This is a genomic window from Paenibacillus sp. EKM10P, from assembly GCF_011800655.1.
GTDB lineage: Bacteria > Bacillota > Bacilli > Paenibacillales > Paenibacillaceae > Paenibacillus > Paenibacillus polymyxa.
The window spans coordinates 920675-1036017 of sequence record NZ_JAALET010000001.1 but is presented as its reverse complement, the minus strand read 5'-3'; the positions used below and the strand labels follow the sequence as shown (position 1 = coordinate 1036017).

The following is a 115343-nucleotide window of genomic DNA, read 5'->3' as shown; positions in this document are numbered from 1 at the left end:
GACCATAATTTTCACATGACTCGTAGTTGTATTTTGGCGGATCACAGTAATCAGCTTTTTCACCAGATGGACATGGTAAGCCATGGTAGCTGAGATAGCCACCACATCTGCGTTGTAGCTCACAATGGCCTGAAGCAGACTCCGATCAGGTACATTGGCACCTAAATAGTACGTATCCCAACCATCCATCTCGAAAATATCAGCCAGCATACGTAGACCTATTTCATGCTGCTCGCTGCCTACACATGCTGCTACGAGGCTACGTCCCTTATTTCCAGCACCTATCCATCTGGGATACAGGCTGGAAATAATAAACTGAGTCGCGGCAGTACAAAAATGTTCTTGACCAACCGTAATTTTGCCTTCATGCCACAGACGACCTATTTCATATTGCGAAATTTGAAAAATATATTTATAAGTATGTTGAATAGACATACCTTCATCTAGCAAATGGACGATCCAATCCAAAGCCTGTCTGCGATTACCAAACAGTAAATATTCCAAATATTGAGTCACATCGGCAGCATAGGGATTATCATCTGTAATAAAAGAGGCGTACTCCTCTTTCTTCCCAATTTGCTGTATCCCCAATTCCAAATGCTCCAGCACCACCGTTTTTTCCCTGTGATGAAAGTGCTCTACCAATGTCTCCCGAATTAATTGAAAATTGATGATCAAATCTTCTTGGGTTATGCCGAAACCTTCTAAAAGTCTCTTTAACCAGGAAACATAATACGTAAATAAAATAGGACTGCTCACGATTACACTTTCAGCTAAATAGTTCAAACTATATAAAGAGTCCTGTTTTGTCTTTATTTTACCGTTGTCCCCAAAGCGCTCCAAAAGATCTGGCTGTAATTCGTATTGTTTGTGGGTAACTAGCTCAGCCAAATCTCCTGCTTGCATCAATAGCGACTCACCTGCGGTATATTGCTGTATACTCATGTACAGCTCCTTCCCCGACAAGGTATTTGTATATGAAACAGGTTCTAGGGATGACCTCAGATCGAGACTATTAGACAATTATACCTGATTTGCGTCCCCACTGCCCAAAATTAGACAAAAAAATAAAATACCGAAAAGTCGGTATTTTATCTTAAAGCTGATTTAACCAGAAAATGCAACACTTATGATCCGTTACTCTTCTGTCCCTCAGCTGTTAGTCCAAGCTTTTTTAGCAGATGAATAGCCTGCTCCTTCTCTTCCACGGATAAGCCATCCACAGTCTCCATAATAACACGATGATGCTGCGGGAATATTTGCTCAAAAAAATGACGTCCATCATCAGTTAATTCTGCATAAATTACACGCCGATCATCTTGTGACGCACGGCGGGTAAGCAGGTTTTTTTTCTGGAGTTTATCCACCACATACGTAATATTCCCGCTGGAGATCAGTACCTTTTCTCCAATCTTCTGCAAAGGCTGCGGTCCGCGATAATACAAAAGGTCAAGCACACCAAATTCAGTTGTATTTAATCCATGACTATGAATGTCCCGATTCGTGCGAGACGTGACCGAATTATAGGCACGAGCCAGAACAACGAACAAATTAAGCGCTAAGTCCTGATCATCTGGTTTTACAGACATATTAACAGCCTCCGTTACTCATATCTTTATTCCAAGATATCTTAATTGCGTACTTTTGTCAAGTTTAAGCGCTTCCCTTCCTGCTTTTACGGTCTGTATTGAAGGAATTACCATCTATTATGCGGAAGTTGTCGTTCATTATGTAAAAAAGCCTGCCCTCGACCAGTCATTAAATACTGATATCGAGAGCAGGGCGATTATGATTCAATTCTTAATTTCTTACGTAAAAATACGTAGGCAACACGTCCGCATAATACTCCCAGTACATTCAGTATGATGTCATCCACATCCATCGTACCTGCGCCCAGCAGCATTTGGGTTACTTCGAGAATGACCAATGCGGCCACCACCACTAACAGCAGCCTGCCTACCCTTCGCATAGATACCCAAATGATCGGCACAAGAATACCGAAGGGGATGAACACACCAATATTCCCGAGCAAATTAACACCCCATACCCGAAAAGGGGAAGAATGCATGGCCCGCCAGTATCGCCCGATCGTATCCAAGGGAACAACATTATATGAATAGGGAGGTCCTGGCCGCAGCGTGCGACCAAAACCGAGAAACATCCAATATAATAGAAGCCCTGTATATAATATCAATAACACGAATGCTACATTATAAAACAGACGGTTACCAGACATTATTTATTCCGTACGTCAATTTGTCCATTAGCTCGTGCGATAATAACTTGATCCGCCATGTTAATGAACAGTCCATTATCGACTACACCCGGAATCTGATTCAAGCGAATTTCCAGTTCCTGCGGGTTCTCGATCGTACCATAGCGGCAATCGGCAATATAATTTCCGTTATCCGTAAGGAAGCGCTCGCCGTCTTTCATACGCCATTCCGCTTTACAGCCTGTCTGCCGCAGAGCCTCTAACGTCCATTCACTGGCAAAAGGTACCACCTCGACCGGCAAAGGGAATGCGCCCAGCACCTTCACATCCTTGGACTCATCCACAATAATGATTAATCGATCGGTATTGCTTTCCACAATTTTCTCTCTCAGCAGAGCACCACCTCCACCTTTTACCAATACCAGTTGCTCATTCACCTCATCTGCACCGTCAATGGTAACGTCAAGCCTCCCAATCTGATCAAACGGAATGATGGGAATTCCCAGCTCCCTGGCCTGATCCTCCGAGGCTTGGGATGTAGCTACAGCCTGTATATGTAATCCTTGTGCCACACGCTCTCCGATTTTTTGAATAGCCCAATAGGCTGTCGAGCCTGTACCAAGTCCAACTTTCATACCTTCCTGAATCGCCTCAACTGCTTTTTCGGCCGCTTTTTGCTTCAAATTCATTATCATCTCTCCCGCTATATAGGCTAGTGTTGATCAACATCTATTTTATATGAGAACGCTTTATAAAGACAGAGACAGCTTTTTACCATAACATAGACTATTTTCATCGTGTTCATACTCCCCAAATCGTTCAATAGGTTCGTATCCCTGCTTGGTATAGAAGGCAATTGCTTCAGGTTGAGCTGCTCCAGTCTCTAGATTAATCCTTACTACTCCCCGCTTTCTGGCTTCCTCTTCCAGAAAAGATAATAGGCTAACTGCAATTCCTTGTCTGCGATAAGAGGAATCGACATAAAATCTTTTAAGCTCCATCTCTTCCGCATCTATAGGCCTAAGCCCTCCGCAAGCAACTGGTTTTCCATCCATATACACAACAGCGAAAATCATATTTTTAACTTTCGGGTTGGAAAAATCCACCAAGTAAATTTGATCGGCAGGATACCTTTCCAACAAGTCTTCATCCAGCCTACGAATCAAATCATGCAGATCCGCATGGTCGCTCTCAACCTTTAAAATCGTAAACCTCGACACTTTTCTCATCCCTCTCCTCTATGCATAGATACATGGACTCATTTCGCGAACAAATCACGAAAACCGCGATAAATCAAGCATTCGCGGCTTCAAATATGAAAAATGTCCCAAATTGATAAGTGCATTTGACTCTATTATAAAGTATGATGGTTTCTGTTGAATAGTTGCTTATGGACTGAAATGAACTCGAATTTCAAGCAGGAGTATAAATTGGAAAATACTGAAATACACACAACCTTTACCTATTAAAAATTAATTTTTTATTGCGTTAGGTATTCATTTCATGAGCTTTTTGTACGACATATATATAGGGATATCATACTTGTCTGAAAAAGACTTAAGACCTATTTTGAAAAAATCAAGGGTCAATTATCTCTATTTATTGTGTTTGTAAGGGGGACTTGATTATCTCATTCGATAAGCGGTTCAACACCATATACAAAAATACTACCAGGGAGTGGAACATTTTGAAAAAGTGGAGTAGCTTATCATTCTTCACCAAAAACTTATTATTATCCTTCTTCAATATCGTATTGATCGGGCTAGTCCTTATTGTGTCTAGCTATTTGATCCAACGTACGATTTTGATTGACCAATTGCATGGGCAAGTGGAAAAAATCACATTGAAGTGGGCGCAGGGCATTAATTCCGATGAAGTATCCCAAGCGGTTCAAGAAAAAAATTATGATGGACCCATTCAAACCAAACTTCGTACCTATCTAGATAACATCATGGCAACGAACCCGAATATCTCTCACGCCTATATTTTCGGAACAGAGCTGGAAAATGGCAATCAGACATCCATTGTCGCCATGCCAACAGATCTGAGAGAATCATTTGAAAAAGATAAAATGGGTGTCGGCGCTATGTACGAGCAACCCAATGTCGTAGCTGTAGGCGTAACTAGCATGCTGGACTCCGGCAAACCTACATTCACCAGTTTTTACGATGACTCTTTTGGTACATGGACGACTTTGATGACGCCGATTAAAGATCCTAGTGGCAAAATCTTTGCCTATTTTGCTGTCGATGCTGATGCCGGTGCTGTACCTGCCGGATTGACCAAGCTGCTCATTAGCGGCGCCACCATTTTGGTGATATTCCTACTGATCTGCCTGGCGCTTCAATATTGGGTAGTAAAACGCACACTATCTCCGATTAAGCAACTGATGTACGGTATCAGTGAAGTAAGCAGAGGAAATCTGGATGTTCAAATTCATGCTGGCCAAGATGACTTGGGGCTCGTGAATCAGAACTTCAACGATATGGTAAGCCATATTAACAGCATTATGACCAAAGTGAAGCAGACTACTGATGAAGTCAATGAATCTGCGAAGGAATTACTCGCAATCTGTGAGCAAAACGGAATCAATTCCAACATCATCAACCAAAATATCAATGAAATTACGGATAATATCCGTTCACAGGAAAAAGCGACAGGCGATAGTGCACGAGCTATGGCTGAAATGGCATCAGTCATTCAAAATATTGCTACAAGTTCTTCCAATGTGGCGGAAGAAGCCAATTCGGTAGAGAAGCGTTCGAATGAAGGTAACGAGATTGTAGATAAGGTATCATCCCAAATGCATTTGATTACCGATTCAGTAACGAATACTTCCCGTATCATCAAGTTGCTGGACAGCCGTTCACAGGAAATTGGCAATATCATTAGCACCATTTCAGGAATTTCTAGCCAAACGAACCTGCTCGCCCTGAACGCTTCTATTGAAGCTGCGCGTGTCGGTGAAGAAGGTAAAGGCTTTGCCGTTGTGGCCAATGAAGTACGTAAGCTGGCAGAACAATCTGCGGAGGCAACTAAACAAATTACGTCTCTGATTGAAGAAATTCAAAGTGAAATCGGACAAGCTGTGAATTCGATGGAGCAAGGGAACGTTGAAGTTCAAAACGGTATCGTCGTTGCTGGACAAGCAGGCGAGTTGTTCAATGACATTCTTCAAGCAACTAAAAATCTAGCATGGCAAATCCAAGAAGTATCCAGTGCTACTGAGCAAATATCTGCGGGGACACAGGAAATGACCGCGACAGCAGACGATCTTTCCTCCACCGTAACCAAAACAGCCAATAACAGTGTTCACATTATGCAAACGGTAGAGGAACAAAAAGCCTCTTTGGATTCTATCATTGAGTCATCCCATAAGCTGACGTCCATGTCCGAAGAGCTTCAAGAAATTACATCTTATTTCAAAATTGCAGACACAAACCGTACCAAATCATAAATATCCATTTATCGATTTCAATGCATATTTCATAAGTAAGTCGTTCGGTGATGCCTCCCTCCTGTTCATCCATTTGAAGGGATCGGAGGCATTTATTAGCTTCATCACTTATATTGAAACATCAAACATTCAGGAGGTTAGCGTAATGGCTTCATTACAACAAAACAGCACACAGACAGCTCCATCCCCATTCCTAGTTCCCTTGGATTTTGCACGTATACAGCGCAAGTATACATCCTCTACTTATCAAGTAGAGTTAGAGACATCCATCTCGGAACAACTGAATCAACAAAACACTCCGGAAGACAAACAAGCAGTGCTCTTATCAGCGTATACTGCATGGTTATATCGTCTATCCGCAGAGGAAGAAGTTTCTTTCTCTACTTTTGTGCCTCAATCCGGTCTGCTTACAGCATCGTTGACAGTTGAAAAGGAAACGACTTTTCATGAACTGGCAAGCTTATTTCAGGAGATGCTCCGTGAGCCTAATGCATTCCTGGCAGAACCGCAAGCTGATACTTCATTTTCAACAACACTTCCTACAGACAGCGGTGTAGAATCCCGTATTATGGACTGGGCTGTTCGTGATAACAATGGCACTTATCAATTACAGATTCGGTATGATCAATCACTCTTGCTGGAAACAACGGTGGTTCGCTACGCAGAATACTTTGCAACCCTTCTGCGAGGCGCGCTCAACAACAGCCATGCACTTGTAAATTCCATTGACATATTATCGGACGCAGATCGAGCTGCTCACGAAGCTTTAAATGATACCGTCGTAAAATATCCTGAGCATCAGACGATTCACGGAATGTTTGAAGAAGCGGCTTCCCAGTACCCTGATCGTCCAGCTATTGCTTCCCATACGGGGGAGTATACGTACCGTGAATTGAACGAGCGTGCTAACCAAGTCGCACGTGTTTTGTTATCCAAAGGTCTCACCAAAGGTGAATTCGTGACCATCTTCATGGAACGAAGCTTGGAGACCGTTATTTCCCTGCTCGGCATCCTAAAAGCCGGAGGCGTGTACGTTCCTGTTGATCCCGCTCACCCTGCTGACCGGAGTAGCTACATTGTCGAGGACACGCGTTCTCCTTTTGTCTTAACAACTTCCGCACTCACCCAACAAGCGGCTGAACTATGCGGGTCCATTGAAACCGTAAAAGAAATATTAGCTATTGACGGACCACTGGCAGGTTATGCAGCAAGCAATCCAAACGTTGAAGTAAGTCCAGATGATCTAGCTTATGTCATCTACACCTCCGGTTCTACAGGCAAACCAAAAGGTGCCCTGATCGCTCACCGCGGTGTCGTTAACCTAGGAGCTGTCGTACAACGCGATTGTGACATTACGCCTCAGGATGTATTGACCCAATTCGCCACCTATAGCTTCGATGCTTCTGTATGGGATACGATTGGAGCCTTGTTTTACGGTGCAAAATTGTACTTGCTGTCTTCCGAAGAGCGCGTATCTGTGGAAGAATTCGCTGAAGCCATCGAACGTACGGGCACGACGATTATTACCATTTTGCCAACTGTATTCTTTAATCAGCTATCGACGTACCTGTCAGATGAAGGTTATCGCAAGCTCGCAAATGTTCGAATTGTTACTGTAGCAGGCGAAGCACTGTATGGCTCACAAGTTCGGGCGTTCCAAAGCAAATTCGGTACAGACACAGACATCGTCAACGTATACGGACCAACCGAATGCACCGTAGCGACGACGACCCATCGGGTCCGCGGTGCCGTACCTGAACATGTCGTTAATATCCCGATCGGCAAGCCGATTTACAATTACAAAGTGTACATCGTTAACGACGATAACAAGCTTTGCCCAGTCAATATTCCGGGTGAAGTATGTATTGCTACGCCTGCGTTGGCCCACGGCTATCTCCATCAGCCGGAGCGTACAGCCCAATCGTTCGTGGACAATCCTTTTGTCCCAGGTGAAAAAATGTACCGTTCAGGTGATATTGCCAAGCTGCTGCCAGACGGTACGATTGAATACGTAAGCCGGAAGGACTCGCAGCTCAAAATTCGGGGGAACCGGATTGAAATAGGAGAAATTGAAGACCATTTCTCCAAACATCCAGGTGTTCAGGACGTAGCTGTTGTCGCCGTCAAGGATCACACAGATCAGAACATGTTAGTGGGCTATTTCACCACTTCGGACGGACAGTCCATTCCACAGGACGTTATACAGTCTTATATTGGAGGCAAGCTGCCTTCCTATTTTGTACCAACCCATGTCATTCACCTGGAAGCTATGCCTATTTCACCAACTGGCAAGATCGATCGTAAAAAGTTGGCTCTGCGCCCACTTCCTGAAGTGTCTGATCATACGTCCGGCGGAGAACCTCTCCGTGAAGGAACTGAAACACTCATTGCCGAAGCATGGACACAAGTGCTTGGTAAACATAACATTGGCGCGACTGATGATTTCTTCCTGATCGGAGGCGATTCGCTTCGTGTCATTCATGTGCTGGCTATTTTGAAGCCGCGTTATGGCGCGCTGCGTATTGGAGACTTCTTCCGCTACAAAACTGTTCGTGAGCTTGCTGAATACGTGGAGCAATTAGGTACAGAACAAGCGCCGCAGCGCAAGTCACTCGCGATTTCTCGGGAAAAAACAGATTTGAATGAACATCCTATTGAGTTGCCTGGCGCTTCAGATTTAGCTGAAATCCGCGACTTGCGCGTGATTTTGTTAACCGGAGCCACAGGATATCTGGGTTCACACATTCTGTATGACCTGCTCCACCAGACAGAAGCCAAAGTATACGCAATGGTACGCCCTTCTCAGGACGGTCCATCTGGCTTTGAGCGTATTCAATCCGTATTGACAGGATATTTTGGTCAAGATATCTCCAGCTTGATGGAAGGACGGGTCAAGGCTGTCTATGGCGATTTAGAGCAAGCGGATCTGGGTCTCTCTTCTGTCGATCGCCATATGCTAGAGCACCACATCGACGGTATCATTCACAGCGCCGCTGACGTTCGCCATTTTGGTGATTCGGCAACCTTCGATCGCACGAATGTGACCGGAACACTGGAACTGCTAAAAATCGCTCAAGCTAAGCCAGGAGTCTCCTTCCATCATGTTTCCACCATGGGAATACCTGAGGATCTTGCAAACGAAGGAAAATGGGAATCGACATTAGAGTTCTCTGCCTTCCCAGATGAACTGAACGTGGACAACCTGTACACGAACAGTAAACTTGCGGCAGAGAAGTTATTGTTCCAAGCAGCTCAAGCAGGTACACCTGTCTCGATCTACCGTGCGGGTAATTTGACAGCCCATTCGGCCAACGGACGCTTCCAACGTAATATCGATAGCAATGCTTATTATCGTATGATGAAGGCGATGCTGCTGCTGGGCAAAGCTCCACAAGCCGATTGGCATACAGACTTTACACCAATTGATTACGCCAGCCGTGCTATCGTAGAACTGTCCGTCAAACAAAAAAGTGCGAACCGCATTTTCCATATCTGTAATCCGAACCCACTGCCATATGATGAACTGATCGCTATGGTAAACCAGCTTGGTTACGCAGTAGAAACGCTGCCTTTTGACGATTACAGCGCTTGGCTGCTGAATCCGTCTTCTGGCATTCAGGAAGATGCACTTCACCTTGCTATGGGACAACTCGAAGGTGATGGTGCCAAGGATTCAGCTTACCGTTACGGCTGCTCTGTAACCACAGCTCTGCTGGAACAAGCTGGCGTACAGTGTCCGGTAACCAACCTGGAGTTTATTCGCAATATGATCCAGCATGCGGTCGAGATCGGTTACTTCCCGGCCTCATCTTCGGTATCTGTACAAGCAACACAGAGGTAACAAAGTTGTGATATTTCCCCCGCGTGTTTTCGGTATGATAGACTAGATTTTGCTAGTTTCATATTTAGTATAAACCTCTATACTTTCAGAATTTTTTGCATGCGGGGGATGTCATTCAATGAAACACACTTTTTTAAAAAGAACATTGCTCATCATAAGCTTGGTAGCTATTCTCGGGATTTTGGTGCATGAAGCACGTAACATTTATCACACACCTGTAGTCAAAGGAACTCATCGTACACGCACTGCTAATGCAGATCGACTGGTACGCCATTTATTTTCACTGACGCCTACGCCAGATAAGGTATATTACCAAAACAAAGTAATTGTCCTGATGTATCATGAAGTAACCAAGACTCCACCTGATCCCGGTGCTCTCAAGCTTAGTAATTTAACGAAACAATTGGACGAAATGAAAGCAAATGGCTTCCATTGGATCACCATGAAAGAGTATACGGATTTTATTTTACATAAAGGCAAGGTTCCCGCTAATGCGGTCCTTATGACATTTGACGACGGATATGAATCCTTTTATACGGATACTTTTCCCGTGTTGAAGAAGTATCATGTTCCGGCTACCAATTTTCTCATTACATCCACAATCAGCAATCCTAAACATATTGGTATACCAAAGCTGACATGGGATCAAATTCATCAGATGCATGCAGAGGGCATTGATTTTTACAATCATACCAATGACCAGCATGCTTACGGATACTCCAACACAAAGCGCACCAAACAAAAACCACTTCTGATGGGTCCGGTGTATTCGAAAAAGCTGGGGCGAATGGAAACCGAGGACGAGTTCAAACAGCGGGTTTATACCGATTTGGACATGGCTGACAAGAAGCTGTTTAAACATCTACACAATGATCAGAATGTGCTGGCCTTCCCTTATGGTGGGTATACCAAGGAGACGTTGGAAATTTGCCGCTCCTTGGGAATTGACGTTACGTTTACGGTGAAACGAGGAATTAACTCACCAGGGCAAACGAACGGCTATCGCGTCAATGCAGGAGGAATACACAATATTCCCGAAGTATTGGTGCAATATATGAAAGAAGGGGCTCCACTTCGCCCACTTCCTTTTGCCCAAGGTCCCAACAAAGTATCCTGAACAGCATAGTATATTTAGGATAAAAAGAACCTTTACAACCACTATAAGTCGTGGTTGTAAAGGTTCTTTTGTTGTATGGATTCGAGTTCAGGGCCAGATACGAATTAGCGCAATAACAGCCAGATGTACGGGATAAAAGCTGCACCACAACCAACGCGGTACCCGACGATAAAATCCGCTCTCCCCTGTGGCAAAACATACAATCAGAATACTGGACAGCAGACTAAAGTGCTGAATATTCGCATGGTGTACCATATCATACACAACATTCAAAACAAAATGGGCAGCAATCATCAGATATGAACGGGTGTATCGATAGATGAGAACAAGCAGCAGACCATAGGCTCCGTAATCCATCTGGCTGAGCTCCATGAACAGGGCTGTGAGGACGTACAGACCCGATACAGCCACCCAATGCTTCATGCGAGATGCAGCAGCCAGCGCGAGTAACGACGCCAGTAGCGTCCAGATCACATTGGGTCTATACACATCAAACGCCAGCATATAGGGCACCTGGGAGATCAAGGCCAGCCCTAGCAGGCGAAGCATGTAACTCCGCATATTTCGGGTACGGGTATAGCCCATATAGAGGGCGTACGCGTAGATTGGAAAAGCAAGCCTGCCGGCAATTCTCCAAGCCGGATCTGTCGGAAAAAACACAAGTCCGACATGGTCAATCAGCATCGTCAGCATGGCCAACCAGTACATATAAGGCCCCCTTATTCATGTTTTAGGTCTTTTCTTCCGTCAAATTCAGAATGGCGTTCATAATATCCGTTTTCGTAACCCGCCCTACTAGCCCCTGAATTGGAGCCGAGGAGGTACATGGCTCGTCCAAAACAGGAAGACAATTAATCTGATGCCGGATCAGTCTCGATATTGCTTCCAGTAAAGAATCTCCTGGAGCAAGCGTCGTCATTTGGGCCCGGCGAGTCATAGCCATGGTCACCGGGACAGTGTGAAGATCAGTATGTCCCAGCATGACCTTCAGCAAATCCTTGCGGGTAACAATACCAATGAGCTCCTGCTCCTCCCCCGTGACCATCAGCGTGCCTGTATTTTGCTGAAATAGCATTAACACCGCATCATAGGCGGTAGCATCACCTGATATCAAAATCGGGTCACTCAGTATATCTGCCACAGTCAGCTTTTTGAGCATACTGCCAATATGGCTATCATAGTTTGGATAACGCCCTGGCAAGTAACCCACCTTTGGTTTGGCATCTACAAGCCCGAGCATAACGAGCAAAGCAAGGTCAGAACGCAAAGTCGGCCGCGATAGTCCCAGCTCTTCAGCAATTTTATCCCCTGTAACAGGCGCCAGACGCTGGACAATATCTACAATTTCCCGCTGTCTTTCTGACAGTTGAATAATGATTACCTCCTTATGGAATGGGGTAGTATACATTATTAATGAGCTTAGGTCGGTCAATTTCAGCATGTTTCGACAATTCATCAAATTTTAATCAAAGACCGCTTGTTTTCAAATTTAAAATGTGTCACAATTAAAAATGTAATACATACTAATTATAAGTTTAACGTGTGCAATATGCTACATTTAAATGAGCTAATGTACGCCATATGATATGTATTATGTACTATATAACCCTGAGGAGGAAAATCAAATGAAATTTTTCTTGGATACTGGTAACATTGAAGAAATCAAACGTATTGAACGTTTGGGTCTGGTTGATGGTGTAACAACGAACCCTTCCCTGATCGCTAAGGAAGGTCGAGTGTTCAAGGAAGTCATTCAGGAGATTTGCAGTATCGTTGAGGGTCCCGTAAGTGCTGAGGTAATTGGCCTGAAAGCTGAAGATATGCTCGCAGAAGCTTATGACATCGCAAAGTGGGCACCTAACGTGGTGATCAAGCTTCCTATGACCGAAGACGGTTTGTACGCTTGTAACGAGCTGACCAAGAACGGAATCAAAACGAATGTAACATTGATTTTCTCCGCAGCTCAAGGTTTGATGGCAGCCAAAGCTGGTGCTACTTTTATCAGCCCGTTTGTGGGACGTCTGGATGATATCGCCGTTGACGGCATGAAGCTGATCCGTGATCTGAGACAAATTTTGGACATTCATGGTTTGAAATCCGAAATCATCGCTGCTTCCATCCGCAACATTAAGCATGTAGAAGATGCTGCTCTGTCTGGTGCACATATCGCCACCATTCCGGGTTCCCTGCTTCCTTCCCTGTGGAAACACCCACTGACAGACAGCGGTATCGAACGTTTCCTTAAGGATTGGGAAACCGTACCTAAAGCTTAATTCGCCAGTCATGGCAAACTATATTGTACTAAAACCCGAACAGCCCGTTTTTTACGGGCTGTTTTTTTGCTCTTTTTCCCGCATAGACAAGTAAAAGTAAAGTGGAAAAGGAATGTATGTTTACAAAACGCTGCACAACTTCTTTTGACAAAACAACTTGTTGTCCATATAATTGTTATAACAACTAATTAATTTCAAAGTATCCTGTGCGGAAAATTAGAAAGGAGTGTCATATGAATAATTTGCCTCCCGATTGCTCTATTGGGATGTTGCTTGGAATCACCCATCGCAAAATGAGTCAACAGCTCTCGCATCGGCTTAAACCTTATGATATTTCCCCAGAGCAATGGTCGGTTCTGTACCAAATCTATCAGGCCGAGGGTTTAAATCAGAAAGAAATTGCAGCTAAGGCTGTAAAGGACCAGCCCACCACGACTCGTATTATTGATTTGTTGGACAAGAAGGGCTGGGTACAGCGTGTGAACAGCCCACAGGATCGCCGGGCTTATTTGCTTCATTTGACTGAAGCAGGCCGACAGCTTGTGAAGGAGACTCTCCCCGTCGAACGAGATGCCAACCACGATTTTGTAAAAGGTATTTCCTCTGCAGATCTGAAGCAATTCCGCCAAACGCTTTTACAAATTCATACCAACATGACTGAATCAGAAAAACAAGGAGAGAACGATTAATATGCAACAAGGCAAGCAACCTCTTTGGACCAAGGAATTTATCGTTCTTACGGTTTCCAATTTATTTTTGTTTCTGGAACTACAGATGATTGTATCTTCCATTCCTTCCTATGTGAAAAATGCATTCCATGCTACCTCCGTGCAGGTCAGTCTTGTTACGACTTTGTTCGCATTAAGTGCAATTGTCGCAAGACTTTTTTCTGCCCGTATGCTGGAAAAAGGACATCGCAGCGCCCTGATCTTCGTTGGACTGCTGTTTGCATTAGCAGGAACGCTGGGATACAGTGTTTCACCGACAATTGCGGTACTCCTGCTCATGCGTATGCTGTTTGGGATTGGCTTTGGTATGAGCAGCACTGCCTTTCCAACAATGGTCACTGACGTCATCCCTCCCAAACGTCTCGGTGAAGGAATGGGATTTTTTAGTCTGTCCACTAGTTTAGCCATGTCTATTGGGCCAACCATCGGTATTTCGATGCTGCAATACGGCAGTTTTAACCTGCTTGCCTATTCGACATCTGCTGTCATTGTTGTCATTTTCCCTCTAGCCTACTGGCTCATTCGCACACTGCCTAAGGGGCATGTCGAACCACCTATGGTCCCTTTGGAGGAAGGGCGCAAACCGGCATTCAACCGTAAATTGTGGATTCCCGCCTTGTTGAACATGTTGATGTCTATCACATATGGCGGGTTGCTCGGTTTTATGGCGCTCTATGGAGATGAAGCTAATCTGGCGCACCCGGCTTACTTTTTCCTGTTTAATGCGGTATCTGTACTGATCGTGCGCCCCTTCTCGGGCCGTATTTATGACAAAAAAGGGGCAAAGGCACTGCTCATCCCTGGTTCCCTGTTTCTCATTGGTGGTCTGATTCTGCTTTCTTACGCACACAGTGACGCCTTTATGTATCTGTCTGCTCTTTGCTACGGTATCGGGTTTGGTGTTATGCAGCCAACCTTGCAAACCTGGATGATTCAGGTCGTGTCACCTAAACAGAGGGGCATGGCAAACGGTATGTTTCTCAATTCCCTCGATTTTGGAGTCGCAGCCGGAGCACTTATACTTGGCGTTATCGCCAAAGCCAGTGATTATGCATGGATGTATCGTCTTTCGTCGCTGTTTGTTGTGCTGTTCTTGCTGATTTACGTCATTCAGATTATCGCAAGCCGCAAGCCTAAAACAAATGTCCCTCTGGAGGGGTAAGACTATTCTTTAAAATGAGTATCCATCTATATTTGCTCAAATATCAAAAGCACCCGTTACCATGGCTTTACATGGAAAACGGGTGCTTTTTTTATTTCAAAGCTTTTTCAATTGCAATTTATTTATATTTCGCAGGAGTTTTGTGTCTTAGCTTAGAAGAAAGAGGCTTTTCTCGAGACACGTATGTCATTCCCTCAGTCTTATGGCTACGATCACTGGATTTGCCCCCTGCGGGTTCATCCTGCTCTGGCTTGACCGCAAATAGCATAAGCAGAGCCGCAATCCCCCCCACTGCGGCCATGACGCCAAAAAGCAGACCATGCCCACTGCTGCCGATCAGCAAGGATACAACCGGAGGGCCTAAAGATACTCCGACAAAGCGCATACTGCTGTACAAGGAAGTGATGGTTCCGCGCTCTTCTTTTTCAATTCCCTTAGTAATCAGTGCATCCAAACAAGGGAGTGCGAGCCCAATACCACCGCCCCCTAGCGTAAACAGGCCAATCACAGCATAAATATGTTGAAAAAATCCGAGAATAGCAAAGCTGATCGTCAATATGGCCAAACCACCGAAACCGATCCATTTCATACGCTTTTTGTGCTTGCCAATAACCTTGCCACCTAAATAAGAGCACAGACAGAGGGAAATAAGCGGTATGGCTAGCACAAAGCCCTTCCAGACGCCATGGAGGTTGTAACGACTTTCCAGTATGTCGGATAAGTAGAACAAGACGCCAAAAATGACGAACATACAAATACCGCCCATAGCAAAAATAGCATAGAGCCAGCGTCCCTTTTCGGCAAGCACCTGCTTCACATTCCCCACAAATTCTCGAAACCTAATCGGTTGGTTTTTACGCTTGGGTACATGGATCAGCCAAATGACCAAAATAAGCGAAATCAGACAGAGGCCCGGAATCACTGCCAATGGCAAAAACCATAGTACAGCTCCCAGCGCAGCACCAAGAATCGGACTTAATACTTTACCGAATGTGTTGTAGGTCTCGACTACCCCCAGGTTCTTGCTGGCTTCATCCTCGTTCTCATACAGATCGCCCACAAGTGGAATGACTATAGGAAAAGCCCCCGCCGCTCCCGCGCCCTGAAGTAGACGACCTGCAATAATGGTCCAGTAAGCTGCCAGGTCATGTAGCAGCCATGCTCCAACCGCAGAAATGCCCCCTCCAATCACAGTCAGAATCAGACAGGGAACAATCACCGCTTTACGGCCAAAACGGTCGGATAGATAGCCAGCAATCGGTATCAGTAAAATGGCCACCACCGCATACACTGTAATCAACATGCTAATCCGAAAGGAGCTTACATGTAGCTTACGTCCGATTTCCGGTAAAACCGGAATCAGCATGGAATTACCCAGCGTCATCATCAGCGGGATGGAACCTAATGCAACCAGATTCCCTTTATTTTGTTGCATCCCGTTACCACCTTTGCAAAAGTAATAACACAGCTGTCCAGATTCGTTCAACAGATGTTATTGTGTTTACATTGGTGGGAATTTATACGACTATACTTTAAAACCACCGACCCTTGCGTTCAGCAATTGCGACATATCCGCCAGAGTGTGAATGGACGATGCAATTTCCTCCATAGAAGCCAGTTGCTCTTCAGCCGCCGCACTGACGCTTTGGGTTCCTCCTGCCGTCTGCTCCGCTACTTCACGTATGCGTTCCGCCGCCTTCACCATTCGCTCTGATCCATCGGACATTTGTTCTACAGACCGATTAACACTGTGAATCTGCTCGCTGACCTGTTGAATGGAACTTCCAATCTGGCGAAATGCAGTTTCAGCGGATTGCATGACCTTTACGCCAGATTGCACTTCAACTGTTCCAGACTGCATGGTGGAAGCGACATGCCCAACATGCTCCTGAATGTTTTGCACAAACTGTGTGATTTCTGCTGCTGAAACCGATACCTGCTCGGACAATCTTTTTACCTCAGAGGCCACAACAGCAAATCCTTTGCCCTGTTCTCCCGCTCTTGCCGCTTCAATGGATGCGTTAAGCGCCAGCATTCCAGTCTGTTTGGCAAATCCGGTAATAACAGATCCGATCATGCCAATCTGCTCCGCCTGTTCACTAAGTGAACGTACAGCACGTGCAGAGCTGTCTACACTTTCGCTTACCTTCTCCATCTGACGCATAGCCTGACCTATCGATTGTTCCCCTGCTTCTGCATCTTTAGCGGCGGTATCAGACAATTCATATACCTGCTCGCTTGTGGCAGCAATCTGTTCCAGCTCGTAGGCAAGTTCTTTCATGGTATCTGTAGTTTGTGTAATATCATCGACCTGATGCTCCATGCCCGTCGCAAGCTCTTCCATTACACCGGAGGTATGACGATTGGCCTGATTCATTTCCTCAGTACTGACGTTAACACGCTCTGCGGTTACCGTTAATGTACGAGCCGTATCCTGAGCATCCACAATGATACTGCGGAACCCTTCAATAAGCTTGTTGTAGGAGCTCGCAATCATACCGATTTCGTCTTTGGACGTAATATCCAGTCGACTTCGCAAATCTCCTCCACCTTGAGACATTTGCAACAACTGCTCATTCATATGGTGTAATGGACGAATCGAACGAATCAAAACGATAGATTGAGCAATGCTGTAAATAATAACCAAAAGCCCTACAATGCTCGTAATCAAAGTTGTATTCGTCATCGTTTGGTGCGCCTGCTGTATTTTCACCGTTACCATATCTTCCTGCGCCTTGACAAATGCTACCACCTTGGTATCAAGTTGCTTGCGCAAAACCCGTTCGTTTTCAAAATCATCGAGCAATTCAGAAAATGGAGGGAAAGCATCATCTCTTGTACTCTTATACCCCGCTGTAGTCAGTAGACTATGAACCTGATTCATATAGGTATTAATCCCTGTTTTGAGATCAGTCATCTTCTTCTTTGTATCCTCATTACCTGTATTGAGTAGAGCTTCTGTCTCCTGTAGCAACTTTGCAACTTCACTCTGCTTGTTTCCGATCTCGTTCCCATACTGTTCGTCACGAGTCAGCAAATATGCCCGCTCATCATTGGATATCCCGTTTAATAAAAATTGAAGAGACTTGGAGTTATACGCAATCGTCTCTTCACGATTCATAATATCTTTGTACTCGTTCTCACTATGTATACTTAAAATGTAATTGGTCAGCAGCATGGCAGCAATCACACTTGGGATCAGTATCGCGCTGAGAATCATTTTGGCCTTAATTGTTAAGTTCATGAATTGGTCCCCCAGTTGTTTCAAAATAAAATGTTCAACTTACTATATATCGTTTTATTGGTCTGTTTTTTTAAATGAAAGCGGAAAAGTGTATAGATTTTTAAATGTATTTGTGTCTATTAAGTGAACATATATATGTTTTTTAATATCAAAAAACAAAAAAATTCAAATTAGGGAAAAAGATAAAAACTATTATCCGTTTGTACTTGTCGGATTTGGAAGGTTAAAAATGATATACTATGTAATGGTATGCTAAAAGCCTCAAGGAGGAACTGCATGAAAAGTCTGGAGCTCAAACCGCTTATTCACGTACTTAACGAGTTGGAAACCCGCAGCTGTCTTATTGAGCAGCAGGGAAACATGATCATGGATTACTACCGTGAACCTCAAATTGCCAACCAACTCTATAAAATAAATTCCTGTACCAAGAGTGTGATTTCCGCATTAGTTAGTATTGCTATGGATCAACAACTGGTACCCAAACCAGAGACACCGATCCTCGAATTTTTCCCCCAGCTGGCCAAAGATAGTGACCCTCGAAAGCGTGATATTACGATTGAACACCTGCTGACGATGTCTGCTGGCTTTAACTGGACGGAATTTGGGGGACAAAATTCTTTTCCTACCATGAGCAAAACGTCCGATTGGGTGCAATTTGTGCTTTCACAGCCATTATCGGATATACCAGGTACGCGAATGGAGTACAGCTCTGGCTGTTCTCAACTTTTGGCCACCTTGCTACGTTCTGCCTTTGGACAAGCCGTTGCTGAATTTGCCGAGGAGCAATTATTCCAGCCACTCGGTATCGATAACTATCATTGGGAAACCGATCCGCAAGGCACTCACACCGGAGGCTTCGGGCTACATCTCAGACCGCTGGACATGCTCAAATTCGGGCGGCTTTATCTGAACGAAGGAAGCTGGGAAGGACGGCAGATCATCCAGACAGAGACCGTCCGATATTCGACTCGTCCATTTCTTCCAGCCTCCAAACCACAAAAAGCATATTACGGCTGTCACTGGTGGGCTTCTTCCTTTTCGGATAAGAGAGAAACAGGAACCGAAATAGACTATTTTTACGCACTCGGCTTTGGTGGGCAATATATTATTGTGGTCCCGTCCTATGACTTGGTAGTTGTCCTCACGGCTGATACATTTAAAAAGAAGCGGACTCCTGTGGATATTTTCCGGCAGTACCTTGTACCACTCCTACTTCAACAGAATGCATAGGGAATGATATCTAAGCTAAATTTGAAGATATTCTCTTTCAGAATGCCACATTAAAAAGGGGTTGCCTGTTTGTATCAGGCAACCCCTTTTTTTCGCAATATAATCGCTATATTATAATCTATCCATCTACAGATGAACTCCTGACTAGCCCAAGTGAATAGTGAGCTCTTGTTGTCCGCTGGTGGCTGGTGTAATGATTACCCCCTGTTCTCCTGCCAGACTGCTGCCTTCCTCCACTTGAACATCCTTATGGATACCGCGCAGTACTAACGACCACGGTTTAACGGCACCTTCTGCCTTCACCGTAATGACAGAATCCTTACGGCTGGCAGTAACCGTGAGCTCTTCTTCGCCTGATGTATTCACGATAACCGAACGAGCCTGTTGCCCTTCGCCGAGCTCAAACAAATGAAGCGTCACTTGATCTGCATAATCATAATCCGGACGACGATCCTCATGACCGATGGCCAACAATGTGTTTGGCTTCACGAGCACAGGTAAGGTTGTAAAATCATGATGCTCGTTGACCCAACGACCACCAGACACGATTTCATTCGTTAACAAATTCGTCCATTGTCCCTCGGGTACATAATAGGTTACATTGCCTTCTTTATTAAAGATCGGGGCTACCAAAATGGAATCCCCCAGCATGTATTGTAGATCCAGCGTTGCACAGGTAGGGTCCTGCGGGAATTCCAATACCATAGCCCGCATCATCGGCAGTCCCCTCACCGAGGATTCCACAGCAGAAGCATACAGGTGTGGCATCAGTGAGCATTTGAGTTTGGTAAAGCTGCGCACCACGTCGACTGACTCTTCGTCAAACAGCCAAGGAACACGGTATGACACATTTCCGTGTAGACGGCTATGGGAGGATAACAATCCAAACTGTACCCACCGTTTGTATAAGTCCGGCGCAGCCGTTAGTTCAAAGCCGCTAATATCATGGCTCCAAAAGCCAAAGCCACTCAAACCAAGCGATAATCCGCCCCGCAAGGACTCTGCCATCGACTCATACGTGGACGAGCAGTCTCCGCCCCAGTGAACTGGGAACTGTTGTCCCCCGGCTGTGGCAGAACGTGCAAATAATGCGGCTTCATTTTTGCCCAGCTTTTCCTCCAGCACATCAAACACAGCTTTGTTGTACAAATGCGTATAGTAATTGTGCATTTTCATTGGATCAGAGCCATCATAATAAATTACATCTGTTGGAATACGCTCACCAAAGTCGGTTTTGAAGCAATCTACGCCTTGATCGATCAGCACCTTCAGCTTATCCTGATACCAGGCAACTGCAGCCGGGTTCGTGAAGTCAACCAGCCCCATCCCCGCCTGCCACATGTCCCATTGCCACACGCTGCCATCAGCTGTTTTGACCAAATAGCCATTCTCCATACCTTCATCGAACAAAATGGACTTTTCTGCAATATACGGATTGATCCATGCGCAAATTTTGAGTCCCTTAGCCTTCAATCTCTGCAACATACCTTCTGGGTCTGGGAACATATCTTGATCCCACTGAAAATCGCACCATTGGTATTCTTTCATCCAGAAGCAGTCAAAATGGAATACCGAGAGTGGCAGATCCCGTTCAGCCATCCCGTCGACAAAATGGTTTACTGTCGCTTCATCATAATCAGTCGTAAACGAAGTGGTCAGCCACAAACCAAAGGTCCAGGCCGGTGGCAATGCAGGTTTGCCTGTCAGCTTGGTATAATTGTCCAGTACCTCCTTAGGATTAGCTCCACCAATAATAAAATACTCTAACGATTCGCCAGCAACGCTAAACTGTACCTTCGAAACATTTTCCGATGCAATCTCGTAAGATACCTTTTCCGGATGATTGACGAATACACCGTACCCTTTATTAGATAAATAAAATGGAATGTTTTTGTATGCTTGTTCACTGCTGGTCCCGCCATCTTCATTCCAAATATCAACGACCTGACCATTTTTCACAAATGGAGTGAAACGCTCTCCAAGGCCGTATACGTACTCCCCCATACCCAGCTCCAGCTGCTCCCGGAAAAATGGCTGGTCCTGCGGGTCTGTAATATAGCCGGGTCCCCGATGCCCACTGCCCGTGACTTTACGATCCTTGACATAAAAGCCTACGTCCCAGCTCTTTCCACGACCGACTCGCACACTCAGATCGCCGCTTTTCAGCACTGCTACGTCCTCACCCACCGTAATATCCACCTCTGTCGGTAAGGTGTGAATTTCAAAGTCTGGTCCATGATGTACCCGTCCCTTATGGTGGTTCAGACGCACCCGAATAACATTCGGCATGGGAGAGCTGTAGGTCGCTTTCAGTAACGCTCCATTTAGCGTATCCCCTTTGTGCTCGATCCGGTGGGTTGCTGCATATACCGTCATGGAAGCATCGTCCGTCACGATATCACGGATGTCAGCAGGATTTTGTATTTCATAGCCCTTGCGAACCAACCAATAGCCATCAGTAAATTTCATCTGTCTCTTCCTCCATCTCGACTTTTATATTCCTTGTTCCCAAATCGCTGATTGGATTTTTTCGAAATCCTTACTATAATAATATTGATTTATGTAAGGGTTTACTTCTTTTATTTTGACGTTTAGTATCAATATTTTGATGTTTTCTATATAAATCAGTGTGCCGAAAGGAATCAGTAAAATGCAAAGGGAAATGTTAAGAGAAAACCGTATTCACGGCAATCCCATGTATCCAGTCAGCGTATATCCGAGCGTAGAGCAATTGAACGGAAATAGTATATTGGAGTCCCATTGGCATGAGGAAATGGAGTTTATCGTAGTAGAACAGGGGAGCGCTATATTTCAGACGGATATGGTCTATACGGAGGTTAGCGAAGGTGAAGCCCTTTTTGTACACAGTGGCGAGCTTCACGCTGGTTATTTACAAAAAAGTCCTCGATGTGTATTTTCTGCGGTGGTGTTTCACCCGGATATGCTGCACAGCCGCACGCAAGATACAGTTCAGACGCAGTTTATTGAACCATTTATCAATAAAAAACTCGTCCCTCCCCCTCACATTCGCGGTGTGCAGCCTTGGGAGCAGGAGCTATTGACCGCGTTGAAACGTATTATCACTAGCCATGAACAGAATGCGCCTGCCCGTGAACTGGCGACCAAGGCGCAGCTCTATAGCATAATTGCCTGCCTGTTCCCGCACATGACTCCGGCTAGCGGAGAGGACGTGGTTATGGCGAGTCAACGCAACAAGGTCGAACGGATCAAAAAAGCACTGGCGTACATCAACAGCCATGCGCATGAGCCCATTCGTTTGCGAGAGATCTCAGATGAGGTTGGGATGAGTGAGGGACATTTCTGTCGTTTCTTCAAGCAGATGGTGCAGAAAAGTCCGGTTGAATATATCAACTATCAGCGGATTCAGAAGGCTTGCAGGTTGCTAGAGCAAAGTGACCGCAAAGTAGTTGATATTGCGCTGGATGTGGGATTTGAAAATCTAAGCTATTTTATTGCAACCTTTAAAAAATGGAACGGTCTGACTCCTTCGCTATACCGCAAGCAGCACGAAGCAGATCAGGCGCTTGCTGTCCTTTCTATAACAGACGGAAATTTATGATTTTGTTTTGAATAGCTGCGCGTAAAGTTACAAAAAGAAAGAACGAACAGAAGATCAAGTTCTCCGTTCGTTCTTTCTTTTGGTTATACATGTCCAATTCACCGAATAAGCAAATCATTTATTTTTTGGGCTTCATAAGTATAAGGACAATTTTTCTTCGTTTAATATAGTAGAATATATACCCCCCTACTCCTCCTAAAACAGAGGGAATTAACCAGCCTAATCCTACATCATATAACGGAAGAATTTGAGTAAAAAAGTCATTAATTACTTTAATTTTTATTCCAGCAGCATTCAAGCCGTCAAATAGACTAACAATGAAGGTTAATATTAAACTGCCTTGATATACTTCTGATTTTCCTTTAAACACGGAATGTAAAAATGTTAAAAATATTAGAGAAATCGCAATAGGATATATTGCAATTAACACTGGCGTTGAAACCTTAATGAGCTGTGTTAAACCTATATTGGCTACAATGGTACTAAATATGGATAACATGAGAGCAATTCTTTTATAAGAAACTTTCGGAAACAAGGTATGAAAAAAGGAAGAACAGGACGTAATAAGCCCTACGCTTGTCGTTAAACACGCTACTGTAATCATTAAGCCTAATAAAATGGAGCCGTAAGATCCAAAATAATAGGATGAAACCTTGGCTAACACCTCAGCACCATTTTCTAAAACACCCAGTTTTTCAACGCTAGAAGCTCCCATGTAGGCAAGAGACGTATAGATAAATGCTAAGAGGACAACCGCAATGGTTATCGATTTGGCACAAATGATCATCAGCTCTTTTTTGGCAGTAACTCCTCTTTCCTTAATTGCATTCACAATAATAATTCCAAAAATAAAGGCTACAAGAGCATCCAATGTTAAATAACCTTCTTGAAAGCCTTTGAAAAAGACGTGCGAAGTATAGCCTTCGGCAGGTGCTTGGAAGGCTCCTATGGGGTGAATAAGGGCTACGACCACCAGAATCCCAATGAATGTCAATTTAATGGGTGTTAAAAACTTTCCGATCACATCAATAATTTTTGTAGGGTTAAGTGATAACAAGCATGCAACCCCAAAAAAAAGAATGGTAAATACAAAAAGTGCGACAGGATGATCTGTATGGTTTGAAAAAAAAGGCTTGACTCCAATTTCAAACGACACACTACCGGTTCTTGGAATTGCATATAACGGGCCAATGGCTAGATAAAGAATCGTTGTAAAGACAATCCCGAATACAGGATGTACACGACTCGCTAAAGTTTGTAAATTGCTTTTGCCTGAAAAAACAAAGGCAGTGATGGCTAGTAACGGTAAGCCAACTCCGGTAACCAAGAAACCCGCATTGGCTATCCACACATTCTTTCCAGCCATTTGACCAAGCATAGGTGGGAAGATTAGATTCCCTGCACCAAAAAATAAGGCAAATAGCATCGATCCTATAATAATAATAAAGGACGAAGAAACACTTTTTGACATAATAAATCCTCCAACCATGAAATCACAACAGTTTGTTATCATTCATTTTCTTTTTATTTTGTGTAGTACATGCTCATAGGGTTATAGCAGCACCAAGTAGGGATAGCCATCCGCTAACCCTTCCCGACCGGTGTGAAACGTTATTCAAGATGTGGGGTTCGATAACTCATCATTACACAATACTCTATATACGTTCACGGTATCAAGTAACTTTGTACTTGCGAAAGAACCACTTCATCCCCTTGCTTTAGCAATTTATTGTGCTATCAGTATGACCATGTCAGCCAGACCTTAGAACAATTCTACTTCTTGCCGTGTTTCTCCTCCTACCAAATGAGCTCAATGAACTATAAAGAATTTTACACGTAGGACTTATTTCTTACAAGATGAGAAAAGTTATGTACAACCCAACCTGGCAATTGATTGCAATAAGCACAGGAAATCTTGGGAAAATGCCCTATGGATTCAATTCAATCCTCCTTACAATTAATAGTACAGACAATGCTTAATGACGTTGTCAACACATTGAGCAGCTACAATTTGAAGGGGTGCTTATACATGAGGAATTTGGCAAAACGCAACTATTGGTCTTTGAGCGTTTTTAACTTCGCTTATCTGTTTACATGGTCTGCCGCCATGTCTTTTTTTGTCATTTGGCTAGGACAAAGCCTGGGGATTTCAGAAACCTACACAGGGTTTTTATACGCGGCTAACTCTATCGTTGCCTTGATCATGCAACCCCTGTTTGGGTACTTATCCGACAAGCTGGGCTTGAGAAAACATCTGCTGTACATACTTTTTACGATTCTTTTGCTCGTCGGACCCTTTTTTATCTATGTGTACGGTCCATTGCTTCAAACGCAGTTCGTCATTGGTGCTATTGTCGGCGCCCTATTTATCGGCCTGGTGTTTAATGCAGGTAATGGTGTCGTCGATTCCTATATGGACAAAGTGTCACGCAAATACGGGTTTGAATACGGACGAGTTCGTATGTGGGGCTCACTCGGGTGGGCAGCTGCTACCTTTGTTGCGGGACGGGTCATCAATATCAATGTGAATCTGACCTTCTGGATTGCCTCCGTATCTGCCGTTGTTGCTATGATCTGCATCTTCCTGACCAAAGTCGAAATTTCTGGACAGGAGCAGCAGAAAACTGAATCGTTGAAGCTCACTGACGTACTGCATCTCGTACGCACCACAAAGTTCTGGTTTCTAATGCTATTCATGGTTGGTGTGACCCAAATTTATGAGGTATATGACCAGCAATTTGCCACCTATTTCGTATCTCAGTTCAGTTCTAAAGCAGAAGGAAATCAATTCCTTGGTGATTTAAGTGCTGTGCAAGTATTCCTGGAATTTGTGTTCCTGTTTGTTACCCCATGGTTTGTCAACAAAACGACTGCTAAGTGGGCATTGATTATTGCCGGAGCGATCATGTCATTGCGTATTATCGGTTCTTCGCTGCCGTTCGGTTCCATATGGGTGGCTGCGATGAAGATGATTCACTCCCTGGAAAAACCGCTGATTCTGGTCGCCATCTTCAAGTACATTACCGTCAACTTTGACCAGCGCTTATCGTCCACCATGTACCTGCTGTATTTGTTTATGGGCTCCCTGGTGGTATCTGTTTTCTCACCTATTGTCGGACATATGTATGAAGTTCTGAATTTCCCGATCACTTATGTTATTTTGGGTTCCATTGCCGGTCTGTTCACCATCATTTCCTGCTTTACGCTGACAGCTGACAAGAAAAATGGAGAACGGTATCTAGAGGAACGCCGTAAACAGGATCTGAAAAGATCTGCTAAAAAAGCTGAAGCCGTTCACTCGTAATCTAATGGTAACAGCGGTAGTCTAGGACTTGTTTTTCTCGTCCAAGGCTACCGCCAACTTACTTTAAATTTTGAATACAGACACCGTTTGATTCATCTCTTCCGCCCGCTTGGCAAGCATGTTAGCACCTGCAGACACTTCCTGCATGGAAGCAGTAGTTTCCTCGACTACGCTTGCGACTGTTTGAGTAGAATCGGCTGCACGTTCGGAGATTTCGGCAATTTTCTTCATAGATTCCACCATAGAAACGGTTCCTTCATTTACGGATCTTGCTTCTACAGCCGCAGTGTCTACCTCACCGCTCACTTCTTCAACGGCACCGACAATTTCAGAAAAGACGTTACCGACACCTTCGACAAGCATCATACCTTCATTTAGTGATTGAACACCTTCATTCATCGAGATGACAACTTCGTCTGTTCTTAATGCGATTTCGTTGACCAGAGAGGAAATCTTGCCGGTTGCTTCACTTGCTTGTGCCGACAAATTGCGTACTTCATAAGCGACAACAGCAAATCCTTTTCCCTGCTCTCCCGCTCTTGCAGCTTCTATACTCGCATTGAGTGAAAGCAAGTTGGTTCGGGCTGCTATATCACTGATCATAGCTGTGATCTGTCTAATCTCCGCTGACTTTTCTCCTAGAATATTTACTACTTCAGCGGATTGAGTTACCTTGGTATGCACATCTCTTATTTGAGAGACAGTGGAAGACATTTGGGTTTTCCCGTTGTTTGCTTTTTCTTGTGCTTGGATTGTGAGATTAGCTACATTCACAAAGCGATTGGTTATGTTCTCTACACTTTTAGAAACACCTACCGTGTAATTCAGTGTTTCAGCAATATCTGCAAGCTGTGTCTGAGATCCCTCTGCGACTTGAGTGGCACTTATAGCTATCTGCTCGGTAGCAATGCTTGTCTGTTCTGCACTGGCTGTTAACTGTTCAGCCGTAGAAGCAACCAGTAAGGAATTATCCACAACTTCCTTTAAAAGGTTGCGCAGTGAATCGCACATTTCATTAAAATCGGATGCCAATTCCCCGACCTCATCTTTGGATCGGACCCTAAGAGGTTCCACTTGCAGGTTCCCCCTCGTTACCAGCTTTATCTGTTCCGCTATCCTTAATATGGGCTTAGTGAACGATTGAGCCAGTAAAAAAGAACCGATAATTCCCAGGATCGTACATATGATAGTCAAAGAAATCATCAAAAGTCTACCTGAATGGTAAGATTGACTCGATTGATTAGCTGCCTCAGTGGCATACTGCTCATTAAGCACCTTCAGTTTATTTACATCGTCTAATGCCGCCTTATAAATAGAAGAATTTCCATGAACGATCATGTAGGCCATCACTTTGTCGTTTTCTTCCATGGCAGCGGAAACCACCTTTAGATGGCGAAGATACATTGCCCACTGACCATAAAAGTTGGTGAACAGTTCTTTTTCCTCCGCTGTAGAGGCTAAACTTTGATATTTATTTACACTCTTATCCATTGAAGCTGTAGCTTTGGTTAGTTCTTCTTGATAAGTGGTGCGAATAGCCTCATCCTCTTCGAGTATCAATCGAACAGTTAGTCTATCGATTTCTGTAATCTGCTTATCCATACCCTGAAGAAGAATAACCGCAGGTAAAGACCTGTTATTTACCTTATCAGAAGCCTCTCCCATTTCCGACATCTTAATGACTCCTATAACACTTGAAAGGGACAGTACGACAACCAGTATGAGAGCTGCACTAATTATTTTTTTCTTTAACGTTAATTTAAACATCCTTATCTTCCTTCCCGTGACTGGTCTCATATCATCCCCGCTGAGCTTTCCAGTATATGCGTATTTGGCGCAACAGCTCAGTCTTATCTATCTTTCCACTAATGTAGCTTTGGATAGATGCTCCTGTGATGGCCCCATGATCAGGTGGAAGTGTTGCCATAAACGGCAGCGTCTTTCCGCTCGACAAATATGACTTGATCGATTTACTCAAGGGATCGGTAGGCACCAAGTCAATACTCTTGAAGGCCGGTATAACATTGGCCTTGTTGACCAAAAGTTCCTGACCGGACTTTTCGTATACCAGCCAGTTTAAAAATTTCTTGGCTTCCTCTTGCTGCTGAGGCGTGGTAGCTGTGGAGTCGATGAATACATACTTTGTCACACCAACTGTGATCTTTGAATTGTTTGGATCATTCGTATTATCATTTAACGGAAGAGGCAAAAAACCGTATTCCTCATTTGCCGTATCATTGCTCTTTATTCCATTCCAAGCCCAGTTACCCATAAACCAAAGCCCTACCTTGCCCTCTCCCAAAGCTTTGGCTCCATCGTCATACGTACTGTCCAAAGGCGAGTGCTTATTGATGCTGTTATCCTTGAGCAGGTCTAAAGTTTGTACCCATCCAGACATTACACTGTTTTGGGACAAATCGATGGAGTTGATCTGCATACCTTTAACAAACTCTGGAAAACCTTCGGGTTGAACAGAATAAGACAGAGCTAAAAGATGAGAGCCGAGAGACCAGTCCATTGGTGAAAGCATGACCGGTGCTACTCCCGACTGCTGAATCTTAGCCATTAATGAGTTCAGGCTGCTTCTACTTTGCACCGAAAAAGGATCAAAAGAACCCCCTGTTGCCTTGTCCAATACTTTTTTGTTATAGATTAATCCATAGCCTTCCACTGCAAATGGAAATCCCAGCACAGCATCGTTTTTCTTAACGGCGTCAAGTCCATTTTCTATCGTATCGGCTACCCACTTCTCTTTACTTAAATCAACGGCTTTATCCAGGAATGTCTGCGTGTCTCCCGGGTCAAGCATCGACATCGTTGCTGGACTTCCTGAGCCGTACATCGACATCAGCTTTTGATATGCAGACGTTCCCTCTGGAGCAGTAATAATTTCTAAAGATACTTCCGGATGCTCTTGATTGTATTGTTTTGCCACTTCTTCCAATTGGGTTTTTATTTCAGATTTGGAATTCAAAAATGTAATCTTAGTCGTCTGCTCTGATACTGGTGATGCTGAACAACCTATAAACATCAATAAACATGCTAGAGAAATCGCAACTTTTAGCTGTTTTCTCATTAACTTTCCCCCTAAAGATTTACTTTGTAAATTTTATGAACAATATTCAATGTTATCGACATAATTCCCCAGGGAGATTAGGAGTTTTTAGTTGGTAAATATCGGAAATCAGATTGAATAGTACAAACTGGTTGTTACGTTCAGTTAATGAATAGGAAAGCGCAACTAATTTTATCCAGTCGCGTCTGAATAGGGTGAAAAGTTGCTACGCAACAAATTTATTTAAAAAAGGAGAAGTCATTTATGAACAAAGCATTCTTTGTTTTTTTTCTTGCTATCTTTTTATGTATTTCATCGTCCACTACATATGCAGCACAAAATCAAATCAAAATTGACGGTGTGGCTATTGCAACCGATGCGAAGCCAGAAATGAAGAACAAACGTACAATGGTACCTTTACGTGTTATTAGCGAAAGTTTGGGGGCTAGCGTCGAGTGGTCCGATTCCGGGGTTATTCTCGCTAAGAGCGATATGAAAGTAAAATTAGCAATAAACAGAAGCATAGCGGAGAAAAACGGTAAAAAGATACTGCTTGATGTAAAACCATACGTGAAAAATAATCGCATATATGTTCCACTTCGTTTTATTGCAGAGGCGTTCGGATGTAAAGTCAATTACAGCAACCTTATAGTGACTATTACTACTGAACCATTGTTCATAAACGGTGTACAAGTAAAGGCAGTTCAACAGGAGTACCATATGATCATGGGCGGCGTAGTTCAGCAAATTCACGGCAATGCATATAACAAAACCATTTATAATATGTTTGCAAAAAACAAAGGTGAAAAGGTTGAAGCACCTGAAAACTATTCTTGGAGCTTCACTATTGACACTCTTGGGTCTTATTATAAAAATGCACAATACGATTTCTTAGACCAAAAGGGGAAAAGCTTAGCTCGTTTTGACGTGTATTCTTTAATCCAGTCCTTTCCATCCGAAGTTTTAGTCGGGTATCCCAAGTTTTTGATTCATGACGTATCCAAAGATGAGTGGTACTTGTTTAGCGATAGCGCAGCAAAATCTATTAATCAGTTAATTAATAATGCAACAAATAATGGATTTCTGAAGGTTATAAGTGATACCGTTGTATAATGCGATTTTGTCTTATTAGCGTCTTTAATAGAAAAAGGCGAATTCCCAGCTAATAGAAAAGCCTGGGAACTCGCCTTGTATAAATCCTATACAAGCTGAACTTTTTTACATAGTAAGGGAGTATGATGGGTTATTTGTCCATCTGTAGCATTTCGGACTCATAGGACTGAAATGCATTTTCCATCCCCATCAAAACATCTTTAATCTTCATGTACCCTTTAGTATACGGCTCCGAATCACGAATTTCTTCCCACATATAGTGATATTGCTTCATATCCTCTGTTTCGCATACGACGAAATCTGTATAGTCCTTTCCGGGCAGCGCTTCTGCATCAAAAAAACGAACCTGAACATGTTCGCTGTACTTCTGAATATGAGCCTGCAAGGTTCCCGCATGTTTGCGACGTTCTTCCCGAGGAAGAGCCAACCAGGAAGGGTAGAATTCCAATAATACAATCATCATATAACGCATATGCCTATCTCCTTTTTTGTGAAGTTTGAATGGATTTATCGTTATTGTACGCTGCTTGTCTGCCAAGCCGCATTAACATAGGTTAATGCGGCTCGCTGCGCAGCAAACGACTAAGTGAGACGGGGGATACACCTATGTACGAAGCTATATGGTATTGTGCAACTCGTTTGTCCAACCCGGGATACTTGAGAAGAAAGGCATCATAACGTTCCCTAGCAGAAAGATACAACAATTCGCGTTCTCGTTCCTCCTTGCGAATGTATAGTCTTTCCACGCTATTACGCACGAATCTTTCCCACCTATGGCTTGTATCCATAAGCTCCTTCAGGACATGATATGGAATTTCAATAACAACCGAATCTTCCATGGCCTCAATCGTAAAAGTGGATGGTTTACCTTGAACCATAGCGCCATAAGAGGTTACATAATCATTTTCTGGTGAAAAACCAACATTATATTCTCTACCATCTGCCAAAGTATAAAACAACCGGAATAATCCCTCCGAACAAAAATAAGCATGTTTCACAGGTTCCCCTGTTTCAATAAGATATGTACCCTGCTGAACATGCCTCACACGGGTTTGCTCTACAAACCTGTTCCAATCCTGATCTATAATTGAGGCTTGATGAGCCATTTTTTCTAATGAACGATAATATAATTGCATCTGCTCACCACCCCACAAAACGTTGATTAAGGAATTAAAGATACCTTTCGGACTATATAAGAAAACAGGGGCTATCCCTCAGGTCTGGGTAGACCTGCAGGACAACCCCCAGCGACGTATTCTATCAGGCTTCCGTAGCATCCTCTTCCACGAAAAGAGACACCTTGCGTATACCGTCGGCTCCGATCACGACAAGTCCCTGATCCGACAGGCGGATTTCAGGGATTACGACCAGTGCGAGCAACGACAGTGTCATCAGCGCGTTGTTCAGCATGCAGCCGGATTGCTGAAGTGCCCGGCTGATACTTTCGGACTGCGCAGCCACCTCTGCAAACGGAGCTGGGGACATCAGCCCAGCGATCGGGAGCGGGAAGCGCGTCTCACCCGAGGCGGATACAACCACCACGCCGCCACGCAGGGCAACGGCCTGCTTCGCCGCCTGGGTCATGAGCTCGTCATCATTACCAATGACGAGCAGGTTGTGGCTGTCATGCGCTACGGTCATGGCAATTGCAGCCGGCTCGGTGAAGCCGACGCCTGTCACAAGCGCCACCGCGTGGCTGCCACTGGCATGATGCCGCTCGAAAACGGCGATTTTGCACAAATCCTGCGCAGGATCTGATGCAACTTCACCATCACGCACCGGAACGGTCATCCGCACTTCCTTCGTATCCACATGATTTTCCGTGACACGAATTACCCGTACAGGTACATTCCCTTCCTGTACTGGAGCCGCAATACGAAAATCTGCAGCACTCAGCTCTCGACCCAAATGGACCGTGTCCATCACTTCCGCAGGATAAACAAAGCCTTCCCAGTCGGCGACCATTTGTCCGTACTCAGCCACCAGTTGGCCCGCTGCGATGGTAGCCGTCACATTCACTTCGGCCAAGCGGCCATCAAGCAGGATAATATCGGCAATCGCACCGGGAATAATCGAGCCAATGTCCCGTGCTACGCCGAAGCGCTCTGCCGTATTCAGCGTTGCCATTTGAAAGGCAGTCACGGGTTTAACGCCCTGCGCAATCGCATGACGCACCACGAAGTCCATCTGCCCTTCATGGAGCAGGGATTCCGCACTGCGATCATCCGTCACCAGCATCATGCGGCGCGTGTCGAGACCCATTTCCGTGCTGGCACGGATCGTCTCGGCCACATCATGCCATGCGGAGCCTTGCCGCATCTTGGCATACATGCCGAGCCGGATGCGCTCGGCTACATCCTCGGGCGTGACACATTCGTGATCGCCCGTAATTCCTGCGGCTGCGTAGACCGGCAGCCGCCAATCATCGGAGGCCCATGTAAAATGGCCGTCCGCCACCTTGCCGGCGCGCAGCGTGGCCTGAATTTCCCCAATCATCACGTCGTCACCATAGACGACGCCAGGGAAATTCATTACTTCGCCCAGTCCAATCATATCTGGGCCCCAGCTTAGAGCCTCTGCGACTTCCGCCGGACCGAAAGAGGCACCGGTCGTTTCCAGCTCTGGGCCTGTGGAAGGCACGCAGGAAGCTACCTGCATGTAAGCAGCCAGCGGTGTCGTGCGGGCTTCGTCCAGCATTAGACGAAGCCCTTTTAGACCGAGCACATTGGAAATTTCATGTGGGTCAAAAAAACCGCCCGTCACGCCCAGCGGCAGTACAGCCTTCGCGAATTCAGTTACGGTGAGCTGTGTGCTTTCGATATGACAATGTCCGTCCAGCAAACCCGGTGCCATATAGCGGCCTTCCGCTTCAATGATTACGGTGTCTTCTCCAATCGTATGGCTAACGTCTCTACCAACGTAGGCGATACGAGAGCCTTGCACAGCAATAGACATGCCCGGTAACAATTCGCCCGATACCACATTGACCAGCGTTCCTCCGCGGATCACCAGCGATGCCTTGCGCTCCCCTCTAGCTGTAGCTACCAACTCGGGCACACAGTCCGCCAGCGGTGGGCGTTGAAATACTCTTTTCATGTCCATTACGTTTGTAACCTCCGTTTATGCTTCTTACCTGTTTGGCTTATTTGCTTATGTTACTGGAATACGCTCAATATTGCCAGCCGCCCCTAAAGAACCTGGTCACTTTATTTCACTTTACGGATATACGTCTCCGATTCCTGCGAACTCACGAATGGCGTAATCTCCCCTATGCTATAGATATGCAGCAAATGCATCGCTCGCGTACAGGCCGTGTAGAACAATTTACGCTCACTCTCACGCTGGTATTCTTGGGCCGATCCGTCATAAATGAGAACCGCATCAAACTCCACGCCTTTCGCCAGATAGGCCGGAATAATATGAATCCCCTTTTCAAAAGCGGGAGTTGTTTTCTTAATTAATTTTGGCTTTACTGGCAGTTGTCCTTCTAGTGCTTCGTAGGCTGCCGCGCTTTCATCAGCATTTTTACAGATCACCGCTATGGATTCATAACCCTCTGCCAGCAATTTTGTAACATTCTCAGTTATCAGTTGATGCAGCTTTTCACGCGAGTTCACCTCGGTTACCAGAGGCTTCTCACCCTTACGGTTAAACGGAACAATATGCTCCCCTCCTGCTACCATCCCCCGGGTAAACTCTACAATCTCCTGTGTGGAACGATAGCTGCGTGTCAGGGAAATCATCTCGGTCTGTTCTACTCCATACAGGTCATACAATGGTTCTGCATCCTGAAGCACCGAAGCATGGGCATAGATAGCCTGATTAAAATCGCCCAGTGCTGTCATTTTAGCCTGTGGAAATAATCGTTTGAAGAACGCCAGCTGGAATGGTGAATAGTCCTGTGCCTCATCAATAAACACATGACGGATGTTGCTATTGGAGCGGAAGCCCAGCATCAGCTCACGCAAATATAAAAAGGGCGTCACATCCTCATACGCTAGTTCTCCAGCCTGAATGCGTTTCAGAGTTTGCCGACTAATTTCACTCCAGTTGACGGGCAGCTCTGCATGATTCGACAGTTCGCTTAATAACGTCTCGTTCATAAACAGCTCGCTGTATAGACGGGTTGTATCCACGAAGCGAAGTGCCTTAATCCACTTGCGCAGGGGCTTTAAGCGATCACTGACCACCATACGCGCCAATATTTCTCTTTCACGCGTAAAGTCGTCGAAGGTATCGCCTTTATTCTTGGATTTCCGGCGCATGCGGTTATATGCACGCTGATAATCCTCCGGCTCCATCAGATCCATCTGCTGGTCCACCCAAGGAGCGGAGCATTCTTCCTTACCAAAGCGAGCCAGTTCTTTGAGCATCCAATCACGCAGCAGCTCCAATCTGTTCGCCAGCCGCACAGCCGAGTCAAATCCATAAAACTTGCTTGCCAATTGCTCTACTGAAATCACCTCACGTCCCTGAAAACGAACCGGTTTAAAACGCATTCCCTTTTGTTCCAGGTGCGCTTTGTAGCCTGTAATAACATGTAAGAACGTCTTGGATGACTTAAAGCGGATACCTTCCATCCTAGCCTCATACCCAGGCTGTGACGACGCTGATAGCACATATTCCAGCTGCTCAAAAGGATCTTCTAGCTGAAACTCCCGGCCCAAACGCCGTTCCAAATATTCCTGAAATGTGGCCTGAAGCATATTTTCCTCACCCAATTCAGGCAATACTGTCGAAACATAACTGTTGAACATGGGGTTTGGCGAGAATAACACGACCTGATCTGCTCGCAAGTGATCCCGATACTTGTATAGCAAATATGCTACTCTCTGAAGCGCAGCGGAGGTTTTGCCGCTTCCTGCCGCTCCCTGAACTATCAGCATCCGGCTTCGATCATCACGAATGATGCGATTCTGCTCCTTTTGAATGGTGGCGACAATGCTTTTCATTTGAGCATCCGAGCTCCGGCTTAATACGGCTTGAAGGAGTTCGTCTCCAATGGTGACGCCGGTATCGAACATAAAGCGGATCTGTCCGTCACGGATCGAGAATTGGCGTTTGAGTGTCAGTTCTCCTTCCATCTCTCCTGCTGGGGTCTTATAAGAAGCGGGACCTGGCATGTTATCGTAATAAAGATTCGAAATAGGTGCGCGCCAGTCGTAGATCAGAAATTCCTCATCCTGGTTATCCAGCAGGGAGGCAATCCCCAGATAAATACGCTCCGCAGTCTGCCCTTCCTCAGCAAAATCAATACGTGCAAAATAAGGTGAGTCAAGCAACTTTTTCAAACGACCTAACGCCTCAGTGGAATGCTTGTGTCTTCGTTCCCGCTCAGACAAAATCTCAGACTGCTGACGCAAACTGGTGGACGTCTCTCCCACATCATCCGCCTCACTGAAATTGATCGTTACCTCATCCCAGAAGTCTTTACGCATATCGACGACATCGCCTCGCACAGAACCAACCTCTGTCTCCAGCTTCCGAATACGCCCGCTAATGACTGCGGTCACATCTTCTACTCTTTGTTGTTCCTCATTCCATTGCTGCTCAGTAGTCACTGACATCGCTCCTGTTCCGTTTCCTCCTGCTCCGCGCAGGGCTCCCTTGCGTACAAACTATGCTCTATTATGGACCCGGGCATACTCATCGCATCCCCCTGATCCGGGAAAATTGACTATTCCTTTGAAGCATGCTATAATGTAACAAGTAATGTGTTAACAACTTATGCAATACGGTTTTACTATGTAAAACATAGCATCCTCTATTGTAGCAAGTTCAGTCCCTGTTCGCAACCAGTGGGCTTTTTTTGTGCTTTCTGGCAACCTTCCATTAGGCTGTTCCTACTTTATTAAATTCATTACATAAAAAAGCGACCGTCCATCTGATTGATGAATACGGTCGCCTTTTCTTTTTTCCGAAATCGCCTATCGGCTCTCTTCCACAGGATGAATATGGTCGGCCAGTCTGCTCAATCGCTCCAGTTGATGACCATAGTCGTACATCGTCGCAGCTACGATGGAAAGCCGTAGCATTCCCTCCTGACAATGGTCAAAACGTGTAATTGCATGCTTCATAAAATCACCGTTAGCCTGCTGGAACAATTCACATTCATCCTCATTTGGTTTCAGTTTATTTTCGAATTTCAGCAGAGCGTGCTCGTGGAAACGAATCAGCCGCTCCAGATGGTCGTCAAAAAACGCATCTGTTCCCTCTGGACGTAAAGATTGGAAGTAGTGCCTTTCCACCGCATCCAAGACCTCGTAACCTTTGTGCAAACTTTCGAGCATTTGTTTGTATACGACCATTTGTCTCGTCTGACTGAACTTGGTGCGCTTGAGCTTTTTCTGCTCCTCTTCGAACAAATGATATTTATCCGAGAGTGATTTAATAGCTCCCTCCAAATTTCCTTTTTCCTCTCTAAAGACAGACTCCTTAATCTCATCGGAAATGGCAGTTCGCAGCAGCAAGGACATGCTGTTAAATACATTTTGAATCTGATTGATAAACTGCCTTTTCGGTTTGGGAGGAAAAACGGTAATGTTGATGACAAAAGCAGACACAATCCCGATCAGAGTCAGCGCAAAGCGGGTTACTGCAAATTTCCAGTCCCCTGAAGCTTCCATGACAGAAACAACGGTCACAAGTGTCAATCCAACCGTATCAGCCATGTTTATTTTCAGACATATCATAAGTACCAATACACATACCAGTCCGACCGCAATCGGCTCATTCGAAAATACCATTCCGCCCAGCAACGCCATGATTGCACCTAATGTGCTTGTTTGGAGTTGATCCAGAAAATAACGCCACGACCTATATATCGACGGTTGCATGGCAAAAATAGCGGCTATCGCTGCCCCCACAGGCGAATGGGTGTTCAAAAGCGTGCTCAGAAAAAGGGCGAGCGTCACTGCGATTCCCGTTTTTAACACCCGTGCTCCAAAAGCCACAGCCATCCCTCCTGCTTACCCTTCAAATTTATTCATACCGAATTACTATAATGAAATTTCAAGACAAAGTCCATGTTTTATTATTACCCAAAACCATCGGAGATCAGGAATATTTATGAAATGTACAGCTCCTACTAGGATACATATCAACAGAATTAACCTATATGCATCAACCTCACAAGAGGAACTTATCGTGCCATGGATTAGTAAAATCTGAGAAGAGTGCCTGTCCGCAGGCCAACTTTTACAAAACCCAGCAAGCCCGTAAACAAAATCATGACACAATAAAAGCCGGAGCCTCCAAGCGGACTCCCCTGGAACATCATAGGATAAATGAGAATGGCGGAGGAGGAATGAAGGCATGCTTCGAGTCGCATTATTTACTGACACGTATACGCCTGATGTCAATGGCGCTGCTCTGACACTGGAACGATGGATTGGCTATTTGGAGACACATGGGGTATCTACGCTTGTCTTCGCACCGGAGGCAGATCATCATCTGTCCTCGGGGCCGGGCGTGGAGCGATTTCGAAGTATTCCCTTTTTATTGTACCGGGAATGCAGACTTGCGATCCCTAATGCCAAACAAATCAACGAGCGCCTGTCAGCCTTTTCCCCGCATCTAATTCATGTCGCTACTCCGTTTAACCTTGGCTTGTATGGAACAAGCTACGCTGCCAAACACCATATTCCACTCGTCGCCTCCTATCACACCCACTTTGATAAATACCTCGAATACTACAAGCTTCGCTGGCTTGAACCTGCATTATGGAAATACATGCTCTGGTTTCACAGACATTGTGAAAGGGTATATGTCCCCTCTCGGTCAACCATGGAATTGTTACGCAATAAAGGAATGGGACAGCTCGAAATCTGGGGTAGAGGAATTGATACCGACCGCTTCCAGCCCACAGTGAATCGCGAAGCGATATGGGAAAAATGGGGCGTTCATGCAGACGCATTTGTGATTTTATATGTGGGCAGACTTGCACCGGAAAAGGGGATAGACACGTTACTGGATTCCTATCTCCAGTTACCCGACGACGTCCGCGCAGCCTCAGTACTGATCATTGCAGGAGATGGCCCATTGTTTAAGTACAAAACTGCAGCAGATATCGGGGTGCCAGAGCACGCAGTTCACTGGCTTGGTTTTGTAAAAGGACCGGAATTAGCTGAACTCTACGCTGCAGCCGATGTATTCCTCTTTCCCTCCACTACAGAAACCTTCGGTAACATCGTGTTGGAGGCTATGGCCAGCGGCACACCCGTGATTGGCGCGAATGAAGGCGGGGTCAAAGACAATATAATCGATGGGAAAACAGGGCTACTGTGTCCAGCTGGGGACGCGGCTGCCTTTGCCAAAGCTGTACTCCTGTTGTACGAGGATGCCCCACTTCGCGACTTTCTGTCCAGAACCGGTAGAGCATACAGTCTGGAGCAGACATGGGACCGTATTTTTGAGCGGCTGCTGGACAGCTACATGGATGCAGCGACCCTACATCTCGACAGCTACCCTGTGACGCGAATATAGCCCTCAAAAATATTGGACTTTCAAGAAACTCTGCTACACCTTTAGCTGCTTAAGCAGCTTGTTATGTACCCCGCTTAACAAAATCACCGCTGTCAGGGCACCGATGAACGCAAGAAGCATATCCCATTGAGTATCCCATATATCTCCCTGTGTTCCCAAAAAGGCCTCTGCCGCTGTACCGGTTGCCTTGGCAACGGCAAACTCAATCAGTTCGTACACAGCACTGATCGCAAGACATACACTAACCGTTAGAAAAGTGAGCCAGCTCCCGCTTCCCAAAGTCGTCTTACGTAGCAGCACTTCCCTGACAATGAGTGCAGGCACAAAACCTTGCGCAAAATGCCCAAGTCGATCATAATAATTGCGCTCCAGCCCAAACGTATCCCGAATCCAGTTGAATAGCGGCATTTCAGCATAGGTATAGTGCCCGCCGACAATCAGGATCAATGCATGTAGCCAGATGAGGGTGTATACCAGATTGGTAAACCGAAATCGACGGTAAATAGCCGCCAGCAGTACAGCTCCCAAAACGGCTGGGAGAACTTCCAGTACCCATGTAAAATAATCCGCCGGACGAACCAAGGACCAAATGAGAGCAAGCACCAGCAGTACAAGTAAAACAAGCGGGTAACGATCATTTTTAGACCATGCCGTTGCCTGATTCATACATCATCCCTCCTAAGCCTACAGCTCTATCCTTCTTTCATTACAATATGTTTGACACGTCCAACCTGCCCGTCTGCCAAACGTACTTTGATTCCATGCGGATGACGCGGGGAATTGGTCAAAATATCCTTCACCGTTCCTCGCGTCAGCTTACCCGTGGGCTGATCCTTTTTAAGCACAATATCCACCTGAAGACCAGCGCGGATATCAGATCGGTTCTGTCCGTTCATTGTAGCTATTCCTCCTTTGCCTTTACATTTTATCTTATGATGATAATTAGCCACTCAGCCCCATCGTAATCACCAGCGATGCCATTCGTCCCGGCGGCTGTTCCCCATCCAGACCACGCACATCGTGGATACATAGCTAACGAGCATAATCACGAATACCATCCCGCTAAACTCCACGAAATGCGTGCGTTGCAAAGAGTCTGCCCATATGGAAGATATTTGTGTGTACAACTGGGACGGCGCAGACACAATATCCCATGTGTTTCCTCGAAAGAAACGACCAATATAAATCCCCAGGCTACTTAGCAGGAGTACCGCCAGCATAAACAACCAGCTGACAAGCCCGCCTCGAGCACGCTGCACCAATTGTCGTACGGATTCAAGCGATACAACCCCCATGGTGAGGCCGAGCACAGCTACCAGCAGCATCCCTAATACATGATTCCAAAAGTACGGATTGCCCCAAAAACGCTGCTCCCCGAGAAATGGATATCTGGCGAATACATGCAGCAAATCTGTAATCAAATAGGGTATATTGGGATAAAAGAAAAGCCAGCCAGCCCCTATGATCCAGAGCATAAATGTCCTCGTTCCCCGTCTCCACGAGCAATGAATGACATCTAGCAAAAGCGTCAGCAGCATAGGAATCCAGGCCAGCATCATATTCCACCAAATAAAAAAATAAGGGCGGCCCCCTGAGGGCAATCGCACGTTAATGATCCACAATGTACTGATTACGGAGCATAAGGCCAGTGCGATAAAAATATAAAGTTTGACTGGATAATTTAACGATCTTAAACGGTCATACATATGTTACTTTCCCTCCTTGTAACCGTCCATCCTTCCTGACGTTCCAATTTACACCTGTTCTGGACAGTGTACACCACAATGGCTTCAAGCTCAATGGAAGCGCTCCACTCTGCATAAAATGAAGATAAAAAAACATCTGTTCTCCCGAAGTTGACCTCATGTCCCCGGGAGACAGATGCTTACTGTATTCAAGGCGGATAAGCTTTTACCGTCCTCTACCCTTGTATCCAATTGACCAATGATTGTACCGTCAATGCACCTGGCGCAGCTGCCTCAAATGCGGAGGCACCGTTACGCAAGGTCAGAAATTCCACCGTTTTGGGAATACCAGGCGCCAGATCCAGGTGGTTGTCACTGAAAATCCCCTCCTGTTCTGCGGTCAACCACACATGTCTAGCAAGTGTATCCGAACAGAGCATGAACCTACTGCCCCCACTTCCCTGTATCTCTGTCACTTCAATTTTCGCCAGAGGTAAATCCATCTCTTTCGTGCCTGCAAAATAAATTTCGCTGGAGGCCACCTGTTCACCGTTTTGTATCAGACGTGCGACCAGCATATGCTCCGTACGATCCAGGCCATTCAGCCATTGGTCGGTAGGCAGTATATGTACGATCCCTGCGCCGCCCGCCGGCTGTTCTACCTTAACGTTCTCATCACGAATAGCCTGACTGCCACGGATATGCAAAAGCGTCAGCCGCAGCGTACCTGCTATCGGCTCTAGCGTATCGTTAACCAGATGCAGTTCTTTACTCCCCTGTTCCGTATCTACTGCACTCAAGAGCACATTGGCAAAGCTGCGTTTAGCTGTATATTGAAGCGCCTTCCAACGACCAAAATAGTCCATACTCGACCAAGAGGCAACGGGCCAGCAGTCATTCATCTGCCAGTATAATGTCCCCATGCAATAGGGCTTGTGACGACGATGGGCCTCTATAGCCATTTTCATCGCCTCTGCCTGTAAAACTTGGCTCATGAGAAGAAAACATGTAAAATCCTTGGGCTGCCGCATGTACCGTCCCATGTATTCTTGAATCAACCGATTGCCTGAACCGTTTTTTTGATGTGCCAGCATCACCGCAGATTCCAGTTCCAAATCCTTCTCTTCCGCATACGTGCGAACAGACTTGTATTCAGGAAAGGACTGAAAACCATACTCACTCATAAAACGGCCCACATGTATGTGATAATTCTCAAACGGCTCAGACGCATGCCATACTCCCCAATAATGAATGTCTCCTGCTGTTGAGGACGGATGAGCATGCTGGTTTCGATCTCCGGTCAGGTCAATTAGAGGTGAGGAGGGCCAATATACTGTCTGCGGAGCCCATGTATTTACGGCCTCTGGTAAAATCCGGTGAAAGAGCGTTTCATAATCATTCCATAGGCGTTCTCGTTGCTCAGGCGTGTAGGCCTTTTTCCAGCCCCAGCCCGCATTCTCTTCATAATGGGCCCATGCAGAATCAATCTCATTATTGCCGCACCATAACGCAATGCAAGGATGATGGCGCAATCGCTTGATGTTATCTTCGGCTTCCTGGGCTACATTGTCCAAAAAAGCCTGATCCCCTGGATACATGCTGCATGCGAACATAAAATCTTGCCACACGAGCAAGCCGTATTCATCACACAAGTCATAAAATACGTCTTGTTCATAAATACCGCCACCCCACACCCGCAACATATTCATATTGGAGGCGGCTGCACTGGCAATTTCATGCCGATATCGTTCCAACGTAACTTCGGCAGCAAAGCTGTCATTCGGAATATGGTTGGCTCCTTTAGCAAACACGGGGATTCCATTCAGTTCAAAATAGAAGCTTTCGCCTGCCGTATCCCGCTCACGTATAAGACGGATCGATCGCAGTCCCGTTTTCACTGATTTTTCCGCAATCACCGCTTCCTGTGCTTGCTCCTTCAATTCGGCTACAAACGTATACTGATGCGGCTCTCCCAGTCCACGACACCACCACAGCTTCGGCTCCTTTATCACCAGCCCCAGCTCCACTGTTTGCTTTCCCTTCCGCAGGCGAACCGGTTTGGACCATACCCCGCCGTCAACAGAAATACACAACTCGGCATCTCTAATCTCATCTGCATTTTCAATTTCTACCACTGCCGTGAGTTCAGCCCTCTCCGTACTCACTTCGTCCTGTCGAATAAATAAGTCTCTCACGATCAGTCCAGACCAAGCTTCAAGCCGAACCTCTCTCCAGATCCCGCTCGTCACCAGCCTTGGTCCCCAATCCCAGCCATAGTGATAGGGAGCCTTACGAGCGAAAACGCTTACTTTTTTATCGGACAAGCTACCTATTTCGGACTGATCATTCGGTGCGGGAAGTCCATAGCCCAACCTTTCCAGCTTAGGCACATCTTCCGTAATCGGAGAGCGAAAATGGATTTCAAGCCGATTTTTCCCTTGCTGAACAAATGCCTTCACATCCTGTCTCCATACCCGAAACATATTATTGGCCGATAAGACAGCTTGACCATTTACTCTTACATCTGCGTATGTGTCCAGGCCTTCCAACACCAGCTCTACACATTGACATTGAAGCTGATTTGCATCTATCTCAAAATAGGCTTCGTATATCCAATCCTGCTTATCAACCCACTGTACCTCTATCTCGTTCATACCGATAAAAGGGTCAGGAATTTTACCATGTTGCAAAAGATCGGTATGCACACAACCCGGCACTTTCGCACTGAGCCACTCATCAGTTTGTGCTTCCCTAAACCTCCAGCCATCCAATCCTATTACATTAATCATCGTCGCAAGCCTCCCTATAAGGATGATTGGGAACATCTGGATCACTCATCAACATAACAAAAATAACATTAAGCTAACAAGTTAGTCAATTGTTTTTTTGGAACAACCGGTAAAACACAAAATAAAAGTCGCCCTCTACCCCTAAACAGGCTAAAAGCGACTTCCCTCGTCTTCACTGTGGATCGAATTCATCCCACATATCCGGACATCAACTATATTTAATTGTGCTAAAGGAACGATCACGATCATCATTTTCCCGGCTGATCCGTGGCGCGTGAACTTCCCGTATGAGTAGATCAGCGTGCAGCAGCTTTTTTTCCACAGGCGAGCTTGGATTCATGATGCGCCATAATAACTGGTCCACCGCTCGCATCCCCAACAGTTCCTTATCCACTCTCACCGTGGCATAAATCGGCATTTGATCATTCGTATCGTCAAACCCGGTCACCCCGCACCGCCTCGGAACGTCAATCCCCTTTCCTTTCAGCACTTCCACGACTTGCGAAGCAGTCACGTCATTAGCGCAAACAAAAACCTCTGGCAGCTCATCCTCGGGCAACTTGTCCATTTCCTCGGCAAGTGCCTGCGCTCCCCCATAAATAAGGGCTTTGTTCTGCCGTAATTCTACTCCGCTCATTTCCAGTGCGGACCGAAAAGCTTCCCAACGTTCATAGAAACTGTGAGCGTCGTCAATATGACCCACAAACTGAAAGTGGGCATAACCCCTACACAGCAAATCCTTCATTAATTCATTCATGCATGTGCGATTATCCGTAAACACCGCATCACTTAAAAATGCAGAGTCCCAATGATCCACCATGACGACTGGAATACCCATTCGATAAATGTTCAGCAACAACGTAGTTGAAATTGTTCCTACTGTGATTATCCCTTTAATGGCCTCCGGGTTCAGCAAAGAAAACATATCATCAGTTGAAGGCTCCGTTAACGTGATCATATCCAATCCCTTGCGGTTCAGACGCTCGGAAATCCCTTCAAATACAGGTCCCCAGTACCTGGACTCCCGATTCTGGTGTCGAATATTCGGAAATAACACCAGCACGGTACCCGACCATTCTCTGGCATCTGTGTCCCGAGGCTCTACCCCGGTCATTTTGGGATGACTGCGAAAATAACCCATCTGGGCAGCAAGCTTAACCAGCAGCGCCCTCGTCTCTTCACTTACACCGGGTTTGCCTGACAGTGCACGTGAAACAGCGAACTTTGAAACACCCGCCGCATCCGCAATTTCCTGCAATGTTACTTTTCCACGCATCTCCTCACCCAACCCTATTCGAAATCTTTTTCTACCTTAGTCTTCTAAATATACAGGTATGCCTATAAACTGGTACCATCGTAGCATACTTTGTTTTAGATCATCAAACGATGGATTTGCACAAATCCACACCTTTCATTAAATATGTTTGCTTAATAAAAAACAAAACACATAACAAATAAACATAAATAACTTGACGTAAGCTTCTTTATTTCCTACAATTTACTAATGAAAGCACTTACATTGTGTAAATCATACTTATTAAGGGGGATTTGCAGATGTTCACGAACAGGTCGGTACAACAATGCTCCATCCTGCTTCTGGCTTTGCTGCTGCTCGTTACAACGGGCTGCGCGAATAGCAAAGGCGGTACGGCAGAAAAGGAAGACCCCGATGACACCAGTCCCATTACATTAACGTTCTTTGGCGGTGACTCAAGCTCCAACTGGAATAACATGAAGGACGCTGTCGGGCAGGAAATTATCAAGAAAACGGGTGTTACACTAAATGCCGAACATGCTGTTAACGGTCGAGGTGAGGAAAAGTTTGCCTTAATGGCTGCTAGCGGAGAGTACCCTGATCTCGTGTACCCCAAAGGAGACATTGGAAAGCTGGTCGATGCCGGAGCACTCATTGACTTAACCGACCTGATTGATAAATACGGTCCTAACATTAAGAAAGTGTATGGAGATTATTTTAATCGTATTAAATACAGTAGTGAAGATCCCGCCATTTACACCATCCCAACCAATTTGGGCGTAGATCACATCGCGTTTGATGCACAAGCAGGCTTCGAAATCCAGCATCAAGCCCTTAAGAAACTCGGATACCCCAAAATTCGCACCGTTCAAGATTTTGAAAAAGCACTTAAAGATTATGTCGCCAAATACCCTACTACCAATGGCCAGCCTACCATCCCTTTATCACTCGATGCCGAGGACTGGAAAATGCAGATTACTGTGACAAACCCGGCAGTTACAGCTACAGGTGGACCAGACGATGGAGAATATTATATTGATCCTAAAACACACAAAGCCATTCTTCACTACAAACGCCCGGAGGAGCGAGAGTATTTTCGTTGGTTAAACCATATGTACAATGAAGGTCTGTTGGATAGGGATACTTTTGTACAAAAAAGTGATCAATACAAATCCAAAATCGCCGCAGGTCGTGTCATCGGACTGATTGATCAGGAATGGAACTACCAGGATGCCGAAAATGCGCTCAAGGCAGCAGGTAAGGATGAATACACCTATTCCCACTTTCCGGTCACTTTAAATGAGCAATACGAGGATCATTCCCTCCAGCCCATTGGTTTCGATACTGCGTCTGGGATTGGCATTACAACTTCATGCAAAAATCCGGTGCGAGCGATCAAGTTTCTGGACTTCCTGGCCTCCGATGAAGGGCAAATTTTACGTAATTGGGGGATCGAAGGCCAGCATTACAATGTAGAGAACGGCAAACGAGTCATTCCTGCAGCTGTGCAAGAACGCAAAAACAAAGATAACGCTTCTTTTAGCAGAGAATCAGGTATCGGTTTGTATTGGATATGGGGACCACATTACGGCGATAGCGTGAAGGACCCTACTGGCAACTATTACACAACCAATTATCCGGAGATGATTACCGAAAATTATAGCCAAGCGGAAAAAGAATCCCTTCAGGCATATAAAGCTCGGACATGGAAAGACCTGTTCCCGAACGAAAAGGATTTTCCGGTAAAAGAGTGGGGTGCTGCCTACAACATGCCTGTTCCGACCAATACAAATTACAATGTTATTTATCAGAAGTCGCAGGACATTGTACGCAAACGGATTCCTGAGGCCGTACTCGCCAAGCCAGATCAATTCGATGCCGTGTATGACCGCATGCTCCAAGAGCTGGATCAGGCGGGTGTACCAAAGGCTGAAGAAATCTTCACTGGCCTGATTCAAAATCGTCTGAAGCTATGGTATGGGGAGAAGTAGAGATTGATTGCTACTAAAAGTATATAAGGGCTGACAGTCAAGACCTGTCAGCCCCTTTTTACACTAAACATTCTGTTTTGTTACTTTTTCTTTCCAGCTATTATTTTTCCTGGACACCCTGTGGACATAAAGCAACAAAAAGATTGGAATCAATGCAATCCCGCCACACAGCACCCAAGATATCTGAATAGGTGTTTGATCTGAAGCAAGATTGGTAAAATTACGGCTTACGATGCCTGTCACGATTAAACCTATACACATACCTAGTTGGGAAATGGCAGAATCCAGAGATAGCAGTGTTGAACGATACTCATTAGAGATCCTTTTGTTCAGAAAAATTTGTTTGGCAACCGGATACATCCCTCGCCCAATTTCATAGATTAAAAAGGTAAGCAGTACAGGATAAAACGTGTTGAAAGCACCCGCTAAAATGAGCCATATCCCAATCATCCCGCAAGCATACATGAGTATATGTACATCACTATAACGTGCGCCTAGCTTTCGAACCAAATAGCTTCCCAAAGTCATACATAGTGAATAGCCCGCCTTGATCAATCCCATAATCCAAATTCCTTGTTCAGAAAGACCGACCAGACGTGGCTGTTGAAATGTATTCCCCGCCGAATTCGAAAAGCTGATAAATAAACCAATGATAAACACAATCCAGATCGACTTATTTTCAAAACCGATACGGACACTTTCCCCGATAATCGTTTTAATGTGAGTAGTTGATGCTTTTCGATGGGTAATATTCTTCTCATCCATATAAAAGCAGCATAGAAATATACATAGGATAATAGATACAATGCTGGCTGCCCAGGGAAGTGAATAGTTAAAAGCTGCGAGGAAGGCCCCCAACAGACCGCAAATAAATCCCGAAATGTACTGTATACTGTTAGAGGTTGTAAAAAGAACTTCCATCGGCTTATCGCTGTTTTCCACAACCCAGGATTCCAACGAGCCTGATTGCAAGCATATTGCCAGACCCCCAAAGACTTGTGCGAACACAAGCAGCCACATGTGATCTACCCAAACGAACAACACACTGTAGACTAGAAAACAACAAAGCCCCAGAACAACAGAAATTTTTCTTCCATACTTGTCCGCAATAGCTCCTGTTGGTATTTCAAACAGAAAAGTACTTACAAAGAATACAACCAGCAAGAAGTTTGCACTTTGCAGAGAAAGTCCTTTAGCTAACAGAAATAGGATGAGTGTAGTCCCCGTGATTTCACTCATAAAAAATTGAAGAAAACTGACGGAGTAAAATAGCTTATGTGGCCTCACTTTCAGGGCTCCTTCGCTTGCTCTACAGCCTCATATTCACTTCGCAACATCCCCATCTGAATGATGTCATAGTACTGTCCTTCCCTGAATAGCTTTTCTCGTAGTCGGCCTTCCTCCTTAAAGCCACATGCCAGATAGCAACGATATGCACGTTCATTGAACGCATACACCTCCAGCTCCAGCCGATGCAGATTCAGTGAATGAAATGCAAATTTTTGTATCAATCGTATCGCTTCCCGCCCATATCCTTTGCCCAGATCACCGTCGCGCCCGATTACAATACCAAGGGTGGCGTGCCGATTTACCCAGTTGATTTTGAATAAATCGAGTTGTCCAATATAGTCCAGTGTATCTTTATGTGCAATGACAAAGCCCTTGATCTCAGAGTTGCCGTCAATCATCATCTGTACAAAAGATTCACTATTAGCCTGTGAATGCGGATAGATAAATACGTCGCTTAATCCATGTGTGATTGCCGGGTCATTAACCCATCTTCGGATATCAGGTATATCCTCCTGACGGTACTCTCTTAATACAATTCGTGCTCCAATGATATGTGGCATCGTCAGCTTCCTCCCTATTATGTATTGGTTCTGGTAATACTCTATCACCCTGTCCCCCTTTTACGCTCCCATTAATCTCACAAACTCCAGGAACCGTGTACCTTTATAATGAACCTCCCCGCGATCCCCGATTACAATCATTCCGAAGTCCGTATCCTTCACCTCCAGCTCCTTACGCTCCCCCCTGTCAAATTCAAAGGTGATATAGTAATCGGTCGAAGCTGAAAAATTGCCTGATCCCCCACGCACTCTCGTTCGCTTATCCACAACCTTGCAAGAACGTTGGACCTGTTCGGCTGCTTGATTGGAAAGACCTGCACTTATCGATTTGACAATTCCCATAATGATTACAAAAGCAATGAGTCCAAACACGACAAAAAAGATAATACTAAACGGTTGAAATGCCATAAAACCACTTCCCATTTGCTTCATCCTTTCTACAGTAAAATGTAAATTTTCCATTCTATTGCCCATTGACAAATCGTACATCCTCAGCTTAAAAAACTCCAATACTTTTTTAACATACTTACGAAAAAAAAGTTCTTTCGCTCTTTTCCGCACCCTGCTTGGACTTACACCCGATCTGGGTCCTCTGAGCCTCTCTAGACCGATTGACAAAACTATATATAGATATAAAATAGAAAATGTACTCTAAATATAGTGTAAAAAACGTATTTATGCCCGATATCTTGAAGATAAAGGTATGAAAATACATGTAAATATAGAGTCAAAAATCTTAAATGGCGCAGCCAGCAAGGGATTACAGCTATGAACAGCTATGATGGGTCTCTTGGCAATGCCGTTTTCTTTTTTTCGTTAATTGTTAAGGAGGTTGCACACCATGCTGATTGCTTATGATTCCAAGACCGGCAATGTAAAAAGATTTATAAACAAGCTCAAGCTTCCGGCGGTTCAGATTGAGGAGCAAATGACTATAGAAGAACCTTACGTACTCATTACATATACAACCGGGTTTGGGCAGATACCTGAGAGGGTATCTTCATTTTTGAAAAAAAATGCACAAAACCTTGTTGGTGTAGCTGCAAGCGGCAACCGTAACTGGGGTGAGAAATTTGCCAAAAGTGCGGATTTGATTGCCGACCATTATAATGTCCCCGTGATTAGCAAATTTGAATTATCTGGAACGTTCGGAGATGTGGAGCGTTTTAAACAGGAGGTGAGCCGAGTTGCGGCATATTGAATTGAACAACATGTTGATGAAACGCGATACAGACGGCTTTTTCCAATTGGAAAAGGACCAAGAGGCTGTAGCAGAATTTATGAAGGAAGTTCAAGAACGGAGTTTGAAGTTTGCTGACACAGCTGCTCAAGTGCTGTATATGATTGAGAATGATTATTACGAAAATTTCTATAACAGCTATACAGCTGATGAAATTAATGATATTTTCCATATCACTCATAGCTATAATTTTAAATTCCCTTCCTATATGGCAGCATCCAAGTTTTATACTGATTATGCAATGAAGAGTAACGACCGTAAAGTCTATCTGGAACACTACCCTGACCGGGTGGCTGCTGTCGCCCTGCATTTGGGACGCGGTAACGCCGATACGGCGCGCCTGTTGTCCCGCTCGATGATGGAGCAACGTCTTCAGCCAGCTACACCAACCTTCCTGAACGCTGGCAAAAGCCGCCGTGGGGAATTGGTGTCCTGCTTCTTGCTCGAAATGGATGACTCTCTGAACTCAATCAACTATGTATTGAACACTTGCATGCAATTGTCCAAAATTGGCGGCGGTGTTGCAGTTAACCTGTCGAAACTGCGGTCACGCGGCGAGGCGATTAAAGGTGTTGAAGGCGCAGCAAAAGGCATTATGCCTGTGCTGAAGCTGATGGAAGATGGTTTCTCCTACGCAGATCAAATGGGTCAACGTAAAGGCTCTGGCGCTGCCTATTACAACATTTTCGGATGGGACGTACTGGAGTTCCTGGATAGTAAAAAAATCAATGCTGATGAAAGAGTACGTCTCAAGACACTTTCGATCGGATTGCTGGTGCCGAACCGCTTTTACAAGCTGGCACAGGATAATGAACCGCTGCATGTATTTGCACCTTATAGTGTGTTTAAGGCTTATGGAACACATTTGGACGACATGGATCTGGATGAAATGTACGATACGCTGCTCGCTGACGATCGAGTGAAGAAAAAAATAGCGATGAGCGCACGTGATATGCTGACGAAAATTGCCATGATTCAGTTGGAGTCTGGCTATCCATATATTATGAACAAAAGTAACGCAAATCAGGCGCATGCTCTTAAAAACGTGGGCCAAGTCAAGATGTCGAACCTATGCACGGAAATCTTCCAGTTGCAGGAAACTTCCGAAATTACAGATTATGGACAACAGGATATTATTCGCCGGGATGTAAGCTGTAACCTGGCTTCCCTGAACATTGTAAATGTGATGGAACATGGCAAAATCCGTGAGTCCGTTCATGAGGGTATGATTGCTCTTACCTCGGTCAGCGATATGACCCAAGTAGCTAATGCCCCAGGTGTTGCAAAAGCGAACAGTGAAATGCATTCCGTTGGTCTGGGTGTAATGAATCTGCACGGCTACCTTGCCAAGAACAAAATTGCGTATGAAAGCAATGAAGCGAAGGATTTTGTCCGTACCTTCTTCATGACGATGAACTATCATTCTATTGAAAAGAGTATGGAAATCGCAAAAGCAGCCGGACAAAGCTTCTATGGATTTGAGGAGTCCGATTATGCGACAGGTCTATATTTTGACCGATATCTGAACACGGATTATCGTCCAACAACGGCACGTGTGCAAGAATTGTTCAAGGACATTTATATTCCAACTCAAGCGGATTGGGACAAACTAAAAGCAGACGTCAAGAAGAACGGTCTGTACCACGCTTATCGTATGGCGATTGCTCCTACTGCCAGCATTTCGTACATTCAAAATGCAACGTCCAGCGTTATGCCAATTGTTGAGCAAATCGAGACTCGTACCTATGCGAATTCGACGACTTACTATCCGATGCCGTATTTGCAAAAGGATAATGTATTCTTTTACAAATCCGCTTATCAAATGGACCAATTCAAAGTGCTTGATCTGATTGCCGAAATCCAGCCTCACGTGGACCAAGGAATTTCGACTGTACTTCATGTGAACAGTGACGTGACTACACGTCAGTTAGCACGTTGCTATCTGTATGCCGCACATAAAGGACTTAAATCGTTATACTACACACGTACCAAAAAACTGTCTGTGGAAGAGTGCCTCACTTGCTCCATCTAATGCATATATGGTAACAAGCTATAAAATAAAATTAGATTTTGAATAGATATGAATGCTTGGCATTAGAAGCTGTATCCAGCGCGTGGTTCAGACCTTTACAGGATTGGACAAAGCCCTCACGGATACAGCTTCCGTATGTCAAGCAGACGATGACTCTCCGGTAACATCTTACGTGTGTTTCTAGGGAATCTCGCAAGCTGAAGGGAGAATGCTAACAATGACAGGTATACAAGCCGTAAACTGGAACCGCTCGGACGATGATTTCACACTGATGTTCTGGAATCAGAATATTATGCAATTTTGGACGGATGATGAAATTCCGCTGTCTGATGATAAAATGTCCTGGGTAACCCTCAGTGATATCGAAAAAGAAGCCTACATGAAGGTGCTGGGCGGCTTGACTCTGCTAGACACCATTCAAGGCGGTGTGGGGATGCCGCAAATTATGGAGCATGTAGACGGACTGCAACGCAAAGCGGTATTAAGCTTTATGGCGATGATGGAGCAAATTCATGCCAAGTCGTACAGTAGCATCTTTACCACCCTGGCTTCCACGGAAGAAATTGACGGTGTATTCCGCTGGGTTGAAGAAAATCCCCATCTCCAAACCAAAGCAGAAACCATTCGTCAGTATTATATGAACATCCATACACCGAAAGACCTGTATCTCGCAATGGCTGCGTCGGTGCTGTTAGAAAGCTATTTGTTTTATAGCGGATTCTTCTACCCTCTCTATCTGGCAGGTCAAGGCAAGCTGACATGCAGCGGGGAAATTATCGACCTGATCCTGCGTGACGAAAGTATTCACGGTGTCTATGTAGGTGTACTGGCACAGGAGATTTATGCAGAACTGGACGAGGAAGAACAACGTGACCTCTACCAGACGCTGGTAGGCTTGCTGCGCTACTTGCACAATAACGAAGAACAATATACCGAGCAAATTTATGCCCCTATTGGACTTGTAGACGATGTTAAAGTCTTCTTGCGCTACAACGCCAACAAGGCCATGATGAACCTGGGCTTTGACCCACTTTTTGAAGAAGAAGAAGTCAATCCCATTGTATTCAACGGCATCAGTACCCATACCAAGCAGCACGATTTCTTTTCTAAAAAAGGAAACGGCTATGTACGGGCAATGAATGTAGAGCCGCTGACAGATGATGATTTTAACTTTGGCGTTTAAGTACACATACGTAAAATTAATTTAGCAAGGCGATACTGTAAACAAATAGGGTTTCAGAACTTGTTCCTAAGTTCTGAAACCCTATTATCTTCTTAAAACTACCTGCTATGCAGGTGATTACGGAAAGCTTCGAGCGGTAGTTTACATATTCACATCCGTTCTCTTATATAAAACGGGTATTGCCACTGCTATAAGAATCATACCCATAAAAGCGGGTGTGGCATGACCAAGTGATACATAGATTTGACCTCCAATGATAGGCCCAATCATTCTTGCCAAAGCCTGAATAGATTGACTACCACCTTGAATCCTTCCTTGTTCACTAGAATCGACAGACTTGGAGAGCATCCCATTAAATGAGGGCCCAAAGATCGAATCACCAAAACCAAATATAAACATTCCGGCGATAACAAGAGGATAGAATGAGAACAAAGCAGATAGCGCAATAAGACTGTAGCCTATAATCTCCGAGAACATTCCAAGAATGGCTATCTGTTTATCATTAAGTTTTTTTAAAAGCTTTGGCATGATGAAACCTTGTGAAATGATGTCTTGGAAACCCATAATTGAAAACATAAGTCCGATTAGTGCAGGCTTCCAACTGAAGGTATCCATTGTAAATTGAGAGAAAACTGCCTGTAAAGATCCGTTGGGTATCCAAAGTAAGAACGCTGAGACAAGTAGCCTTTTCACGTTTTTCATGGAAAGTACGTTTGCAAGCTGTGTAAATGGATTCAGTCTTACAAAGGTAATCTCTTTCAGTCTATGTTTCTTGTCAAGGCTCTCAGGCATAAAAAAGAATCCATAAACAACATTCAATAAAGTGATTATTGCTCCAAAATACATAGGTACAGAATAACCAAACTTGGAAAGTAATCCACCTAGAGTTGGACCAATGACAGTGCCGACACCTACAACTGCACTCAACCATCCAAAGTATTTAGTTCTCTGTTCTGGAGGAATGATGTCTGCAAAATATGCGAAGATCGTGCTTATGCTCCCACCTGTTACACCTTCTATGATACGCCCAGCAAATAGTACCCATACAGCTCCTCCTATACCAAAAACTAAGTACCCGATTGCGGAACCCAAAAGGCAGACTAAGAGCAAGGGTCGACGGCCATATTTGTCGCTCAAAGCTCCAAGTACCGGAGCCGCAAAAAACACGCAGAATGCATAAACAGAGGTCAGCAGCGTAACAACTATAGCTTGTTCTCCTGGATTGCTTGTATAAGGCTGCACTAAGAATGGGACGACAGGTATTATAATACTGAAGCTTATTCCGCAAAGAAACACAGAGATAAGGCCGAATATTAAAGCGTGTTTATCTACGGTTTGTTCTGTGGTCTGTTTATGGTGTGATCTAAATTTGAACACTTAAATTCTCCCCTCAAAAGTTGCGATTTTACTTCCTAGGAAACAAAATTATCGTATCACATTTTTTCTTCCCTGGAAACAAAATAATAATAAAAAAATGCAGCCCGTTCTCAATAGAGCCCGGCTGCCTGTGGTTTGATTTTCATTATTCAAATTTATTTCGACTTGATATCTATATCCTTTTTCTTTATTTCTGCATCCAAATGCCTGCTATACTTTTCCAAAAAGCTAAGCATACTGTCAAATTGCTCCTCGGTTACCTGCTCAAATACGGCTTTATCCCGCTCTTGAAACTCCTTGTGCAGTTCCTCATGGATTTTATAGACTACTTTCCCTTGCTCAGTAAGCCTAAAATAAATTTCTTTCTTGTTATCCGGCTTCTGGTAGCTTTCGATAAGGCCTTTTTTTATGAGCTTCTTAGTTATTTTACTTATGGCACCGCTAGTCATATAAAGGGACTCCGCAAGTGTTGTCACGTTGGAATCTACATTTTTTTCAATGTATTCCATGCAATGTACTTCAGAAGGCTTATAACCCTTAAGACTGTCTTCCATCTTGTCCTTATTAAGCGAAACCATCTTGTTATATAAGTCCCTGAAACCCATTATGACCTGTTCTTCTTTGTTCATGGACTGTCCTCCCACCCGTTGGTGCATTAACAATTTAATATAATATATTTGGGTTTCCATTTCAACAATATTAAAACAATTATTTTAGGAATTGAGCGATACATGAAAAAAGAGATCCGAACACTCCCCATGTTTTATGTATGTATATTTATTTTTCAGACAAGGACATGCACGCAAAAAAACGGCCAGATCGCTAAAGTAGCGGACCGAGCCGTTTTCCATTTCTTAAGACCGAGCCTCTGTGAACATTTGAAAGGTGACACCAAACTTGTCTGTTACATTCCCATAAGCTGGACTAAAATGGGTTGCCTGCAAAGGCATTCCCACCTGCCCTCCTTGCTGTAAAGCATCAAACATTTTTTGAGCTTGCTCCACACTATCGGTTGTAATACAGATACTCACCTGATTTCCGCTGCTAAACGGCGATCCGGGAAAGGTATCCGAAAACATGAGCTCTGTTTCGCCCACTTTAAGGGTGGCATGTCCCACACGTTCCTTGACCTCTGCGGGAATGGGAAAATCGGGGTTTTCCGGCATTTCCCCAAAGGTTTGGATAAAAAGCAGTTGAGCATCCAATGCCTTTTCATAAAATTCGATTGCTTCTTTTGCATTTCCATCCATCGTGATGTAAGGAATCAAACGTTTGGACATCTTCAACACAGCTCCTTTAATTCGAGGTAATTAGCCCAGCCATTTCTCCTGTATTATATACAAAACTTGTCAAGAAAAACAAATCTGTATTCTTAGCTTTCATGCACCTGAACGCCAAGCTGTTTTAGCTCCTTTATCGCTTCCCTAACGTTACGCTGTGGATGAAGCGCAGAGATCATCTGTGCAGTGATCGGAACGCCGTTGAAAATCTGGCTTACCACCCCTAGAGAAATCGGCAGCTCATAGTAACTTTCAGCCCAATCATGATATTCCTCCGGTGTAACTATAATTTTCCCCAGCAAAAAGGATGATCCATCGTCATATTCCTCAGGAATGTTCACGTTGCCCATACGCCACTCCTTATCTCCCGCTTCCCTCCACATACAAAAGGTAACGTCCTCCTTCTCCAGCGCTTCATCTTCTAAAAGCTCCATCATATCATCAGGTACACCGTCGTACATGCCCGGCCAGATCTCATATTCGTCTCTTGCATGAGGACTTACAGGGGATTCGTGGTCAAAACCTTTTAATAGCACACCTCCACGCGTCCATAGCATATGAATCGTATCTCCAGCGCCGTTGTTCACCTCACCTAGGCACACATCACCAGACCATTCAGACTGCATACGATACGTGCGCAACCAATCTTCTGGAGACAATATAATATCCAGTGCTGACAGCAGCATCATTCTGTCTTTTAAACCATTCGGCGTTACCTGTGCATCAAGCATCCTATTCTTCATCATTCCTCCACCTTGTCCACGCGTACTAAAATTTCATTTGTCTCTGCTTTGTCTTTCAAGCTTCGCTTGCTCAACCACCTGCCGAATGAAAGGTCCCTTGGCTTCGGTATACGCTGCACGGTCATGATTGAATTGGTGAGCCAAATCTTTTTTTAAAGTCTCATACGCTCCCAGGCTTTCAGGATGCGCTTTCAAGTAATCTCTGAACAATAGATGGTTTTCCCAATGCTCTCCTTTATACTTGTAAATATGCAAATGATGGGTCCCAGCTCCCCATTCTCCACGGCGAAAGAAAGCTCGCTCTGGAAAATCAGGCTTATGTACATATTCATATTGAATACCTAGCAAACGCTCTCGCTGTTCGGATTGAATCATCGCCAAATCTTCTACTCCAACCATAATGTCGATAATAGCCTTGGCTCCCAAACCAGGAACGGATGTACTACCGATATGCTCTACGCCGACACACACGTCTCCGAGAGCCTCTATCAATTTGGCTCGTTCCTGTATGTACTCTGCTACCCACTGCGGATTATATTCGGATATCACTACCTGCGCGGACATGAAGGCACCTCCATTCGTTTTCCAAAAAAATGCCTTCCCAGTGCGCTTGGCACAACTCAGAAGGCATTCTCTTGTTTAAATTAAAAATCATTTAGTTGCTTCATCCCTGTTATTTGGCTTCTCAATTACGATCAGACAGGTACTGTCTGGCAAAGGAACCGGCTGACCTTGCTCATCCATGAACTCAACACGACTGGACAGCGCTTCGGCATAGCCCTCCTGCAAATAGTGGCGGCTCAACCGGATAATCGCCTGTGGTCCAAGTGTGTTACGAATACACTCTTCATACTGTGACGGAGTAAAATAACCAAACTGCTCCTGTACCTCATGCACATAGGCTTCCGCCCCCCATGTATAGGTATACAAGAATTCCATTGCATCATTTACCGGCAAAACAGCCTCATGCTCACCTATGCGCTCTATTTCAATGGGGCGACCCGCAAAATCCTGCGCATACCGCAGCAGCCATTCCATTCCGTCCGGCTCCAAAAATCGAATGCGTCTGCGCTGCTCTACTGGTTCGGTCATAATACCGTCACGAATGATAATGCGCCCGCCGGGTGCAAGTACACGGTAGGCGCTATGCAAAGCAGCCTCCACTGTTTGTGAATTGAACCTTTTTCCATCTCGTTCAATGTAGGAATACAGCTCATGAAGAATCGAAGAGAAAATAACCGTATCCATGCTCTCCGTTTCCACATACTCTTCTAATTGAAGCGCATCCCCTTTGATGACATCCCAACGACGGTGCTCCAATTGCTTTTTACGTTTAAGGGCCTCAATCACATTCACAGAAATGTCAAGACCCAACGGCTTCGAGTCCGGTCTTTCTTGCTCGATCAGGTCCAGCAGTACGCCCCCGCCAGGTCCGATATCCAGTATACGGGTTCCAGTCACGTAATCTAGAATGACCCTTTTGAAATCGGCGGTCTGGTTCATATCTGTAAGGTATGTTTCCTCATTGTGAAAGCGATCATAGGCATCGCGCCGTAATCCGAACAGATCAAACAGCAGCAGGACTGCTTTGTCATACAGAGGCGTCTTTTCTGCCTCAATACAAAAGTCGATCAATTTTTCTGCAGCTGATGAAAATACAAAATTAAAAAATACGGTACTTGGCAACTCCTCCTTATGCTCTACGACTACACTCAAATGAGGATTATGCTCCCGTTTCCCTTTTGTGATGTCCTGCCAGGACAATGCGCTTAAATATTTTTCTATCATTCTTTTTTTGTATACGTTAATTTTCTTAACACCACGATAGTCATAATACATCGTATTCATAAGTGATTCAAAACTAATATGCCGTACCGTTGCAGGCTGTTCCTGCCCTGTGCCATCCCTCAACGTGAGTAAAAATACCTTAACCAATTCTTGAAGTGAAAAATCCTGCAAAGCTGATTCTACATACCAAAGTGTCCGATTCTCCAGCGGAGCCAGCGCCTTCTCTACATTCAGCTCCCGCTCCAGCTCGGCGTAAGCCTGCTCAAACGGCTCACCTTCATGAATCGAAACCGACCGCAATCTCTCCAGTCGCTCCTTTACACTCCAGACTACAGGGGCGTTATCCCAGGCAATCCAGCCGATGAGTTGCTCCACTTCACCGCGTACTTGCTCCCATAATGCAGGATCTACACCGGCGATAATGCATTCGTTCAGTGCTCGTAACACAAGCTCCAATTCCTCCGAGCTCAGCCAGCCTTTACGAGTAATTTCAAGCAGCAGTCGATTTTCCGCAAAAGGTATTTCTCCCCGTATATACTGTCCGATCAATCCATGCGTCTCAATCAGAATCCGGGTCATGCTGTTACGCGGGTATGCAGGGGACTCTGCTTGAGCCTGTCTGACATACAGCTGAGAGGAGCCAATATTATGTACAAATAAATTAATGCCCTCATGCTGCCAGCGTAGCCGTTCGCGGACTGTGCCTCCTTTGGCGGTCTCAGACCATACCAATACATCCTCCAGTAGCTCTTTAACCCAGAATGACAATGGAAGTCCGTCCAAAATAAGCAATGTGCGCTCCACATAATCCAGTACAGGATTAGCATCCTTTAACTCACCTATGGATCGAATGCGCTCCAAATTTACAATACGCTCCTCAGCCGAAACAAGCAGCTTTAGCCAGGTCGGTGTATCCCAGGCCAGATCACTTTCTTTCCTGTAATTAGCAATGGCTTTTAACGATTGTAACATTTTTCTCACCTCGTGTGATTCGATTCGGTATGCACAGGAGACTTTTGAAAATATCTTGTATACCCTACACTTTACCATACATTTGTAGCTTCCATCTCGTGGAAAATATTAAACATTTGTATCAATTATTCGCTTGACATGTTCTGTGTATCGCATCCCATGATTTAAAGTACCCGTAACTTCGCTCCGTCTCCCAAAATCAAAAAGATACCTTCCAACCCTAAGGTCGAAGGTATCTTATTGCCATTGTTACACGCAGCAAAATTACTTTCCTACGTTGTTTATAAAATTATAGTGTCACTGTGTGACACGTCAATCATCTAGCATATATTTCGACTGGATTAACCAACAGAAACGCCATCTGGTACCGGGATACCAAAGTCAGGTGTTCCATCCTCATTCCAGTTCAAACGCTGAACACGTGTATGACGATTCGGATCATACAGCGGGTCACCTGTAATTTCCTTGTAATTACGAGCGTGATATACGATAACGTCACTACCATCCTCAGCAACAGTAAAGCTGTTGTGACCAGGTCCGAATTGACCTGTCTCCTCATTCGTGCAGAATACTGGCGCAGGAGACTTTGCCCACGATTTCGGGTCAAGTAAGTTGGCATTCTCGTCTGCCGTTAGCAGGCCCATGCAATAATTGTGATCTGTAGCACTAGCTGAATAGCTGATAAAAATCCTTCCGTTCCGTTTCAGAACGGCTGCTCCTTCATTTACCTTAAAACCGATAACTTCCCAGTCATATTCTGGTGTTGAGATCATGACCTGCTCACCACGCAGCGTCCACGGATTGCTCATTTCTGATATATACAAATTGGAATTACCTACGATGTCCGGGTCTTTCTGAGCCCATACATAATATAGAACGCCATTATGCTGGAAGGTTGTCGCATCGAGAGCAAACGTCTCCCAGCGAGTTTTGATCTGTCCCTTTTCCACCCATTCACCTTCCAGCGGATTAGCTGAAGCATTTTCCAGCACAAACATCCGATGGTCGAACAGACCTTCCTTCGTTTCTGTAGTACGAGCTGCTGCAAAATAAATGTACCATTTGTCGTTAATATAATGAATTTCCGGTGCCCAAATGTTCGCGCTTAACGGACCCGTTTCATATTTATGCCACACTGCCACTGGTTCTGCTGTATTCAAGCCTTGAATAGTACGTGCCCGCCGAACCTCAATGCGGTCATACTCTGGCACAGATCCGGTAAAATAATAATACCCATCACTATGCTTGTAAATCCAAGGGTCTGCACGTTGCTCAATGACCGGATTATTAAAAGATACAGGTTGATTCATGGTTTTTCTCTCCTCTATGTGTAATATGTAGTTCATATGATTAATCGGTGATACGTTTTCCCCAGATGGAAATTCCTTTTTCATTCATACCCGTGAAAATTAGAGTATGACGACCGAGCTCCCAGTCCCATGAAGGAAGCAATAGCAATTCCTCCTTTGCCCCTTCGGACGCATTGCTCCAATCCATTGTTAGCGTACGTCTACCATCAAAACTCCAGTGACCTTCCAGAGAACCACTGGTTGCCCGCCCTCCAGCTTCCAGACGAAGCGGTTCAGCTTCCACCTGACCGTCTACTTCTTGCCTTATCACGATGCGCTCCCAGTTGCCGGATAATAACCTTTTGGGTATATCCTGCTCCTTTTCGCCCGCATACCGCTCCGGCGATACGACAGGCCAACCATCAGCCGTCCATAATATTTTGCGCACATGCAAGTAAGGCCAGCTCTTATCCGTTTCTCCCCGCGCATGATGAACAATGTAGTAATCGTCTCCGTCCTTCAGCACGGAATTATGACCTGGCGCAACCCAGCCTTCTCCTTCGCTGAAACGATAACCACCCAGCACCTTGTTCCCAATCTCATATTGAGGCAAATAACTGGTATCCGCCATATCATGTCCATTTATATCCACGTACGGACCTGTGATAGAATCCGAGCGGGCTACGCGAACATTGTAGTCCTCGAATAAAGAATCATACGAGACGAACAAGTAGTATTTACGGAACACAGGATTGTACACAATGTACGGTCCTTCCACAGCTCCGTCCTCGGTTGCCCGATCTCTGGCAGCGATATTTTTACCATAGCCAGATTCCTTGAGCTTTCCAGTCTGCGGATCAAGCGGTGTGACATAAATCCCGCCGAAAAAGGATCCGTATACCATCCATGGATTTCCATCGGCATCCAATACTGGATTAGCATCAATTGCATTCAGCTTGTCATGCTCATCCGTTTTAATAACCAGTCCCTCATCCTTCCAAGGACCTTCCGGGGAGTTGGATGTCTGCAACCCAATAGCTGATCGTGTGCTGCCAAATGTGGAAGCAGAATAATACATTCGATAGGTATCGCCCATCTTTATAATGTCCGGGGCCCACAGATTCGTTGCTGATGACCATGCCCCCGCTTCCTTTGGAATGCCGGGTAAAGCATATTGAACCCAGCTCCAGTGAATCAGGTCGGTCGATTTGCGCACCATAACACCCGGCCTCAATTCTCCACCTGTCTTTACATCCGTCGAATAGACATAATATCCCTGATCAGTTTTGATAATCGCTGGGTCATGAGCATTGTTAATAGTCCAGCGCTGTTCATCGTCTATCGTACTTTGATCATACAAGTGATCAGGAGGCGGAGCCTGCGGATATACAGGGTCCGGAGTGTTATCCCCACAGCCGGATAGACCCAGCATTAGCAGCATAACCATAACTGTAATTCTCCTCCTTCCTTTACTCAGTACATAGGGTGACTGCGTTACATCATTCATCCGAATTGTCCAAGTGCAAGTTTCAATTAACCCTTGACACCAGAAATGGCAACCGACTCAATAATTTGTTTCTGGAAGATTAGGAATATAATCAACACAGGTAACAAGGCTATTATGGAAGCTGCCATAATAAGCGGATAGTCCGTCTGAATGGCGTAAGTCGCATTAAAATTCGCGATAACCAGCTGCAATGTCTGCGTTTCTGGTGAATTCAAGTAAATAATCGGTGCCAAGTAATCGTTCCAAATTCCCATAAACCATAAAATTAGCTGTGCCGCAACTGCTGGCTTAATGAGCGGAAACGTAATCGATGAATAAAGTCGGAAATAAGAGCTTCCGTCAATTTTAGCAGCTTCGATAATAGCATCCGGTACACTGAGCAAATACTGCCGCAAGAAAAAGATCATGACTACATTACCGAACAAGCCGGGAACGATCAGAGGCAACAGCGTATCTATCCAGCCAAGTTTGGAGAACATCATAAACTGTGGAATCATAACTGTTGGGTAAGGAATCATCATGGATGCGATGAGTGCCAAAAACAGTTTATTTTTATGAGGGAATCTCAGCTTTGCGAATGCAAAAGCGGCTACACTAGATGTGAAAGTACCCACAACCGTGACACTTACAGCCACAATTACGCTGTTCTTGATCCCGCTTAACAGAGGACCTGCTTCCCAAATTTCCTTGTACTTACCAAACTGAAACACCTCTGGTATCCATACTGGTGGGAGTGCAAAGACATCCTGCTTTTCTTTTACCGAAGTGGACAACATCCAAAGCAACGGTGCGATCATCGCAATCGCTCCAATCGCCAGTACAACAAAGATAATGATATTGGTAACTTTCGTTTTTTGACTATGGGACATAATCAGCCTCACTCCTTTCCGCGAAAATCAATCCCCATCAAAGGATGATTTTTCATTCATTTTAAATTGAATCAAAGTTACGATAAAAATGAAGATGCCGAGAATCATAGCCATCGCGGAGGCATATCCCATTTGCAGGTTTTTGAATGCCTTATCCCAAATATAGAAGACAATTGAGGCGGATGAGTATTCCGGACCCCCTGTAGGTGTCATAATGTTCATTTCAGTAAAGATTTGCGAACCACCAATAATGTTGGTAACGACCAGGAAGAAGGTTACTGGTTTCACCATTGGCCATGTAATATTGCGGAACATTTGGAATCCGCTAGCTCCGTCCAGCTCTGCTGCTTCATAATAAGAGCGAGATACGCTTTGCAGCGCAGCCAGATATAGCAACATTGTATATCCGAGACCTTTCCATACAGTCATGAGAATCAGGGCCGGCTTGACTGTGTCCTTATCCATCAGCCAGTTAGGTCCCTTAATACCGAACAATTCAAGGAATTGGTTCACCAAACCATAATCTCCGTTGTAGGCCCAGTTCCACATAATAGAAACGGCAGCCAACGAAGAAATGACCGGAATATAATAGATCACACGAAATGTTGTCGTACCTGGAATCTTGCGATTCAGTCCCAGTGCCAGTAGTAAAGCTAGTACCAGACCAATTGGAATACCCAACATTAAGAAAAGAGTATTGTACATCGATTTGTAAAAGAGTTCATCGCTAAATAAATCCTTAAAATTGTCGAACCCAATAAAGTTCATTTGTCCCAATCCGTCCCAGTCTGTAAAAGAGCCGTATAACGAATAGACAAACGGGAACAACGTAAAGATTAGCAGACCGAGAATAGGCGGAAGAATAAATAAGTATCCATATATCTTCTCTTTGCGGTAGAGATTAGATTTGGTTATCACAGGGCTCACCTCTGTTTCTGATTTGGAATGAAGATGATGTTAGCAGCATGATATTCAGCCACTAACATCATCCTTTTCCCTCTATTTACGCATTATTTCTGTGATTTTTTCTCTTGCTCCACCGCTTTATCCAGCAGTTTCTGCATCTTCGGTTGTTCTTGCTTCACATAATCTGCTGCCGTAATTTTGCCATCCAGCACAGGTTGGATATCTGTGAAGAAAATATCGTACCATTCTGCGTTATACGTATAGTTACCTGGTAATGCACGTCCATAGTCTTTTACGATATCAATAAATTCTTGTTTGTTGTTAGGCTTGGTTTTTGTATCTTTGACCCACTCATCAGCCATATCCAGCAGATTCGGAATCTGTACCTTGGCATCTACGAGCTGCTTCATGCCTTCTTTGGAAGTAGTCAGATAGTTAACCAATTCTACAGCTTCATCTGGATATTTTGTTTTAGAGGAAACACCGATACCCAGAGAACCAATCCATGTTGCCGGTTTGCCAGTCGATCCTGTTGGGAAAGGCAACAAATCATATTCGAATGGCAGTTTTTCAAATGTACTCATATCCCAAGGCCCTACTGGGAAGAACGCCATTTCGCCTTTCATCCAGCGTTGATATGTGTCCAATGTTTGTGATTGTTCAATGCCAGGTGTAATTTTATATTTGTTTTGCATATCAGCAAAGAACTGAAGCGCTTCCGCAAATTTCGGATCGTCAATCGTTACTTTGGTTTTGCTCTCATCCAGCCAATCAGCGCCATTACTCCATACAAAGGCTTGCAATGCCCACTGAACGTTAAAGCCTGTTCCGTATTGATCTGGCTTGCCGTCCCCGTTAGTATCTTTGGTCAGCTCTTGGTTAACCTTGATGAACTCCTCCCATGTATACGGTTTGTCTTTGTCAGGCAATGGAACACCTGCTTTTTCAAACATGGTTTTGTTATAACCCAAGGCGAATGGACCCAAGTCCTTCGGCATACCGTAAATATTTCCTTGACCAGCCATTTTACCGTCATAGCGATACAAATCTACACCGTATTTCCAAATGTTATCCAGATTTATATCCTTGCTCTTCTCAATATAAGGTGTCAGATCCTTCAACACCCCACTGTTAACATAAGCTTTCAAATCTCCAGGGGCATAATAGAAGATATCTGGAAGATTGTTACCTGTAATTGCAGCTCTAAGCTTTGTAGCATATTGGTCTGCTGCCGTCACGACCATTTTAACCTTTACACCAGGATGTTCTTCTTCAAATTTCTTGATAACATCCTTATAAGCCTTCTGCTCATCCGTTCCTCCACGGAACATGAAAGTCAATTCCTTGCTTCCATCGCTACTGGAACTTCCTCCACTACAGCCTGCCAGTGCAGCAACCATCAACAACAGAACAACCATTGTTAGTGCAAAACCTTTTTTCTTTGTCAACGCGACCCCTCCTAAAATTAAAATGAAACCGCATACATTAAGTGTTAAAATAACTTCATACCACTCGGCCTAATCTTTAACTGTGCGGTACACAACCCGTTGTTGATTGCCGCTGTGATTATCATCCCTCTCATGCACCATATAATTAACATTTACCTTTATCAATAATGAATTCGTTTACAAATAAAATATAGCACGCCATTCTACGGTTCGTCAATGCATTTTTCAATCTTTTTAAATAATTATAAAACATAGATTGGAGTAACTTAAAAAGCAAAATCAAATCGTTTTTAAGTATATTTTTGCAATTAATACTAATTACAAAACTTAAATACGATGTATTTTATAAAAAAGGCTTTATTTTAGAACACCATTTCCTCTCTTCTTCTTTTAGTAAAAAATATTTACAGAAAAGCAGTTTACTTCTTTATGATTTTATTTTAACATAAATCAAAGTAAAAATATAAGCGCTTACATTACATTTTTTATAGATAAGGATGGGCTATAGCTATGATTTATATTAAGGACTTAATGTCGGGGTTAGATATTTTCAAAGCACTGGGCTCGGAAATTCGCATTCAAATTCTTGAGTTACTTGCTGTTCAAGGACAAAGTATGAATGATATTGCGAGCAAGCTGAATTTGAGCAATGGCACCATTACGATGCATATTCGCAAACTGGAAGAATGCGGGCTTGTGGAAATCAATACGGTAAGCGGTAAACACGGGACCCGAAAAATGTGCTATTTAAATAAGGAAAAGCTAATGGTAGATCTGCGCAGCAGAGAACAAAAAAATGTGTATGAGGTAGAAATTCGCATCGGTCATTATAGTAACTACCAGGCGGTTCCTACTTGTGGATTAGTGACCAAAGATAGCATTATCGGCGATTTTGATGATCCTCGCTATTTTGCAGATCCCGCGCGACTGGACTCTGAAATGATCTGGATGGCAGAAGGCTTTCTGGAATACCGCATTCCTAACTACTTGAAAGCGAATCAATCCTTTACCGAAATTCAATTTTCCGCAGAGCTGGGATCAGAAGCACCGTGTTATTGTGAGGACTATCCGTCTGATATTTGTTTTCATATAAATGGTATTGCCATCGGTCACTGGACGAGCCCAGGCGATTTTGGAGCTGTTCCCGGGGTCCTCAATCCTGATTGGTGGCCCCCACACTTGAATCAATACGGCATGCTGAAATTAATTCGCATCAACCAGCATGGAAGCTTCATTGACGGGTGCCGTATATCAGAAGTCACCATAGACGATATTGGACTTGATTACAAAAGCGATATTACACTGCGTTTATCCGTATCTGATCAATCGCAAAACAAAGGAGGACTCACTATTTTTGGTAAAAGATTCGGAAATTTCGGCCAAGATTTGCTTGTGCGCGTGCTTTACGATGTACACGAAGAAGATAACTCCAACTCCTAATTCGCCACAGATAAAAGGCCGAGGACATGTATTCATTGAATACATGTCCTCGGCCTAAATCCTAATCTTCACTTAAAGAGATATAAATAAATAGATAAAAGATGATTGCCATCCCAAACACCAGCCAGCTAAAGGACAGCAAATGAAGCTTCTCCCCTGCATGTACTGCCCATCTCCAAAGATCCGCAAAAAGCACCAGCGGTTGCAGCAACACATCCCAGCTATTCCAGCGGGCAAATCTGCCTATATACACACCTATGCTGGCCAGCCATAACATCACAAAAACTACAGCCCATGCAAGCCAACCTGAACAAATCTTCCTCAACATACGGTGGATCATCAATACACAAAGGGATGTAAGAAAAAGACCAATTCCAGCAGCTGAAAAGAACGTAAATAAGATTAGCCAAAATTGAGTATTCAACCAAAAACGCGTACCAGGATTCACATCGTACAAACGGAATGCATGTAGTAGTTCGGTCACTAAATAAAGAGCATTCGGCAGAAAAAACAACCATACCCATGCGGCGAAAAATAAAAGAATATTTCTTACTTTTGCATTTCGCAATCTGAATAACGCCACCATGAACAATGAAATAAACACCGGAACCCATGCCAGGAATATATCCCAGTACAGAAATTGATATATTCTCGTCCCGCTTGTGGACTGTAGATACATAATGAGTCCGAAACAGCCCAACGTAGCTACAAGCATCACCCCCAACAAACCGGGCAGCTTGTAACCCTTCTTTCTTAACAGCAAACTTCCATCTACCTCCTACCTAAGAACGCGTATTTACGTCTCTTCAGTTCTCTCTTATAGCGCTTTCACATTTAGAAAGAGGGCTTTTATTTATTCCACGTTTCGTATATCCTCGAACACATGATCTGTTATCGTCAAAGTATCAAAGGTAACATTACACCCCGCCCCTACCGGAGACTGTGCAACAACCCCAACTTTTAGCTGGCTGGGAACATTCATGCCAAAATATCTGGCCAGTTTCCAATGTTGACCATCCGAGGAATAATGAAAGGCAAAGCAATTTCCAGCTCGTGTTACTCGCAAATATGGATTAGAAGCATCCATCGCCCCCGATATACAATCATCGGATGTATCCCGTGTGACCACACTAAGGATCGAGGGGGTATTCTCAAAGTATTCAAAGCATACCTTAGCCCAATGAGTATCATCCGCCATCACCATCAAACATCCTGAATCATAGGGCTGCTTCATATCGACACGAACCCTCGTCCAGATTGTAAAATCTCCATGTAGGGTGGTATGCAAAAAAGGAGCGGACGATTTGATAACTGCGCCGGACGGATCTCTAAAAAAATCTGCCTGTGAAGGTGCAGAGACTTGTAAAGCCTTGGATTCATCGAAGCTCCATACAGTTGGTTCGTTGATCCACCTCCATCCTTGAGGCAAAACCTTTTCGTTAAAGCCTTCAAATACATTCATATGGACACCATCCCTCTCTAGCCAATATAGTCTTAACACAGTGAAATTTTGGGGCAGAATTCCCCATGATACCACTATATACGTAATCTTCCAGTCGTCAATGATGATGCTTCTGTCTTCCAGAATTATAAAAAAAGACTTGCTATTCTGAAATGTTGTGCTTATAATTACACCTAAATTGATACGGTAACAAATTTCAATGACGAGAACGAGTAAGCTATACAGCGGATTTGCAGAGAGTTGGGGCAGGTGAAAGCCAACATTCCGAGGGTAGCTGAACGCCATCTCTGAGAAGCGGGCTGAACCTGAAGTAAGCTCTGCCGCCTTTCCAGCGTTAACCGGAACACGTATTGATGGATACGTGAACAGAGTGTCATTTCCTATGGAATGAAACTAGGGTGGTAACACGGGTATAAACTCGTCCCTTTTACAGGGGCGGGTTTTTTTGTTTTTCAATAAGGAGGAATCAACATGACAAATGTATCGACAGCAGTATCTATAACTGATTTTTTGACTCCGGCTGTACGGGAAATGCCGCCTTCAGGTATCCGTCGGTTTTTTGAATATAGTGCAGGCAGAAAAGATATCGTATCGCTTGGTGTCGGTGAACCGGATTTTATAACCCCTCAACATGTGAGAAAGGCCTGTATCACAGCACTGGAAAATGGTAAAACCTCATACACACCCAATGCAGGTCTCCCTGAGCTTCGCGAGGAAATTGCCGGATATCTGGAGAGCAGCTTCAGTACATCCTATAACCCGGCAGATGAAATCATGGTCACTGTTGGCAGCAGTGAAGCATTGGATTTGGCGCTACGCGCCCTCATCACAACACACGATGAAATACTCATACCAGCACCCTGTTATATTTCGTATTCGCCTATCACATTTTTGAACGGAGGACATACCGTAACGGTTGAAACGTCTGCCGACCAGCAGTTTAAGCTGACAGCTGAGGCGCTCAAATCCAAGCTGACTCCACGATCCAAAGTGCTTATTCTCTGTTATCCGAACAACCCGACAGGCGGGGTGATGACCTATGAGGATTGGCTACCCATTGCCCGTCTGGTTGAGGAGCATAATCTTATTGTCATATCGGACGAAATTTATGCTGAATTGACCTATGGACAGCAGCATGTAAGTTTCGCTTCTCTGCCAGGAATGAAAGAACGCACCCTGCTCATCAGCGGCTTTTCCAAAGCATTTGCCATGACAGGCTGGAGGGTAGGCTATGTATGCGGTCCGAAAGAATTGATTTCAGCCATGCTGAAAATCCATCAGTATACAGCCATGTGCGCTCCTATTATCGGGCAAATTGCCGCGATTGAATCCCTGCGCAACGGGCTAGAGGAGAAAGATCGTATGATGGAGTCCTATAATCAACGTCGAAAATGGTTCGTTGCCGGCCTATGTCAGACAGGACTTCCATGTCATGAACCAAACGGTACCTTCTATGCTTTTCCTTCCATTGTGCACACAGGGTTAAGCTCAGAACAGTTTGCCAAGCGACTGTTGGAAGAAGAAGGAGTTATTACGGTTCCCGGTTCTGCATTCGGCCCAGGCGGCGAAGGTTTTATCCGCTGCTCGTATGCGTCATCGCGTGAACAGTTGGAAATGGCTCTGGAACGCATCAGCGTATTCCTGAAACGCCTGTAAACCCGATTTTCCATAACATGGACTGAACATGAGCATGGGGTGAACATTTACTTCAGCAACTTCTGAATAAGCTTTTTCTGGTGTGTTGGCAAACCTTCCGGCCATTCCCCTACGCGGCAATAACAAATGTCGGAGATTTCAGCGCTTGGTCGAAAGGTACCCGGGATCACCCGGCCTGTAAAAATAAGATCCACACGGTTCGGCAACTGGCCAAACTGGGCTTGCGCCAATGAGGTGATCTCTACCTCCAGCCCGGTTTCTTCCCGGACTTCGCGCCGCAGGGCAATTTCCGGCTGCTCTAGCTCCATCCAGCCGCCGGGAATCCCCCACGGCTGCTTCCGGTATACGTGCTTTAATAGCAGCACTTCCCCGGCCTCATTCGTGAAAATGCCCAGCACAGCAATTAAAAATTTATGTTGTGCCCGGTACACCAAAGCATTTTTCAATCGAGTAAACGGCGTATGCTTATACATGAATACAAGCCAATCCCGCGGGATCTTATTTACCAGCTTAGCCAGCATAACACACCTCCAGTTGAGCACTCTTACATCAACTCATTCGTTGGATTAAGGTAAATGAGGAGCTTAAGTATGTATACTAAAAAATTAATCTTTAGGTGACTGTAGCTTACGGCTATATAACTGAGCATTTTCCGCATCAAAACAAACAAAAATAATCTCATTCAACCCAGCATGTTCCTGTACAAAACATGTCACTTCCTGTATAGCAATCTCGGCCGCCTTTTCTTTTGGGAATCGGTAGATGCCTGTGCTGATATTGGGAAAAGCAATGCTGCTTGCATTCAATTCTAGAGCCAATTGCAGTGTATGACGGTAGCATGTCGCCAATAGTTCTTCTTCCTGATGGTCGCCACCATTCCAGACTGGGCCGACCGTATGAACAACATATTGGGCATCCAGCTTGCCAGCCGTCGTATAAACCGCGCCTCCTACCGGACATCCCCCTTGTTTGTTTCTGATACGGACACAATCCTCCAATATAGCCGGACCACCAGCTCTATGAATCGCACCATCTACACCACCGCCACCCAGCAAGCTTGTATTTGCTGCATTGACGATAATATCCGCCTTACAACGGGTAATATCCCCTTGCACCACACGTATGATCACGTTAAATCGTTCAATTTGGGTATCCATTGATCCTCCTTCTCTTCTAAAAACCAGCTTTGTTATATAGTCATCTTATAGTCTCTACAAGCGATTTCTAATATATCGTCATAGGTTTTCAACAGAAAGTGTCTTAGATTTTTCCCCCGTGCACTAGCTATTGTCGCTAATATTGGCGTATCTGTAAGCTCGTCAAAACTGCTACCTTGCGCATACTTCTGCTCAGACATGTCTAGAGCCACATCCAGTTCAATCATATTAAAGTAATAGACTCCTGTAAATATGAGCTCATAGGGTACAAAATCGTCTACTGCTTCCGGCGCTAAACTCCCATTAATCTCTCCCTTCAAAACCAGCTCTTTTTTTACATAATTCATATGAACCTGATCCAAATAGACCGCATCCCGTCCATGCAATTCACCAAGCGGTGTTTGAATAGCTTTTATGTGTGGCATCCAAATGTTCTCCTGTCATAAATTATTTTCCATCCAGCAACATAAGTGCGGTCGCAACCGCATGATCCACAAAAGAACGCGCTGGGCGTGACTTCATCATCACAGTTATCCCGATTAACAAAGAGACTAAAGTATGTGCCAAAGCTCGTGCATCCATAGTCACCTCAAGCTCCCCAGATTGAATACCACGTTCGAGGGTCGCCTGAAAGACAGCAGAAAGATACATCTGATGTTCTCTAGTTAAAATCTCAAACCTCTCATCATGAGGGGCTAACTCTACCATTGTATTGATGCAAAAACATCCCTTGTTAGACTCCTTCTCGTACTCTTCCGCCACCACTCCCCCAAAAAAATTGTAAAATGCATCTTTTACAGATGAACTATTTTGCAGTTTAGCCCTTACACAAGCTGCATGAGATTGCGTATATTTACGCAGCGCAGCTTCGAATAATTGCTTTTTATCCCCAAAGGCAGCATATATGCTGGGGCGTTGTATTCCCATACGGGAGGTCAAATCACTTAAAGACGTGGCCTCGAATCCCTTTTCCCAAAAAACTTGCATCGCTGCATCCAACGCTTGATCTTCATCAAATTCTCGTGGTCGAACCATATTTAACCCCTTCTTTTTGTATCGTTCAGTATATTAAGATTGTATGACCTTCAGAAGCGGCTGTCAAATTGTACGGGTTAAACTCTTGACAATCCTTATTTACGAGAGTTATATTGACCTAAAATTATTACATACCGATCGGTATGTTATACTGATCGGTATGTAAATCACAGAAAGCGACGTGGTATGTGAAAATGAAGACGTCAGAAGAAAAGGCGATACTGCTCCCCCATCAAACGGTAGCCAGCACTGCCGAAATAGCTCCCATTCCGGTCCTATCCCGGTCTGTGGCGCTCTTGTTTGCCATAGCCTGCGGGCTGGCTGTCGCTAACATTTACTATGCACAGCCATTACTGGATGCGCTGGCGCACGAGTTTGGCATTACACACTCATCGGTCGGTATCGTTATTACCGTCACGCAAATTTGTTATGCGTTAGGACTGCTGCTACTCGTCCCGCTTGGCGATCTCTTGAACAGGCGGCGCCTGATTACAGGACAGATGCTGCTATCTGTGCTGGCATTAATCCTGGTTAGCTTTGCCCCTACCCGTACAATACTGCTTATGGGCATGGCAATGGTTGGGCTGCTGGCTGTAGTGACTCAAACACTCGTGGCATTCGCCTCGACCTTGGCTCATCCGACTGAACGCGGGCAGGTCGTAGGACTGGTAACCAGCGGAGTCGTTATCGGCATTTTACTCGCACGAACCGTTGCCGGTGTATTAACTGATCTGGCAGGCTGGCGTTCAGTTTACCTTATTTCTGCTATACTTACGCTGTTTATGGCTGTGGCTCTATTGCGAGTACTCCCAAAGAACGAACCCACAAGCGCCACACTTTCCTATGGGCAGTTGCTTCGCTCGGTTATCGCACTGTTCGTCCAAGAACGAATTCTGCGTATTCGTGCTGTCCTTGCGCTGCTCATTTTCACAGCGTTTAGCATATTATGGACTTCGCTTGTATTACCTCTTAGTGCTCCCCCATTGTCTCTTTCACACACTGCAATTGGGGCCTTCGGCCTGGCTGGAGTCGCCGGAGCATTAGCAGCAGCCCAAGCAGGGCGACTTGCTGATCAAGGCTTGGGACAACGAACGACAGGTATCGCACTAGTTGTATTGCTGCTGTCCTGGCTACCTATACGCTACACCGAGCATTCTCTATTCGCTTTAACTCTTGGTGTCATTCTTTTGGATTTGGCCGTACAGGCTGTACATGTCACTAACCAGAGCTTGATTTTCAACGTTCGCCCTGAAGCACGGAGCCGACTTACCGCAGGCTACATGATCTTTTATTCCATCGGTAGCGCCACTGGAGCCATTACCTCCACTCACATGTATACCTATGCTGGGTGGAACGGAGTTTGCCTATTGGGGGCGGGTGTCAGTGCTCTGGCTCTCATTTTTTGGGCGATGACTCGACGTTCAACTTGATGGTACATCCATATGGATGGGATCAACGAAAAACCTCCTGGGCCTCAACAACGGCCTAGGCGGTTCTCTTCTATCACTGTAAACCATCACTTGATTGCAATATAAATCAAAACAGGTTCATCTGGATTGCCATACACTTCAAAATCACCTGTGTAGGTCCGCTCCCCTTGTCCCGTCGCGGCCCATGCCCAAATTGTCTGCCATACACGGAAGACAGAAGAAGGTTCATGGGTTGCCTGAAAAATAGCGTAGCGTGCAGCCGGAATTACAAGTTCTTCAAGATCGTCAGGAGCTTGGAAATCCTCAGCCGCTTCCTTTCCGATAAAAAATGTATACTCGCCCAAAGCTCCATTTTCATAGTCAGTATAGCAACCATAGACGGAAGCAAGTCCTTGAGGACCTCTGATCCGGCCTGCCACATCCTCACCTACAAAACGTTCCCACATGTTTGGAATGATTCCCTGGGACGTTTGTTCCTTCTGATTATTTGTACGTGCTTTTAGTCCAATTAAATGGATTTCACCTCGGTACTCTTCCCGAATGGGGCCATCAAATTGAAGCTCTGCATCCTCTGAAGATCGCCACCTCTTCAAGTTTGGTAGATAATTACGCAGCATCGAAATCGCCTCTTCTGCCTGCATCCCCTCTTCTACCAGGATCGGCACACACTGCTGGATCATTCCCTCCATTGTCAAGTCAGGCTGTACAAATGCACCTTCCTTGTAACAATACTTGCAATACTCATCTGTATTATGATGTTGTGCATCCGTCCCATATTGACCCTCATGCTCCAGTGGCATCCCGCAACTTTGACAAGCTTTATCCATTCTCGTAAATCCCCTTTCGCCAATTCGTATCTGGTATGCCACCAGTATAATGAAACAAACCTGACAACTATGGGTCAGGTTCGTTTTACTTTAGTCTAATAATTATTCTATAATTTCTGTTCTTCTTCATAATTAGACGCAATACGCAACGCCATCTTATAAATCTTATCTCGCAAATGGGCTGGTTCTTTGACAATCACATCCGGTCCGAGGCTTAAAATAAATCCGTACACCCACGCATCCTCAGGAAACGGGACTGAAACCGTGTAAATCCCTTCCTCCTGCTCGTTCAATGCTTCCACACCAAACCAATCCTCCGCCAGATGTCTTGAGGTGCGGTTAAATTGTAGCGTAAATGGTTGTACAGCGCTGGATGCCGTCATCCGCCCCTCATTCCACGGTAGCACTTCATTAGAAAGATCCCTGCGAGTGAAAGCCGTCTCTGTAACCACAGGCTCATTCATACGGGAAAGCTTGAACAACCGAAATTGCCCCCTGTCGGGACAATACGCATACACAAACCATTGTTGCCCTTTCAGCACAAGCGTATGCGGTTCCACATCCCGTTCTGTTCGGTCTCCTTCCGCATTTCGATAGGTAAAAGCAACCGTACGGGCTTGACTCATTGCCTCTTTTATCTTGATTAATTTAGCTTCCTGGACAGACTGATTTCCCCATCCCGAATGATCGACGATAAACTGTGTGGTACGGACACTAAATTGCTCTTTTTCAGACTCTGGTATAATGCTTTCAAATTTATGAAGTAACCGGGATACGTTGGGACCGCCCAACGACGAGGACAAACTCTGCAAGCCCATCACAATGTCCTTGATATCATGATCCGTCAACATACTACGATCCAGGCGATATCCTTCCATCAGGCCGATTCCTCCACCTGCTCCCTGAAAAGTTACTACTGGGATACCAGCCAGACTAATCGCTTCAATATCTCTATAAATCGTCCGAATCGAAACCTCATACAAATCAGCGAGTTCCTTTGCTTGTATTCTATTTCTTTTCAGCAGCAAAATGACGATAGAAAGCAATCGATCAATTTTCATGTTTTTCAAAACCTTTCACCCTTAATAAAAATAAGCCATGAGTTCCTCATCATATCCCTGACCTTGATATTCCAAAGCGTTCTTTTCAATACCATAGGTTTTAAACCCCAATTTCCTATAAAGCTCGACAGCTGCTTGATTGGCAGCCACCACACTCAGATTGATTTGTTTTAATCCTTCCACTTTTCTACCTCGACTGATAACTTCCAATAAGAGTTTCTTAGCGATCCCCTGACCTCGGTAAATCGGTGGTACATAAACTCCCCAAATCGCACCTTTATGCTGTGTCTTTATTTTGTTTTCTCTTCTAAATCCGGTCATACCAGCCAGCTGATGATCCTTTGTAAATGCACCAAGTATGTAATGGTCTCTCTTATTTTGTATTTGCTTCACTACATCAGATAACGAAACTTGTACAGCTTCCTCGTAGGAGGTTCCAAAAGCTTCGGGGTTCATTTTTAAGGCTTCCAGTCTTAAATTCCAATATACTTCAGCGTCTGCTGGCTCTATGTTCCTGATTATGATCATGGCTTCCCGTCCCTCCAAATGTTTTCCTCCATCTTACTCTATCTCTTATTTAAATTGAATCTATCATGCCTAGATTAAAATAACCTCAGATGCTAGATCCAGTCGGATAGAGCACCTGAGGTTCAAAAATCATTACGTATTATGACTCATAGCGTTTCAGCACAATGACCGCATTATGACCCCCAAAGCCGAAAGAATTAGATAACCCAATATTTAGTGGAGCCTTGCGTGCTTCGTTAGGTACATAATCCAGATCGCAAGCAGGATCGGGATTGTCTAGATGCATTGTTGGCGGAATGATGCCTTCCCGAAGACTTTGAACAAGCGCAATCGCCTCGACGCCGCCCGCAGCTCCTAGCATATGACCTAGCATGGACTTATTCGCGGTAACTGGAATCTGATAGGCATATTCACCAAATAGCTTGTGGATTGCCAGGGTCTCAGCGATATCCCCTACAACTGTACTCGTTGCATGGGCACTGATCACGTCCACTTCTTCAGGGGAGATGCGAGCCGAATGAAGGGCCGCTTTCATTGCTAGGTAAGCTCCGGTTCCTTCAGGATGCGGTGCAACCATATGATAGGCATCCGAACTCGCTCCATAACCGATGACCTCACCATAGATTTCCGCCCCACGCCGGGTAGCGTGCTCCAGCGACTCCAGTACCAGGATACCCGCTCCTTCACTCATGACGAAGCCGTCACGATCCTGATCGAACGGTCGGCTTGCTGTCGAAGGCTCCTCGTTACGTGTTGACAAGGCAGTTGCATTAGCGAAGCTTGCCAAGGCCAATCGGGACACTGCGGCTTCAGCTCCGCCGGCAAAAATGACATCCGCATCTCCTGTACGAATGGTCCGAAACGCCTCTCCAATTGCAGTGTTCCCAATAGAACAAGCCGTTACAGGTGAAAGCGTAGGACCCATCGCTCCGAACGCGATACTTATTTGTGCAGCAGCCATATTCGAGATCATCATAGGTACCAGCGTTGGGCTAACTCTACCCGGACCACGATGTAACAGCACGTCCACATTATCTACCAACGAATCCAAACCGCCGACTCCTGACCCCACATAGACACCTACACGCTCCAGATCAGTGTGATCCAGTTCCAGACCAGAATCCTTGAGCGCTTGCTCTGCCGCATATAATGCAAACTGGGTAAATCGATCCATTCGTCTGGCATCCTTACGGCCCCACTGCTTTTCTGCCTCAAAATCTTGTACCAGTCCAGCAATTTGTGCTTTTAAATCGGACACATCAAATGAATCTATTTTACGTATACCTGAATTGCCTTCCAGCAAATTGTTCCACAGCGTGCCTACTTCATTGCCCAATGGCGAAACGACACCCATACCTGTTATCACTACTCTTTGCATAAGCTATTCATTCCTCCTGCTCGATGGCTTACTTATAATCCTCATTTTACCCTCGTCTTATCCTATTACAAGTGTTTGTTTATCCTGGTATAATGAACACTACTATAGTAAGCGCCTGAATTAATTACTTCAGATACACTCATCGAATGGAGAGAAAATATCTAATGAAAACGGAAGCACGTCTGGAAGCACTATCTGTTTTTCTGAAAACAAAAAGGGCCCGCCTACATCCGCATATGGTTGGTCTTCCCCCTGGATCACGTCGCAGAACACCAGGTTTACGCAGAGAAGAAGTCGCTCAGCTAGCAGGTGTCAGTACAACCTGGTATACCTGGCTGGAGCAGGGTCGGGATATTAAGGTCTCTGCCTCCGTGCTGGATGCTATTGCTGCTACCTTGCAGTTGAACACGGATGAGCGTAAATATTTGTACGATTTAGCGCTGGAAGCCGGGTCTCATAACCTTCCTGCTCCTGAAGAACAAGCGATCATTTCTCCATCTTTGCAAAAGATCGTACAAGAGTTGCACTACTGTCCTGCTATTATTTCAGATCGGCGCTGCCATATTGTCGGCTGGAACGAAGCTGCTGCTCATGTTTTTATGGATTTTGCTGAACTACCACATGAGCAGCGCAATATGATCGAACTGCTATTTACCAAAAAGGAGTTTAAAAGTCTGGCTGTGAATTGGGAACACTTTGTAAAGGGGTTTCTTGCTATATTCCGCGCTTATTACGGGCAATACGTGACAGACCCCTGGTATGCTCAGTTTATACAAAACATGAGTCAGGCCTACCCAGAGTTTAACGAGCTTTGGAATCAGAGTGAGGTAAGCTCCGCTCCAGAAGTGCTCATTGAATTTCGTCATGCTAAGGCTGGCAAAATGTTATTTGACCTGACTTCCCTTCAGGTACAAGGCAGTGTCGATCTCCGTTGCAGCATATACACCCCCAATGCGCAAACTTCTACGGAAAGTAAACTCCAAAAGTTAATGGAAGGCAGCTAAAGGATTTTATCCCTCCTGTTATGAAGATATCTTTTTCCGTCCATACTACATCTACGATCTGTGCAAAATAGATGTCATATATGTGACAGAGCCAAGAGCTTCAACGGTGCTACTACTAGGAGGGAGGGAATCACCATGAAAGCCAAACCGACAAGTTCCCAGCACACACAAAGCCAAGCACCATTGCCTGTTCCGATACAATTTGACCGCAGCTGGCAGGACGAGCTGGACCAACGCCTGCACAAGGGAGGTCCTTGGGGAGATTGGGATCTGTATCAGCTGGCAATCGAGGCGGAAAAGGCCAAGCTGGTGCCGAGCTTTGATGAGCTTCAATGTCTTCAGCATTTGCAAGACCTCACTCCACTGCCCCATCAACTCGATACCGCTCGAAAGGTACTGTTTGAGATGTCTGGACGTGCCATTCTTGCCGATGAGGTCGGCCTAGGCAAAACGATTGAAGCCGGAATGATCCTTAAGGAATATCTGGTTCGCGGGCTGGCTTCCAAAGTGCTTATTCTTGTACCCGCTTCTCTGGTCCTGCAATGGGTGCGTGAGCTGAATAGCAAATTCGGCATTCCCGCAGTCGCCCAGAAAAAAGCGTATTCTTGGTCTTCCGAGGTTGTCGTAGCCTCTATGGATACGGCCAAACGGGAGCCACATAGTAACATCCTGCTAGATACCGATTATGACCTGCTTATTATTGACGAGGCTCATAAGCTGAAGAATAAAAAAACATCCAACTACCAGTTCATTATGAAGTTGCGTAAAAAATATTGTTTGCTCCTGACAGCCACACCTGTACAAAACGATCTATCTGAGCTGTTTAATCTGATCACGTTACTCAAGCCCGGTCAATTGGGAAGACAAGGCGATTTTTCAGCCAACTTTGTTGTAGATAAACGTCTGCCCAAAAATGAAGACCAGCTCAAGGATGAGCTGTCTAAAGTCATGATCCGCAATCGTCGTGGAGAAGGTCCTGTTCAATTCACTAAACGAAATGTTTCCAACATTCACTTGGAACTCTCGCCAGAAGAGCAAGCGCTGTACGATGGGGTGACCTCTTTTGTCAAAGAACAATATCAGGCGAATGGCGGAAATTTAAGCAGCATGCTGTCTCTCGTTACCCTTCAACGGGAGGTGTGCAGTAGCCGGGACGCTGTGTTCGTCACGCTGGTCAATTTGTCCAAAAAGATGGCTCCTGACTCTCCCCTACGTGATCGTGTTTGGGACTTGGTCGCACACATTAAAGCGATCAAGGCCAATTCCAAAGCAGAAAAAGCACTGGAGCTCATCCGGAAGATGAACGAAAAAGTGATTATTTTTACAGAATATCGGGCCACACAGGAGTATTTACTAAACTATTTCCGGGATCGCGGACTGTCTGCCGTTCCTTACCGAGGCGGTATGAACCGGGGCCGCAAAGATTGGATGATGGATCTGTTCCGTGGTCGCATTCAGGTCATGATTGCTACAGAAGCAGGCGGTGAAGGCATTAATCTGCAATTTTGTCACCACATGATTAACTTCGATTTGCCGTGGAATCCCATGCGCGTGGAACAGCGGATTGGACGGGTGCATCGACTCGGACAGAAGCATGACGTAAATATCTTCAACCTATCCACTACCGGAACGATTGAAGAGCATATCCTGCACCTTCTGCATGAAAAGATTAATATGTTTGAGATGGTCATTGGCGGATTGGACGTTATTCTGGAAAAGTTTGAGAAAAAAGAATCCATTGAAAAGAGTTTATATAAAATCATGCTTGAGTCCAGTAGTGATGATGAAATTCGTAGAAAAATGCAAAAGTTGGGCCACTCGCTGGATTCCATCAAACAAGAAATAGCACAAATACGCACAGACCCGTCAGTCTCTCCAAATGTAGCAACCGATAAGTCACCTGGAACAAAACAGCTTAAAGGACGGCTAACAGGAGTAAACTCAAGTGTTACCGAGGATTTGTTAGGCTTAGCAGGTGATGCAGTTCCTCCAACCAAAGCTCGACGCAGTGTGAAAGGGGGTCGCTAGACTTGACTATGAATGCACAGCAAGTCCAGCGTTTTGTCCACACTTATCTGGAATCTACTGGGTGCAGCATCATTGAGAGGTCTCCCCACCATGTAACTGTCAAGCTGTCTCCAGAGGCAGATAAAGCCTTGACAAATCGCCCCTACTATTGGGGATACGTAGAGCGTACTGGCGTTCCAGCGCAAACCATGTCCTTCACATTCATCTTTGATGGGGAAGCCTATCGGACAGAACAGGAACGTTTAGCGGATCAGACGCCACCAGCTCCTGTAGCTGGCAACGCAGCACAAGATCAGGTCATGGGGCGTTACTTCGGTCATGTACCGACGTTACCGCAATTAGGTCCTGGTCGCATTATGCAGGAGGAACTCCGATACGGAAGCCGTCGGCTGCATCAAATTTTTGAAGCTGCTCGGGATGGAGGGAAATATGTTTATTTGTTCGAGCAGCCGGATGCCCGTCAGTTGTCTGCCCGTTCTCCGGTAGTCTATGAGGCTTGGCTCAGCGTCTGCTACAAGATTGAGTTTGCCTGCGATTTGAAGCGCGAGGAACTTCAGTGGCTAGGTATTTCACTCAAAAGTGGCACTATTGTAGCCAATTTTGGCGCTATGCTCGAAACCCGGCAGCTCAGCCCGCTGCTGGCAGGCAATATGCATGTACAGCCAGCGCAGCTATCTGTCCCTGAGGCTTCCACCTCGCTTGAAAGCTATCTCACCGAACAGCTCCGACAACAAGATTATGGTTGGGCTGAGCAGGCGAAGGAACGATTGCGCGAGGAACTAGAGGTTATTGACCACTACTACGAAGACCTAATCAAGGAACAGAAAGAAGAAGAGGATAAAAAAGAATCCGTATTAGAGCAGCATCAAGCACGTCGTAAAGAAATGGTATGGCAATATGAGCCAAAGGTACTCGTATCCGCCATTAACTGCGGCATATTTCATCTGCGGTAACTGATATCTCACGCTCCTTCGCAGGTTAGTAGCAGACATGTCGTCAAGTTGTAACATCTTGCTTCAGCCTACATCAGTTTCCGCTGCTGGAACCACAAGCGTGGTCAAGCTTGTCCCCTATGTATCGACAGCAAAAAGCGAACCTGGATACGACATTTGCGCCGACAGGGTACAGCAGTCTTTTCATCAGACAGGCTGTATGCTAGTTAAAAAAGAATGCCTCCGTCGGCAAGCCATCCGACAGAAAGGTGGATTCCATTGAAAAAAAATCATTCCGGGCATTATAGCGTAGGTATGATCGCAGCTGTGCTGATCGGCCTGTCCGCAATCTGTCCGTTCGCTTCCATTCATGCGGCTCCCTCAGCCGTTCAAGAAAGCAATGTAAGCTCAGCATCCAACTACAACGAAAGCTCCCAGGTTCCTCCAATGGAATCCAGGACCCCTTCTACTTCTTCCACATCCCCGGGTGACGTTTCATCAAAGCCTCCTACTCAGCAGCAAGGGGTGCCTGAGGACGTGAAACGGACAGCGAACGATACCGTACAATCTCTATCGTCGCAAGCCCCTTTTGCTTCGTGGAAAGACACCGAGCTCAGCTACCATCCGCTCGGACCTGGAACCCATAGCTGGCTTGTTCAAGTGAACCATGCAGGAGAATACATCGGCTACCTGATTATCGGATCAGACTCAAACGGCGCTTATCAACTCAACGAATACGGGAGTGGGCCAGGCGGACCTTATAGTATGGATATACTTCGTCAATCCCTTAAGTCGCTCACAGAAACCGAATTTTCTTCTATCGACAAGCTACAAATTACACCTATGTATGAGGAACCTCTATTAGCCTACTGGCAGGTACGTTCCTCTACGGGTAGCCAAATATGTATTGATGCTGTTACTGGCGATCCGCTACCTGTTGAAGTAGCAGATGGGAGCTGGAAGCATAAGCTCCAGAACAACGCGACTTCTTCATCTATACCCTTTTTGAAAACTCAGGCACAAGCAGTTACTGTGTCGTCTGATCCTTTCGATCCCTACGATGATCTGGGTTGGCTTCAACCTAAGCACAAACTTTCCATCCACAATACTAGCCAATTTATGGACGCACTCAGTAATTCACGGCGTATGATTTTTTCTGCCACAAGTATCAATTTTGCCTTTGGGGGCCCCTTATCCATTAGCGGGTATCAAGCTTGGATTTCTCCTGATCATCCGTCCGAACCCATTTTATATGCATTGACCTACCACGATGGACTTTCCCGATTTGTGCCACTACAAAAGTTGTTGCCCTATGGTGAATTTTTGTATTTGAAATCTTAGTTATTTCAGTAACCATAAAAAGGTATTTGAAATTATCCCTAAACAACATAAAAAGAGACCTCAAATGGCATACCCCATGCCTCTTGTGGTCTCTTTGGCGTGTTTAACGTTGCTCTCTTCGCTCTCTGCGTGTGGATTTTATCCACATTTTCAGAGCGAGAGGCAACATTCCAAACCATTTGCTTACCCACGGCTCCTTGGCTTGTTTTTGGCTGCGTCGAACATCGCGCGGCGTTTCCATATAACGCACAATCCGCTCTGTAATGTACGTCACCAGTTCGTCACTCTTCGCCATCCTCCATGACCTCCTTCATCTGACCTAACATTTCCGATCACCGTATCTTGGTATACCAAATTACACGTTAGGTTCAAATACCACTAGCTTGCACAGTTTTCAGCAGCTCTAACCCTTGCGGGATAACTATGCATGGTTTCCCTTAAATGGAACATACTATCTTCAATATAACAGTTCCCTCAAGGCTTATTGTTATATTTGAAGACAACTACGCTACTTTAGGTTTGACGTCTGTTATGCATGGTTTTCAGTAAACAATCAATTCGTCCATTGGAGGAATAGAACGTGTTGAATAAAAAGTTAAAGAAGATGTGCCTGGCCGGGCTGGGGTTAAGTTTTTGCCTCCTTTGTAGTGCTGTATTTACCCCGTTTGCTTATGCAACTACTCTGCCTGAAGAGAAAAGCACCGAAATAAACAAGCATACAGAACCCCTGTTCAACCGGTCCTATCACGCTTTTGCCAAACCCGTGGTCCTGATAGATGTAGGTCATGGTGGTGTGGATGGTGGAACAAGTCACAAAGGACTTCTGGAAAAAGATATCAATCTTGCTATTGCTCAAAAACTATACTTGATCTTACGTTCCCAGGGTTACCCTGCTGTCCTGAATCGGGACAAGGACTACGCACTGAGTGATGATAACCGTTGGTTGCAGTCCAAATCGCGGCATCTTAAAGATCTCGCCCAACGTAAAAGCCTGACAGAGCAACTGCCTACTTCTTTGGTTGTCAGTCTGCATGTCAATTGGACCAAACGTGCCGAAAAACGCGGACCCATTGTGCTGTATCAGGATGAAGGCAGCAGCTATCTGTTAGCTGAACGGATTCAGCATTCATTAAACCGCTTATTTTGCATGAATAGACAAACCATATATGGAAAACCCTTTTATCTTCTGAATAAAATCCAACATCCCGCTGTAATAGTGGAAACCGGATTTATCAGCAACGAGCAGGACAGAGCCATGCTTTCCGGGGATCACGGTCAAAAAAGGATTGCTGAAGCTATTGCCGAAGGCATTATTGCGCATCTGACGGCATGGTAGTATTCGTGGCTGGGTCTCCTGTCCATCCCCATACATCACGCACCAGATCGCTAATACCGACAAATTGTGCATGCTCCTTTAATTTAGGGACCGATGAATGAAGCCCTGAGGAGGTATACATACCGGACACGCCGACATGTCCAATCGTTACACAGGTATCGTGCTCTGCCAACCATTCGACCACTTTACTAAGTTGCCGATTCACATGAGCGAGTGTATGAACATCATCCAAAAAAACATCATTTCGCACCGGTGGCATTCCCTTTTTAGCAGCAAGTTCAGGCACCACTGACCAATAATTAGTACGGCTATCAACAAAAAATAGTCCATATTCCTTACAAACATCAAGAACGACGGACATAATGCGCTTGTCTGAGGTGACCTTGGAGCCCATATGGTTGTTCATTCCTATGGCATAAGGAACATCCTTAATTGCTGCTGTCACCTTGGCGCGTACTTCTTCATCCGTCATATTAGCCTTGATTGCTCCCGGTCCAAGCCATTCAGGCTTGCCCTGCTTGGGCTCCATTGGAAGATGGACGATAACATCATGACCACGCTTATGCGCTTCCATAGCGTCCTGTTTGGTTGTTGGCAGGAAGGGCATGACAGCAACGGTGATTTTGACAGGTAAATTTAGAATCTCCTCGGTACCTTTCATATTGTTCCCTAAATCATCAATAATGACAGCAACCCTTTTTTGCTGCTGGTTCTGCTGGTCTATTGCTTCGGCAACAGCAGTTTTACAGATCATAAATAACATACAGACTGAAATACAAAGCACTACAATTATTTGCATTCTAGATCTTGCATGGTGTGCAAGCGCATAAGACGAATCCTTCCGGCTGCGTGATGCTTTTAAAGCCTTTTTTATTATATTTCTCATGTGCAGTTTCCGTCGTGTACTCATTTGCGGGTCAGCCTCCTTCTCTGTCCCTTCATTGTGTGAGTAAAACCGTTTAAATATGTACAAGGCAGATCTGAGATATAATCTCAGATCTGCCTTGAAGTGCGCATAATAACGTATATTAAAACTGATTACCAGTTTTTGTCGATAAATTCATCACGACCGGATTGGGCTCGATCTTCCTTATAATGTTTCACATTCTTCTTGTGATAATCCTGATGATAATCCTCTGCCGGATAAAAAATCGAAGCCGGAAGAATCTCCGTTACAATTGGCTTATCAAAGCGTCCGCTTTGTACCAATTGTTCCTTGGATTGCTGTGCAAGCTCACGTTGCTGCTCCGTATGATAAAAAATGGCAGGTTTATATTGTGTGCCTCGGTCCTGAAATTGACCTTCTCCGTCGGTAGGATCTGTTTGCGGCCAATACAATTCAAGTAGCTTTTCATAAGGAAACAGCTCAGGATCAAACGTAATCTGCACCACCTCATAGTGCCCTGTTGTTCCTGTTTTAACCTGTTCGTAGGTCGGATCGGAAATCGCCCCTCCAGTATAGCCTGAGACAATACTATGAATCCCCGGCTGCTCCTCAAACGGAGTCACCATACACCAGAAGCACCCACCTGCAAAAGTTGCTTTCTCCATCTTCCATCCAACCTTTCAATAGCTTCATCATAAAACGTGTTACTTTCTATCATATCTTAAAAATTGAACTTATAAAAGAATTGCTCAAGGACTTGAATAAAATTCAAGTCCTTATATTGTCCTTCCTGGGAAATCTGCAATAACTCCGAAACATAGAAAAGGTTTATAAAACTGCTACGAGAGCAATTCTATAAACCTTTTCTAAATGGATGCGGTCGAGAGGACTCGAACCTCCACGGGGGGTTAGCCCACACGGACCTGAACCGTGCGCGTCTGCCAATTCCGCCACGACCGCATATATATTTGTCGTCTATTTCAAAAGAATCAATCTTTCTTAGCGACAAGATAGATCATACCATGCTCAAATAAAGTTGTCAAACCTTTTATTTTTCTTTATTTATTCTTGATAAAAAAGGAATAATACGATAATATAAGAACATAGGTTCCTATTAACTTATGTTCTTTCACTTCGATGACTATGAATTATCATCACATTTCCCTAAGGCGGTGAATGGTAATGATCTCTTCAGATACTACTCAGCATCCATGCTCTCTTGTGAAAAGTTATCTACTCCTTACCTTTATTCAAAAAGTATTTGAGCGTGACAGCCTAATTCTTGAGGAAAGCGGCGTGCTGAAAACCCCTGATCTTTATGTCGAAATGGTTAACGCAGGAATAGATCGTACCGGAATCCTGCTATCTGAAATCAAACATGAATTTAAGAAGTATCACATTCGTGTTCTAGACATCCAACAAAACCACTCCGGCGTTCACGCCACCTATATATATAAAGGCGTCAAAGAACAGTTCAGTATGCCTATGTCCGCATTCCGCAAAGAAATGTATGAACGAATGCGAGCTTATTTGGGGCTCCCTACCTCTTTGCCTCATACGGCAGCTCTACCTTTACCAGAGAAATATCGCCCCGAATTACCCAATAACTCAACCCCCAAACCCCTACGCGTTGTTGGGCGAAGTTGGGTTGCATCCTCTTCTGCCTACAAGCATAAATCCCCTCGCCCTGCTGCTTTTGCTGCAAGTAAAAGAGCATAATCCCCGCACTACACGCAAAAAGAAGCTTCCGCAGGCACTAACTGTGCTCGGAAGCTTCTTTTCATAACCATCATTTGTTGAGATCAATCTATGTCCGCTATTACGATTATAAGTTATCTGTATGAATGATTCGCTTTAATGTAACGCCTTCTGTACACGGGTAACCCCTTGACTTAGAGCATGTCCTCCACCAACTGCAGCAGCTACAGCAACGGTCTCCATAATCTCCTGATCACTGCCTCCTTTGGAACGCGCCTCATTCACATGATAAAACGTACACACCTCATTGTTGGCAAATAAGCCAATACCTAGTGCAATCAGTTGCTTGGTTTTTTCATCTAAACTGCCGGCTTGAAAGCATTCTCCGGTAAAGCGATGATAGGCATGAACTACCTCGGGCAACTTATCTTCCAAATGGCTGATTTGATCCTTGTATGCATGTACTTTTTCGTCCATAACCGTCATTGACACAGCACGCCCTCTCTGTTGAGTTTTCCTTCATTACTGTGTCCGATTTAGAGTTTCTGTATGCCTAATGAAACACCCGTTTTTTAGCCAATCCCCATTTGGAACTCGTTTCTTAATCCAGATCTATCGGATTGTGTCGCGGCTCGCTGAACGGCTGATATGTATAGCTGCGATCCAACTTGACCACACGTCGATTCTGGCGGCGAATAAGCACCTGTTCATCATCCCATGCCAGTACAATGCCAACCACATCGTTGGACTCCAATCCATCGCGTACGACGCGTACCTTTTCACCAGAAAGTCGATAAGCATCCAATTCTTCGTCCATTATCATTCATGTCCCCTCCTTGCCCATTTTTTTCAACACAATGGCCATAATTTTATATGCATGAAAAAGTTTAAAAAGAGACCTAAACAAATCATTTAGGTCTCTTTCCGCTTACTACTTATATGGATTGCCAACAGAGCAACAAATTATCCCGACTGATTTACACTGTGATCATGTTCTTTTGTATCGTTCTTCTCGTACCAGAAGTCCAGCACTTGTGCAGACAACACTCGCTGTTCTACATACTCCACTTGGTGAGCAGTAAATTCTTCTTTCCAAGAGAAAGACAATTCTTCGCATAGGTTAACCAATGTCAGCAACTCAGACCAGGCCACATAGCGTTTATACCAAAAAAACTGAGGATGTTCAATCATATAGGGATACAAATCGTCGAATTCCGTATGCTTACAATCCAAGGCGCGTTCAAAATGCACTTTAGCCGCTGCCAGTTTTTCCAGAAAAAACTGTTCGGTCAATTGTTCATTCCCCATGTTGCTGCCTCCTCTCCCAAACCTTATATATATTATAAGCGAAATTGATGCTCATGCAAAGGTTATTATTAGAAATAAGGATCCGAAGCTTCGAATTGTTACTATTCAGCAAACTCTATCTTACCGTCAGCCAATGACGAAATTTTAACCAATGATTCTACACGAATGCCCTGCTCACGAATGGTTCTGGCTCCGGCCTGAAACATTTTTTCAACCGCAACTCCGAATCCAACCAACTCCGCTCCGGAGCGTTGAATAATTTTAACCATGCCTCGTGCCGCATCGCCATTAGCGATAATATCATCAATGAACAAAACACGATCATGCTCATGAATAAATTGACGAGACAGCATAATATCTGTGACAATCCCTTTTGTAAACGAAGGTACACGCTCACACAGCGCATCTGGATCAGCTAATAAAGTCTTTTTACGACGAGCAAATACCAACGGTACACCCAACTCCAACGCTGTCGCAAACCCGATGGCAATGCCTGAGGATTCCACGGTCACTACTCTAGTGATCTTCTCTTCCCGAAAACGGGCTGCGAACTCTCGTCCCATTTCCATTGTCAGCTCTGGATCAACCTGGTGATTAAGCAATCCATCCAGCTTTAGTACCTGATCTGACGCAATCACACCTTCATTTAAAATTCGTTTCTTTAATACTTCCATTCCATGACCTCCCACGGCATTCCTATGCGGTAAAAGTACCATACTTCACCCGTCGCTTTCAAGCTATAGCCTGTTTTCCATGCATTCATGTGATATTTTTTTTACGTTTGTTCCAGAACCATGCGGTGATTCCTCCCAAAACGATTAAAAGAATAACGATCAGGCCCACCCGATGAGTCACCTTCTCCATCAGCTTAGCCACCTGTTCCCAGTGCATGCCCACCGCATGCCCGATCCCCAAAAATGTACCACACCACAGCAACGCTCCTGCCGATGCATAGCCGATATAGCGAAAAACACCTAGACGGGTTGTACCTGCCAGATAGGATGACACATGTCTCAAGCCGGGGACAAAATATCCGAACAAAATTCCCCAGGTACCATAGCGCCCGAACCAATTTTCGGAAGAAGCAATCCTGGAAGGCGTAAGCCTCACCCATTTACCGTATCGGTGCAATAGTGGTTTGCCCAGCAGACGACCCAATGTGTAGCTAAGCATCATGCCTGTCATACTACCGAAAAATGTGACTGCCAGCGCAGCAATAAAGTTGTAGTGTCCTTGAGACACGAGCCCGCCAAAGGCGATCATTAGCACTTCGTCGGGTATCGGCATACCAGCTACTCCAAGGGCAAGCAAGCCGAACATTGCCAAATATCCGTATTCCAGTATCCACGCAAGGATTTGACCCATAAATTACGCTCCCGTCAAGCTATTCATTAAATGCAGTATAATTATTTTCAGTCTCATCCAGTCATGTCCTATTTCAGTTGAACATAGTTTGTATTATATGCTCGCTGCAGCGTTATTCAAGCAGGCAAGGGGGGACTGGGAATGAAACGTAATATTCATGTTTTTCAGATTGCTTTTACATACATTGGTACAATCGTCGGTGCCGGCTTCGCTACCGGACAAGAAATATTGCAATTCTTTACGCAATATGGACGTTGGGCTACAATCACGATTATGCTGTCCACACTCATATTTGTATGGTTGGGTACGAAAATGATGCTGATCGCTCATGATATTTCAGCCCGCTCCTACGAGGATCTGAACAAGCACCTTTTTGGTTCCAATGCCGGAAAATGGATCAGCATATTCACACTTTTTGTGCTGATTGGCGTGAACAGCGTCATGCTGGCAGGAGCCGGCTCTGTTTTTGTGGAGCACCTTCACCTGCACTACCAGACTGGACTGCTCATTACACTAATCGGAACTTACTTGCTGCTGAATAAAGGTATTAAAGCGATTTTGCATATGAACACCATTGTTGTCCCGCTGATGATCACTATATCTCTTTTGCTCGTTCACAGTACCCTTTCCATGCCCAATCCGCAAAGCTTTATTACGAATACGACAGACCACAGTGTGCTACGCACATGGATATCTCCGCTCCTGTACACGTCCTTCAATCTGGCTATGGCTCAGGCCGTGCTTGTCCCTCTAGGCAGCCAAACTTTCTCCCGTAAAACGATCCGCTGGGGCGGTGTTTTGGGCGGAATTGGTGTTGGCTTTATGCTGATGGCTGCACATTTTGTCATGTCAGCGCAAATGCCAGGCATTCAGCAATTTGAAATCCCTATGGGAAGCATTGCTTACCGTCTAGGCGCCCTTGTTGAAATCATATACATTCTACTCATTTTCATGGAGATCTTCAGTACCTTTGTGGCCGACATTTATGGAGTCAGTCTACAAATTCGTCAGCATGTCCAAATTTCGCCCAAGCTCATTACATTATTCATTATGCTCACCTGTTTTTTAATCAGTCAGTTCGGCTTCAGCTCACTGTTATCTGTGCTTTATCCTATTTTTGGAATGCTCAGTCTGATGTGGGTCAGTAAACTGATCTTAGCAGGACGCGGAAGACCTTTCCGCTCCTCACGTCCTCGCTCCAGCTTTCGGCATTCTGATTCCAAACCAGGTGATACCCGTCATGGTTAGTGCGGAAATTTCAAATACATTTTTTTCAGTTCGTTAACAGCACGACTTAATGAATAGCTTGATTTAGCCTTGTCGCAGGCGGATCTAGCCAGTTCATAACGATAGGCAGGGTCAGCGATGACCTTTTCTAATGCGTCTGCCAGTGCCTTCGGATTATCGGGTGGCACGAGCAGACCATTTACCCCATTTTCAATCTGCTCCGGTATTCCCCCTACTTCTGTACCTACCAATGCCAGACAGCTCAACGCCGCTTCTGCAAATACGGAGCCAAAGGCCTCCGCCCGCGAAGGCAATACAAATACATCAAAGAAAGGCATAAACTCTTCCGGGTGAAGAGTATATCCATAAAAAATCGTCTCGTGGTATATATCCAGCTGTCGCGCCATCTCTTCCATCTCAGGCCGAATCGGACCATCACCAATGATATGGAGTACAAATTCTTGATTTCTTTTTTTCAGCTCAGCGCAAGCCTGTAATAGAATATCAAGTCCTTTGGCGGGAACAAGTCGGCAAACGGTTATAAGCTGTGTCACTTCATTTTCGTGAGGAATGGGCTTAAATCGCTTCTCATCATATCCATTTGGAATAACCACAACATCTTGCGGATGCTGTACATAAGGTGTTAAGTAATGCTGAAAAGATTGCGATACTGCTATCAGGCGATCCGCCTTCTGCTCCATTTCTCGGTACAGTGACACTAAGAATTGGTGTTCAGGCCCGTTCTCCTCTATTTTCCCGTTCAGAATTAACTCCTTCTCATAGGAAGAGTGAATCGTCTGTACGAGCGGGGTATCAGGAAATACGTTTTTCATAGCTAGCCCGGCAATCGGATGATGAGCATGAATAAGGTCAAAGGGCTTCTGAATACGAAGCCGAGTCCACCACAAATAATCACGGTACGTCTGAATATATTTTTGAACGATAGGATATTGCTCATATCTCGTCCAGTCGAAGGTATCAAAGATTACTTCGTCCCTACCCTTGTTACGAATCCGTTTAGGGATTGAAAATAACTCCATTTCCCAACGGGGGGACGTAAATCGCTCTTGCAAATATGGAATCATGGATGAAACGCCTCCCGGTTGCTCGGGTGGGAAAAAGAGAGCCTGTAGCAATTTCATGAGTGCTTCCCCTTTCAAGCATTAAACTGCCCGGAACACAGGATATATGTATAGGTTTCCGGATTTTCTGAAAGATGATATATTGAGAATAAATGTTAGGCACAAAAGAAAATTATAACATTTTAACTGGAATAAATCCTGTCTATTGTATCGGAACGATATCGTCCGTTCAATAGATAGATTAATTTTACAAATGGAGTCGGTGATGTTGACGTTGTTGTCCTTATTGGGAACCTTGGGCTCCCCATCTCTGGCCGGGGCCATAAGTGCAGCCTGCGGTTTGTATATTATACTCATGATGGCGCTAATGTGCGTGATCATATATAGCAGACAACGAAAAAAAGCCTATATCCTTTTTTCGGTTGCCGCTATTTTTATTATGACATATGAAGCGATGAATCTCTATTCGGCAGGCGGCGGCCAAATGCAACTGCAGGGAATCGTGTGGAAAAATGCTTTGGAGGCGTTTGCCTTCGTGCTCATCAATGCCGCTGTATTTCAGCTTTACCGAAAGCTAAAGCTTATGGAAAAATGGGTCTTGCTGTTACTGGCTGCGTTATTAATACTGCCAGTAATGGCTTGGACTTTAGGTTTGCTGCCTACTTGGATTAGCCCAGTGAAGTTGGTTGGATTCACTTTGTTTTATCGTGTGTTAGTGCTTATATTAAGCCTTCTGTTCATCACCCCGCGAATCGGACAGCCAAAGAAATTTATGGCAGGCCTATTCACTTATCTGCTCTGGCTTGGTTTTCTCTGGCTGCGAAATGACATCCCTGAAGAAGCAGACGGATCAAACACAATCCTGTGGATGTCATTTTTACCATTGCTGTACTACACTACGTTATTTGTCATCCTGTTTGAACGGATTGTGGAGCTACTCCAAAGGATTTATCGTTCTTCCATTACCGATGGCCTGACAGGACTGTATAACCGTAAATATTTTTCGGGGCGACTACGACGATATATGGACCAGGGAATCCGCGTGTCGGTCATTTTTTGCGATATTGACAATTTCAAAAAGCTGAATGATACGCAGGGCCATGCTCGTGCGGATGAAGTTCTCAAGCAGGTGGCACAGATTATGGAGGACGAACTGGATGAAATCGGGCTGACCGGACGATACGGTGGCGAGGAACTGGTCGCAATGGTTGTGGATCGTCGGGCCAAGGTGGCGCTGGTCGCAGAACGAATCCGCGAACGTGTTGCTGAGGAAAGCATCGTCACTATCAGTGTCGGACACAGTACTGTGAAGAAGGAAATGAACCCGGATGAACTCGTCAAACAGGCCGATCAAGCCATGTACATATCCAAAACGACAGGTAAAAACAAGGTTACAGCTTATAAGGCAGCGGAAGTGAAACAAAATCGGGCAGCACGCGCACAATAATTCGCAAATTACGATTCGTTATCGAAGACTGCCTATGAATACTGCTCTGTCTAATTGTCTATATCCTAAAATGACGCACAGGAATCTCGTACGAGTCTGTGCGTCATTTATATTTAATCTTACCATCAAGCTTCTGATGTTGCGGAAACTATATCACGGCCGATCAATGCCAGTTCTTCGCTAGTCAGCTCTCGATAGCTGCCCAGTGGAAGCTGATCATCCAGCTTCAATGGCCCCATGGCTGTTCTTTTCAAGTAGGTCACTCTTTTACCAACCGCCTCGAACATGCGCTTCACTTGGTGAAACTTACCTTCATGGATTACAAGCGAAATATAGGAAATGACTTCCCCATCTGCCTGATGCGGCTGTTCATGCCGAAGAATCGTCAACTGCGCGGGAAGGGTGACATACCCATCGTCCAGTTCCACTCCTGCTGTAAATTGAAGGATATCCTCCTCCGTGACAAGTCCCAACACCGTAGCTTCATACGTTTTGGGGACATGACGCCTCGGAGATAGTAGTTCGTGCGCCAGCTTGCCATCGTTGGTCAATAACAATAGGCCTTCTGTATCTTTATCTAGCCGCCCTACTGGAAAAGGCTCGAAATGTCGTTCCTCCGCACTCAGCAAATCCAGCACCGTTCGTTCCCTCGTATCTTCGGTTGCAGATATAACACCTGGGGGCTTGTGCAGCATGATGTAAATATACTCTCTAAAAACAACAAGTTCGCCGTTCACTTCAATTTGATCTTGATATGGATGAACCTGTAAGCCGCTATCCTTGATGATCCGTCCGTTTACTGTGATCATACCTTGCTTTACCTGTCTCTTGATATCACTACGGGAACCATAGCCCATATGGGTTAAAATTTTGTCCAAACGCTGAGTTTGTCTTCCTTTTCCACTCATACCGATGTCCACCTCCAGCCTGTAGGATATTCATTTTTAAGCATGCCGTCCTGCCATTTGCCCCACCCGGCCGAATAACCATCAATACACACGAGAGTATAGCCCTTGGGTTGGACTTCGTTCCGAAGCTCCATTCTCTCAACAGGGATGGACAAGGTTTCACCTTTTAAATACCGGATGGCTTCAGCATCCGAGCTGGAAAGGTTGATGCTTCTAACCGCCTCAAAAGAGCGCAAAGCCACCGCCAGTGGGTGTGAAGGTACGAAACGACCATTTCTATCGGTTCCCATAAACCAGCCCGGACGTACCACCTTAAGCCCGTCCAAACGATGTGATGCCAGCGGCGACTGATAAATTCGATCTCCGTAGACCACCGTGTAGCCTGCAAATGAAACCTCCAACTGCTCCTGAACAAATTGATGATAAGATTCCAACACATCATGCGGGGAGCGTACAGCAGATTTTGCATTTTCTTTGCCCATACGTGACTTGTTACCATCAAAGCCGCGCGTGGTCTTTCCTTTGCCTGACTTTCCGCCCATTCCTTTTCCGGTTCGTTTAGGCTCATCAGTCGTGCGCCTTCCTTGGACACTTGGGAGCAGCGCTTCCTTGACGGGCAAATGTTGCTTCTTGTGCGAATATGCTGCTTCTATTTTTAATATTCTTTCATTCTTGTTCGTATATAGAGGCAGTTCCCCTGACTCAGTGTGATCTGCTGTCGAAGTGACACGACCACCACCCTGATGCTGCAATATGGCGATAAAATGCCCTTCACCCTCTACAAGATGCGGCCATAGGCGTGCTGTACCTCGCAGTTCCGGATGTGCCGATGCAATCTCTTCATTCATCCATTCCGGGTGGCCTGGTGCAAAACCTGCTTCCGAAGGAACAGGGACTACGTTAAAATCGGGATGAGCCTCCAGAAATTCCGCAATCATTCCTTCATTTTCTTCCGGGGCAAAGGTGCAGGTCGAATAGACAATTCTCCCCCCATCGCTCAGCATCGAGGCCGCTACACGCAAAATGTCCCGTTGCATGACCACACATTTTTCTACCGAGTGTGTCTCCCATTGTTTGGCCATATCTTCATCCTTACGGAACATACCTTCTCCCGAACAAGGTGCGTCAATTAAAATTTTGTTGAAGAAATGAGGAAAAGCATCTGCGATACGATCCGGGCTTTCATTCAATACCACGGCATTGCGCACACCGTACAGTTCCACATTTTTAGCCAGCGCCTTGGTTCGATCGGCGCTAATATCATTGGTCACCAGTACGCCACTTCCTTGCAGTTTGGCTGCGATTTGGGTTGATTTCCCCCCCGGTGCAGCGCACAAGTCCAAAACAGCTTCACCCTGAGCTATATTGAGCAGTTCAACCGGAGACATCGCACTCGGTTCCTGTACATAGTACAACCCAGCATGATAGTAAGGGTGAAGTCCAGGCTTAGTGCCGTGCGGAATGTAAAAACCTGTGGGACACCACGGAATCGGCCGCAGTTCGAACGGAGAACGTTCCTTAAAGTCCTCTACTGGAATTTTTAATGTATTGACGCGAATCCCGGCATGGGGCGTGTGGTCATAGGCAGCCATAAAAGCCTCAAATTCATCACCGAGCAGTTGTTCCATGCGCTTTACAAATGCTGTGGGGAGCTGTACACCCATAATCGTAATCATCCTGTCCTGTTAAAATAAATTTTATTGTACCATAATCAACCTGTTATCCGGCAATATCTGTGTGATTTACAAACTTTCACTACAAGCTGTAATGTTGTATAATAATGAGGTTCATAGTTACATATTTTAGATTTTGATAGGAGAGATTCCATTGAACGCACAAAAATCCAACAAAAAAAAGCTTATCCCTGTCATTGGCTTTTTTGTTGTGCTTGTCATTTTGCTTGGAGTGCTGCTCGCTTTAAACTCGGGCACTAAAAACAAGCTGTACGGCGTTTCCACAGCCTCGTTAAATCCTGCTACCCAGGAACTGCTAAATGATCCGAACTATCAGCAAATTATTAAGCCAGAAGATTTACAAAGTAAAATTGACAAAAAGGAAAGCTTTTTCGTCTATCATTTCGCTTCCGACTGTGTTCACTGCCGTGCCACTACTCCCAAGCTCATGCCTTTGAGCAAGCAGGAGAATATCACGATGCACGAATTTAACCTGCGTGAGTATGAGGCTGGCTGGGACAAGTACAAGATTGAGTATACTCCCACGCTTGTTTATTACGAAAAAGGCGTGGAAAAGGAACGTATGGTAGGTGGGTTGAAGGAAAGTCCTTCAGACAACGGATACACACTCGACGATTTCAAAGCCTTCTTTGAGAAATATAAAAAGAACGTGACCTCTTAGATAAATCTCCTCACGTCTGACAATGATAAAGCAGCCCGATCCCTATAAAACGGATCGGGCTGCTCGTTTATTATACGCTACAACATCAAGGCGCATCCTTCGTTTCCATCTGGGCTGAGCGTAAGCTGCCAGCGGCCTGTCTTCGCCTAATCGAAGCTTCCAGCGCCTGCTGACGCTGCTCATGCTTTTCCCCACGCCGAGGACCTCTCTGCTGAGGGTTGTTGACCGGAACGGACAATGATGCCTTCTCCACGGCCTGACGCAGTCCGGGCTCGACAATTTCAATCGTCAAATCCCGATAAACCGGCGGTTGACGTTGAAGCTCTTCCGAACCTTCCATAACAGCTTCAGCAAGCTGCCGGGCGCAAGCGCGCGCCTCGTCTACCAGCTTCGCCATATTAATGCCCAGCGCGTGCGAAGAAGCATGTTCCAGCCTATGTGCCGCACTGTCCAGCATCATGTATCCACCACGATAGTTACCATTGCGAAAATGATACAGTCCTACAGCAATTTGCAGCAAACCTTTATATACAGGGTCTCGGTCCAGCTTAAGCCACAGCTCTTCCAGTACCTCATGACATTCAAAGTAATCCCGATCCCGATTGAAGTATACTAAATAAGTCACGTACAACGGTTCATAGGAAGGGTTCACCATTTAAAACTCATCCCTGTCTTCTTCCTTAGTTGAAGCTTCCAGCATCTCCTTGACCTCATCATGCAGCTGCTTGATTCCTTCCATGTCGTGCTGCTCCCACAGTTCATTAAATCTGCGCTGCGCCTCAATCGTTTCACTAATTTTATGGTAGAAATACAGACGATGCATGCCTGTTAGCACTTTGGATACGATATTGGCTTCATCCTCAAACTTCTTCTGCGCTTCCAATATTTCAAGACGGATGGAAGACATTTCATTATCCAGCACAAAGGCTGCCTCAGCCGCTTTTTTCAACCGGGCTCGCATATCATCCGGTAAGCTCTCACGATACTTATAGCTAAGAGAATGCTCTATGGTTGCCCAAAAATTCATAGCCAACGTACGGATTTGAATTTCGGCTAGTACGATCTTTAACCCCACTGCTGTCTGAACCGGGTACTCCACAATCATATGAAAGCTGCGATAGCCGCTATCTTTATAATTGGTGATATAGTCCTTTTCATACAATACCGTCAAATCCTTACGTCTTCGAATATATTCGGCTACCCGCCGGATATCCTCTACGAATTGACACATAATGCGAATGCCGGCGATATCCTCGATCCCCGTCTCCAGCTGATCAGGTGGAACCTGTAATCTCTTCGCCTTATCGAGGATGCTGGATATTTTTTTAACCCGTCCAGTTACGAATTCGATAGGAGCGTATTCCTCGCGCTTTTTCAGCTCCGCACGCATTGTTTTGAACTTGACCTTAAGCTCTTCCACCGCCTGATCGTATGGCAGCAAAAATGTTCCCCAGTCTCTTCCGTCCATCCCCGTACCTCCTGTCTCTTCCGACAACACTGTTTTATCTGTGAGCTGCACCAACAACCTCGGTAATATGTCTAAAGCCGTCCTTTCGAAGCAGCTCACGCAGACCGGCATGTATAGCCCGGTTTACTTCCGGCCCCTCATAGATCAATGCTGTATAAATTTCAATCAGGCTAGCGCCTGCTTTAATTTTGTCATAGGCATCACGACTGGTAAAAATACCGCCTGATCCAATAATAGGCAGCTTCCCTTCCGTCTGGCGGTACACCCGTCCAATGACCTCTGTGGAACGGTCACGTAGCGGCTTACCACTCAATCCTCCGGTTTCACTTGCATTCCGATGCGTCAGACCAGTTCTGGATATCGTCGTGTTCGTTGCAATAATGCCGTCCACTCCGCTAGCTGCAATCGCATCTGTCATATATTCCAATTCCTCGTCCGATACATCCGGCGCAATTTTGACCAGTACAGACTTGGCTTTACCATACTTTGTCGCCTGAACTCCCATCTCTGCCCGAACCGCTTCCAGTAATGACTTCAGTTCACTGCCATGCTGGAGTTTTCGTAAATCCGGAGTATTGGGTGAACTAATGTTCACTACAAAGAAGTCCGCATACGGATACAGTGCGGAAATACACTTCTCATAGTCCTTATGAGCATCCTCATTTGGCGTGACTTTATTTTTGCCGATATTAACAGCAACCGGTACAGGTCGATGTTTAAGGGTAGCCAAACGTTGGGCCATGCTCTCAGCACCCAGATTGTTAAAGCCCATCCGATTGACTAATGCCTCATCGGGAGGCAGTCGAAACAAACGGGGCTGATCATTGCCGGGCTGTCCGACAGGTGTCACCGTGCCTACTTCCATAAAACCAAAACCGATGGAAGAAAAACCGGCAACCGCTTCAGCATTTTTATCCAGTCCCGCAGCCAGTCCAATCGGGTTGGGAAAATGAATGCCAAACAGGTCAACGGCAAGATCTTCCGTTTCCTTGACTCCATACATCCCTCGCAACGTCGCCGCTCCACCAGGAAGTGAGCCAACATGTTTTAAGCCGTCAATGACTACATGATGGGCCCTCTCTGGACTCATTTTGAAAAAAACAGGTTTCGCGATCCTTCGATACAACACGATTCATCCACTCCGTTCTATGCCCTTGCACAATCCTAAAAAAACATCTCTACAAAATAGTTTAGCTTTTTCCATACCAAAAAGAAAGTAATTTGCGAGGTCCAACATCAGAACAATTCAGTTGTCATGGAGATGTCATTGAAAATGTATAATCAAACCATTTACAATGGACATAGTAAGACAGGATCTTAGCCCGCAAGAAAAGAGGGATTGCTGATATGAAGACCAAGCGTAAACCGCCCAGTCTGCAAAAGAAAAAGGATGAGGTGAACAAGAAAGCGATCGTATGGACCGCCATCAGCTTTGTTCTACTCATCATTGTGATTGTTCTGGTCATTGTTTTAGCACAAGCAGGAAATCGTTAATCAACAAGTAGCAGCGGCACCACAACGTTAATTTAGCCAGTGATAGGTTTTGCGGGGATTCGTCTGGTCGTGCTGCGGCTCACTCGTAAATCGGGAACCAGGTACAAGCACTTGATCAGGCAGTCCCCCGTTACCAATGACCACCTCCGTACCTGAAGGTACGAATGCAAACAATTCCTCCACGTCTTCCTTCCCCATGCGGACACAACCCAGTGACTCATTTTTGCCGATACTGTCTGGCTCGTTCGTACCATGGATAGCATAATTCGTTGCAGACAGTTGCATACCACGGCTACCAAACTCACCGTTGGATTTGCCGTTCGGATTTACGACTTTATCGGTAATCACAAATTTCCCTTCCGGTGTTCTTTCTCCGCCCAAACCGATGGGATAATTGCGAATAAGTATATTGCCGCTCACCAATGCTAGCCTGTGCTTGGATTTGTCTATCACAATTCGTAGCGGTTGCCCCAGAAAAGGACGCCCGTGCAATGACGATGCCAGCAATAGACTTTTCTCAGCCGCTGCGCCAGTGTTCTGATCTTTCCCTGTTCCCTGTCCTGGAGAAGCAAGTAAATTGCGCATAGGTGTAAAAGCCTTCTTCATCCCGTCAGTCGTACCGTACATCGTGTTATCGGGAAAATCTCGGGTCAGTTCCTCAAGACTCTGGGGAAGACGTTGATGCTGCGAGCGAAATGCACGCATGGCACTATTCAGCACAGCCAGTTCTTCCTGTCCGGCAGCCCATTTTAGACCTGATTTGCGGAGAGTTTCACTATCTGACGGCTTGCAAGCACATGCAGCGGCGTCGTAAGACTGAACAGCTAATCCGCCGTTTCCCTTGTTCTGTACACTAAGTAACGGCTTCATGCCTTCTCTCCAGATCAGCCACGCCCCGCTCTGCTCCATGCCCAGCACCGTGGTCTTGGACGGCATTTGACTCGTCTTTGCCAACATATCCGTAAGCGCTGTTCCAGCCCCACTTCCTTGCCTGGCTTGAGCCGTAAACACACCACCAACATAAGTCTCACCGTTCTGCGCCCTCTCCTTTGGATCTGCAGTAGCCACTTTTGCAACTTCGGCATGATCAATCGCTGCGTCCTCAGTTCCGGATGGAACGGATGCGCTCTCAGGTAAAGTGCTCGGTGAATTGGCTGAAGGGACCCAGATGAGCAGAAGTACCATTAACGCAGTTAGAAGGTGGCGTGTTCGAGCGGTTCTCCGCTCCTTCTCCTTGGACATCTGAACCAGTTTATCCTGATATTCCATCCATACGTCTGCCGGAATCTGTTTATGCTCAAAGGCTTCGAACACTTCCCCTGCACGATTGAAGCAATAATTTGCTTTGCCCTCCTGGCCGCTGCTTTCATACTCTTTACCGAGTAAATACCAGGCCATTTTATTATCAGGGTGCTTTTTTACATACGATTTAAGATGAGGCGAATGGTCCATCGGATCCTCCTGATCGTGTAATCTTGCTTACTATTATGTATATCGGTCACAATAGGTCTGATGGACAGCACATAAAAAAAACAGCACCGCCAGCATACTTTCACCGTTATACGGCGAAGGGTACTGGCGGTGCTGTGCCTGTCCAAAAAACTTACACTTAACCTTCTTTATTAAAAGGTTCGTCTGCAACTTTGATGGAATCTGTAGGGCAACCGTCACAAGCATCCTGCATATCATCAAACAGGTCTTCCGAGATCGCCTTGATGCCTTGGTTTGCATCCCCTTCAAAGATCACTTCAGCCAAACCTTCATCATCATAATCATAGATGTCTGGTGCTGTAGCGCCGCAGGCTCCGCAAGCAATGCATGTATCTTTTTCTACCCAAGTGTATTTAGCCATAACTTTTCTCTTCCTCCTATACAATCGAACAAACCAGCTTTTGCATTCTATTCACATATTAATACAAACCCAATATTATTACAAATTATTTTCCTTTATCCTTCATGCAAAAAACGCTTATAGCGTGTGTTACTGATACAACAATAACCCTCCCCGAAGTTCACTCTGGAGTGGGTAGATTGTCTTTTTGCAGCGAAGTTCCGCGCAACTTGGAATTACGAAGAAGTACCGAAGGATCATCTCCCAGCATCCCCGCAGTCAAAATCGCATTTTCACCAAACTTATCGCGCAGCGCATCCATCGTTTTCAGTAGACTTTCTTTTTTAGGCTGGTCCTGGTATTCAAATAGATCTAATTGAACAGCCGCTTCCTCCTTAGGAATGAGCTGTTGCAGCGTAATCCCCAACAAACGCACCGGCTTATCCTCTCCCCAATGGCGACGATACAATGCACAAGCTTCCTTATATATGTCTTCTGCACTTTCCGTAGGCGTACTCCTGACTTGAGAACGCGTAAAGGTCTTCATATCCGGGGTCCGAATCGTCAGTTGAATACCTCCTGCCAGCATACCGTGCCGTCGAAGCCGCCGGGCTACCTGATCACTAATGTTAAGCAGTACCCTTTGGGCTTCTTCGAGCTTTACTACATCCATAGGCAAGGTGGTGGTGTGCCCGATGGATTTGTTTGGCTCCCGCTCAGTGCTGACTGGAGAATGATTAATTCCGTTTGCCGCCAATTTTAACCAAGAACCCGTTACACCAAATATGCTAACCAGCATGTGTTCATCTGCCTTAGCCAGTTGCCCAATGGTACGAATGTTCATTTGTAGAAGCTTGTCTGCCGTTTTTCGGCCCACACCAAACAACTGCCCACATGGAAGGTTCCACAAAATGTTGGGTACATCACGCAAACGTAGAACAGATATCCCGCGTGGCTTTTTCAGATCAGAGGCCATTTTGGCCAGTAGTTTGTTGGGCGCTACCCCAATTGAACAAGGCAAGCCTAGCTCTTCTTCTACTCTACGCTGGATTTCCTCGGCAATATCCAAAGGTGTTCCAAACTGCTTGGAACCGGAAATATCTAGATAACATTCATCAATTGAAGTTGCTTCCAGCATAGGCGTATACGAGTAAGCAATACTCATAAATGCTTTGGAATAACGACGGTATAAATGAAAATCAGGCTGTATTACGATGAGCTGCGGACAAATCCGGCGAGCCTGCTGAACAACCATCCCTGTTGAAATGCCCAATCGTCGTGCTTCATAAGAGCAGGTTACAATTACACCCTTGCGCAGCTCACTGCTGCCTGCCACTGCGGTAGGCAATCCTTTATATTTTTCCGGCTCCTCCGCTGCATGAACGGAACAATAAAATGCGTTCATATCCACATGCAGAATAACTCGTCCACCAGCCGGATAATAAGCACTGACATCTTTCATGCTCAACCCTTCTTTTTAACTGTAATTCACTCGTTAGATCAGGAATATGTCCTTTGATTTTATACTCAGGTTACCCTTGAATGCTATTCCTATTTTACATAAAAAATATAGGTTTTGTGTTCAAAAAAGATAATTATATATTACATTTGAAGTCATTAGTTGTTATAATCGACTATCATACGAACACGATAAACTAACGCTTTCCTGTTTTTAAGCGTTAAACAACTAAATTAATGTGCTTAAAAAAGCAGAGCATCACCAATCTGAGCAATCCGCGAAGGAGGAGTCCCTCATGTCCACCGCTATTTCTATCTTTGACACAACGCTGCGAGACGGCACTCAAGGAGAAGGAATTAGCTTGTCTGCTGATGACAAATTGAAAATCGCCAAAAAACTCGATGATCTCGGTGTTCACTATATTGAAGGCGGGATTCCCGGGAGCAACAGCAAGGATATCGAATTTTTCAAACGGGTACAAGAGCTGAGGCTTCAGGCAAAAATTGTCGCCTTCGGTAGCACGCGCCGCAAAGATAGCATCGCAGCGCAAGATGTCAACCTGCAACGGATTCTGGAATCCGGCGCTCAGGCCGCTACTCTAGTCGGTAAATCATGGGATTTTCATGTACACACTGCTTTACAGACAACATTGGAGGAAAATCTGTCTATGATTTACGACTCCATCGCCTTTTTAAAGCAAGGGGGCATGGAGGTTATTTTTGATGCCGAGCATTTTTTTGACGGATATAAAAACAACCCCGAGTATGCACTCGCCGTTATGAAAAAAGCTGAGGAAGCAGGCGCGGATTGGCTCGTGATGTGTGATACCAACGGCGGTACCCTGCCACATGAAATACAGGAAATTGTTACTACGCTGCAAAGCCAGGTAACGAAGTCACAGTTGGGCATTCATACACACAATGACTGCGAATTGGCAGTAGCCAACTCACTAAGTGCTGTTCAAGCAGGTGCAAGGCAGGTCCAAGGCACCATCAACGGCTACGGTGAACGATGTGGTAACGCCAACCTCTGCTCCGTCATTCCGAACTTGCAGCTCAAACTGGGCTACGACTGTCTAGATCCCGAGAAGCTAAAACAACTCCACAATACAGCTCGCTTTGTGAGCGAAGTCGCCAACGTTAATCTGCCTGTAAACCAGCCTTATGTTGGCAATGCTGCTTTTGCCCATAAGGGAGGCATTCACGTGTCAGCTATTCTGCGCGACTCACGAACCTATGAGCATATCGCTCCCGAACTGGTGGGGAACAAGCAGCGGGTCTTGGTCTCCGAATTGGCCGGACAAAGCAACGTTGTGTCCAAGGCGCAAGAACTGGGCATCACCCTTGATCCGTCCAGTGATGAGGCACGTGGCGTCATTAGTCGTATCAAGGAGCTTGAGCATCAGGGATATCAGTTTGAAGGCGCGGATGCTTCGCTGGAATTGCTTATTCGTGAAGCTGGCGGTGAAGTAAAGGAAATGTTCTCATTTGAATCCTTTAAAGTGCTAGTGGAAAAAACAGCGGGCCGATCGGTCGTCTCCGAGGCCTTCTTAAAGTTGAATGTTGCAGGGACAAGTGTCTATACCGCAGCTGAAGGGAATGGTCCTGTCAATGCACTTGATAACGCACTCCGCAAGGCTCTTTCTCAATATTTCCCAGCCTTGCGGGACATGCATTTGGCTGACTATAAGGTGCGTGTGCTTGACGAAAAAGACGCCACTGCCGCCAAGGTACGCGTGCTCATTGAGTCCAAAAATTACGAGGACGTCTGGAGTAACGTAGGTGTATCTGAAAATGTTATTGAAGCGAGCTGGGAAGCTCTCTTGGACAGCTTCCGTTACGCATTGCTGGAAGCACCAACTCCAAAAAATGAACAAACAGAGCTTACTCATCACGGTTTAGTTAACCACTAATCAAGTACAAGCATGAGCTAATAAAGTGACTTTGGCGGTCTAATCGGCCCCTAAAGTCACTTTATTTTTTGAAGAGCTTCTATTTTACCCTCCAATTCCCGTTCACTGAGCATGCCGATTATGATTTCTCGTACCTGGCCATGATGGTCAATCATTACATGAGTTGGAAAAGCCGCTCCTCCAAATTGTTCAAAAAATGCTCCTTGTTCATCCAGTAAAATGGGGAATCGGAGGGCCAAAGAACGGGAAAACTTCTGCACATCCTCTAATCGATCATAGCGGGTTACATTGATGCCATACACATCTACAGCATGTTTGTATTTACTATACAATTCATTCAGCATAGGCGCTTCTAATCGGCACGGATCGCACCACGAAGCCCAAAAGCTAATGATCATCGCTTTATTTCGCGGAGCCCCTACATCGTAGGACTTGCCGTTTAATCCCTTTAAAATCATAGAAGGAAGCTGTTGCCCAGGTTTGATTCTTTTCATTACCTCTGCCGCATCTGATTCAGTCCCTACATTCTTCTCAATTTCATGCTCTTTTTCACCTTTGTACTTTTCTTCCAATGGTGCATTTCTCACGGGCAGGCTTGCTGCATTGACTGTGTTTGCAATAATTCCCCATGAAGCCCCGACCATAACCAATACCATTATTGCTCTGATGAAAAGAAATCTTTTCAAAGTCTTATCACCTACCTTTCATCTAAATGACCTTTATCCTTCCCCATAGGATGCCCATACTACTCCCACCTCTAACCTTCTACAAATCTGAACAGGACACAAAAAAACAGCAAACCCACGAAAATCGCGAACTTGCTGTTATTATGTGAGGTCAGATGTTATGCCTTGTACTGATCAAGCATGGCTTAAATGCGCGTAGATATCTGCCAAATTGGTCACATTACGCTTCAGCATTTCCTGAACATACGCCACCCATAGCTTAGCGGTCATCTTCGCATCCTCTAACGCATGATGCCGCCCTTCAATCGGAATGGATTGATAGGCCAACAATTCATCCAAACTATAGGTTTGGTGTTGCTGTGGCTCCAGCCATTTGGCGAGCATCATTGTGTCTAGTACACGGTGAGTTAACTGAACTTTAGATGTTTTCCATAGCGCAGCATTTAAAAAGGCCTTATCATGAGCGCTAGCATGCGCTACAAGCACCCGTCCACCTACAAAGGACATAAAGTCATGCAGTCCATTCATAAGCGGCGGAGCTTCATCCGTCATTTCCCGGGTAATCCCAGTTAGCTCAGTGATGTGTTTAGGAATATCAGTCCGCGGATTAACAAGCGTATAAAACTGCTCTTTTTCCATAATCACATCCCCGACTACCCGAATCGCTCCGAACGATAAAATCTCATCTCCATGCTGTGCCGAAAATCCCGTTGTCTCCAGATCAAAAACTACCGTCTCCAAACGCTCCAGCGGGGTACGCAATACTTCAGAACGCCGTTGTTCCCGTGTTAAGGACCGAATAAACGCCATCTGCTGAGCCGTAGGAGCCCCCATTACAGATGCGATTGCCGACGGCACTCCTCCTCTGCGGAGAGCACTCCAGAAGCCACCTCCCTGCGCCGGTTCCTTCATGACCTTCTCCCTTCCATAAATCGCAGCTGCCTTTGCAACGCACGATGCAGCCGTCGTACTGTCGAAAGAGCCTCGCGCAGCTCATGCCAGCCTTTCCCTTGCTTCAGCGGCTTGACGGCCAAATAGCCATTGCTGAGAAGCAATCCATCCTTCTCCTTCACTGGAGTAGCCATTCGAAGCTGAAGTGCGATCCGAAAGGCTCGCTCGCAAGCATCGAGTAAAGGTAATGGTGCCGCTTCAAGTGATGCGAGGCGCCTGAGCCTTTTCAAGGTAGAAGTTTCCTCTACACCATGTTGCAATGCCAAAAAACGGACGGCGTTCACCAACGGAATGTATAACCCATATTTCACATCAAAATCGCCTGCATGCTCACCGAATCGCTCGGTAACGATCTGACCTAAAATATTAAGTGTCGCTTTATGCCTTACCGTGTTCCTAAGTACTGCTGAAGGTAAATCGGGATGTTTTCGGAACAACTTATAAAAACTTCGCTTCCATTCTGCAGACAATTGCTGATCGCCTGCGATATGTCTCATATCAGACGAGATAATAAGATAACGAATCGGCTCCCAAGCAAAATCCTCCGACCATTTGGATAGCTGTTCTTGCCATCCAGACAATGTATGGCGCCACAATGGCTCCGAGCACATCACTTTCCCTTCGCATTTGGGATATCCCAAATACTCTAGCATCGCAGACACTCTGCGACCAAACTCGCTGAAATACAATTCTTTGTCAGCAGACACAAGGTCACTGATAATCATACCGTTATCCTGGTCACTCCACAGCGTCGATTCCGAGCGCCCCATGCTTCCGAAGGCTATAAATGCGTAAGGGACGGGAGGAGGCCCAAAGCCATCCTCAACCATCCCTTTTTCGCACATTTGTACAGCTCTGGCTGCGATGCGGTCATGCATTTTATTCACCGTTCGTAACCAGTCTGATAACGGAGCGGAGGCTTGGGAAGCCAGCAGCCATTTCTGAGAATCGATCCTGGCCTGCCTTAACGACTCAGGTGTGTCTGCATGATCAATCGCTTCGGCGGAACTCACCCAAGAGGCCATATTTTGCAGTTCCATACTTCCATCTCCTCCGCTCACCCATACTGGCTCTTTATATTTTACATATTAGCTGACAATTCCAGAACGCTTTTCAGCTTCGGTAACTAACTTCATTTGCTCTGGATAGCCGTACGTACCGTGTTCACTGATATCAAGTCCCATCGTTTCTTCCTCTTCCGTAACGCGAATCCCCATAATTGCTTTCATCGCACCCAGAATAATGAAGGAAATGACGAATACAAATGCCAAAGTACCAATTAGCCCAAGCAACTGTACTCCTAATTGCGTAAAACCACCACCATAGAACAGGCCCGCTTGACCTACACCTGTTATTTTTACGAGCTCAGGAGTAGCGAAAAACCCTGTGGATACCGCGCCCCACATCCCTGCAACGCCATGTACGGAGAAAGCATATACCGGGTCATCTACTCTCGCACGCTCAAACCATTGCGCTGTGAAGAATGTGACGATCCCTGCAACTGCGCCAATGACCAATGCCGCCCAAGGTGCTACAAAAGCACAAGAACCTGTAATGGCAACCAAGGCTGCCAGCACACCATTTAGCATAGCCGGAATATCTGCTTTTCCGTATACCATCCAAGATACGAGCAAAGCGAAAACTCCGCCTGCCGCCGCAGCAATATTTGTAGTCAGGGCTACATATCCAAAGAATCCGTCATTCATCGCAGAAACAGCACTACCTGGGTTAAATCCAAACCAGCCAAACCAGAGAATAATAACACCCAAGATAGAGTACACCTGATTATGACCAGGGATAATGTTCGGCTTGCCATCTTTATTAAACTTGCCCAGACGCGGTTTGAGCAGCAGCGTAGCGACGAGTGCCGCCGTAGCACCTGTCAAATGGACTACTGTTGAACCAGCGTAATCCTGCATTCCCAACTTTCCAAGCCAGCCACCGCCCCATACCCAGTGAGCTACAACTGGATAGATCACGATAGAGAACAAAATACCGAAAATAATGTATACACTTAATTTTGCACGCTCTGCCATCCCCCCGCATGCGATCGAAAGAGATACCGCAGCAAAAGCAAAGTGAAACAAAAACATAATCGTAATTGGAACATCCAAACCTGAAAGAGTATCAAACGATGCAGCAGCATCTGTCCCGCTCATGAAGAAACCCGTCAGCCCCATAAATCCGTTACCACCATCATTGCCGAAGCCGAAGCCAAATCCGAGAGCCCAGAAGGACAAAGCCGCAACACCCGTCGTGAGAATCGTTTTACCAGCGACATGACCCGCGTTCTTCATTCGTGTCGAGCCTGCCTCCAGCAATGCAAATCCCGCTTGCATGAAAAACACAAGTATAAATGCCAAGAACGTAAAGGCCGTGTTTAGTCCAGCTTGAAGTTGGATATTTGTGGGCCCGTCAGCAGCGAACGCACCTACAGGAAAAGCCAGAACCGTCAGCATGGCCAATAATACAACTAACCACTTTTTTCTCATGAAGACCACTCCCTCGAATGTTAGGTTTCTTTACATTTCGTGAAATTCTTATTGTCATTATAAGCAGAATACATGAAAGTTGACAAGATTTTTTTTATTATGTTAAAAAAATAAGCCTTTAAATCTTTCATGTCATATTTTCTGACTATATAAATAGCTCGTTTGTGTTCATAAAAAGCATAACGTTTGACTGTATGGTTGAGGATCATGTAAAATATCCTTTATAAACTCTCGGTTTAAGATGTTATTATTGAAGATTGAACGAAGAGCGCGAGGTGAAGACAGATGGGGATATGAAGCTATATCGAATTGGTGAACTAGCCAAAGCGGCTGGTGTCAGCGAACGAACGATTGATTATTACACTAAACTCGGTTTGATCACACCTGAAGAACGATCATTGAAAAATTATCGGCTTTATAATGGTGAAACCTTAAACAGGCTTGAACGTATTAACCAAATGAAACAAGAGAAGTATAGCCTCGAGGAAATCAGACAGACACTGATTAAATGGAACTCCGTTGCAGGAGAAGAGCACGTCACTGACAAACTAACGAGTCTAGAAATGCACATGCAGCGTCTAGAGCGTGAAGTCAATGAACTACAACCTCTTCTCGGACAGCTCAAGCCCGTCCAAGCTCGCAAGCTGCTTACCGGTCTTTTGCCACAAAGCGCTGCTTGTATTGAGGCTTTGAAGTATCTGTTGGAGCATAGTTCTATGATGTAGATACCCGAGCTAGTAGTATGAACAATAATGGAGGGTTGCTTTATGATGGGTATGTATATATTGATTATTCTTGCGTTCGGATTATCCTTATGGGCGCAATTTCGTGTAAAAGGTACGTTTAACAAATGGTCTGATGTTCCAAACGAAAATGGACTGACTGGTTATGATGCAGCTCGGCACATGCTGGATCGCAATGGCTTGCACGATGTGCCTATTGAGCCAGTACCTGGCGCGCTATCTGACCATTATGATCCGATACAACGAGTGGTGCGCTTGTCTGAGCCCGTTTATTACGAAAAATCCATTTCTGCGGTTGCTGTGGCTTGCCATGAAGTCGGTCATGCCATCCAACATAAAGAGCATTATCCTATGCTGGCACTTCGCCACCGGATTTTTCCGATCGTAAACTTTGCTTCCGGGATTGCACCATTTCTGCTGATTGCCGGTTTCTTATTTAGCTTTACGAACCTGATCGGTCTGGGTATTATCTTCTTCTCGGCTACTGTTGCTTTTCAATTAATTACATTGCCTGTTGAGTTTAATGCTTCTAATCGCGCACGGGAAATCATGGTTTCTGAAGGATTTATCCGTAGTGGTGAAGAACGTGGTATAGCTAAAGTTTTAAATGCTGCTGCATTGACCTATGTGGCTGCAGCTCTCGTTTCCTTGCTGGAACTGATCCGCCTAATCGGTATCTTTAATAGCCGGGATTAATCACTTGTATTGCAAAAAAGGTTGTTCCTCCACCAATGACGGTAGAGAAACAACCTTTTTTTCTTGATCTTAAGCCAATAAACTATACTTAGTAGCCTCAATCTGCTTTTGCCGTTTTGTTCGAAGTAGCAGCATTACCATGAAGGCCAAAATATTGCAATAGAAAAGTTCGGAACGATTTAGCAACTAATGGAAGCTTGTCATCTCTGCGATGAATCAAGCCAATCGTTCTTGTCACCTCTGGATCAACAATCGACACCCTTGCAGGTTGCAACGGGTTAGTCTGAAACAGCGCCATTTCAGGCAGAAGACTAACCCCCATACCTGCAGCTACTAATCCGCGAATCGTATCAGTCTCTTCGCCTTCAAAAGCAATATCCGGTGTAAATCCAGCCTCCAGACAGGCCTGCCAGACAATCGGGCGTAACGAATATCCATCTCTGAACAAGATGAATTTTTCTCCCTTAAGCTGGCTCAATGTGATGTGTTCGGCTGAAGCCAAAGGATGATTAGGCGGGAGAACTGCAAATAACTCCTCGGTTAACACCACATCCCCCTCGACATGGTCATGTCGATCTGGAAAAGGAGATACAAAAGCCAAATCCACCTCACCCGCTAACACATCACGAATTAAACTCGGGTACATTCCTTGTTTAAATCTGAATTTAACATTGGGATACCGCTTACGGAATTCAGCCACCACTGTAGGAATAAGATGAATCCCCAAACTGTGCGGAAAACCGATACGGATTTCGCCCCCCTCAGGGTCTAAAAACTCATGCACTTCCAAAACAGCCCGCTCCAGGTCTTTCATGATCGTTTCCACCCGTTTGCAAAATAGCTGTCCCACTGGCGTAAGCTGCAGATTGCGACCCTTTTGCATAAAAAGATTAACTCCCAGCTCTTCTTCAAGCTGATGAATTTGCCGACTTACCGCAGATTGCGCCACATGTAGCTCCTCGGCTGCCTGAGTGACATGTTCTTTTTGCGCTACTTTCATGAAGTATTGCAACTGTCGTAATTCCACTCCAATATTCGCTCCAATCTGTTTTTCAACATCCGAAAGAAGATGTCCATCGAACATCATCCTCTTTCTTACCCTGATAACTTACGATAAAACTGTCTTTAGTGACGTTTGCGCTGGCCAGTTAATCTAATCAATAATCCATAAAAGAAAAACCCACTGAGCAATCCCCCAAAGTGAGCGGTCCAGTTAATGTTCGCTACAGCAAAAGAAAACAGAATACCAAACCCAAGCAGCGTGTACAGCGTTTTGCGCGAAGCATCATCCATCAAGGAACGTTGGAATAAGGCAACGTACAGAAACGCCCCATAGATGCCATAAATCGCTCCTGAGGCTCCTACAGAGACTGTCGTTTCCGCCACCATGTTGTAATGCGCGATGGACAGTATGTTCCCTACAACACCTGTGACCAGATACAACAACACATATCTTAAGGACCCGAGCAAACGCTCCAGCGGAGGAGCGAAAACAAGTATTGCAAAGGAATTAAACAGAAGATGATCAAAGCCTGCATGTAAAAACATAGCTGACACATACCGCCATAGCTGGTCAGTGAATGGCGCCTCATTAATCAAAGCCCCATACCGGATCAGCGTCAAACTATTTTCCGATCCACCTTGCACGGTCAGTACAATAAACATCACAATATCGATAAGCAAAATCAGACAGGTTACCGGGTAAAACCGTAAATAACTTTTCCAGTTCTCATAACGTAAAAAAATCAAGGCAATCCTTCCTTCATGGGGTGTCTCCACCTTATTCAAATTGGACAATGTCTTTTATAAAAGATTATAATAGATTTCGGCAACGATAACCAATGCCAAAAACCAAAGGAGGCTATTACATATGGCACAAGAACGTACAGGAGTTGCTACTTTTAAAGGCAATCCTTTGACTCTCATAGGTCCTGAACTGAAAATTGGAGATCAGGCGCCTGATTTCAAATTACAGAAAGACTTATTGGAAGCAGCTACGCTTCAAGACTTTGCAGGCAAAGTCAAACTGATTAGCGTTGTCCCTTCTCTAGATACAGGCGTGTGTGACGCACAGACGCGACGTTTCAACCAGGAAGCAGACTCCCTGGGGGACCAAGTTGTGGTACTAACGGTCAGCGTGGATTTGCCTTTCGCTCAAGCTCGTTGGTGCGGTGCGGCTGGTATTGATCGCGTATTGACACTGTCCGACTACAAAGATCATTCCTTTGGTGAAACTTATGGTGTATTCATTAAGGAATTCCATTTGGATCATAGAGCTATTTTTGTCATTGACCAAAATGACAAAATCGCTTACGTAGAATACTTGAGCGAAATGGCCGAGCATCCTGACTATGATCAAGCGATTGCAGCCGTAAAAAAACTGGTCTAAATCAGGACCGAATATTAAAAAAGCGAGTGAAGGATTGCCTTCCTCGCTTTTTTCGATGTTTGTCTACCACATCACTGCTCCCACAACCTGCTACTACTGTACGACCTTATAAGCAGACAGCTTCTTGTCGATCATAGTGAACAGTTGCAAAATAATGCGGTAATTCGCACCCAAGTCCCCTAACGATCCACGTGAAGCAGAATAAATATCTACCGCACTTCGAACTGGCGAGACAGATAAAATCGAAACGGTAATGTCGACGGTTCTGCCGAACGCCGTTCGCTTCTCCAACGTAATCTCACCTACGGATGCTACCTCATGGAGTACCTTGTAGCCAGGAATCTTTTTCAAGATAGATGATACTTCTTCCCAAGCCTTGTCTCTCGATAAGTTATAATAGCGTGTCTTCATTTGGGGGTCCTTGACCCGGTCGCTTGTACCTTCTTGGCTGCGCACAATCCCTACCAGAGTCCTCTTCAACGACAAGACATTTCCTCCTTCACGATAATCGCTACCTATCATACGACACATCGGCTTCCTCTGCTGCAAGCGCTTTATAAAACACGATAAACAACCGAAATTGAGTCCGATCATGCCTGTGGTATGCGACCTTAGTACCTCATGTCTTAGTTTAACATTGTTGCATACAAAAAACACCCTGTTTCTGCATAAGCAGTACCAGAGTGTGTTCATTACATTATGGAGTACCCGCCGATGCCGTCCGACCATAGCGTCTTCTGAACCTGCTTTAGCAGGTGGGTGACCGCAGAATAAACTTTTGAAGTCCCCTTGTCAGCAATTGACAGGGCTTTTCAGCTATTCATTCGTATAGATCTCCCTAGACATTGTCATTGGTTCAAAACAACAAATGACCGTAACGTGCATCGCAGGATGTGACCTTATTATAGCGCTTCTCACTCAGAAAGTAAATGCTAGGAGAAATATGTTTTATTTTTAGAGGTTATCACTTTTCTTGTCTTCAATGGTTGCCTTTTCTTCGTCTTTCTGTTTCATTTTCTCCATTTGATCCTGCATTTTGAGGAAGGTTCCGTAAAAATTAAAAAAAGCGAACCAGGCAACTACACTGCCGATGAAGAATAAGAAAAGCACGGGATATTTAACTCCAATGTATATAACAACGGCGCTGCCGAGCATGGTGGAAAATACACGGAATGGTCGAATCAGCGTCAATAAAACCGCATTTTTAATAATTTGTCCGGTAGACATATGATAATGAGCTACCATCGAAAAGAAGTTAAACATAGACACAAGCAAAATAATGATGAGGATCAGCATGATAACACCCACGATTTGCAAGTTGCTGAGCTGTGTCATATATACAGTGTAATCCACATACATGACGACAAACAGTAACGTGTAAAAGATACCCCCAATCAGACTCTGCTTATAGTTCTCTTTATATCCTTTAAAGAAGGTACGAAACACGCCTGTATCGGTATCGCCCATCACCCATTTGCGAACCACTGAGAACAAAGCCGATGTTGCTGGAAATAAAGTAAGCGGTGCCAAAATAGCCATCGCCCAGTTCATTTGTAACGATTCATTCGCCAAATTCTGATTCATAACCAGTAATTTCAGTATGAGGCAGAATACAAAAGGCGATGAACATAACACCCACAACAAATTGCTAGCCGCCAGCCGGGTAATCCACTCGGTTAGGCGGTAAATCCCCCCCATAGCTCCTTTAAATTCCAATGTTAGTCTCTCCCTCCGCAAGCCTTGGCAGTTCCAAGACTTATGTTGCTATGCCTGTTAATTCCGGCTCTTGACTATATCATACCGTATTTCATCCCTAAAGCGCTAGTGAAATCCATACGTGGTCCATTAAAGCAAATCCCATAAAACTCATACTTACCAATCAAAAAAAGCCGAAGCTAGCATTAGCTTCGACTTTTTAATCATTTATTTCTTATTATTCAGAAGAGGAATCTTCACGTCTTGCAGGACGGCGAGTTTCGCCATTGCTGCTTGGGCGTGGTTTGCGATCTCCACTATAGCGGCTTCCAGAATCACGGTTATAGCCACCGCCTTCTTTGCCACGGTTGTAACCGCCGTATCCACCTTTACTGCCGCTACCGCCACGGTTGGAATTGTAGCCACCGTTGCTGCGTCCACTATAGTTGGAAGGCTTGCGTCCGCCAGAACGCACGTCTGGTTTACGACGTTTTGCACGGATCGGATCTTCCGGAGTCAGCTCAATAGATGCCTCTCTCTTCTCACCAGTCATCAGCTTCAGAGCAGCAGAGAGTAGTTGTACAGAATCATATTGCTCCAGCATTTGAATAGCCAAACCTTTGTACTCATTCAGCTCGCCTTTTTCTACAACCTCTAGAAGGCGTTCTGCGATGATACGTTGTTTGCCTTCCAGAGCTTCTGCCAACGTTGGAAGAGGCTTACGTGGAATGCGGTGACGGGTTACACGCTCAATGAAATGCAAATGGTCAATTTCACGAGGCGTTACGAATGACCAAGCTTCCCCTTCTTTACCTGCACGTCCCGTACGTCCGATACGGTGAACATAGCTCTCTGGATCTTGCGGAAGGTCAAAGTTCACAACGTGAGTTACGCCAGAAACGTCCAAACCACGGGCAGCAACGTCAGTCGCTACGAGTACGTCAATACTTCCGTCACGGAATTTACGCATAACAGCATCACGCTGGTTTTGAGACAAGTCACCATGCAAACCGTCTGCGGAATAACCACGTTTTTGCAGAGCTTCAGCCAGCTCGTCTACCCGGCGCTTAGTGCGACCGAATACGATAGCAAGTTCTGGGGATTCCATGTCGATCAAACGGCTTAATGCTTCAAATTTTTGACGCTCAGGAACTTCAATATAGGCTTGATCAATCAGCGGAGCACTAACTTGTTTAGGAATAACGGACACATGCTCAGGATCTTTAAGGAATTGCTCAGCCAATCTTTTAATGTTAGGAGGCATTGTAGCCGAGAACAGCATCGTTTGACGCTCGTCTGGAACCTGCTTCAGAATGGACTGAATATCTTCCATGAAGCCCATATCCAGCATTTCATCTGCTTCATCCAAAACAACGGTGTTCACGTCTTCTAGCTTAATGGTTTTACGATTAATATGATCAAGCAAACGTCCTGGTGTACCGATAATAATTTGAGGTTTCTTTTTCAAAGCGCGAATCTGGCGTACGATATCTTGTCCACCATAGATCGGCAAAGTGCGAAGACCTTTAAAGCGGGAGAGTTTTTCGATTTCTTCAGCCACTTGAATAGCAAGCTCGCGTGTTGGAGCCATAATCAGGGCTCTGATTTTTTCATCGTTCTTAGAAATTT

105 protein-coding genes, 1 tRNA gene, 1 other RNA gene and 1 other annotated feature (2 of these 108 running past the window's edge) are annotated in these 115343 nt (G+C 45.2%); of the genes, 32 read left to right on the top strand and 75 right to left on the bottom strand.

Annotated features, from left to right (window positions below; all coding sequences use genetic code 11):
* The 5 genes from HFE01_RS04765 to HFE01_RS04745 form a co-directional block, all read right to left on the bottom strand.
* Positions 1-945: the 5' portion of a cobalamin B12-binding domain-containing protein gene (locus HFE01_RS04765; RefSeq protein WP_019686963.1), read on the bottom strand. Its footprint begins 120 nt before the window's first position; 945 of the gene's 1065 nt are visible here — the first part of the coding sequence; it begins with the start codon at positions 943-945; the stop codon falls past the left edge of the window.
* A 182-nt stretch (positions 946-1127) separates the two neighbouring features.
* Positions 1128-1589: a MarR family winged helix-turn-helix transcriptional regulator gene (locus HFE01_RS04760; protein WP_013309820.1), complete on the bottom strand. Its 462-nt coding sequence runs from the start codon at positions 1587-1589 to the stop codon at positions 1128-1130.
* Between the two features lie 197 nt (positions 1590-1786).
* Positions 1787-2236 (bottom strand): VanZ family protein, encoded by a 450-nt coding sequence (locus tag HFE01_RS04755; RefSeq protein WP_016819238.1) that lies wholly within the window; start codon positions 2234-2236, stop codon positions 1787-1789.
* Complete coding sequence (gene rpiA, locus HFE01_RS04750; RefSeq protein ID WP_016819237.1) at positions 2236-2904, bottom strand: ribose-5-phosphate isomerase RpiA; 669 nt, start codon at positions 2902-2904, stop codon at positions 2236-2238. The genes HFE01_RS04755 and rpiA overlap by 1 nt, the downstream gene beginning before the upstream one ends.
* A 60-nt stretch (positions 2905-2964) precedes the next feature.
* The gene (locus HFE01_RS04745) at positions 2965-3435 is read right to left on the bottom strand and encodes a GNAT family N-acetyltransferase (RefSeq protein ID WP_019686962.1); all 471 of its coding nucleotides are present in this window, start codon (positions 3433-3435) and stop codon (positions 2965-2967) included.
* Positions 3436-3902: 467 nt separating this feature from the next.
* On the opposite strand from HFE01_RS04745, the gene HFE01_RS04740 reads away from it, so the two are divergent.
* From HFE01_RS04740 to HFE01_RS04730, 3 genes are all read left to right on the top strand, one after another.
* Positions 3903-5672, top strand: a complete 1770-nt coding sequence (locus HFE01_RS04740) for a methyl-accepting chemotaxis protein (RefSeq protein WP_016819213.1) — start codon at positions 3903-3905, stop codon at positions 5670-5672.
* Positions 5673-5817: 145 nt separating this feature from the next.
* The gene (locus HFE01_RS04735; RefSeq protein WP_167438168.1) at positions 5818-9513 is read left to right on the top strand and encodes a non-ribosomal peptide synthetase family protein; all 3696 of its coding nucleotides are present in this window, start codon (positions 5818-5820) and stop codon (positions 9511-9513) included.
* A 118-nt stretch (positions 9514-9631) separates the two neighbouring features.
* The gene (locus HFE01_RS04730; protein WP_017425777.1) at positions 9632-10630 is read left to right on the top strand and encodes a polysaccharide deacetylase family protein; all 999 of its coding nucleotides are present in this window, start codon (positions 9632-9634) and stop codon (positions 10628-10630) included.
* An 87-nt stretch (positions 10631-10717) separates the two neighbouring features.
* Here HFE01_RS04730 and HFE01_RS04725 read toward each other — a convergent pair whose 3' ends face one another.
* Both HFE01_RS04725 and HFE01_RS04720 read right to left on the bottom strand, forming a co-directional pair.
* Entirely contained in the window at positions 10718-11338 is a 621-nt protein-coding gene (locus tag HFE01_RS04725) for a TraX family protein (RefSeq protein ID WP_017425778.1), read from the bottom strand.
* Positions 11339-11360: 22 nt separating this feature from the next.
* Positions 11361-12071 carry a CBS domain-containing protein gene (locus HFE01_RS04720; RefSeq protein ID WP_017425779.1) on the bottom strand — a complete coding sequence of 237 codons (711 nt, stop codon included), beginning with the start codon at positions 12069-12071 and terminating at the stop codon, positions 11361-11363.
* A gap of 184 nt (positions 12072-12255) precedes the next feature.
* Between HFE01_RS04720 and fsa the strand changes: the two genes are divergently transcribed.
* From fsa to HFE01_RS04705, 3 genes are all read left to right on the top strand, one after another.
* Positions 12256-12903 carry a fructose-6-phosphate aldolase gene (fsa, locus tag HFE01_RS04715; protein WP_013370592.1) on the top strand — a complete coding sequence of 216 codons (648 nt, stop codon included), beginning with the start codon at positions 12256-12258 and terminating at the stop codon, positions 12901-12903.
* Between the two features lie 233 nt (positions 12904-13136).
* The gene (locus tag HFE01_RS04710; RefSeq protein ID WP_016819208.1) at positions 13137-13592 is read left to right on the top strand and encodes a MarR family winged helix-turn-helix transcriptional regulator; all 456 of its coding nucleotides are present in this window, start codon (positions 13137-13139) and stop codon (positions 13590-13592) included.
* A 1-nt stretch (position 13593) separates the two neighbouring features.
* Complete coding sequence (locus tag HFE01_RS04705; RefSeq protein ID WP_016819207.1) at positions 13594-14793, top strand: MFS transporter; 1200 nt, start codon at positions 13594-13596, stop codon at positions 14791-14793.
* A gap of 118 nt (positions 14794-14911) precedes the next feature.
* Here the strand turns inward: HFE01_RS04705 and HFE01_RS04700 are convergent, their stop codons facing one another.
* Both HFE01_RS04700 and HFE01_RS04695 read right to left on the bottom strand, forming a co-directional pair.
* A complete protein-coding gene (locus tag HFE01_RS04700; RefSeq protein WP_016819206.1) occupies positions 14912-16228 on the bottom strand; it encodes an MFS transporter in 1317 nt (438 codons plus the stop codon).
* Between the two features lie 90 nt (positions 16229-16318).
* On the bottom strand, positions 16319-18037 hold the full coding sequence (locus tag HFE01_RS04695; protein ID WP_017425780.1) for a methyl-accepting chemotaxis protein: 1719 nt from the start codon (positions 18035-18037) through the stop codon (positions 16319-16321).
* 276 nt (positions 18038-18313) lie between these two features.
* On the opposite strand from HFE01_RS04695, the gene HFE01_RS04690 reads away from it, so the two are divergent.
* A complete protein-coding gene (locus tag HFE01_RS04690) occupies positions 18314-19267 on the top strand; it encodes a serine hydrolase domain-containing protein (RefSeq protein ID WP_167438169.1) in 954 nt (317 codons plus the stop codon).
* Positions 19268-19411: 144 nt separating this feature from the next.
* On the opposite strand, the gene yicI is transcribed toward HFE01_RS04690, so the two are convergent.
* The gene (gene yicI / locus HFE01_RS04685; RefSeq protein ID WP_019686956.1) at positions 19412-21736 is read right to left on the bottom strand and encodes an alpha-xylosidase; all 2325 of its coding nucleotides are present in this window, start codon (positions 21734-21736) and stop codon (positions 19412-19414) included.
* Between the two features lie 181 nt (positions 21737-21917).
* Here yicI and HFE01_RS04680 point away from each other — a divergent pair, with 181 nt between their 5' ends.
* Positions 21918-22847, top strand: a complete 930-nt coding sequence (locus tag HFE01_RS04680) for a helix-turn-helix transcriptional regulator (protein ID WP_016819202.1) — start codon at positions 21918-21920, stop codon at positions 22845-22847.
* A gap of 118 nt (positions 22848-22965) precedes the next feature.
* Here HFE01_RS04680 and brnQ read toward each other — a convergent pair whose 3' ends face one another.
* The gene (gene brnQ, locus HFE01_RS04675) at positions 22966-24318 is read right to left on the bottom strand and encodes a branched-chain amino acid transport system II carrier protein (RefSeq protein ID WP_016819201.1); all 1353 of its coding nucleotides are present in this window, start codon (positions 24316-24318) and stop codon (positions 22966-22968) included.
* A 558-nt stretch (positions 24319-24876) separates the two neighbouring features.
* On the opposite strand from brnQ, the gene HFE01_RS04670 reads away from it, so the two are divergent.
* Entirely contained in the window at positions 24877-26151 is a 1275-nt protein-coding gene (locus HFE01_RS04670; RefSeq protein WP_019686955.1) for an oligosaccharide MFS transporter, read from the top strand.
* 63 nt (positions 26152-26214) lie between these two features.
* On the opposite strand, the gene HFE01_RS04665 is transcribed toward HFE01_RS04670, so the two are convergent.
* A complete protein-coding gene (locus HFE01_RS04665) occupies positions 26215-27918 on the bottom strand; it encodes a methyl-accepting chemotaxis protein (RefSeq protein ID WP_017425785.1) in 1704 nt (567 codons plus the stop codon).
* A 31-nt stretch (positions 27919-27949) separates the two neighbouring features.
* Entirely contained in the window at positions 27950-29227 is a 1278-nt protein-coding gene (locus HFE01_RS04660) for an ABC transporter substrate-binding protein (protein ID WP_167438170.1), read from the bottom strand.
* Between the two features lie 243 nt (positions 29228-29470).
* On the opposite strand from HFE01_RS04660, the gene HFE01_RS04655 reads away from it, so the two are divergent.
* Positions 29471-30319 (top strand): copper amine oxidase N-terminal domain-containing protein, encoded by an 849-nt coding sequence (locus HFE01_RS04655; protein ID WP_019686952.1) that lies wholly within the window; start codon positions 29471-29473, stop codon positions 30317-30319.
* 130 nt (positions 30320-30449) lie between these two features.
* On the opposite strand, the gene HFE01_RS04650 is transcribed toward HFE01_RS04655, so the two are convergent.
* The 5 genes from HFE01_RS04650 to HFE01_RS04630 form a co-directional block, all read right to left on the bottom strand.
* A complete protein-coding gene (locus tag HFE01_RS04650; RefSeq protein ID WP_019686951.1) occupies positions 30450-30791 on the bottom strand; it encodes a darcynin family protein in 342 nt (113 codons plus the stop codon).
* An 82-nt stretch (positions 30792-30873) separates the two neighbouring features.
* Positions 30874-31455, bottom strand: a complete 582-nt coding sequence (locus HFE01_RS04645) for a Crp/Fnr family transcriptional regulator (RefSeq protein WP_019686950.1) — start codon at positions 31453-31455, stop codon at positions 30874-30876.
* Between the two features lie 124 nt (positions 31456-31579).
* A complete protein-coding gene (locus HFE01_RS04640) occupies positions 31580-33421 on the bottom strand; it encodes an adenine deaminase (protein WP_107734281.1) in 1842 nt (613 codons plus the stop codon).
* 104 nt (positions 33422-33525) lie between these two features.
* Positions 33526-35886, bottom strand: a complete 2361-nt coding sequence (helD, locus tag HFE01_RS04635) for an RNA polymerase recycling motor HelD (RefSeq protein WP_243208138.1) — start codon at positions 35884-35886, stop codon at positions 33526-33528.
* Between the two features lie 360 nt (positions 35887-36246).
* On the bottom strand, positions 36247-37278 hold the full coding sequence (locus HFE01_RS04630) for an FUSC family protein (protein ID WP_181323679.1): 1032 nt from the start codon (positions 37276-37278) through the stop codon (positions 36247-36249).
* Positions 37279-37633: 355 nt separating this feature from the next.
* Here HFE01_RS04630 and HFE01_RS04625 point away from each other — a divergent pair, with 355 nt between their 5' ends.
* Complete coding sequence (locus tag HFE01_RS04625; RefSeq protein WP_107734283.1) at positions 37634-38803, top strand: glycosyltransferase family 4 protein; 1170 nt, start codon at positions 37634-37636, stop codon at positions 38801-38803.
* A 33-nt stretch (positions 38804-38836) separates the two neighbouring features.
* On the opposite strand, the gene HFE01_RS04620 is transcribed toward HFE01_RS04625, so the two are convergent.
* The 5 genes from HFE01_RS04620 to HFE01_RS04600 all read right to left on the bottom strand — a co-directional run bounded on the left by HFE01_RS04620 (position 38837) and on the right by HFE01_RS04600 (position 44553).
* Positions 38837-39469 carry a DUF2238 domain-containing protein gene (locus tag HFE01_RS04620; protein WP_107734284.1) on the bottom strand — a complete coding sequence of 211 codons (633 nt, stop codon included), beginning with the start codon at positions 39467-39469 and terminating at the stop codon, positions 38837-38839.
* Between the two features lie 26 nt (positions 39470-39495).
* Positions 39496-39699, bottom strand: coding sequence for a YwbE family protein (locus HFE01_RS04615; RefSeq protein ID WP_016819189.1), 204 nt, complete (start codon positions 39697-39699; stop codon positions 39496-39498).
* Between the two features lie 69 nt (positions 39700-39768).
* Entirely contained in the window at positions 39769-40509 is a 741-nt protein-coding gene (locus HFE01_RS04610; protein WP_107734285.1) for a DUF1361 domain-containing protein, read from the bottom strand.
* A 215-nt stretch (positions 40510-40724) separates the two neighbouring features.
* Positions 40725-43277 carry a beta-mannosidase gene (locus tag HFE01_RS04605; protein WP_107734286.1) on the bottom strand — a complete coding sequence of 851 codons (2553 nt, stop codon included), beginning with the start codon at positions 43275-43277 and terminating at the stop codon, positions 40725-40727.
* A 208-nt stretch (positions 43278-43485) separates the two neighbouring features.
* Positions 43486-44553, bottom strand: coding sequence for a LacI family DNA-binding transcriptional regulator (locus HFE01_RS04600; RefSeq protein WP_016819186.1), 1068 nt, complete (start codon positions 44551-44553; stop codon positions 43486-43488).
* A gap of 278 nt (positions 44554-44831) precedes the next feature.
* On the opposite strand from HFE01_RS04600, the gene HFE01_RS04595 reads away from it, so the two are divergent.
* Positions 44832-46523, top strand: a complete 1692-nt coding sequence (locus HFE01_RS04595; protein WP_031463280.1) for an ABC transporter substrate-binding protein — start codon at positions 44832-44834, stop codon at positions 46521-46523.
* A gap of 63 nt (positions 46524-46586) precedes the next feature.
* Here HFE01_RS04595 and HFE01_RS04590 read toward each other — a convergent pair whose 3' ends face one another.
* The 3 genes from HFE01_RS04590 to HFE01_RS04580 are packed head-to-tail and all read right to left on the bottom strand — an operon-like array spanning position 46587 to position 48796.
* On the bottom strand, positions 46587-47810 hold the full coding sequence (locus HFE01_RS04590) for an MFS transporter (protein WP_167438171.1): 1224 nt from the start codon (positions 47808-47810) through the stop codon (positions 46587-46589).
* 2 nt (positions 47811-47812) lie between these two features.
* The gene (locus HFE01_RS04585) at positions 47813-48373 is read right to left on the bottom strand and encodes a GNAT family N-acetyltransferase (protein ID WP_025364604.1); all 561 of its coding nucleotides are present in this window, start codon (positions 48371-48373) and stop codon (positions 47813-47815) included.
* 60 nt (positions 48374-48433) lie between these two features.
* A complete protein-coding gene (locus HFE01_RS04580) occupies positions 48434-48796 on the bottom strand; it encodes a DUF2500 domain-containing protein (RefSeq protein WP_025364603.1) in 363 nt (120 codons plus the stop codon).
* 418 nt (positions 48797-49214) lie between these two features.
* Between HFE01_RS04580 and nrdI the strand changes: the two genes are divergently transcribed.
* From nrdI to nrdF, 3 genes are all read left to right on the top strand, one after another.
* Positions 49215-49574, top strand: a complete 360-nt coding sequence (gene nrdI, locus HFE01_RS04575; RefSeq protein WP_016819181.1) for a class Ib ribonucleoside-diphosphate reductase assembly flavoprotein NrdI — start codon at positions 49215-49217, stop codon at positions 49572-49574.
* The gene (nrdE, locus tag HFE01_RS04570; protein WP_167438172.1) at positions 49561-51645 is read left to right on the top strand and encodes a class 1b ribonucleoside-diphosphate reductase subunit alpha; all 2085 of its coding nucleotides are present in this window, start codon (positions 49561-49563) and stop codon (positions 51643-51645) included. The genes nrdI and nrdE overlap by 14 nt, the downstream gene beginning before the upstream one ends.
* Before the next feature lie 217 nt (positions 51646-51862).
* Positions 51863-52828 carry a class 1b ribonucleoside-diphosphate reductase subunit beta gene (gene nrdF, locus HFE01_RS04565; RefSeq protein ID WP_013370558.1) on the top strand — a complete coding sequence of 322 codons (966 nt, stop codon included), beginning with the start codon at positions 51863-51865 and terminating at the stop codon, positions 52826-52828.
* Positions 52829-52969: 141 nt separating this feature from the next.
* Here nrdF and HFE01_RS04560 read toward each other — a convergent pair whose 3' ends face one another.
* From HFE01_RS04560 to HFE01_RS04510, 11 genes are all read right to left on the bottom strand, one after another.
* On the bottom strand, positions 52970-54205 hold the full coding sequence (locus tag HFE01_RS04560) for an MFS transporter (protein ID WP_164965276.1): 1236 nt from the start codon (positions 54203-54205) through the stop codon (positions 52970-52972).
* A 155-nt stretch (positions 54206-54360) separates the two neighbouring features.
* Positions 54361-54834 carry a MarR family winged helix-turn-helix transcriptional regulator gene (locus HFE01_RS04555; protein ID WP_044785533.1) on the bottom strand — a complete coding sequence of 158 codons (474 nt, stop codon included), beginning with the start codon at positions 54832-54834 and terminating at the stop codon, positions 54361-54363.
* A gap of 225 nt (positions 54835-55059) precedes the next feature.
* Positions 55060-55485: a VOC family protein gene (locus HFE01_RS04550; protein ID WP_019686939.1), complete on the bottom strand. Its 426-nt coding sequence runs from the start codon at positions 55483-55485 to the stop codon at positions 55060-55062.
* Positions 55486-55577: 92 nt separating this feature from the next.
* A complete protein-coding gene (locus HFE01_RS04545; RefSeq protein WP_167438220.1) occupies positions 55578-56228 on the bottom strand; it encodes a hypothetical protein in 651 nt (216 codons plus the stop codon).
* Between the two features lie 33 nt (positions 56229-56261).
* Positions 56262-56792, bottom strand: a complete 531-nt coding sequence (locus tag HFE01_RS04540; RefSeq protein ID WP_016819175.1) for a GrpB family protein — start codon at positions 56790-56792, stop codon at positions 56262-56264.
* Between the two features lie 87 nt (positions 56793-56879).
* Complete coding sequence (locus tag HFE01_RS04535) at positions 56880-58988, bottom strand: class I SAM-dependent methyltransferase (protein ID WP_025364599.1); 2109 nt, start codon at positions 58986-58988, stop codon at positions 56880-56882.
* A gap of 341 nt (positions 58989-59329) precedes the next feature.
* Positions 59330-60298, bottom strand: coding sequence for a glycoside hydrolase family 43 protein (locus HFE01_RS04530; RefSeq protein ID WP_016819171.1), 969 nt, complete (start codon positions 60296-60298; stop codon positions 59330-59332).
* 40 nt (positions 60299-60338) lie between these two features.
* Positions 60339-61724: an arabinan endo-1,5-alpha-L-arabinosidase gene (locus HFE01_RS04525; RefSeq protein WP_107734294.1), complete on the bottom strand. Its 1386-nt coding sequence runs from the start codon at positions 61722-61724 to the stop codon at positions 60339-60341.
* 86 nt (positions 61725-61810) lie between these two features.
* Positions 61811-62653 (bottom strand): carbohydrate ABC transporter permease, encoded by an 843-nt coding sequence (locus HFE01_RS04520; protein WP_025364596.1) that lies wholly within the window; start codon positions 62651-62653, stop codon positions 61811-61813.
* A 27-nt stretch (positions 62654-62680) separates the two neighbouring features.
* A complete protein-coding gene (locus HFE01_RS04515) occupies positions 62681-63571 on the bottom strand; it encodes a carbohydrate ABC transporter permease (protein WP_013370548.1) in 891 nt (296 codons plus the stop codon).
* Between the two features lie 92 nt (positions 63572-63663).
* Positions 63664-65007 (bottom strand): ABC transporter substrate-binding protein, encoded by a 1344-nt coding sequence (locus HFE01_RS04510; protein ID WP_025364595.1) that lies wholly within the window; start codon positions 65005-65007, stop codon positions 63664-63666.
* Positions 65008-65517: 510 nt separating this feature from the next.
* Here HFE01_RS04510 and HFE01_RS04505 point away from each other — a divergent pair.
* A complete protein-coding gene (locus HFE01_RS04505) occupies positions 65518-66447 on the top strand; it encodes an ArsR/SmtB family transcription factor (RefSeq protein WP_017425808.1) in 930 nt (309 codons plus the stop codon).
* A gap of 61 nt (positions 66448-66508) precedes the next feature.
* Here the strand turns inward: HFE01_RS04505 and HFE01_RS04500 are convergent, their stop codons facing one another.
* Complete coding sequence (locus HFE01_RS04500; RefSeq protein WP_107734295.1) at positions 66509-67210, bottom strand: DUF1361 domain-containing protein; 702 nt, start codon at positions 67208-67210, stop codon at positions 66509-66511.
* 90 nt (positions 67211-67300) lie between these two features.
* Positions 67301-67909 (bottom strand): DUF1349 domain-containing protein, encoded by a 609-nt coding sequence (locus HFE01_RS04495; protein ID WP_017425810.1) that lies wholly within the window; start codon positions 67907-67909, stop codon positions 67301-67303.
* A gap of 190 nt (positions 67910-68099) precedes the next feature.
* Positions 68100-68338: a binding site (T-box leader), on the top strand.
* A gap of 42 nt (positions 68339-68380) precedes the next feature.
* Between HFE01_RS04495 and HFE01_RS04490 the strand changes: the two genes are divergently transcribed.
* Positions 68381-69565 (top strand): aminotransferase class I/II-fold pyridoxal phosphate-dependent enzyme, encoded by a 1185-nt coding sequence (locus HFE01_RS04490; protein ID WP_016819163.1) that lies wholly within the window; start codon positions 68381-68383, stop codon positions 69563-69565.
* A 47-nt stretch (positions 69566-69612) separates the two neighbouring features.
* Here HFE01_RS04490 and HFE01_RS04485 read toward each other — a convergent pair whose 3' ends face one another.
* The 4 genes from HFE01_RS04485 to HFE01_RS04470 form a co-directional block, all read right to left on the bottom strand.
* Entirely contained in the window at positions 69613-70086 is a 474-nt protein-coding gene (locus HFE01_RS04485) for an NUDIX hydrolase (protein ID WP_016819162.1), read from the bottom strand.
* A gap of 84 nt (positions 70087-70170) precedes the next feature.
* Complete coding sequence (locus tag HFE01_RS04480) at positions 70171-70722, bottom strand: O-acetyl-ADP-ribose deacetylase (protein ID WP_019686933.1); 552 nt, start codon at positions 70720-70722, stop codon at positions 70171-70173.
* A 32-nt stretch (positions 70723-70754) separates the two neighbouring features.
* Positions 70755-71147: a hypothetical protein gene (locus HFE01_RS04475; protein WP_016819160.1), complete on the bottom strand. Its 393-nt coding sequence runs from the start codon at positions 71145-71147 to the stop codon at positions 70755-70757.
* A gap of 22 nt (positions 71148-71169) precedes the next feature.
* Positions 71170-71757 carry a TetR/AcrR family transcriptional regulator gene (locus HFE01_RS04470; protein ID WP_102997844.1) on the bottom strand — a complete coding sequence of 196 codons (588 nt, stop codon included), beginning with the start codon at positions 71755-71757 and terminating at the stop codon, positions 71170-71172.
* A gap of 194 nt (positions 71758-71951) precedes the next feature.
* Between HFE01_RS04470 and HFE01_RS04465 the strand changes: the two genes are divergently transcribed.
* Positions 71952-73187 (top strand): MFS transporter, encoded by a 1236-nt coding sequence (locus tag HFE01_RS04465; protein WP_107734296.1) that lies wholly within the window; start codon positions 71952-71954, stop codon positions 73185-73187.
* Between the two features lie 86 nt (positions 73188-73273).
* On the opposite strand, the gene HFE01_RS04460 is transcribed toward HFE01_RS04465, so the two are convergent.
* From HFE01_RS04460 to fabF, 4 genes are all read right to left on the bottom strand, one after another.
* Entirely contained in the window at positions 73274-74014 is a 741-nt protein-coding gene (locus HFE01_RS04460; protein ID WP_107734297.1) for a zinc ribbon domain-containing protein, read from the bottom strand.
* A 107-nt stretch (positions 74015-74121) separates the two neighbouring features.
* On the bottom strand, positions 74122-75075 hold the full coding sequence (locus HFE01_RS04455) for a helix-turn-helix transcriptional regulator (protein WP_174820834.1): 954 nt from the start codon (positions 75073-75075) through the stop codon (positions 74122-74124).
* A gap of 21 nt (positions 75076-75096) precedes the next feature.
* On the bottom strand, positions 75097-75621 hold the full coding sequence (locus tag HFE01_RS04450; RefSeq protein WP_243208137.1) for a GNAT family N-acetyltransferase: 525 nt from the start codon (positions 75619-75621) through the stop codon (positions 75097-75099).
* 121 nt (positions 75622-75742) lie between these two features.
* Positions 75743-76981, bottom strand: a complete 1239-nt coding sequence (gene fabF, locus HFE01_RS04445; RefSeq protein ID WP_107734299.1) for a beta-ketoacyl-ACP synthase II — start codon at positions 76979-76981, stop codon at positions 75743-75745.
* 164 nt (positions 76982-77145) lie between these two features.
* Here fabF and HFE01_RS04440 point away from each other — a divergent pair, with 164 nt between their 5' ends.
* From HFE01_RS04440 to HFE01_RS04425, 4 genes are all read left to right on the top strand, one after another.
* Positions 77146-77985 carry a helix-turn-helix transcriptional regulator gene (locus tag HFE01_RS04440; RefSeq protein ID WP_107734300.1) on the top strand — a complete coding sequence of 280 codons (840 nt, stop codon included), beginning with the start codon at positions 77146-77148 and terminating at the stop codon, positions 77983-77985.
* Between the two features lie 135 nt (positions 77986-78120).
* A complete protein-coding gene (locus HFE01_RS04435; RefSeq protein ID WP_167438173.1) occupies positions 78121-80013 on the top strand; it encodes a DEAD/DEAH box helicase in 1893 nt (630 codons plus the stop codon).
* Between the two features lie 2 nt (positions 80014-80015).
* Entirely contained in the window at positions 80016-80966 is a 951-nt protein-coding gene (locus tag HFE01_RS04430) for a YqhG family protein (RefSeq protein WP_107734302.1), read from the top strand.
* Between the two features lie 258 nt (positions 80967-81224).
* A complete protein-coding gene (locus HFE01_RS04425; RefSeq protein ID WP_167438174.1) occupies positions 81225-82286 on the top strand; it encodes a hypothetical protein in 1062 nt (353 codons plus the stop codon).
* A 103-nt stretch (positions 82287-82389) separates the two neighbouring features.
* Here the strand turns inward: HFE01_RS04425 and HFE01_RS04420 are convergent, their stop codons facing one another.
* Positions 82390-82581, bottom strand: a complete 192-nt coding sequence (locus HFE01_RS04420) for a YqzE family protein (protein ID WP_016819149.1) — start codon at positions 82579-82581, stop codon at positions 82390-82392.
* Between the two features lie 285 nt (positions 82582-82866).
* Here HFE01_RS04420 and HFE01_RS04415 point away from each other — a divergent pair, with 285 nt between their 5' ends.
* Positions 82867-83622, top strand: coding sequence for an N-acetylmuramoyl-L-alanine amidase (locus HFE01_RS04415; RefSeq protein ID WP_107734304.1), 756 nt, complete (start codon positions 82867-82869; stop codon positions 83620-83622).
* Here the strand turns inward: HFE01_RS04415 and HFE01_RS04410 are convergent.
* The 3 genes from HFE01_RS04410 to HFE01_RS04400 all read right to left on the bottom strand — a co-directional run bounded on the left by HFE01_RS04410 (position 83597) and on the right by HFE01_RS04400 (position 85468).
* Positions 83597-84532, bottom strand: coding sequence for a divergent polysaccharide deacetylase family protein (locus HFE01_RS04410; RefSeq protein ID WP_017425825.1), 936 nt, complete (start codon positions 84530-84532; stop codon positions 83597-83599). The genes HFE01_RS04415 and HFE01_RS04410 overlap by 26 nt on opposite strands.
* A 128-nt stretch (positions 84533-84660) precedes the next feature.
* Positions 84661-85173, bottom strand: coding sequence for a peptide-methionine (S)-S-oxide reductase MsrA (gene msrA, locus HFE01_RS04405; protein WP_016819146.1), 513 nt, complete (start codon positions 85171-85173; stop codon positions 84661-84663).
* A gap of 210 nt (positions 85174-85383) precedes the next feature.
* Positions 85384-85468 (bottom strand) — tRNA-Leu (locus HFE01_RS04400).
* A 222-nt stretch (positions 85469-85690) separates the two neighbouring features.
* Between HFE01_RS04400 and HFE01_RS04395 the strand changes: the two genes are divergently transcribed.
* Positions 85691-86227 carry a YhjD family protein gene (locus tag HFE01_RS04395; protein ID WP_107734305.1) on the top strand — a complete coding sequence of 179 codons (537 nt, stop codon included), beginning with the start codon at positions 85691-85693 and terminating at the stop codon, positions 86225-86227.
* 135 nt (positions 86228-86362) lie between these two features.
* On the opposite strand, the gene HFE01_RS04390 is transcribed toward HFE01_RS04395, so the two are convergent.
* From HFE01_RS04390 to HFE01_RS04370, 5 genes are all read right to left on the bottom strand, one after another.
* The gene (locus HFE01_RS04390; RefSeq protein ID WP_107734306.1) at positions 86363-86692 is read right to left on the bottom strand and encodes a carboxymuconolactone decarboxylase family protein; all 330 of its coding nucleotides are present in this window, start codon (positions 86690-86692) and stop codon (positions 86363-86365) included.
* 115 nt (positions 86693-86807) lie between these two features.
* A complete protein-coding gene (locus tag HFE01_RS04385) occupies positions 86808-87029 on the bottom strand; it encodes a hypothetical protein (RefSeq protein WP_016819755.1) in 222 nt (73 codons plus the stop codon).
* A gap of 140 nt (positions 87030-87169) precedes the next feature.
* Positions 87170-87514 carry a hypothetical protein gene (locus HFE01_RS04380; RefSeq protein WP_013370520.1) on the bottom strand — a complete coding sequence of 115 codons (345 nt, stop codon included), beginning with the start codon at positions 87512-87514 and terminating at the stop codon, positions 87170-87172.
* Positions 87515-87615: 101 nt separating this feature from the next.
* Positions 87616-88188 (bottom strand): xanthine phosphoribosyltransferase, encoded by a 573-nt coding sequence (locus tag HFE01_RS04375; RefSeq protein ID WP_016819754.1) that lies wholly within the window; start codon positions 88186-88188, stop codon positions 87616-87618.
* Positions 88189-88273: 85 nt separating this feature from the next.
* Complete coding sequence (locus tag HFE01_RS04370) at positions 88274-88879, bottom strand: DedA family protein (protein WP_016819753.1); 606 nt, start codon at positions 88877-88879, stop codon at positions 88274-88276.
* A 141-nt stretch (positions 88880-89020) separates the two neighbouring features.
* Here HFE01_RS04370 and HFE01_RS04365 point away from each other — a divergent pair, with 141 nt between their 5' ends.
* Entirely contained in the window at positions 89021-90127 is a 1107-nt protein-coding gene (locus tag HFE01_RS04365) for a YkvI family membrane protein (RefSeq protein ID WP_107734307.1), read from the top strand.
* Here the strand turns inward: HFE01_RS04365 and HFE01_RS04360 are convergent.
* Positions 90124-91248, bottom strand: a complete 1125-nt coding sequence (locus tag HFE01_RS04360) for a glycosyltransferase family 4 protein (protein WP_031463252.1) — start codon at positions 91246-91248, stop codon at positions 90124-90126. The genes HFE01_RS04365 and HFE01_RS04360 overlap by 4 nt on opposite strands.
* Before the next feature lie 205 nt (positions 91249-91453).
* Here HFE01_RS04360 and HFE01_RS04355 point away from each other — a divergent pair, with 205 nt between their 5' ends.
* Positions 91454-92635: a GGDEF domain-containing protein gene (locus HFE01_RS04355; protein ID WP_107734308.1), complete on the top strand. Its 1182-nt coding sequence runs from the start codon at positions 91454-91456 to the stop codon at positions 92633-92635.
* Positions 92636-92760: 125 nt separating this feature from the next.
* Here the strand turns inward: HFE01_RS04355 and HFE01_RS04350 are convergent, their stop codons facing one another.
* Positions 92761-93543: a pseudouridine synthase gene (locus HFE01_RS04350; RefSeq protein ID WP_107734309.1), complete on the bottom strand. Its 783-nt coding sequence runs from the start codon at positions 93541-93543 to the stop codon at positions 92761-92763.
* On the bottom strand, positions 93540-95207 hold the full coding sequence (locus HFE01_RS04345; RefSeq protein ID WP_044785511.1) for an RsmB/NOP family class I SAM-dependent RNA methyltransferase: 1668 nt from the start codon (positions 95205-95207) through the stop codon (positions 93540-93542). Before HFE01_RS04345 ends, HFE01_RS04350 begins: the two co-directional genes overlap by 4 nt.
* Before the next feature lie 163 nt (positions 95208-95370).
* Between HFE01_RS04345 and HFE01_RS04340 the strand changes: the two genes are divergently transcribed.
* On the top strand, positions 95371-95898 hold the full coding sequence (locus tag HFE01_RS04340; protein ID WP_016819747.1) for a thioredoxin family protein: 528 nt from the start codon (positions 95371-95373) through the stop codon (positions 95896-95898).
* An 85-nt stretch (positions 95899-95983) separates the two neighbouring features.
* On the opposite strand, the gene HFE01_RS04335 is transcribed toward HFE01_RS04340, so the two are convergent.
* Genes HFE01_RS04335 through HFE01_RS04325 form a run of 3 tightly spaced genes read right to left on the bottom strand, consistent with a single transcriptional unit; the run spans position 95984 to position 98495 of the window.
* A complete protein-coding gene (locus HFE01_RS04335) occupies positions 95984-96553 on the bottom strand; it encodes a DUF309 domain-containing protein (protein WP_044785509.1) in 570 nt (189 codons plus the stop codon).
* Positions 96554-97366 carry a GTP diphosphokinase gene (gene yjbM, locus HFE01_RS04330; RefSeq protein WP_044785508.1) on the bottom strand — a complete coding sequence of 271 codons (813 nt, stop codon included), beginning with the start codon at positions 97364-97366 and terminating at the stop codon, positions 96554-96556.
* Between the two features lie 34 nt (positions 97367-97400).
* Complete coding sequence (locus HFE01_RS04325) at positions 97401-98495, bottom strand: quinone-dependent dihydroorotate dehydrogenase (protein WP_107734310.1); 1095 nt, start codon at positions 98493-98495, stop codon at positions 97401-97403.
* Positions 98496-98713: 218 nt separating this feature from the next.
* Between HFE01_RS04325 and HFE01_RS04320 the strand changes: the two genes are divergently transcribed.
* Positions 98714-98860, top strand: a complete 147-nt coding sequence (locus HFE01_RS04320) for a hypothetical protein (RefSeq protein ID WP_016819743.1) — start codon at positions 98714-98716, stop codon at positions 98858-98860.
* 27 nt (positions 98861-98887) lie between these two features.
* Here the strand turns inward: HFE01_RS04320 and HFE01_RS04315 are convergent, their stop codons facing one another.
* From HFE01_RS04315 to HFE01_RS04305, 3 genes are all read right to left on the bottom strand, one after another.
* Positions 98888-100312: a L,D-transpeptidase gene (locus tag HFE01_RS04315; RefSeq protein ID WP_025364569.1), complete on the bottom strand. Its 1425-nt coding sequence runs from the start codon at positions 100310-100312 to the stop codon at positions 98888-98890.
* A gap of 157 nt (positions 100313-100469) precedes the next feature.
* A complete protein-coding gene (locus tag HFE01_RS04310) occupies positions 100470-100712 on the bottom strand; it encodes a ferredoxin (protein ID WP_013309730.1) in 243 nt (80 codons plus the stop codon).
* Between the two features lie 160 nt (positions 100713-100872).
* The gene (locus tag HFE01_RS04305) at positions 100873-102153 is read right to left on the bottom strand and encodes a DNA polymerase IV (RefSeq protein WP_107734311.1); all 1281 of its coding nucleotides are present in this window, start codon (positions 102151-102153) and stop codon (positions 100873-100875) included.
* 292 nt (positions 102154-102445) lie between these two features.
* On the opposite strand from HFE01_RS04305, the gene cimA reads away from it, so the two are divergent.
* A complete protein-coding gene (gene cimA / locus HFE01_RS04300) occupies positions 102446-104062 on the top strand; it encodes a citramalate synthase (protein WP_107734312.1) in 1617 nt (538 codons plus the stop codon).
* A gap of 56 nt (positions 104063-104118) precedes the next feature.
* Here cimA and HFE01_RS04295 read toward each other — a convergent pair whose 3' ends face one another.
* The 4 genes from HFE01_RS04295 to HFE01_RS04280 all read right to left on the bottom strand — a co-directional run bounded on the left by HFE01_RS04295 (position 104119) and on the right by HFE01_RS04280 (position 108191).
* Positions 104119-104748 (bottom strand): TlpA family protein disulfide reductase, encoded by a 630-nt coding sequence (locus tag HFE01_RS04295; protein WP_107734313.1) that lies wholly within the window; start codon positions 104746-104748, stop codon positions 104119-104121.
* 174 nt (positions 104749-104922) lie between these two features.
* The gene (locus HFE01_RS04290) at positions 104923-105660 is read right to left on the bottom strand and encodes an exonuclease domain-containing protein (protein ID WP_107734314.1); all 738 of its coding nucleotides are present in this window, start codon (positions 105658-105660) and stop codon (positions 104923-104925) included.
* The gene (locus HFE01_RS04285; protein ID WP_107734315.1) at positions 105657-106739 is read right to left on the bottom strand and encodes a DUF294 nucleotidyltransferase-like domain-containing protein; all 1083 of its coding nucleotides are present in this window, start codon (positions 106737-106739) and stop codon (positions 105657-105659) included. The genes HFE01_RS04290 and HFE01_RS04285 overlap by 4 nt, the downstream gene beginning before the upstream one ends.
* A 48-nt stretch (positions 106740-106787) precedes the next feature.
* Complete coding sequence (locus HFE01_RS04280) at positions 106788-108191, bottom strand: ammonium transporter (protein ID WP_017425837.1); 1404 nt, start codon at positions 108189-108191, stop codon at positions 106788-106790.
* A gap of 293 nt (positions 108192-108484) precedes the next feature.
* Between HFE01_RS04280 and HFE01_RS04275 the strand changes: the two genes are divergently transcribed.
* Positions 108485-108916: a MerR family transcriptional regulator gene (locus HFE01_RS04275; RefSeq protein WP_043886097.1), complete on the top strand. Its 432-nt coding sequence runs from the start codon at positions 108485-108487 to the stop codon at positions 108914-108916.
* 42 nt (positions 108917-108958) lie between these two features.
* Positions 108959-109630, top strand: coding sequence for a zinc metallopeptidase (locus HFE01_RS04270; RefSeq protein ID WP_107734316.1), 672 nt, complete (start codon positions 108959-108961; stop codon positions 109628-109630).
* A 97-nt stretch (positions 109631-109727) separates the two neighbouring features.
* Here HFE01_RS04270 and gltC read toward each other — a convergent pair whose 3' ends face one another.
* Both gltC and HFE01_RS04260 read right to left on the bottom strand, forming a co-directional pair.
* Positions 109728-110657: a glutamate biosynthesis transcriptional regulator GltC gene (gene gltC, locus HFE01_RS04265; RefSeq protein ID WP_025364562.1), complete on the bottom strand. Its 930-nt coding sequence runs from the start codon at positions 110655-110657 to the stop codon at positions 109728-109730.
* A 98-nt stretch (positions 110658-110755) separates the two neighbouring features.
* Positions 110756-111379, bottom strand: a complete 624-nt coding sequence (locus tag HFE01_RS04260; RefSeq protein WP_107734317.1) for a rhomboid family intramembrane serine protease — start codon at positions 111377-111379, stop codon at positions 110756-110758.
* 121 nt (positions 111380-111500) lie between these two features.
* Here HFE01_RS04260 and tpx point away from each other — a divergent pair, with 121 nt between their 5' ends.
* Positions 111501-112019: a thiol peroxidase gene (gene tpx, locus HFE01_RS04255; protein WP_107734318.1), complete on the top strand. Its 519-nt coding sequence runs from the start codon at positions 111501-111503 to the stop codon at positions 112017-112019.
* A gap of 93 nt (positions 112020-112112) precedes the next feature.
* On the opposite strand, the gene HFE01_RS04250 is transcribed toward tpx, so the two are convergent.
* The 4 genes from HFE01_RS04250 to cshA form a co-directional block, all read right to left on the bottom strand.
* Complete coding sequence (locus HFE01_RS04250; protein WP_039277012.1) at positions 112113-112505, bottom strand: DUF1499 domain-containing protein; 393 nt, start codon at positions 112503-112505, stop codon at positions 112113-112115.
* Positions 112506-112720: 215 nt separating this feature from the next.
* Positions 112721-112915: non-coding RNA, 6S RNA (gene ssrS, locus HFE01_RS04245), on the bottom strand.
* Positions 112916-112973: 58 nt separating this feature from the next.
* Positions 112974-113735 carry a YesL family protein gene (locus HFE01_RS04240; RefSeq protein ID WP_016819729.1) on the bottom strand — a complete coding sequence of 254 codons (762 nt, stop codon included), beginning with the start codon at positions 113733-113735 and terminating at the stop codon, positions 112974-112976.
* A gap of 217 nt (positions 113736-113952) precedes the next feature.
* A protein-coding gene (gene cshA / locus HFE01_RS04235) for a degradosome RNA helicase CshA (protein WP_013370492.1) crosses the window boundary here: on the bottom strand, positions 113953-115343 show its 3' portion. The gene runs 187 nt beyond the window's last position; 1391 of the gene's 1578 nt are visible here — the last part of the coding sequence; its start codon lies off the right edge, out of view — the gene reads right to left on this strand; it ends in the stop codon at positions 113953-113955.

What these genes read in the sequence shown, in the direction of transcription:
- HFE01_RS04705 (WP_016819207.1), top strand. Translation starts at nt 13,594, where the DNA reads ATGCAACAAGGCAAGCAACCTCTTTGGACCAAGGAATTTATCGTTCTT.
- HFE01_RS04290 (WP_107734314.1), bottom strand. Translation starts at nt 105,660, where the DNA reads ATGAAGGAACCGGCGCAGGGAGGTGGCTTCTGGAGTGCTCTCCGCAGA.
- HFE01_RS04375 (WP_016819754.1), bottom strand. Translation starts at nt 88,188, where the DNA reads ATGGAAGTATTAAAGAAACGAATTTTAAATGAAGGTGTGATTGCGTCA.
- fsa (WP_013370592.1), top strand. Translation starts at nt 12,256, where the DNA reads ATGAAATTTTTCTTGGATACTGGTAACATTGAAGAAATCAAACGTATT.
- HFE01_RS04670 (WP_019686955.1), top strand. Translation starts at nt 24,877, where the DNA reads ATGAGGAATTTGGCAAAACGCAACTATTGGTCTTTGAGCGTTTTTAAC.
- HFE01_RS04390 (WP_107734306.1), bottom strand. Translation starts at nt 86,692, where the DNA reads ATGACGGTTATGGACGAAAAAGTACATGCATACAAGGATCAAATCAGC.
- HFE01_RS04645 (WP_019686950.1), bottom strand. Translation starts at nt 31,455, where the DNA reads ATGCAATTATATTATCGTTCATTAGAAAAAATGGCTCATCAAGCCTCA.
- HFE01_RS04550 (WP_019686939.1), bottom strand. Translation starts at nt 55,485, where the DNA reads ATGTCCAAACGTTTGATTCCTTACATCACGATGGATGGAAATGCAAAA.
- HFE01_RS04410 (WP_017425825.1), bottom strand. Translation starts at nt 84,532, where the DNA reads ATGAGTACACGACGGAAACTGCACATGAGAAATATAATAAAAAAGGCT.
- yjbM (WP_044785508.1), bottom strand. Translation starts at nt 97,366, where the DNA reads ATGGACGGAAGAGACTGGGGAACATTTTTGCTGCCATACGATCAGGCG.
- HFE01_RS04650 (WP_019686951.1), bottom strand. Translation starts at nt 30,791, where the DNA reads ATGCGTTATATGATGATTGTATTATTGGAATTCTACCCTTCCTGGTTG.
- HFE01_RS04355 (WP_107734308.1), top strand. Translation starts at nt 91,454, where the DNA reads ATGTTGACGTTGTTGTCCTTATTGGGAACCTTGGGCTCCCCATCTCTG.
- HFE01_RS04475 (WP_016819160.1), bottom strand. Translation starts at nt 71,147, where the DNA reads ATGCCACACATAAAAGCTATTCAAACACCGCTTGGTGAATTGCATGGA.
- HFE01_RS04535 (WP_025364599.1), bottom strand. Translation starts at nt 58,988, where the DNA reads ATGTTACAATCGTTAAAAGCCATTGCTAATTACAGGAAAGAAAGTGAT.
- HFE01_RS04730 (WP_017425777.1), top strand. Translation starts at nt 9,632, where the DNA reads ATGAAACACACTTTTTTAAAAAGAACATTGCTCATCATAAGCTTGGTA.
- HFE01_RS04760 (WP_013309820.1), bottom strand. Translation starts at nt 1,589, where the DNA reads ATGTCTGTAAAACCAGATGATCAGGACTTAGCGCTTAATTTGTTCGTT.
- HFE01_RS04600 (WP_016819186.1), bottom strand. Translation starts at nt 44,553, where the DNA reads ATGCGTGGAAAAGTAACATTGCAGGAAATTGCGGATGCGGCGGGTGTT.
- helD (WP_243208138.1), bottom strand. Translation starts at nt 35,886, where the DNA reads ATGTCAGTGACTACTGAGCAGCAATGGAATGAGGAACAACAAAGAGTA.
- HFE01_RS04490 (WP_016819163.1), top strand. Translation starts at nt 68,381, where the DNA reads ATGACAAATGTATCGACAGCAGTATCTATAACTGATTTTTTGACTCCG.
- HFE01_RS04320 (WP_016819743.1), top strand. Translation starts at nt 98,714, where the DNA reads ATGAAGACCAAGCGTAAACCGCCCAGTCTGCAAAAGAAAAAGGATGAG.
- HFE01_RS04660 (WP_167438170.1), bottom strand. Translation starts at nt 29,227, where the DNA reads ATGAGAAAACAGCTAAAAGTTGCGATTTCTCTAGCATGTTTATTGATG.
- HFE01_RS04465 (WP_107734296.1), top strand. Translation starts at nt 71,952, where the DNA reads ATGAAGACGTCAGAAGAAAAGGCGATACTGCTCCCCCATCAAACGGTA.
- HFE01_RS04620 (WP_107734284.1), bottom strand. Translation starts at nt 39,469, where the DNA reads ATGAATCAGGCAACGGCATGGTCTAAAAATGATCGTTACCCGCTTGTT.
- HFE01_RS04270 (WP_107734316.1), top strand. Translation starts at nt 108,959, where the DNA reads ATGATGGGTATGTATATATTGATTATTCTTGCGTTCGGATTATCCTTA.
- HFE01_RS04305 (WP_107734311.1), bottom strand. Translation starts at nt 102,153, where the DNA reads ATGAAAGATGTCAGTGCTTATTATCCGGCTGGTGGACGAGTTATTCTG.
- HFE01_RS04435 (WP_167438173.1), top strand. Translation starts at nt 78,121, where the DNA reads ATGAAAGCCAAACCGACAAGTTCCCAGCACACACAAAGCCAAGCACCA.
- HFE01_RS04310 (WP_013309730.1), bottom strand. Translation starts at nt 100,712, where the DNA reads ATGGCTAAATACACTTGGGTAGAAAAAGATACATGCATTGCTTGCGGA.
- HFE01_RS04280 (WP_017425837.1), bottom strand. Translation starts at nt 108,191, where the DNA reads ATGAGAAAAAAGTGGTTAGTTGTATTATTGGCCATGCTGACGGTTCTG.
- HFE01_RS04455 (WP_174820834.1), bottom strand. Translation starts at nt 75,075, where the DNA reads ATGAAAATTGATCGATTGCTTTCTATCGTCATTTTGCTGCTGAAAAGA.
- fabF (WP_107734299.1), bottom strand. Translation starts at nt 76,981, where the DNA reads ATGCAAAGAGTAGTGATAACAGGTATGGGTGTCGTTTCGCCATTGGGC.
- msrA (WP_016819146.1), bottom strand. Translation starts at nt 85,173, where the DNA reads ATGGAGAAAGCAACTTTTGCAGGTGGGTGCTTCTGGTGTATGGTGACT.
- tpx (WP_107734318.1), top strand. Translation starts at nt 111,501, where the DNA reads ATGGCACAAGAACGTACAGGAGTTGCTACTTTTAAAGGCAATCCTTTG.
- nrdI (WP_016819181.1), top strand. Translation starts at nt 49,215, where the DNA reads ATGCTGATTGCTTATGATTCCAAGACCGGCAATGTAAAAAGATTTATA.
- nrdF (WP_013370558.1), top strand. Translation starts at nt 51,863, where the DNA reads ATGACAGGTATACAAGCCGTAAACTGGAACCGCTCGGACGATGATTTC.
- HFE01_RS04525 (WP_107734294.1), bottom strand. Translation starts at nt 61,724, where the DNA reads ATGGTTATGCTGCTAATGCTGGGTCTATCCGGCTGTGGGGATAACACT.
- HFE01_RS04275 (WP_043886097.1), top strand. Translation starts at nt 108,485, where the DNA reads ATGAAGCTATATCGAATTGGTGAACTAGCCAAAGCGGCTGGTGTCAGC.
- HFE01_RS04520 (WP_025364596.1), bottom strand. Translation starts at nt 62,653, where the DNA reads ATGTCCCATAGTCAAAAAACGAAAGTTACCAATATCATTATCTTTGTT.
- HFE01_RS04665 (WP_017425785.1), bottom strand. Translation starts at nt 27,918, where the DNA reads ATGTTTAAATTAACGTTAAAGAAAAAAATAATTAGTGCAGCTCTCATA.
- HFE01_RS04365 (WP_107734307.1), top strand. Translation starts at nt 89,021, where the DNA reads ATGAAACGTAATATTCATGTTTTTCAGATTGCTTTTACATACATTGGT.
- HFE01_RS04700 (WP_016819206.1), bottom strand. Translation starts at nt 16,228, where the DNA reads ATGCAACAAAATAAAGGGAATCTGGTTGCATTAGGTTCCATCCCGCTG.
- HFE01_RS04710 (WP_016819208.1), top strand. Translation starts at nt 13,137, where the DNA reads ATGAATAATTTGCCTCCCGATTGCTCTATTGGGATGTTGCTTGGAATC.
- HFE01_RS04655 (WP_019686952.1), top strand. Translation starts at nt 29,471, where the DNA reads ATGAACAAAGCATTCTTTGTTTTTTTTCTTGCTATCTTTTTATGTATT.
- HFE01_RS04495 (WP_017425810.1), bottom strand. Translation starts at nt 67,909, where the DNA reads ATGAATGTATTTGAAGGCTTTAACGAAAAGGTTTTGCCTCAAGGATGG.
- HFE01_RS04735 (WP_167438168.1), top strand. Translation starts at nt 5,818, where the DNA reads ATGGCTTCATTACAACAAAACAGCACACAGACAGCTCCATCCCCATTC.
- HFE01_RS04530 (WP_016819171.1), bottom strand. Translation starts at nt 60,298, where the DNA reads ATGAATCAACCTGTATCTTTTAATAATCCGGTCATTGAGCAACGTGCA.
- HFE01_RS04545 (WP_167438220.1), bottom strand. Translation starts at nt 56,228, where the DNA reads ATGAAGAATAGGATGCTTGATGCACAGGTAACGCCGAATGGTTTAAAA.
- HFE01_RS04695 (WP_017425780.1), bottom strand. Translation starts at nt 18,037, where the DNA reads ATGAACTTAACAATTAAGGCCAAAATGATTCTCAGCGCGATACTGATC.
- HFE01_RS04540 (WP_016819175.1), bottom strand. Translation starts at nt 56,792, where the DNA reads ATGTCCGCGCAGGTAGTGATATCCGAATATAATCCGCAGTGGGTAGCA.
- HFE01_RS04585 (WP_025364604.1), bottom strand. Translation starts at nt 48,373, where the DNA reads ATGCCACATATCATTGGAGCACGAATTGTATTAAGAGAGTACCGTCAG.
- HFE01_RS04285 (WP_107734315.1), bottom strand. Translation starts at nt 106,739, where the DNA reads ATGGAACTGCAAAATATGGCCTCTTGGGTGAGTTCCGCCGAAGCGATT.
- HFE01_RS04720 (WP_017425779.1), bottom strand. Translation starts at nt 12,071, where the DNA reads ATGCTGAAATTGACCGACCTAAGCTCATTAATAATGTATACTACCCCA.
- HFE01_RS04350 (WP_107734309.1), bottom strand. Translation starts at nt 93,543, where the DNA reads ATGAGTGGAAAAGGAAGACAAACTCAGCGTTTGGACAAAATTTTAACC.
- rpiA (WP_016819237.1), bottom strand. Translation starts at nt 2,904, where the DNA reads ATGAATTTGAAGCAAAAAGCGGCCGAAAAAGCAGTTGAGGCGATTCAG.
- HFE01_RS04505 (WP_017425808.1), top strand. Translation starts at nt 65,518, where the DNA reads ATGATTTATATTAAGGACTTAATGTCGGGGTTAGATATTTTCAAAGCA.
- HFE01_RS04640 (WP_107734281.1), bottom strand. Translation starts at nt 33,421, where the DNA reads ATGGACATGAAAAGAGTATTTCAACGCCCACCGCTGGCGGACTGTGTG.
- HFE01_RS04315 (WP_025364569.1), bottom strand. Translation starts at nt 100,312, where the DNA reads ATGGACCATTCGCCTCATCTTAAATCGTATGTAAAAAAGCACCCTGAT.
- HFE01_RS04480 (WP_019686933.1), bottom strand. Translation starts at nt 70,722, where the DNA reads ATGGATACCCAAATTGAACGATTTAACGTGATCATACGTGTGGTGCAA.
- HFE01_RS04360 (WP_031463252.1), bottom strand. Translation starts at nt 91,248, where the DNA reads ATGAAATTGCTACAGGCTCTCTTTTTCCCACCCGAGCAACCGGGAGGC.
- HFE01_RS04630 (WP_181323679.1), bottom strand. Translation starts at nt 37,278, where the DNA reads ATGGCTGTGGCTTTTGGAGCACGGGTGTTAAAAACGGGAATCGCAGTG.
- HFE01_RS04690 (WP_167438169.1), top strand. Translation starts at nt 18,314, where the DNA reads ATGAAAAGTCTGGAGCTCAAACCGCTTATTCACGTACTTAACGAGTTG.
- HFE01_RS04485 (WP_016819162.1), bottom strand. Translation starts at nt 70,086, where the DNA reads ATGCTGGCTAAGCTGGTAAATAAGATCCCGCGGGATTGGCTTGTATTC.
- HFE01_RS04755 (WP_016819238.1), bottom strand. Translation starts at nt 2,236, where the DNA reads ATGTCTGGTAACCGTCTGTTTTATAATGTAGCATTCGTGTTATTGATA.
- HFE01_RS04380 (WP_013370520.1), bottom strand. Translation starts at nt 87,514, where the DNA reads ATGGGGAATGAACAATTGACCGAACAGTTTTTTCTGGAAAAACTGGCA.
- HFE01_RS04440 (WP_107734300.1), top strand. Translation starts at nt 77,146, where the DNA reads ATGAAAACGGAAGCACGTCTGGAAGCACTATCTGTTTTTCTGAAAACA.
- HFE01_RS04395 (WP_107734305.1), top strand. Translation starts at nt 85,691, where the DNA reads ATGATCTCTTCAGATACTACTCAGCATCCATGCTCTCTTGTGAAAAGT.
- HFE01_RS04625 (WP_107734283.1), top strand. Translation starts at nt 37,634, where the DNA reads ATGCTTCGAGTCGCATTATTTACTGACACGTATACGCCTGATGTCAAT.
- brnQ (WP_016819201.1), bottom strand. Translation starts at nt 24,318, where the DNA reads ATGTCAAAAAGTGTTTCTTCGTCCTTTATTATTATTATAGGATCGATG.
- HFE01_RS04335 (WP_044785509.1), bottom strand. Translation starts at nt 96,553, where the DNA reads ATGGTGAACCCTTCCTATGAACCGTTGTACGTGACTTATTTAGTATAC.
- HFE01_RS04605 (WP_107734286.1), bottom strand. Translation starts at nt 43,277, where the DNA reads ATGATTAATGTAATAGGATTGGATGGCTGGAGGTTTAGGGAAGCACAA.
- HFE01_RS04460 (WP_107734297.1), bottom strand. Translation starts at nt 74,014, where the DNA reads ATGGATAAAGCTTGTCAAAGTTGCGGGATGCCACTGGAGCATGAGGGT.
- HFE01_RS04385 (WP_016819755.1), bottom strand. Translation starts at nt 87,029, where the DNA reads ATGATAATGGACGAAGAATTGGATGCTTATCGACTTTCTGGTGAAAAG.
- yicI (WP_019686956.1), bottom strand. Translation starts at nt 21,736, where the DNA reads ATGAAATTTACTGATGGCTATTGGTTGGTTCGCAAGGGCTATGAAATA.
- HFE01_RS04555 (WP_044785533.1), bottom strand. Translation starts at nt 54,834, where the DNA reads ATGAACAAAGAAGAACAGGTCATAATGGGTTTCAGGGACTTATATAAC.
- cimA (WP_107734312.1), top strand. Translation starts at nt 102,446, where the DNA reads ATGTCCACCGCTATTTCTATCTTTGACACAACGCTGCGAGACGGCACT.
- HFE01_RS04580 (WP_025364603.1), bottom strand. Translation starts at nt 48,796, where the DNA reads ATGGGAAGTGGTTTTATGGCATTTCAACCGTTTAGTATTATCTTTTTT.
- HFE01_RS04725 (WP_017425778.1), bottom strand. Translation starts at nt 11,338, where the DNA reads ATGTACTGGTTGGCCATGCTGACGATGCTGATTGACCATGTCGGACTT.
- HFE01_RS04470 (WP_102997844.1), bottom strand. Translation starts at nt 71,757, where the DNA reads ATGGTTCGACCACGAGAATTTGATGAAGATCAAGCGTTGGATGCAGCG.
- HFE01_RS04370 (WP_016819753.1), bottom strand. Translation starts at nt 88,879, where the DNA reads ATGGGTCAAATCCTTGCGTGGATACTGGAATACGGATATTTGGCAATG.
- HFE01_RS04615 (WP_016819189.1), bottom strand. Translation starts at nt 39,699, where the DNA reads ATGAACGGACAGAACCGATCTGATATCCGCGCTGGTCTTCAGGTGGAT.
- HFE01_RS04680 (WP_016819202.1), top strand. Translation starts at nt 21,918, where the DNA reads ATGCAAAGGGAAATGTTAAGAGAAAACCGTATTCACGGCAATCCCATG.
- HFE01_RS04610 (WP_107734285.1), bottom strand. Translation starts at nt 40,509, where the DNA reads ATGTATGACCGTTTAAGATCGTTAAATTATCCAGTCAAACTTTATATT.
- HFE01_RS04345 (WP_044785511.1), bottom strand. Translation starts at nt 95,207, where the DNA reads ATGGGTGTACAGCTCCCCACAGCATTTGTAAAGCGCATGGAACAACTG.
- HFE01_RS04595 (WP_031463280.1), top strand. Translation starts at nt 44,832, where the DNA reads ATGTTCACGAACAGGTCGGTACAACAATGCTCCATCCTGCTTCTGGCT.
- HFE01_RS04420 (WP_016819149.1), bottom strand. Translation starts at nt 82,581, where the DNA reads ATGGCGAAGAGTGACGAACTGGTGACGTACATTACAGAGCGGATTGTG.